Here is a 115,343-nt window from a genome sequence, read left to right as displayed (position 1 = left end):
GTCTCGACTCCTGTAATGATTTTTGCCCCCATTTTATTGAGTTGTTGCGCCATGACGGTAATGCGATCGCTCTCCATCTGATGCTAACATTTTCGTATTAACAACAAGTTCTCACATATTCTTGAAAAACTGGAGATAATTTAAACAGAATTTTATCTTCTTTGATTTTGGTTACTAAATACCGTTGTTGTAAGGATTGTAAACCATTATTAAAATCAACTGAGGATAAATTTAAACTTTGTCTTAATTCTTCTCTGGAAATAGGGTTTTCAAATTTACTTAGTTCTAATACTATTTCTTGTTCTTGGGTTGATAAATGGTGAAATGTCTCTTGAAAATGAGATTCCATTTGATTGGTAATATGTAAAGTATTTTCACCTAAAAAATCAACAACTTGACCATCATAATTTTTATGGATTAATATACTAATACTTTTTAAATAAAGTAAATTACCTTCATATAATTTGATTAATTTTAACCAACTATCCTCATTTTTTAATCCGGTATTTTTGAGAATTTCTGGATTATCTAAACCTGATAATTCTAAAGATTTAATAGGATATAATTCTTCATCTAAACATTCCATTTCTGGACATTGTTCTTGACTAATTAATATGACACTACTTTGATGTTGGGTTTCTGTAATCATTTTGAATAGGGTTTGATAATCTTGATATTCTGGTTGATATTTTCCCGCGAATTGACTAGGAATAAATATATTTTGTAAATCATCAAGGATAATTAAACATTTTTTATTTGTGAGAATATCAAATAATTGTTTTAATTTATCATTTATTGTTGGTAATGAGTCTAATTTGTGATGTTTTAGTAAATCATCAAGTAATAAATCTAGAGATTGAGGAAATTTTAAACTTCTCCAAACTATAGCATCAAATTTTTGTTGATGTAAGTCTATAAATCTTTTAACGAGTGTGGTTTTACCAATACCTGATAATCCTAAGATTGAGATTAAATGAGTATTTTGATTTAATATCCAATGGGTAAGGGTTTGTAGTTCTGTTTCTCTGTTATGAAAGGTTATGATTTGAGGTGCTAGGGTTAAGTCGTGATTATTTGATTTAGATTGAGTATTATTATCATTTTTTTGATGTTGTTTTGTTGAATTATACAAGATTTGTGAAAAATGAAAATTATCACCTGTATTACAAATATTTTGATATGATTCGATATTTTTTAATCTTTTAAAAATAGAACGAAAATTATCTTTATTAATAGATGTTGCTAAAGATTCAGATAAAATATTCCATAACTTAGAACCAATATTTCTCACTCGACTTTCACCAAGATTACATTCCTTAGAAATTTCCTGATAAGTTTTATTTTCCCACGTTCCCTTAATTATTAATTCTTCAATCTCATCTAGGTGTCTTCCTTCTTGTTTCAATATCAAACGATCTGCCAATTGTAAAATTTCTGTTACACTCATATAGTTTAATAATAGTGAGGACTTCGGCGATTATATCTTATAATTGTAAGATATAGCAAGATAATATGAGATTCCAAGTATTATATTTATTTACATAAATACGGATGAATTAATATATTTTAAGATAGAAATAATCAGTATTTGGGCTTAGAATAGAGCTTCAAAGAAAGCAAATGTTGATAACACACCTGAAAACTATGAAATTTCCACTGATTTCCGCATTCACTATTTTTAGCCTGTTGGGATTATGTCAGTCAGCGAAAGCATATAATCTTGAGGCTTGTGTCAAAGATCCTATGACTAGCAAGCCTCAAACGATTAACTTACTCAAGCCAGTTGACCAAAAAATGTTGAATTGTATTCCTAAATTGGATTCCATTGCTAGTGAATGGCAATCTAGATCGAATAGTATTTCATCTGCTATCAATCGAGTCCAAATAGGTAATCAAGGTGAAAATGAGATTGAAAAACTTGAATACAACTTACTGAGTAATACCATATTTTTGGTAGCCAAAGTTCGAGCTAAACATACTTGGAAAGTGACAATTCCTGAAGTCAAAGAAAAAGTACCTGTGGATAAATATCGCTGGGTAAAAGTTCCTTATCCTGATGTCCGAAAGGAGGAAAAATGTGTAGCACGTGGTAGATGGAAAGTTTGCAAAGATGTACCAGTTCCTTTTACTAATTATCGAAAGGAGAAAGTTCCCTATGTAGAAATGGAACTAAGGACAATCACACCAGAAAAAGTTGTATCTAAGAGTGCGTCAACTACCTGCAAATATGATTATACCTATAACATATCAACCTCAGAACGAAAACCAGTTTTTAATTGTGGTCAAGGTAGCCTTGGTAATTACAAACTAGATGCAAGTGCAATTACTAATATTCTCAATGGACAAACGCCTAGTTTGGGTAGTTTATTAACGAGTTTTAGTTATACACCACCTCTAATTAAAGATGAAAATCGTGATACTTACAATCCCACTAAAGAGACTATCATGCTTAATAATTATCGTTCCATAGTCTACTTTTCGTCAGAATCTTTTGTAAATTGGGCATCGTTAAAAAATTTTGCCGCATCAGCAATTGCATCCTTTTTTACTGGAGGAGCATACAGTCAAGAGATTATGCGTCAAATGACAGAAAAGTTAAGAACAGAAGTCACTTTTATGACTGTTTTTGCTTCTCAAACAGCAATCAATTTAGGTGCTGAGGAGATAGTAAAAATGATGACAGAAAAGAGTACACAAAATTTGGGAGGTTATAATGTTTCCGTGAAATTTGTAGATACACCGATCATGATTCGGAAATGTATAGTTAACACTGGTGATTGTATTCCTGAAATACCATCACCACGTTTAGGTTTTGCTGTTATTGCCAGCAAAGAAAATGCCCCATATTAATATCACTGACTTTCTGCAATAAGTTGGGTTGAGGTAACGAAACCCAACATTTCTAAACCTGACAAACTGACTCATTCAAGCTATCAGTTAAGCAGAAAAAGCAAAAACATCAATCTCAATTTTTCTCTGAGATTTTTGATTACTATTCAACATTAAACGAATATTTTCAGCAGTTTCACTACTAAAGGTTATTTCTCCACAACGATAACAAACCTTAGCTGGAATACCCTCAACCAAAATTAGTCTACCTTCGATTTCAAAAGTTTCATTAACTAATTCTTCAGTAAATTTATCTGAACCACAATTATGACAGCTTAACATCATAACCTCTTGTTTATCTTACGGAAATAATCCCAAACGAATCCATAATTGTCTTGCTATCACTTGTGATTGACTATTTAGTTCTAAACATTTTACAGTTACTCTACCAATAGATGTTATACCTATAATCAAACCAGTTTCAGAATTAACTTGAAAATGCTCTTCCCATAGGTCTTCTCTAGGATTAAAAAGACGAACTTCAATATTAGATTCAGGATCTATTTCACTAATACGAGAACCTTTACGAAGATTACAAGAACGACAAGAAAGAGCTAGATTAATTTCAGCATTAGTACCTCCGAGAGAAGTAGGAACTATGTGTTCAACTTCAAAGGGAAAATTAAATACTAATTCAGGTGCATGACAATATTCACAACGATGAATGGCGCGATCTGCTACAAGATGATAAAATTGATTCATTGACTCCATTGTTGTGCTAAGGATGCGGTTCTAGCAGTAGCAGCATTGAGTTCAAGATTAACAAGGTTATCTAACTCAATTTGTATTTCTGACGGAAGTTTCTGTTCTTGATCTCGTGCTATTCTCCAGATAGTCATTAGTTCGGATAAACGTTCTTGTTGATCTCTAGTGAAGAATTGATCAGGATGAAAGTTATCAATAATTAATAATGCCCGAAATTCAACTTCACCTAACTGTGTAGTCAAAGCATCTAAAGCTTGACCGGCAGTTTTGCCAACAGACTGTTTATCTCCAGCAATAGCACGATAAGACCTTTCACCACTGGCATTTGATATAGGTAAAATGGCAACTGTAGTCATAATGCTGATTAAGAATATTTGTTGTTTATCAATTATACCCCAGTCCTCTATTCCCTGTCCCTAAAAACTATTGACAAATTTCCCGTAATGTGCTTGTGAAATTGGGATAAGAAATAGCAGCAGCTTCAGCGCGGTGAATGGTGGTTGTACCGGTGGCGTTAAGGGCTGCGATCGCTAAACTCATGGCAATGCGATGATCTGTATGGCTATCTACTTCCGCACCGACTAAGGGAGTACCGCCGGTGATTTCCATCCCGTCCGGTAGTTCGCTGATTTTTGCCCCCATTTTATTGAGTTGTTGTGCCATCACGGTAATGCGATCGCTCTCTTTGACCCTTAACTCCTCCGCATCTCTTATAATTGTTGTCCCCTCAGCAAAAGCCGCTGCAACTGCCAAAATAGGAATTTCATCAATTAACCTGGGAATGATATCACCAGCGATGGTACAGCTTTTTAAACCACCGGAACGGACGCGGATATCAGCCACAGGTTCTCCCGCTACTTCCCGCTGATTTTCTAGTTGAATATCTGCCCCCATGAGTGCCAATGCTTCTAAAATCCCCGTGCGGGTAGGATTCACACCGACATTTTCGACTACCAAATCTGAACCAGGAACGATCGCCCCCGCAACTAACCAAAAAGCCGCTGAACTGATATCACCAGGGACAATTACAGTTTGTCCGTAGAGTTTCGCCCCACCTGTAATCGTGACGCTATTGCGGTCTGGATCTATACTTAATTCTGCTCCATAAGCCCTTAACATTCGTTCACTGTGATCCCGTGATAAAGCGGGTTCAGTAACGGTGGTTTGTCCTTGGGTGTTTAAACCCGCGAGGAGAATGCAGGATTTAACTTGAGCCGAAGCAATGGGAGAATGATAATGAATGGGTTTTAGAGCCTGTCCTTGAATGGCTAGAGGTGCTAAAGTGTTGCCTTTGCGTCCCCAAATTTGCGCTCCCATTTGTTGCAGTGGTTTGACGACACGGGACATGGGACGCGATCGCAAAGAACTATCACCAGTCACCGTGAAAAATCGCCCTGGATGGGATGCTAATAAGCCCAACATCAACCGCATCGTTGTTCCAGAATTACCCGCATCCAAGACATTTATAGGCTCTTGAAAATTGCCCAAACCGATGCCTTTGACTTTGACTAATTCTGTATTTAATTCCGAAATTTCCGCCCCTAAAGCCCGAAAACAAGCCGCAGTGCTACGGGGGTCTTCACCTAACAGCAGTCCTTGAATTTGAGTTTCACCTTCAGCGATCGCACCCAACATCAAAGCGCGATGAGAAATAGACTTATCTCCAGGAACTCGGATACGTCCCTGCAAAGACAATCCAGAGGCAGGGCGCTGAATAATTAAGTGATCAGAAGAGTTTGCTTGAGTTTCTAAATTAATAACAATAGCTGACATTAGGATACAATGACTTTTGAATAGAATAAAAGCTAAACAGCGACTTGTTTATCACTATTCACTTCCAATTTAGTATCCTACCGCTTTTTGGCAACTATAATCCTTCTTTCGGTAGATAGCAGGTGACAGATAATACCATATTGAATGGTTTAGATTAACAAATCAAAATATTTGCTAACGATGAAGCAGGTTTTACTATTTATTAGATATCTTGCTTAAATGTCTTGTGTTTTGTTGCTTTCACCAAAAACGTCAGCCGTAACGTTAAATAACAGGCAAAACTGGCAATTTAGAAAATCGCTCAACTTTTATTCTTTATTTGTAACCCCTCACACTCTCATGCTAACTCACCACCGCAAACCCGTATGTTTATCAATGATTTCCACGGACTTACCGATTTGGTCTGTGGTTGACACTGCTGGAACTTTAATCCAAAAGAATACAGATAAATTTCATTTACTATTAACTGCACCACCTCTGATTAGTTGTGAGGTAGGCAGTTATTTCAATCCAGAAGATACAATTCACCCAACTAAAAACAATTTTTCTCCTCCTAGCAGTCCCAGAATTTTATGGCTGGAAATTTCATCTCGGCGGTTAATTATGACAATGCAAGGTAATGCACAAGTCAGTTACCGTCACTTTTGGGAATTAGGTGTTTATGGCATTAGTCGTTTCTGGTTGCCAAATGAATCATTACAACCCCATCAACCTATCCGTTTGCGTAATTTTACCAAAAGTTTTACTCTTAGCGGGCATCCTTTTCCAGAGAATCTCCGTTTAGAATACGAATTGTGGACAGGAAAAATCCAATTAGGGTGTTATATTCTCAATTTGGAAATTCAGCATTAAAGGGAACAGGGAACAGGTAAGAGTTTTACCAATTACCAATTACCAATCACCAATCACCAATTACCAATCACCAATTACCAATTACCAATCACCAATCACCAATTACCAATTACCAATCACCAATTACCAATTACCCTTAATAACTAGGATCATTACCTGATTTCCATTTGATATTGCAACCAATACTGGGCTTTTGTTCACTTATTACAGGTTGATTATTTAAGACTGCGGTAATAGCTGCTCTTAGATCTTTACCTGTAACAGGTTGATTATTACTAGGACGACTATCATCTAATTGTCCACGATAAACGAGTTTTCTATCGCTATCAAATAAAAAGAAATCTGGTGTACAAGCTGCTGTATATGCTTTTGCCGTTTCTTGGGTTTCGTCGTAACAGAAGGTAAAATCAAACCCCAGTTCTATAGCCATGTCTTTTAATGATTCTGGGGCATCATTGGGATAATTTTTAGCATCATTAGCACTAATGGCAATAATCCCTAAGTCACTATTATTGTAATCTTGATCTAATCTGGCTAATTCTTGTTGAATATGCTTAACAAATGGGCAGTGACGACAAATAAACATGATTAACAATGCTTTTTTATCGGCAAAATTATCAAGAGAAATTATTTTTCTAGATACTACTTCTGGTAGATGAAAATCTGGTGCTTTCGTGCCTAGAGGCAACATTGTGGAAGCTGTTAAAACCATAATTTTTTTAAATGTTTTGATCAGGGTTTTTTCTAATAATAGAATAATCCATCTTGATTTAGGAAAATTACCCAATTCAAATACATAACTTATTAAAAAATTTGAGTATATTATGAGTTATGTAATTAAGTTATGGGAAAAAGATCAATATTCCCTCTTCCCTGCTATAATGACTGACCGTTGATTGAAAATATTTTAATAATGATCACTTGGTGTTCCTTGCTAATTAAACAATGGGGTAGGATGACAAAACTCCTATCTTTGTTCTGTCTTTGTCTATTATTGGTTGTTAGTTGTACTCCTAAACAGCAAACAAATGCACCACAGCCTAATGCTATAAATGCTCCTGCGGGTGATGGTCGGATTACCGTAGGGACAACGGAAAAGCCAAGAACTCTTGATCCTGCTGATGCGTATGAATTGGGATCTTTGAGTTTAGTATTTAATATGAGCGATCGCCTGTACACTTACGAACCAGGTAGTACAGAAATTAAACCACAATTGGCAACAGCATTACCAAAAGTGAGTGCAGATGGTTTAACTTATACTATTCCTATTCGCCAAGGAGTCCTATTTCATGATGATACTCCCTTCAATGCCAAAGCAATGGAGTTTAGCCTGCAACGCTTTATCGAAAATAAAGGTAAACCATCCTTCCTGCTGTCTGATACCGTAGCCTCAGTTAAAGCCACAGGAGAGTATGAATTAACAATTAAACTGAAAAAACCCTTTGCCGCTTTTCCTTCGTTGTTAGCATTTTCTGGAGTCTGTGCAGTTTCGCCAAAATCCTATGAAATTGGGGCGGGAAAATTTAAACCGAATATTTTTGTGGGGACTGGTGCTTATAAATTAGCCAAATATGGAACTGATTCCTTAAAGTTTGATGTATTTGATAAATATTGGGGAACAAAACCAGAAAACAAAGGTGTAAATGTCCAAATTCAAACCAGTCCAGTTAACTTATTTAATGCCTTTAAAACTGGGGCGATAGATGTGGCTTATCTATCCTTACAACCAGATCAAATTCAGAGTTTAGAAGCAAGTGCAAAAAAGGGAGATTGGCAAGCTATATCTGCTCAAGGTAGTGTAGTTACTTATCTGACTTTAAATCGCAATCAAAAACCTTTAGATCAAGTAGAGGTAAGACAAGCGATCGCATCATTAATTGATCGTAAATTATTAAATGATCGGGTATTATTATCACAGGCTGATCCGCTTTATAGCATGATTCCCACCACCTTCAATGTTTCCCAGCCATTGTTTCAAGATAAATATGGTGATGGTAAATTTGCAGAAGCCAAAAAATCCTTAGTCGCTGCTGGTTTCTCCCAAGAAAATCCAGCAAAAGTGCAAATTTGGTATCCTGCAAGTTCAATGACGCGCAGTTTAGTTGCACAAACCTTAAAATCCCTCGCTGATACTAAAATGGATGGTATTTTGCAATTTGAAGTTAAAACCGTAGAAGGTGCAACTTTCTATAAAGAAATTTCCAAAGGTTTATATCCCAGCACCTTAACTAATTGGTATCCAGACTTTTTAGATCCAGACAACTACGTGCAGCCATTTTTAGCCTGTGAACAAGGTTCAGTTGCTAAAGGTTGCGAAACAGGTGGTAGTCAAACTCAGGGGTCATTTTATTATAGTGAAGCTATGAATAAACTCATAGATCAACAACGCAAAGAACAAAATCCTGAAGCCCGGAAAAAAATATTTGCCGACATTCAAACCCAAGTATTAACTGATGTTCCCTACATCCCTTTATGGCAAAGCAAAGATTTTGTATTTGCTCAAAAAGGCGTAGCCAATGTCAATCTTGATCCTACCCAAAACCTAATTTACAAAACAATTAAAAAGTAGTATCAATACCGGGTAATTTCTCTCTCATTCTCTCGTTCCCAGACTCCGGCTGGGAATGCCATTTAGAGGCTCTGCCTCATATAATTAACAAGAGGCAGAGCCTCTAGGCTGCATTCCTTGTCAGAGACAAGGAACGAGGTTAATCCTTCTTTCTTCTTTCTTCTTTCTTCCTCCTGAACTCCTGAACTCCTATAAAATATGTCCCGTTCAAAAGCATTACAGTATTACATTTTTTCCCGGTTGCTATTTGCGCCATTGCAATTATTCACTATTATCACCATTGTTTTTCTTTTACTTAGAGCTACGCCAGGAGATCCCGCAGATGCTATTTTAGGAGGAAGAGCGCCAGAAAGTGCGAAAGAAGAATTAAGAAAACAACTTGGTTTGGACTTACCAATTTGGTTACAATATCTCAATTATTTAGGTAAATTACTGCAATTTGATTTAGGAACTTCTTTAACCAGTCGCGGGCAAAATGTAGGTGAAATAATTGGTCAATATTTTCCAGCAACCGTAGAATTAGCATTTGCGAGTATGGCTGTGGCGCTGATTGTTGGCGTTTTAGTGGGAACTATTTCCGCTTCTCGTCCGGGAACTGCTTTTGATATTGGGGGGCGGTTATTCGGGATTATTACCTATGCACTACCGATGTTTTGGGCAGGTATGTTATTACAATTAGTTTTCTCAGTTCAATTGGGTTGGTTTCCTAATTCTAATCGGTTTCCTCCTAATCTTCCTGCACCTACAAATATTACTGGTTTATATACAATTGATAGTTTATTAAGTGGGAATTTAAGTCAATTTTTTACAGCTTTACATCATTTAGCTTTACCAAGTTTAACTTTGGGAATTTTGCTGAGTGGAATTTTTGAGCGCATTGTCAGGGTTAATTTAAAACAAACCTTAAAAGCTGATTATATAGAAGCGGCTAGAGCGCGGGGAATTTCTGAAAATAAGATTTTAGTTTCCCATGCTTTAAAGAATGCCTTAATTCCTGTAATTACAGTATTAGGATTAACATTTGCTTCCTTATTAGGTGGAGCAATTTTAACAGAGGTGACATTTTCCTGGCCAGGGTTAGCAAATCGTTTATATCAAGCTATTTCCGACCGCGATTATCCTACAGTTCAGGGGGTGTTAGTATTTTTCGGGGCAATTGTTGTGAGTGCGAGTATTTTGATTGATATTCTTAATGCTTATGTAGATCCGAGAATTAGATATTAGTTATGTAGGTTGGGTTGACGCAAGGAAACCCAACATTATTAAACATAAATTATTAAAACATTTGTTGGGTTGCGCTGTCGCTTAACCCACTCATAATCATCTTTGCACACTACGAGGATCAAGAGCATCACGCAAACCATCACCTAAGACGTTGAAAGACAAAACGGTGATAATAATTAGAATTGCTGGTGGTAGAATTAGCCAAGGTTGTAACACTAAAATAGAAGCATTACTAGCTAAAGAAAGCATATTTCCCCAAGAAGGATCTGGTTGTTGAATACCTAAACCAATTAAACTTAATACTGCTTCTGCTCCAATAAAACTAGGAATTGTTAAAGTAGCAGAAATAATAATGTAAGTTGCAGTTTGTGGTAAAACATGACGAACAATAATATAAATAGGATTACCACCCATTACCTTTGCTGCTTGCACAAATTCGAGTTCTTTGATTGATAATACCTGTCCGCGAATTATCCTCGCTAAACCTGCCCAACTAATTACAGAAGTAATCAAAATAATTAGTAAAAATCGCTGAGTGCTGGTTAATTTTGGACTCAAAATACTTGATAATGCTACTAATAAATAAATACTCGGAAAGGTCATCAAGACTTCTGCTAAACGCATGATGATACTATCAATTATTCCGCCAAAATAGCCGGAAATACCACCAATAAGCAATGCCAATGGATAGGTAATGATAATCCCGAAAATACCAATAAACATACTAATTCGACCACCATGTAACAAGCGACTAAATTGGTCGCGTCCTTGTTCATCTGTTCCCAAAATATTCAATTTTGCGTCACCAATAACGCCAAACAAATGCCAATTTAAAGAAATACCCGGAATAATTGTGACTTCCTGCCATTTTGGAGGTAGGGAAATACTCAAATTAAATAATTGATATTTTGTCCCAGTCACAAATAATCGTAATGGTGAAGGTTTTGTCTGATCTATAATTATTTTTCTTTCCCCAGTTTCTAAGTTAGTATCGCCTTGTGTTGTAGGATATACGTGGGGTCCAATAAACTGCCCTGATTGAGATACCCAATGAATCTGAGTCGGTGGGAGTAGTGAACCATTGGTTTGTGAATCATAAGGGTTATAAGGAGCGATGAAATCAGCACCAATTACTGCTAAATACAAAGAGAAGAGGACAATTGCCCCAGTTCGTGCTAGAGGGTTTTTGTTGAGTCGTTGCCACCAATTCATAGTTTTTGATGTAAAAGTTAATGTTGATTAATTGTTGATAAAAGTATATATCAATAGATTAGATCAAAAACCGCAAACCTATTTTATGAATAACCTACATCATCATCGCTCACAATTTCCCGCTTTAAGTAATAAGCTTTATTTTAACTACGGAGGACAGGGTCCAATGCCGCAAATGGTTATGGATGCTATCACCCAATCTCAGGCACATATTCAAAGTATAGGTCCTTTTGGGAGTGAGGCATACAGTTGGATTGCACCGCAAATACAAGCCAGTCGGGAAGCTATTGCATCTACATTAAATGTACCAAGTAACACAATTACTCTCACAGGTAATGTCACGATAGGTTGTAATATTGCGATGTGGGGGATTGATTGGCACGTAGGTGATCATCTGCTTCTTTCCGACTGCGAACACCCTGGAGTAATTGCTACAGCCCAGGAAATTGCCCGCAGGTTTGGGGTAGAAGTTACCACTTGTCCCTTAATGGCTACTTTAAATGAAGGTGATCCTATCAGTATTATTGCTGAAAATCTCCGTCCCAAAACTCGCTTAGTAGTTTTAAGTCATGTTTTGTGGAATACTGGTCAAGTTTTACCTATTGATAAGATTGTCGAAGTATGCAGAAGTAATAATTCGCTGTTATTGATAGATGCGGCTCAATCAGTGGGTGTGATTCCTTTAGATTTAACTGCTTTGGGTGTAGATTTTTATGCCTTTACTGGTCACAAATGGTTATGTGGTCCTGCGGGTGTGGGTGGTTTATATGTGCGTCCTGAAACGAGGGAAAGTTTGCACCCTACCTTTATTGGTTTGAGTGGGATAATTACTAATAATCAAGCCCAACCGACGGGTTGGCAACCAGATGGACGCAGATATGAAGTATCCACTTTACCAACTTCATTATATGTGGGTTTAAAGCAAGCAATTACAATTCATGAACAATGGGGAACAGCACAGGAACGATATGAGCAAATTTGCCAAAATAGTAATTATCTCTGGCAAAAATTAAACTCTTTACCCAATGTCAAATGTTTAAAAAATTCACCTCCAGAAAGTGGATTGGTTTCTTTTCAAGTAACTAATCAACCTAGTTTTAAATTGGTGCAATCTCTAGAGTCTGAAAATATCTTAACACGAACAATTGCCAATCCTAATTGCATTCGGGTGAGTGTTCATTATCTAACTTTAGAGTCGGAAATTGACCAATTAATAGCAGCAATATCAAGTAGGTTGGGTTGTGAAACGTGAACGTATCCCTGCGGGACACTGCGTGAACGCGGAGTAATAGCTTTGGGAAACCCCAACAAAACAAATGATTTTTAATGTTGGGTTTTCTTGCGTCAACCTAACCTACACAAATACTTTTTAACCTTTTTCTTTTGAAATCATGGAACGACCAATTATATATATAGCAATTACCAATCACGGTTTTGGTCATGCTACCCGCACAGCTTCCATAGCTAACACTATCCAAAAGTTATGTCCTGAAGCGTTATTAATTCTAGTTACTACTGCACCTCGCTGGTTACTAGAATCTTATATAGAAGGTGATTTCATTTTACGTCCACGGGCGTTTGATTTAGGTGTTGTTCAAGTTGATAGTTTGACAATGGATAAATCAGCAACTTTGGAAAAACTACGAGAAATTAAAAAAAATCACAAATCCTTAATTGCTTCAGAAGTTAATTTTATTCGTCAAAATCGCGTTAATCTCATTTTGGCAGATATTCCTTTTCTCGCTGCCGGATTTGCTGAAGCTACAAATATCCCCTGTTGGATGATTAGTAATTTTGGTTGGGATTTTATCTATCGAGATTGGGGAGGAGAATTTACAGAAATGGCTGATTGGATTAGTGATTGGTATGGAAAATGCGACCTTTTATTTCGTCTTCCTTTCCATGAACCTATGTCAGCATTTACCAACATTACAGATGTAGGCTTAACTGGTGGTTTTCCCCATTTTTCTATTGATAAATTACGCACCAATTGGGGAATAAGTACACCTCCAGAAAAAACAATTTTACTAACATTTGGGGGTTTAGGTTTACAAGCAATTCCCTATACAAATATCAACAAATTTCCCGATTGGCAATTTATTACTTTTGATGCTTCAGCCCCAGATTTACCTAACTTAATTAAAGTTACAAATCGTCAATACCGTCCTGTAGATTTTATGCCAATTTGTGGCAGAATTATTTCTAAACCTGGTTATGGGACATTTTCAGAAGCCACCCTTTTAGATGTACCAGTGGTAACTATACCTCGTGATGATTTTGCCGAAGCTGCTTTTATGTTAGCAGGAATTACTAATTACAATCATCATCAAATTCTCACAGTACCGGAATTTTTTCAAGGAGATTGGGATTTTCTTTATCAGTCACCCCAACCACCGAAGCAAACTAAAATCATTGATAAAAATGGCAATGAAACAATAGCTAAAGCTGTGATAGATTATTTGTAAGTATTCAGATCCCCTACTTCTACCATTGATTCATTATTTATTGATATCATTGAAAAATTAGTCGGGGATATTACACCATGAGGATTATGACCCACTACCAAAAACTATTAAGAGTTTCCACCCATGGAAAATCATTTCACAATATTACCGCCAAAATTGAAGCTATTGTTGCTGAATCTGGTATAGAAACTGGGCTTTGTAGTTTATTTTTACGTCACACCTCAGCTAGTTTAGTAATTCAAGAAAATGCTGATCCTGATGTATTAGTTGATTTAGCTAATTTCATGGCCAAAATAGTCCCAGAAGGAAACCATTACATTCATGATGCTGAAGGACCAGACGATATGCCAGGACATATCCGTACAGTTTTAACCCATACCTCCGAACAAATTCCCATTAATCGTGGTCATTTGGTATTAGGAACATGGCAAGGAATCTATGTTTGGGAACATCGTCAACAGAATAATATGAGAGAGTTAGTAGTTCATATTTCTGGATAGATTTAGTATATCAATCAGAATTAAATTGTGATCATTTATGTCCTGGTTTATTCAATTCCAGTCGAACCAAAACGATAACCTTTACCATAAACAGTATGAATCATTGGTGTTTTACCCACTCCTTCTACCTTGCGACGCAACAGACGAATTAAAGCCGCAATCACATTACTATTAGGTTGTTCCTCATTTTGCCATAAATGCTGCAAAATTTGACCATGCGTCAGTAATTTTCCAGCATTTTCCATGAAGTATTGTAACAACTGACTTTCTTTTTGAGAGAGTTCTATGATTCTCCCATGACGATAAGCTATTTGATTTTCTATATCAAGTTCCAAATCGGCTACAACTAGCTTTCCTGTGGTGCTACTATAAGATTCTGTACCAGTACGACGTAACAAAGCCCGGACTCTTGCCAGTAATTCCCGCAATTCAAAAGGTTTGACTAAATAATCATCAGCGCCCGCGTCCAAACCTTGTACACGGTCATCTAGGGTATCTTTTGCCGTGAGAAATAGTACAGGAGTTGTTTTACCTTGACGGCGTAATTCCTGACAAATATCTAACCCTGTTTTTCCCGGTAACATCCAATCTAAAATCAGTAAATCATAACTGCCTATTTCTGCCAAATTACTGCCACTTGTCCCATCATAAGTAGCATCAACACTATAACCTTCACGGGTCAAGAGACGACTTAAAGGGTCAGTTAGCTCAACTTCATCATCAACTAATAAAATTTTCATTCTGTTGCTAATGGCAATATAGATATATTCTCAATATAGTGAACTGCAAACACATTAAGAATACCAAAAAAAAGAATGTTAACTGTTGCAATACCAAAAGGGGGACTACTTGAACCTAGTCTCCGCATATTACAATCTGTAGGATTAGATTTTAGTGCTTTCTTAGAATCAGGAAACCGCCAATTACAAATTACTGATGCTAGTGGACAAGCGAAAGCCTTATTAGTGCGAGCGCAAGATGTGCCTGTTTATGTAGAATATGGTCAAGCACAATTGGGAATTGTCGGCTACGATGTTCTCAGAGAAAAACAGCCCCAAGTTGCCCAATTAGTGGATTTGAAATTTGGATATTGTCGAATGTCTGTAGCTGTAAAAGCGGCTAGTTCCTACAAATCCCCGTTAGATTTACCGGCCCATGGTCGAGTTGCTTCTAAATATGTAAATTGTGCGCGAGAATATTTCCAAGGTTTGGATTTACCGATAGAAATTGTCCCTTTGTATGGTTCTGTGGAATTAGGTCCAATTACGGGAATGTCAGAAGCAATTGTTGATATAGTTTCGACGGGAAAGACTTTAAAGGAAAATGGTTTAATTGAGATTGCGACTTTGTATGAAAGTACAGCCCGGTTAATTGTTCACCCTTTAAGTTATCGGTTAAATACAGGTAATTTAGATAAATTAATTGCACAAATGCGGTCAGAAATGCTCACCACAGCTTAATTAAATCTTATATCTCCGACTTCTCTAAGAAGTCGGAGATCTTAAATTTAGGGCTTTTTGACGGCACTAAGTTGGTCTAAAATTTCCAAAACTTCTTGTTCAAATGCAACTTGAGCGCGGTTAGTTTTTCCACCAATATATAAAGTTTCGCCTGTTTGTAAAGCCCAAATTTGAGAATGGGAAAAATAACTCATCACCACACCTAACATTAATAAAGCAAAACCAGTATAAACAATAGGAATACCAGGATCAAATTTGATTTGTAAACCCGTGCTACCCATGACATCAAAAATTTGCAAATTTACCCCATTTACAGGGATAGACATTCCTGCCCGCACAGTATTTATTAACTTACCTTGAGCATCATAAATTAATACCATGCCTTGCAAATCTTTGGCTAATAGGGAAACACCTTCACTTAAATCTGGTTTAGTCGGAATCCAAGTTCCCCAAAGTCTACCCTTACCTTTGGTGTCTAATTGTGCCATTGGTAATTGGAAAATTGGGCTTTTATTTAATCTCACCCGAACGCTGGAAATTCCCCAATCTGTTTGATAGAAAACCACACCATGATAACGCAGCGGTTTGTTAACATAAATCTTCTCATGGTTAACTTCTTTGCCCTCATTATTCAGCACAGACATATCTGAATAAAATTGGTCAATTCCTCCCGTCGGTGTGTAATCAATCCAAAAGCGATTGACACGCACAGACCAATCTTTCAACACATCTTGAGAAGACCAAGCACCAGCATCAACAATATTTTTTACCTGGAATGTATCGCCACTAGAAATCATTTCTTGAGCCATAAATCCCGTCATTGCTCCCCAAATTCCCCCCAGCAAAATAGCGACAATCCCAATGTGGACAATAATTGGTCCCAATTTACCAATTATACCTTTGCGGGCATAAAGAATATTATCTTTTTCCTGAAAAATTCGATAACTTTTTTGCTGCAAAATTGGCGTAATTGATGGCAAAGAAACACCCTCCAATTCAGCACTTAAAGCTAATTTTGTGAAGTTGCGAGGTTCTTCGTAATATTTCCACTTTTGAGCAGCTTTGAGGGCTGGTAATTGACGAGTAAAAGTACAAGCCGTTAAACTAGTTCCAAATAAAACTAATAAACTCAAAAACCACCAAGTTCTATATACATGATCTAACCCAACTACTTGAATAACTTTCCAAGAAAGGAAACCAAATAAAGCAGGATGTTCTGGATAATTAGATTGGTAAAAATCAGGCAATTGCCCCTGTTCGATTACCGTACCACTCACACTAAATAAGGCAATAATTAACAATAGAATAATTGCCAAACGTAAATCAGTTAATACAGGCAAAACTTCCCGACGGATAAAACGCCCCGGTATTAACCACCAACTTAATTCTGTGGATGTTGTCTGATCTGAAGTCATTGCTTAGAAACTACCAATAGGAATCCGAGAAAGTAAAGAAAAAACACCAAAGCCTACTAATAATACACCGCTAATAGGATTTATCCAACCAGACCAACGGCGCAATTCTAATAGTTTTTTAATGGCAGCAGTAAACGTACCTGCTAAAATTAATGGAGTTACATATCCGGCTGTATAAGCAAGTAGTAAAACCGCACCTAAAACTAAATCTTGAGTATTAGCAACCCAACCTAATAGACTAGCTAAAACTGGTGTGCTACAGGGGGAAGCAACTAACCCAAATGTTAAGCCGATAGAGTATGAACGGACTCCGGGAGGTAAGTCTTGAGAAATCCAATTTGTTTCATTCAAAGAAGGAAATTGGATGGGTAATGCTTCTAATAAGTTCAGTCCCATAATAATAGCGATAATACTGACAATAATTGGTAAACCAATTCCTATCTGTCCATAGACTTTACCAACTAAACCTGCGACGATGCCCATTCCTGCTAATGTAGTTGCTAATCCCAACGCAAACCAAGTTGATTGGGCTGCTGCTTGTAAGCGAGTTTTAGCTTCATAACCGCCAATATAGCCAATGGTAATGGGCAGCATAGACAGCATACAGGGCGTAAGGCTGGTCAGCAAGCCAGCCGCAAAAATAATGGCAATGCTGACGAAACTCAGGTGGGTGAGTTGGTTCGCAACAAGGGTGTTGGCAAATTGCTCAAGTTGATAAATTTGGGTTTCTAGAGTTTCTAGCATGAGGATATTTAAGTAGAAAATGCTTACTCTGCTTGAATTTTAACGTATTTTGGATCATGAAATCATAAAAGTAAGTACCGTGAGGTAAATCATACTCCGGATTTTTCAGGAAAGTTGTTGAATTTATAGTTAAGATTACTCAAAATCAGATTAATGATTTTGAAAGTTGCCTTAGTGGCACATTATTAACAAATACACATTGGAAATCAAAAATACTCATTCAGAAGGAATCTACCACCATGACTCGCAAAATCAACAAAGTTTTTCAACAATCTGGAGTTATTCCCTATCGAATCAACGATGGAAAAGTTGAAGTTTTATTAATTACTACTCGTAGCCGTCAAGGTTGGGTAATTCCTAAAGGGGGACTTTGTAAAGGTATGAGTCCCCATGATTCAGCAGCGAAGGAGGCATGGGAAGAAGCCGGAGTTGTCGGTAGAGTCACAACTGAAGAGTTAGGTAATTATAAATATCGAAAACGGGGGAATACCTATCAAGTAAATTTATTTTTATTACCTGTGGAAACAGTATTAGAAGATTGGCCAGAAGCTACCGCAAGGGAAAGAAAATGGTTAGAAGTTAACCAAGCTGCTGAATTAGTCAAGGAAACTTCACTAAAAAGAATTATTCAAACTTCATGGATATAGACACATATCCAAAATATCCAGATCCCTGACTTGTTTAAGAAGTCGGGGATCTTATTTTAAATCATCTCAAAGGCTAAATTATGACTTTTGAGAAAATTATGAGTGAAATGATCTACCACATTTGTATCACTCAATTCTAAATTGTAAAAATCTACAAAATCATGATCAAAATATGGGCCTGCGTGCCAAGTTCCCATATCTAATTTAATAAAACAATTTCCGGGAATCCGAAAAGCTGCAAGTTCTGATAACCCAGGTGCATTCGTATCATTATTAGCTGGACAAACTGCCATTAACCAGTCTTTACTATCCAATGAACCTAAACATTGAGTACATTTGACATGACGAGTAATTTGGTGAAATTTCCGTCCGTTTTTCTGCAACCGCATAATATAAAAATGAGGAATACCATTTTGTAAATTTAACTGGGCATCTTCTTGATCAAAATTTTTCCCATCTTTACTTGCATATATTACCTGTCCATAAGGTTGAAAATTTTCTGGTGTAATCAATTGAGATGGTAATTCTTGTATTTTTGATAATGTACTCATAAGATCACGCGGTAAGCGGGAAACTCAGTCCCTTTAGGGCTGGGTTACTGACAACTTCTTTATTTGATGGTTTACATACAATCTAACAACGCCTGTTTAAAGTTTGTCCACTTAAACCGGCTAAATCAAATGCTTTAGACAAACCATAATCGCCTATTTTAACTCCTGCCTAGGCAAAGTTAATTTCTATAGCTTGACACTCCCCGGTCTAAACCCGCATTTCTCACAAACAATGCGATTCCTACGGAGCGCTTCGCTATCGCAATCTATATAATCTTTATAGAGAGACGGTTTCGGGCATTTTTCATGGGGTTGATTTTTGATGCAGTGTGAAAACCCAGAATCCAGATTTTATAAGGGTTTGAGGATTTTGGTGAGAAATCCGGGTAAAGACGCGGAGATTCTATAGAGAGTTTCAGTCTATATCCCTCAGTTATCCCAGTTTCAGGCAGGGTTCCTTAAATATTTGGGTTCTTGCCCTGATTTCGTTTGCCCTGGCGGGCGAAATCATATCTGACAAGCGTAACTTTGCGAGAGTCCCTCGGTAGCTTTTTATGTCTTTAGTGACAATTTGATTCTATCACGAATATGGATGAAAATTTGAAATAATTTCAAATTTTCAAATTAACGTCAATGCAGGATAAAGGAAAGCCTCTAGCCTTCATCCCTTGTCTAAAGCCCAAATGTGGCTTCCTGAGTCAGCCACATTTTCAAGGGTTTTCGGCGTTCTTCCTTATAAAAAAAGGGAGAAGAAAAATAAATTCCTCTCCCTAATTTTTAATCAGTAAAATTTAGATTTTACCAATACTGTGTAGCCCTAAAATGATACCTGCTCCTAAAATATGCCCAAAGGAAGTAGTTGCTAGTACCGCAGGTAAACCAAAACCACCGAAAAATTGAGGTGCTGGTAATTCTGGTTTAGCATGAGGATGCTCAATCGTAAATTTGCCTACAGCAATAGCGAAAATATTGGCAACAATCATAATTATGCTAATATTAGGACTCCATTCTAGAGATGCGGTAGCTGTAGCTAGTAAGCTTGAAGTCAACATCTAATTTACTCCTGATATTTGCGGATGCTTGTCAATATCATCTAAATATTGATTAATAAAAATCTATATCATTGCTTACTTTGTAGCAAATTTTAACATTTGTTTTCATTTGACAATATAAACAAGTGCTATACTTAATAGCAATTTTTGATATTTGTTGTGATCCAAATGGTATCTAGAAGGGCTGGTAATTGCTAAGATAAGAGTAATTATTTCCTGGATTGATCATGTCCTCAACTCTTGATTCCTTACCACCTGCACTAAATAAAATTGTCCACCGCTTTCAACGCGCTACAGAACCAAAACGACGCTATGAGCAGTTAATTTGGTATGCTCAAAAGCTACAAGAGTTTCCTGAATCTGGTAAACTCCCAGAAAATAAAGTTCCCGGTTGTGTTTCTCAAGTGTATGTTACGGCATCATTAGAAGACGGTAAAGTCATATTTCAGGGTGATTCTGATTCCCAATTAACTAAGGGCTTATTAGCATTATTAATAGAAGGATTAAATGGATCAACACCTACAGAAATAATCCAACTTACTCCTGATTTTATTCAAGAAACTGGCTTAAATGTAAGTTTGACACCTTCCCGCGCTAATGGGTTTTACAATATTTTCAAAACAATGCAAAAAAAAGCTTTGGAATCTAAATTATAAAATTAGGAATTGGAGACTCGACAACTTTTTTAAGTTTGAGATTATTCTTTCTGCTTTTTGAATTCCTGACTCCGCTGAACCACATTGGCTAGGCAACCACAGGGGTTGCCCCTACAATTATAGAGGTTTAGTATTACCAAACCTCTATATAGTTCAAAATTTTGCAAATTATCAATTATGCTCCTTCTGAGCGATCAATTTTCTGACTAGGAGAGGATTCATAAAGAGCATCTAACTGTTCCCGTGCATCTTCAACATTAATTGAACGCATGACCAACAGCGGTTCTTTAATCATATTACCTGCACTATCTAACAATTCAGGATGGGGGACATACTGCCTTCTAGCTGCATAATAACCAAAGCCACCTGGTGATGATTGATTATTAGAATAAGTTCGTTCTCTGTCAAAACTGAACATGATCAGATTGCGAATTAAATTACCAACAGCCATAAATGCCAAAACGGTGAAAGCTAAAATATAAAGTAGGTGTAGCATTGAATTTTCCTCCAGAACAGCAAAGGGTAAAAATGTTATCTATGTAAAACCTAAAACTCCGCAAATAAATAATTTACGGTAGGAAAGAATGTAAGATTCTTTACTTATGTGCTTATGTTATATGGTGCAATCCTTATATTGATATTAAGGTAACACGAGGCACATTATTTTTTTATGAAAAGAATGTTAAGAATTGTCTAATATTTTTACAATTTCCACTGGATTCAGATTTTGCCAACAGGTTGATTATTCCTTTGACTGACCTAAACGCATTCCCACACTCCAACATTCTGTAACTAATTGATGCCAAGGCATTACCGTTGCCATATCAAGTCCGACTTGTTGATCAGTTGCCTTAAACAACATTCTTGCCGTTTTGAGTTCATTTTGTGCATTTTTAACTCGTTTTAGTAAGTCAAATTGCTCTTGTTCACTCATGAATTGGATTTTCTCATTTTCCAGAATTTGACGATATCGCTCAAACCAATCTTGAAAATCCTCTAACAGCGGTTCTAAGACTGATTTTAGTAAATCAGCGTTTGGTAGATTTGAGTCCCCCATATATGAGAATCATATTTCTTAATTGTCTATTTATATTAACGTTATTTACGATCCTTAACAATCAGTTCATAACTTTTTACATAAAAAAACTTAAAAAATATGTAACTTGGTATCTGAAGCATGATTATATAAATTTGGCAATAGTTTTGTAAAGCTCCTTGGGAGTAAACCTGGATACCTCTAAAGGAAGAAGTCAGGAGTCACCGAGTCAGGAGTCAGGAGTCAGGAGTCAGGAGTCAGGAGTCAGGAGTCAGGAGTCAGGAGGAAAGAAGAAAGAAGAAAGAAGAAAGAAGAAAGAAGAAAGAAGAAAGAAGAAAGAAGAAAGAAGAAAGAAGAAAGAAGAAAGAAGAAAATTTTTCTATTCCCTGTTCCCTGTTCCCTGTTCTCTGACAACTCGATTGAATTTAATTTTGTCTTGTATGGCTTTTACCAGCAGCCTGTAGTTGGGCTAAATTAGGAAAAACCATAGCCAGTGGACTATTATTTATTTTGTAAAGATATTTTTCGTCAACTCTATTTTTAACACTTCGTCAAAAGTTTAATAGCCAATGTCCCCAAATCAAGAAACCCAACCAGTCGAAAAAATCTATTTACCCCGAACCAGCGAATCAGAAACACTAAAAAAGATTCGTCACACAGCTTCCCATATCATGGCTATGGCAGTACAAAAGCTGTTTCCCAAGGTGCAAGTCACAATTGGTCCTTGGATTGAAAATGGGTTTTATTATGACTTTGATAGTCCAGAACCCTTTAGCGATAAGGATTTAAAGACCATTCAAAAAGAAATGGTGAAGATTATTAATCGCAAATTACCATTAATTCGGGAAGAAGTCAGCCGCGAAGAAGCACAAAGCCGCATTGAAGCCATTAACGAACCCTATAAACTGGAAATTCTCGGAGATATCAAACAAGAACCCATCACAATTTACCATTTGGGAGAGCAATGGTGGGATTTGTGCGCTGGACCTCACCTCGAAAATACCAGCGAAATTAATCCCAAAGCTATAGAATTAGAAAGCGTTGCTGGTGCTTATTGGCGCGGAGATGAAAACAAAGCTCAATTACAGCGTATTTATGCCACAGCTTGGGAAACTCCCGAACAACTAGCAGAGTATAAACGCCGCAAAGAAGAAGCCCTGCGCCGTGATCATCGTAAACTGGGTAAAGAACTGGGATTATTTATCTTTTCCGATTTAGTTGGTCCTGGTTTACCTTTGTGGACTCCCAAAGGGACTTTGTTAAGAACGATTTTAGAAGACTTCCTCAAAAAAGAACAATTAAAACGGGGTTATTTACCTGTAGTTACTCCCCATATTGCCAGAGTTGATTTATTTAAAACATCAGGACACTGGCAGAAATACAAGGAAGATATGTTTCCTTTAATGGCTGAAGATGAGGAAGCAAGAGCCATAGAACAGGGTTTTGTCCTCAAACCGATGAACTGCCCCTTCCACATCCAAATATACAAGAGTGAATTGCGCTCTTATCGGGAATTACCGATGCGCTTGGCAGAATTTGGTACAGTTTACCGTTATGAACAGTCGGGAGAATTGGGTGGTTTAACCAGGGTACGCGGTTTTACCGTTGATGATTCTCATTTGTTTGTCACTCCCGAACAGCTAGACAGTGAATTTCTCAATGTTGTAGATTTGATTTTGAGCGTTTTCAAAAGTCTGCAATTGAAGAATTTTAAAGCTAGATTGAGTTTCCGTGACCCAGCTAGTGATAAGTATATCGGTTCTGATGAAGCTTGGGATAAAGCGGAGGGGGCAATTCGTCGCGCTGTGCAACAATTGGGAATGGAGCATTTTGAAGGAATTGGGGAAGCGGCTTTTTATGGACCCAAGCTGGATTTTATCTTCAGTGATGCTTTAGAACGGGAATGGCAATTGGGAACTGTGCAGGTAGATTATAATTTACCAGAACGGTTTGATTTAGAATATGTGGCGGAAGATGGTTCGCGTCAACGTCCGGTAATGCTTCACCGCGCGCCCTTTGGTTCTTTGGAACGATTAATTGGAATTTTAATTGAAGAGTACGCGGGTGATTTTCCTCTGTGGTTAGCACCTGTACAAATCAGGTTATTACCTGTCGGTGATCTTCAGTTAGATTTTACCAAAGAGGTGGCTGCTAAGATGGTGGCGTTGGGTATTAGGGCAGAAGTGGATACCAGTGGCGATCGCTTGAGTAAGTTGATTCGCAACGCGGAAAAGGATAAAATCCCTGTCATGGCCGTGGTTGGTGCGAAGGAAGTCGAAACCAACAGTTTGAGTATTCGTACCCGCGCTTCTGGGGAGTTGGGAGTCATAATTCTAGATGAGGTTGTGGATAAAATCACAGAAGCAATTACTAACTTTAGTAACTTCTAAAAAAGTAGGGGTTTAGCAATGCTCATAGTGTCAACTTAACGTAAAACGGGCGGTTAGAAACCGCGTCTACACAGGCAAAACCACCTGCGTGGGTTTCAATCCTTGATTTTTCCTTAGTCCGCCCAGGCGGACTTTGTTTGTGTAGCCGTGAATTCCATTCGCCGGGGCTTAAGTTGACACCATTAAGCAATGCTAAACCCCTATATACGTTGCCATATCATGAATGTTGGAGTCACAAATGTTAAATCTTGAATATCTGACTAACGAAGAGGGTAATAAAATTGCAGTAGTCATTCCTATTGATATTTGGAGAAAATTACTACCTACAGAGGATACTTCTTTAGATGAACTAACTGAAGCAATAGAAGATTATTGTCTGAACAAAGCGATGGATGAATCTATGAATACACCATTGCTAGATCGTAATCAAGCCTTAGCTTATCTTGAGGAAGAATAATTTTGAAAGTACAATATCGTCAGACTTTTCTGAAAGATTTAAAACAATTGAAAAGTTCAGAATCATACCAACGCATCTACGAGCTTGCATTTACCACTTTAGAAAACATCAATTCTTTAGACGAGATTCTTGATATTAAAGCTATGAAAGGCTACCCTAATCGGTATCGGATACGTATTGGTAATTATCGTCTGGGAATAGAAGTTAACGGAGATTTGATAGAAGTAATGCGTGTTTTACATCGTCGGGAATTTTATCGCTATTTTCCTTAGAAATTGGTAGTAGCTTAAATTGAAAATGTATATCTTTGGTTGATTGAGAGTAAACAAATAAATTCTCCATCCTGTTAATCCTTTAATCCTGGATATCCTGATTCAGACAAAAAAATCTAGCTGGAAATTGCTAATCTGTTTTCTAAACAAACATTTACCGATAGGGTTGGATTTCTACAATGGGTAACAGTAAAGTATCTTCTATATACTGGCGCACATCACGGCTAACATAACAATCACTATTTTGCTAATAAACAGACTTCCCGCCAGCGTTTTTCAGTAAAATGGCTAGCCAGGCTTTGCAAAGCATTATCTGATGATTGTTGGACTAATACAAATTCTCTAGCTGTGAAATATTCATGAAATGTTAAATGGGAAAAAGAGTAAATACCTTTTGCCCTTTCTACTAATAAACCATGTTGAGCTTCAATTGATTTAATAATTTTTTCACTATCTAGCTGCAATTTTTCTGTATTTGTGCTTGCATCAGGCAAGTTACTAATATAGTCTGTAATGTAATATTCAGCTAATTTCTGTTTAAAAAAGTAGTTACTTTGGTCAAAAGTGGTTAAAGCAATTTTGCTTAATAAATCTTCTTTCCTCTGTACAGATAGCTTTTTGTAAACTTCGTCACGTTTAATACCCCGCTTGGTATCCCATTTTTTGAGTAGTGCATCTAAGCCTTCTTTATATAATTCAGAACGATTCGCAGGAAAATCCCCGGCTTCTTCAAATACTAAACAGAGTAAAGTTAGTAACAAGGGATTTGATGCTAGTTGCTTAATGGGGTAATTTTCTCTTAGACGTTGAATAAATTTGTCTGGCTTAACAGGTTTATTTTTAAACCAATTGGTCGCAAAATTATTAATTTGTTTATCATTGAACTCAGCAACTTCTACCTCTGTAAATTTCTCAAATGTGTATTCTCGTGCTGCAATGCGGCAAGTCATAACAAATCTATTTTGCGGAAAACGCTGTGCAAAATGCTGAATTTCTTTTAAAATACGCTTACTATCTTCTTCTCTGACTTCATCTAAACCATCCAGAAGAATTAGCAGTCTACCCTGCTGTAATAATGTCTCTGCTTCATTTTGAGAAGTAAAAAATTGATTACAAGTATCAAAAATGATAAAGTTTACTAAACTGTTTTGATAATTATCTTCTGCAAAGTCTTTGAGGGTAATAAACCTAGGTACAAGATGAGCAAGAAATTCACCTGCTATACATTGAATAGCTAAATACTTCAAAAATGTAGTTTTACCTGCTCCTGGCTTTCCCAAAATCATTAGCTTAGAATATTTCTGCACTACTTGTAGTCCAGGTACTCTCTCTATTTTAATTGCCTCCAATCCAAAGCGGTCAAAATCCTCTTGTGTATACTGTTGTGATAATTTTTCTAATTCCTCTATTGTTAATCGCTGCATTCCCGTGATGTTTTCCAAGATATTGACGCTAGTGTAGATTTCATTCAAGCCAATGGGCTGTGTCATATCTAGCACCCGCATTGTGCCGCAGCGTTCTTGAATGAGGGGTTTTATCTTTGCGCGTACTTCTTGGACGAGGTTATCTATATCAATGCTGTTTTCTTGCTTCGCTTCCGTTTCTGGTTCGTTGACTTGAGTAACTACCTCTTCCCAGTCCAGTTCTAAATAGTCGCAAATTTTGACAAAGATATTACGGTCAACAGGTTTCCCTGTAAAGAATTTACCAACTGGTTGACGAGTTACTCCCAATTCTTCAGCTAATGCCTTTTGAGTCAAGGAAAAGCGGATTAAAGCCTTTTTGGCTTTTTGGATACCTTTAGGAGAACAGGATAGAGAACGACCATTCATAGAAACTTTAAGCGCAGCAATTTTACTGATTTTAACCTGTCAAACAAGAAATTAATGCAATGTCATACACAAGTCACTCATAACTCAAGCATTGCTACAACCTGATTTCAAACACTCACCTGTCAATGTAGAGATGTAGTCAATGATTTGGGAATCGGTAAAGTTTTATGGATACTATTTTAATTATTGTATTAACCGCTTTATTAACTTGGGCTATCGAAAAATCTGCTGATGCGTTTCTAGTTCTGATTATCAAGTGGATAAAACCTGATGATAAAAACGAAGACAACTAGATTTTGATGTTTAAAGTAAGGTAACGTGAAGTGAAGTGGAGTAGGGGTTTAGCAATGCTAAACCCTTTCTTTTGGATATCTACTTGTGGTTATGAGTTGTGAAAATCATAGAGATAGAGATATAGTAAAATCAAGTTATATCTTTAGTCAAACAATAGGTATAACTCGTCAAAAAAAGCGTCAATTAGTAGAAAGTGTGAATAAAGCTTATGCAGATGATTCAGATGAATCAGAAAATATAATCTTAGAAAAAATGCGTCAACATCAAGGAAAATTGTATCAAGACCATTATATTTATTCCCCTGATTTTTTTCAAGATAAACCCATAGAACATTTAATAAAAGAAGGAATAAAAGCATCAGATTTAAATGATGATAAGATAGGTAGAGTAATGGACAAGCTCTACAAATATGGATTAACAAAAATATTCCTAATCATTGCCTTAGAAGTAGTCAAGAAATTTGGGATAGAAACTAAATATTCCCATTTAGATTCAAGCTCATTACATTTACATGGAGAGTATAAAAATTGCCTAAATAATGGAGAAAAAGAACAAGGAATAAACAAAGAAAATCCGATTAATATCACACAGGGCTATTCCCGTGACCACCGCCCAGACTTAAAACAATGTATATTAGATTTAATAGTAAGTAGTGATGGAGATATACCTTTATTTTTTAGAGGAGCATCAGGAAACGAATCAGATAAAGCCGTATTTGCTCATATCTTAGTAGAGTATTCCAAACAAATAGATTTTGACAGTATAATGGTCGCTGACAGTGCTTTATACAGTGAAAGTAATTTAAAATTAATGGTGAATATGAACTGGATAAGTCGAGTTCCATTATCCATTAAAAAAGCTAAAAACTTGCTAAAAGCACCGATAAGCAAAGAACTGAAACCAAGTGATATCAAAGGATATAGCTATCAAGAAGAGAAAGTATTTTACGGGGGAATAGAGCAAAGATGGCTTCGCCGTGAGCGTCAGCCGAACGGTTATTAATTGAAAGCACAGACAGAAAAAAAGCAGATTTAAAGAAATTAACCAAAAAAATCTCAGAAGAGTTTCTGAAAACTAATAAACAGCTAGTTAAGTTAGAAAAAGAAGATTTTTGTTCAAAATCTTTAGCAGAATTAAAAATTAAAGACCTGACGGCAAAATTAAAATATCATCAAATATCGGACATAGAAATTACCGAAAGATTAAATAAAGGACAAACAGTAGTTTATCAAATCAAAGGTAAATTAATAGAAAATCAGGAGTTAATCAAAAAACATGAAAATTCTTGTGGTCGATTTATTTTATTCTTCGAATATTTTAGACACAACCCAATTAAAACCTACAGAAATATTGAGAATATATAAAGAACAGCAATCAACAGAGCGAGGATTTAGATTTATCAAAGACCCGTTATTTTTTGCCGATAGTCTTTTTGTGAAGAATCCAGAAAGAGTAGAGACAATGATGATGTTAATGGCATTGTGCCTTTTGGTTTATAATCTGGGACAAAGACAATTACGAATCGCATTAAAAACACAAAAAGCTACTGTTAAAAATCAACTAAATAAACCCACAGAATCTCCCACATTAAGGTGGATATTTCAATGTTTCCAAGGGATTCACTTTCTTATTATACAAGGAGTCCATAGAATTCTTAATTTAACTGAGTCACATTGTCGCATCTTACAATTCCTACCTCATGCTTGTCAAAAATATTATTTATTATGTTAGTTGCCGAATCTATAATTCCCGATTCAACACTTCTGTGTTTGCATAACTGATTGAAAAATTCAAATTAAACTGTCTTACTAGCTTTTTAAACATAATAAAAAAGCTTGATTTTTCGTGCGTATAATTTATTTATTAGTGGCTGCTTAGTTTTTAAAAATTCTAGTTTTTCATTACTCGTAAATGTAGTTTTTGTATACTACTTTTTGAAGTGCGGAATGTGGGTTTGAGTATTCGTACCCGCGCTTCTGGGGAGTTGGGAGTCATAATTGTAGATGAGGTTGTGGATAAAATCACAGAAGCAATTACTAATTTTAGTAAATTCTAAGTAAATAATAGGCTGGGTAAATCCCAGCCCAAAAGTAAATTAACTCAAAATCAAATTATAAATTCAGATATTTCAATGTTCAAATAAGTCCTTGAATTGTAATAAATCTAAACTAACAATTGTTGATAAAACTTGAAAACATTCTTGGGCAACTTGCCAACGTTCTTCCCGTTGTAACATAGCCGTGAGCTTTTCTCGGACACTTAACAAATAACGGACATCATTAGCCGCATAACTTAATTGTGCATCAGATAAATTACTAGCATTACCCCAATCAGAACATTGGGAACTTTTATCTAACTCCACCTTTTCTAATTCTAAAACCACATCTTTTAGTCCGTGACGATTTGTATAAGTCCGGGCTAACTTACTAGCAATTTTAGTACAAAAAATCGGTTGCACAACAATATCTAAATTCTGCCGTAAAGTGGCAACATCAAACCTAGCAAAGTGAAAAACTTTAACAATATGGGTTGCTTCCATGAGAATTTGCAAATTTGGTGCTACTGTTTGTCCCCTAGAAATCCGAATAGCAGTAACTTGTCCTTCTGGGTTACAGAGTTGAATCAGACACAAGCGATCGCGCTGAGGTAAAAGTCCCATTGTTTCCGTATCAACAGCGATAGCTGGGGATTTTAAATACTCAGAAAGAGTTGCATCATTTAAATCGCCATCGCCAACTTGAAAATCTGGTAATGTCATGAACTGATCAAATATAAATTATCTTCATTTTGCCAGACAACAGGACTCTCGCTAAGAGGTTGTTTGAAAAGTATTATATGAAACCCATAATCTCCAAAAACCTAACCCCCCTTCCCCCCTTCCCTACAAGGGAATGGGGTTTTTAAAGCCTCTCCCCTGGTAGGGGAGAGGTTTGGAGAGGGGTCTGTTTCCACATTAAAAACTTTTAAAACATCCTCTTAGAAAGGGGGACTTTGAGAAATTTAGCCCCCCTTTTCAAGGGGGGTTGGGGGGATCTAGATAAGTTCTGATACTTTTCAAACATCCTCTAACGCCTCATTAAAAATGCTAAATTAAAAATTGAAAAATTAATTTATGCCCCTTCATCACAAAGGGCATAATTCTTAATTTTGTCCGCTGGTATTAGTGTTTAAAAATATTTGCGTTAAATAAACTTCTCCTTGTTCATTAGCAGCCACACCAACCCCAGTTAAATTATATTTACCCTGAAGATTTTTCAGATGACCAGGGCTTTTTAACCAGCCAGAAACCGCCTCATTGGCAGGGTTACTATATCCCGTATTATAAGCTACATTTTCAGCCGCACTACTGTATTTAAGAGGAATAGTCATTACCCGCTGTTCAAATCCTTGATGACTAAAAGGAACTTTACCACTAGCCATATTTTGACTGTGAATTCTGGCTTGCTGACTGATCTTTCCGTTTAAATTTAATTTTTTTAGCCCCCGTTTCGCCCGATATTGATTAATTTGAGTAAAAACAGCTAGTTCTAAATTAGTAGTTTGAACAGTAAGATTAGATATTTTTGCTTGACTTGTCACAAGTGATGAATGCTGATATCGGCCAGTTTGTTTAGCAGAACTATTATCTGGATTCGCAGCAGTCATATAGCCACTAGCAAGGACAAGCGTACTTAAAGCAATGCCAAAAGCAGTTTGTCGTAACATAGAGGTTTAAGTTAAGTAATGTATGGATTTATTGAATATATACCCTATCTTCTGATTATCAGAATACTTACCAGGATACTATTTGCTAATTATGAACTAAAAGATCATCAAATTTTCACAATTTAAATCAGTCTAGATATAGCAGCTTCCAGCATTCAGGAGTAAACCCCTTTGGATATAAGCCTCTCTAAAATTAGAATTTTACTCAAGTGCATACCGCTATAGTACCCCTGACTATCAAACTGGTAGATGTTATTTACACTACATTATTAATCAAAATGATTACTAATAAACAGTATCCAATGATAGATGTCATGGATACTATTTATTAGCAAGCAAGTGTTTTTTACAAGAATTTAGTGAATTAGGAACTTAGCGGCTGTTTGTACATCCTTGTCACCTCGTCCAGAACAGTTAATGATCACCTTGGGGCTACCAGCAAGTTGAGGACAGAGAGTTTCTAAGTAAGCGATCGCATGAGAAGTTTCCAAAGCTGGTATAATTCCCTCTAACTTCGATAGTCGTTGGAATGCGTCCAAAGCCTCAGCGTCCGTCACACTGTAATATTCAGCCCGGCCAATATCTTTCATATAACTGTGTTCAGGCCCCACACCAGGATAATCTAAACCAGCACTAATGGAATGGGGTTCAATAACTTGACCATCATCATCTTGTAAAAGATAACTCATGGAACCATGCAATACACCAACCTGGCCTTTTGTGAGAGTGGCCGCGTGTTTGCCAGTATTCACACCTTCACCAGCAGCTTCTACTCCAATTAACCGCACAGATGGTTCTTTGACAAATTCGTGAAATAGTCCCATAGCATTAGAACCACCACCCACACAAGCCACCAGGATATCAGGTAAACGTCCCCATTTTTCCAGAGCTTGAACGCGAGTTTCTTCACCAATCACCGCGTGAAAATCCCGAACCATCATCGGATAAGGATGGGGACCAGCCACAGAACCGAGGATGTAATGGGTAGTTTCTACATTCGTTACCCAGTCCCGGATGGCTTCAGAAGTGGCATCTTTCAGCGTTCCCGTACCCGCAGACACTGGACGAACTTCCGCACCCATCAGCCGCATTCTGAAGACGTTTAAAGATTGGCGTTCCATGTCGTGAACACCCATGTAAATAATACATTCCAAACCAAACCGAGCGCAAACCGTGGCTGTAGCTACGCCATGTTGTCCTGCACCGGTTTCGGCAATAATCCGCTTTTTACCCATGCGTTTAGCTAATAACACCTGACCGAGAGCATTATTAATTTTATGTGCGCCAGTATGATTTAAATCTTCCCGCTTTAAGTAAATTTGCGCCCCTGTACCATCAGGACGAGCATAATTAGCGGTAAGGCGTTCGGCAAAGTATAAAGGTGTAGCTCGTCCTACATAATCTTTTAATAAACCTTGTAATTCGGCTTGAAAACCAGGTTCATTGCGATATTGCTGATAAGCTGCTTCTAGTTCAGCTAACGCCGGCATAAGAGTTTCTGGAACGTACTTACCACCAAAGCGGCCAAAACGTCCTAGAATATCGGGGACTGAAGCAGTTTGTGAGAAATTCGGAGAGAGGGGTGTAGTAGTCACGGATTGGGTAAAATAAGAGAACAAAGTTAATTTTAATTCTAGACCTGTTGAGGGTGCCGATAAAGAGCATTATTCTCTCGTTCCCAGTCTCCAGACTGGGAATGCCATCTTAGAGGTTCTACCTCCTATAATAGAGGCAGAGCCTCTCAACTGCATTCCCACGCAGAGCATGGGAACGAGAGAATTCCCTTATTCCTGAGATTGCTCTTTTTGTAAAGCCTGAATTTGCTTCTAAACGAAAAGCTAGTTGTTTGACTTCACGAGATGTGAATTCATACGTACCCGCTTCTGTGGGAGGTTGGTTAATTAATTCAAAGAAGATGCTAGGAAATGCTTGAAATAAGCTATAGAAGATTGTATCTGTTTTCACGGTAATTGAGTAATTTAATCTAATTTTGGAAAACGAACCGCAGAGGCGCAGAGGACGCAGAGAGAATTTAAGAAAATAGTTTTGTTAAAAATTTATTTCCTGCATCTTCAATTTTATCATCAAGAGAAAAGGTGAGGTTACGAACTCTGATTTTTCCAAGATATTTATCAAGGGAATGATTTAATTCTGTTGGATAGACTAATACTGTTTCTGGACAATCTTTAGAAACTGCATAAGTTACTACTTGGGCTATATCTTTAGGAGAAGAATATTCGGGGTTTTTATATTTAGTATCGAGAATGTATTTAGGTGTTAAATCTGTTGTGTTATATAAAATTAAGTCAGTTTTAAAATATATTTTTTCTCCTATATTGATTCTCTCTTGAGTTTTTAAAGTGAAATTCTGGGGTAAATTTTTCTTTAACCATTCTGCAACAAACATTTCATAAAGATTTGCCATATTTATTAAAAAAGGTAAAGTTGTATTTTTACCCTTTTCATGATTTGGGCTAGTGTTATCTAAAAAGAATCGGCAAAATTGATGTAGAAGATGATAATCTTCATTTAAACGGTGATAAATTCTATCAATACAATCTTCTGAATTATAAGGTTGTAAAGATACCATTCCTTGCATTGCATGATAAGCTTTTCTCACTATCAATGATACTTTTTCTGTACAAAAACCGCTATGTCCAATATGAAAAAGCGTCCAAAATAAAATTTGATTATCTATAATATCAGCAGTGTGTTCTTGATATGCACATTGTAATTTTACATTCCAAGGTTTTTTAATTATCTGTTGAACATTTAACCTTCCGCGCACATAAGCCAATTGCTCAGTTTTGGGTACATAAGTCCGATATAATCCTTTACGACAGCGTTCTATTATTTTATCTGCTAAAACATAAGCGAGGTGATTGTAAAAATCTTCTATAGATTCACAATTCATTAAGCCTTCAAGAAATCTAAAACTTTTTAAATCATACGCATATTCCAACATTCCAAATAAATTTTTAATTGGGACTTTCGGATTTATTTTCAAAGCTAAATCAGAATTTAAAGGAATATAACCTACATATCCTTGAGCAGTTAGTTTCCATTGATAACGAGTTTTAGGACTGGGAAATTCTACATTTACTTGGCTTTGGTATTTCTCATATAAGATAATTCCAACCTCTTCAGAAATTTCCTCACGAGAAAAAGATTGAGTTTGATATTCGGTTATTTCCAGAATTTTAAAATTTGCTGGGTTCATATTGTTATCTGTTTCTCGATTTTATCCCAGCGAAACTCATCTACTTTTTCTAGGTTATTAAAAAAGTATTCTTCTAAATAAGGCTCAATTTCCATCTTCCAAATATCTTCTATATCTTCTCGTAGGTTAGGAGTCAAAAAGAAAGAAATACCAATTTCATAGTTTTTATCATTAATCGCTTGATTTAATTGTTTTAAAATATTAATTAAATCCATAACTGCAAAATTTGTATTGAGGTGATATTTGATTAACACATCATAATTAGGACGCAGTTCAATAAATGCAAAACGACGACGTAAAGCATGATCTATTTGAGCAATAGACCTATCTGCTGTATTCATTGTGCCAATAATACGGACATTTTCAGGAATACGAAATCTATTACCACCAGCGAGGGGAATTTCTTGATTACGGTATTCTAGCAAATACATTAATTCACCAAAAACCTGTGCTAAATTAGCGCGGTTGATTTCATCAATAATGAGAACACAAATATCTTGAAATGACTCGGCTTTTTTACAAAATTCTAAAAATCTACCGGGAACAAGTGGATATGTTAATTTACCATCTTCACTTTGAGGACGAATACCTTGAATAAAGTCTTCATAGGAATATGCTGGATGAAATTGGACTAATTCAGAGAAACCGTCACCTTCACTGATTAGATGTTTTGCGAGTTTTTCAGCTATGAAGGTTTTACCTGTTCCGGGTGAACCATAGAATATGGCTTGTTTTTTACGATTAGTTGCGCGTATCCAACGTTCTATGGTTGTCTCTTCAAAACAGATTTCTTCGCTACATTGATTTATATTATATTTTTTGTTTAATTTAGGATAAGAGAAATATTCAGCTAGTTTCCTGGCAGCAATTAGAACTTCTTCTTTAAGTTCATCTTTTATTTGATAGGACATATTATTTTTCTGACGAAATACTAGATTATAATCTTTATTTTCATCATCCCAATATTCAGAATGATGAAATTCAGATTCATCTATAAATTGATCTATTATTAATGTTTCTAATTGATACAATTTTCTATATTCCTTTTGATTTTTATAGTATAATTCATATATTTCTTCTAATTCATTAAGTCTCTTAATATCTTGTTGTTTTTCAAAAGCTTTTTCCGTTTTAAATCTATCAAAACTATATTCATAATCATCATATTCATTATCATCCGTATATTCCTCATTATTAAACTTCTGATTTAGAAGTAAATATTCAAAATTTGTAAATTCATATTCATAATTATCTATCAATAATTCATATATTTGTTCACGAAATTTTCTAACCAAAAAAATTAATGTTATATTATCATGACGAAAATCTTCAAAAAACTCATATATATTTTTATAATTTCCATAAGAGCTATAGTCAATATCTAAATTGTAATTTTTATTATATATAAAATTTAATATTTCATGTTGATTACTGATATTCAAATTAATTGATTTTAATATTTCATAAATCATTGCAAAAACTGATGGGTATCTTCTCTCAAATAACCATTCCCAATCATTATCCCAATCATTAAATCTAAATTGAAGGCAAAAACTAAGAATGGCTATAAATCTGAATAATACTTCGCATAATTCAATTTTATTTGAATAAGTTGCCATACCATGATCAATAATAACAGACCATACCTCCCAAATCAGTTCTAAAAATTGCCATTCATGATTTGTGTATATAGATGTTATGAGTCTAACTGTATATGATATATCACCCCAAGCAATAATTTGTTTTTTATTCATGCTAATTCTAGTGTCAAATTTTTGATAACAAACCACGAAGGCACGAAGAACACGAAGGAAGAGAAAGAAGAGTTAAGAGGAAAGAATAATGCGTTTAATGCCTTCTTTGAGGACGGGGACATTAAAATTGATGAGAAGACCAAGGGGACAATTAGTCATTTTTAAATAAGAAATAACTTGCGCTTCATGAATAGGGGCTAACTTTTCCACAGCCTTCAATTCAACAACTAGGGAATCACCAACCAGAAAATCCAATTCCCCCTCACCCATGGGATAACCTTTGTATTTTACTGCTACTAAATGTTTAGGTTTATAAGGTATCCCCCGCAAACGAAACTCCAAACCCAAAGCCTCTTGATATACCCTCTCCAAAAACCCCGCACCCAACATCCTATGCACCTCAATACCCGCCCCAATCACAGCATAAGCCAACCTCTCCACCTCATCACCCAACCTTCTCATCCTTCCTTCTTCCTCTTCCTTCGTGAACTTCGCTCCTTCGTGGTTCATTTCCTCTTACCTTCTTACACTCTATCATGTAGCAATTATATATCCAATTACCCCCGCTTAGGCTAAAATTGTTTACAATGAAAATCTATTTTTCCTGCATTAAATATTATGGCTAATCCCAAATCTGACAAAGGCTTTGTCTACCAAGAATTTGGTAACGGTAGTTCACCCGCACTGGAACGCGCTGTAGAACGGGGAATCCAAGACTTACCCCCCAATCAGCAAAATGTAAGAATCCAAGCTACTCGCGCTGGACGCAAAGGTAAAACTGTCACGGTTATTACTGGGTTTCAAACCAAACCTGAAACCTTAGCTACTTTATTAAAACAGTTAAAAGCCCAATGCGGTACAGGTGGAACTGTGAAAGATAACGAAATTGAAGTTCAGGGAGAACACAAACAGAAGATTTTAGAGATTTTGGTAAAATTGGGTTACAAAGCTAAAATCAGCGGTGGTTAAAATTATATTTTGGGTATTGTTCACGCAGTGTGGATAATTGCGAAGAAGTAATGATGTCAGAGAGGTAGATAAAACTGGACTATCTCTCTATCTCTTTCCCTAATTTTCAGCCCTTTAAAGAAAAATCAGGACATGAAAATCAAGTATCCTATTAATTTTCACAAAGGTCTAACATTCCTTATCATTTTAGGACTCATGGTTTTATACCATAATTTTACTATTGGAGCTTGGGTTTATCTTTCCCTGCATGGTACTTATGGTTTTCTTTGGTTACTAAAAGATCGCATATTTCCAGATAAGCAATGGGAGCAAGAAATTCCTGCTTCTCAAGGAATTCTTACCTTTGTTCTCCTTTGTTTGTACTGGGTAGCACCATTCATTCTCATTAGTAGTGGTACTGTTCCTCCTTTACCATTAGTCGCTGTTGCTATTTCTTTGAATATTGCGGGAGTGTTTTTACATTTTGCTAGTGATGCTCAAAAATACTATACACTCAAGTACAAAACTGGATTAATTACAGAAGGTTTTTTTGCTAAATGTCGTAATCCTAATTATTTAGGAGAAGTGTTGATTTATTTGGCTTTTTCTCTATTAACTCAACATTGGCTACCTTTCGTGATTCAGGGGTTATTTATAGCCATGATATTTGTTCCCAATATGCGGAAAAAAGATCAATCTTTATCTCGATATCCTGAGTTTGCGGAATACAAAGAAAATTCTGGCTTGTTCTTCCCTAAGTTGTTTAATTCCAGAAGTTCCCAGAAAGAAGAAACTACTGCATAACGTCAATAATTTCGCTCACGACTAAACACACAACCAGATCATATTAGGTTTACAAAGAAGAGAATTATGAACTACAAAGCTATCATTTTATCGGCAATTTTAGGAATTTCTACCCCTGCAATTATTAATATGGCTATTCCTAGTCAAGCAATGGCTGTACAAAAGTTTAATTATCCAGCGGGTGAATTTAGTGATAAAGAGTGGAAAGTGACTTTATCTTTTGACAATAATGTTTATTACTATAATGGCGAAAATCTCAAGAGTAATAATAACATTAACTTATCTGGTGCTGTTGCTTCCGGTACTAAACAACGTCAAGTTTATACTTGGAATAATAATGGCATGAAATACCAAGTTATCTGGAAACCAAGTGATCCGAATTTTATTCGTGTTCAAGTAACTCAACCTAATGGTAAATTGATTTTGAATCGGTTACTTAAAGCTGTTAAAAAGTAGAGATTTTTGATTACAGCAGTTTTCAGCGATTTAAACCACACTCTGATTACTTTCTTCCTTTGCGCCTTTCCTACTTTGCGCCTCTGCGCGAAACAAAAACTGTAGTTCATTGATCTGAAAATCGCTGTAAATATTACCCGAATTTAACAATTGTTGTAGAGACGTTATATGAAACGTCTCTACATTATTTGCTTATTCAGCCCAAGCGATTAACCTGGGTTCATAAGGACTAGAAAGGTATTGATTTCGAGGTAAGACACGCAAAGATAAACCTTGCAAACCAGAAGTGGTGTAAGTGATATTTGCGGTATAAACACTTGAATTATCTGTATCCTGTCCTTGGTAATCCATTACCACAGGTACAGCATTGACGATATCACCATTGGCATCAATAGAACCTTGATATAGCTCTACTTGCACATCATCATTACTCAAAGTTGCTAAATCTACCTTAGCTTTGACCGCTACAGTTTGATTAACTTCAATGTCTGATGCTGCGGATACGTCAATATCCTTGATTTTGATACTAAACCAGTGTTCACCTAATTTTGCTCTCCAAGCCGCTAATTCCTTAGCGGGAGCATAATTATCAACGGTGAGGGTATGATAGCGATCGCTCGCCGGGAAATAGGCTCTCATTGCATATTCTCTCACCATCCGGGCTGTATTAAAGAAAGGACAATTCAACCGAATCGCATCTTTCATTTTTGCTACCCAAGGACGAGGCAAACCATCACCATCACGATGATCATAGAATAGGGGAATAACTTCCTTCTCTAACAACTCATAGAGAGCGTTAGCTTCTATCTCATCTTGATAATTAGGATCATCATAGTTTTCACCATGTCCTATCGCCCAACCGGTGCGAACATAGTCCGCTTCATCCCACCAACCATCAAGAACACTCAAATTGGGTAAGCCATTCATAGCGGCTTTCATACCACTTGTCCCCGAAGCTTCTCTAGGACGACGGGGAGTATTTAACCAGATATCACAACCTGCTACCATTAAGCGGGCGATGTGAATATCGTAGTTAGGCACAAACACCACTTGTTTTTCTAAATGGTGTTCGCGGATAAAGTGGTTAATATCCCGAATTAATTCCTTACCAGGGATATCTTTGGGGTGGGCTTTCCCCGCAATCACAAACTGCACTTTGCGGTGTTTGTTAGCGAGTAAAATCCGCTTAATTCGTTCCAAATCACGCATCCATAAAGTAGCGCGTTTATAGGTAGCAAAGCGACGGGCAAAGCCAATAGTGAAAACGTTAGGATCAAGCACTTCCTGGGCTTGGGCAATATCCGAAGCAGAAGCACCGCGATCGCGCAAATGTTTAACTAAATGTTCTCGAACATACAATACCATATCCAAACGGCAGCGTTCGTGATTCCGCCATAACTCTTCATCAGGAATTGCATCCATGCGTTCCCACAATTGGTTATCCGGTGGCGCTGATGACCAATTTGGACCAAGATAGCGATCGTATAGCTCTTGCGTAGATTTACTTACACAACTGCGGGCATGGACACCGTTAGTAATGGCAGCAATTGGTACGTCTTCCACTGGAACTTTTTGCCACAAACCTTGGAACATTTGCCGGGAAACAACACCGTGCAATTGTGCCACACCATTGGAGAACGTCGCCATTTTCAGGGCTAATACCGCCATACTGAAGGGACTGGACAAATCACCAGTATTTTCTCGTCCCAAGCCTAAAAATTGCTCTTTCGGTAAACCAAAGATATCTGCATAGTAACCCAGATAATGCAAGATCTTGTCGGGGGCAAATAAGTCAATCCCTGCGGGGACTGGAGTATGCGTAGTGAAGATATTACTAGAAGATACTACTTGTCTAGCTTCTCTGTAATTCAGTCCTTTTTCTTGAATGAGAGTGCGAATACGTTCTAAAGCAGAGAAGGCCGCATGACCTTCATTCATGTGGTAAGCAGTGACTTCATACCCCAAGGCTTTCAGCATTTGCACACCACCTATGCCCAGCATAATTTCTTGGTGGATACGCATATCTATATCACCACCATACAACTGATCGGTGATATCGTGGTCATAAGCCTTGTTAGGCTCAATATTAGTATCGAGCATATACAGGGCTACTGTCCCTACCTGGACACGCCACACCCGCGCATATACCTTGCGTCCAGGATAATCTACCGCAATCCGTAGTTCTGTACCATCGGGATTCCGTTCCAAATGCAAGGGCATATTATAGAAATCATTGATGAGGTAGCGTTCTTGCTGCCAACCATCAGCATTAAGATACTGGGCAAAGTAGCCTTGTTGATATAATAAGCCCACACCCACCAAAGGTAATCCTAAATCACTCGCAGATTTAAGGTGATCTCCTGCGAGTACACCCAAACCACCTGAATATACAGGTAAGCAATCTACTAACCCAAATTCAGCAGAAAAATAGGCGTAACATTCCTTCTGATGCTGATTTCTTTGTTTTTTATACCAAGTGTATTCCTGCAAATAATCTTCTAACTGCCGCGCTGCTCTGTCTACTTGCGCTAAAAAGCCTTCATCTTCAACAACTTCTAATAGTCGGCTTTGACTAATAGTTCCCAGCATCAATACTGGATTATGGTGGGTAGATTCCCATAAATCAGGATCTAAACGACGAAATAGGTCTTTGCTCTCTACATTCCAATCAAAATGGAGATTATACGCCAGTTTTCGTAAAGGTTCTAGTCTGGACGGTAGTGAAGGAGAAACGTTAAAGGTGCGAATTGGCTGCATGATATACTAAATAATTTACTAAACAATACCCCGATAACTGCCATAAAGTTATTGTTGACTGTTTTTACCTAATCTTGCCAACTCTTTATACTCTGTTTATGATGTTTTCATGACTTTGTTAAGAATTGAAAACTTTTTGATTTTTTCCGGCGATAATAGGTATTTGGGGGTTGACAATTGATTTTAAATTTGTTATCATGAATTTGATAAGGAAGAACTATCTTAAAATTACATTCAATAGACATAGACCGAGTTTAAAAATGCTTGACATCAAACCCTTGTAGTAGAGACGTTCCATGGAACGTCTCTACTTTTTTGGAGATGTCTATTGAATTGTGCAGAACCGCTTACCATCACGGAGGCGGTTGTTTTTTTTGGCATAAACAGACGAGATATGGGAGTTTTTGTGAAACTATGTTAAACCTTTGTAAAAAAAAAGACAAAGACTGTATCTATATTATACTGAGGCATAGCTTAAATTAAAACACGGATACAAGGATTTATCCTCATGAAACTATCTCAGATTTTGCCATTAGTTATTGTTGGTGGTGCTTTAGCCACTAGCCTTGTCGCATGGGAAAAGCCAGCACAAGCAATCCAAGTATTCAATTTCAGTTTTGACAATACTGTTGGTCCAGTTAATGGGACTGTATCAGGTACATTAGATTTGCCAAATGGTAATGGAACATTTGCGGCTACGTCTGTTAAAATAAATTCAGCCCCTGCTGCACTAGGATATACTCAACCTGTAGATGTGTTATCTTATTTTCCGTTTCCATCTTTGAATTCCTTTACAGTATTTAATGACACGATTACGTCAAGCAACTTTCTAGCGTATAATACCGCAGAGATGTTGGCTCTCAATGTCGTGCCAGGTAGTTTGGGTTCACTTTTATCTCCGGTTGGTACAGGTCAGGCGTTTTCAGGAGTAGTAGACATATACTCTACAACTCTCACATACACCCCCGCTACCCCCGTACCCTTTGACACAACACCGGGTGCTATGTTATCTACCATCCCTGTCTTAGCTTTAATGTACCGATGGAAACAATCCAGAAGTAGAATAGCATTAAGAACCACTGAAAAGCCTGCTGTAACAGTCTCATAAACTTTTTAACCTCCTTCTTTGCTGTTTTCCATACCTAACAGTTCAAGAAAACGGCAGAGAAAAATTAGTCTCATAGCAAAGGTATTTGTAGGGTGCCTTAGGCAAAGCCGTAACGCACCATTAATCAAGTTCAGGGTGCGTTACGCTGTCGGTAACGCACCCTATTTATCTATATTTGGTTCAAAAATTACCTGTTGAACAACTGGAGGAATTAGGAGAAGCCTTGTTAGATTTTACTTCAGTTACAGATTTACAAACTTGGTTACAATTTACTAATTAATATCACTTTATTTAGTTTAGGCGATCGCATTTCTAGTAGCGATCGCCATTACCCCAAAAATGTTAAATTAATATCTATGTATTAGCAAAAATCGAATAAATGACGAGATTTATACATGACCAATTCGCCAAAGATTATTTAGAAGAACTACTAAAACCTTATGGAAAAGTAGAAGCACCCAGTCATGTATCTGGAGAAGTACGAGAAATAGATGTATTATTTACACCATTTCTTGAACAAAAAGCGGATATAGCATCATTAGGGTTATTAGGTAAACTAGCCACCACACTAGCCATATTTGAACCATTTCGCAACCCAGCCTCAACAGAAGAAATATGTGATTGTCTATTAAAATCATTAGAAGTTAGAGGTGCATTAAAACGAGAAGCAAAACGTAATGCAACCAAAATAGCACAAAGTAATTTTCCTAAATTATGGATTCTCACACCCACAGCGTCTAAGAAACTGCTATCAGGATTTCATGGTACATTGGAATCAGATTCTTTACCAGGAATATACTATTTACCAGAGTCTTTCCGCGCAGCAATTATTGTCATTCATCAATTACCACCTATTCCAGAAACATTGTGGTTAAGACTTTTGGGCAGAGGAACGGTGCAAAAACGAGCAATTGATGAATTAGCAGCCTTACCATCAAATCAGCCTTATGTGAAAATCACATTAGAATTACTTTACAACCTGCAACAGAACTTGAGAATAAATCAAAGTCCAGAAATAGAAACAGAAGATAGGGAGTTGATTATGAGATTAGCACCACTTTACCAACAAGAGCGAGAACTCGCTAGACAAGAAGGACTACAAGAAGGACTACAACGAGGAGAACAACGAGGAGAACAACGAGGACTACAACAAGGAGAACAACTTCTGATTATCCGTCAGTTAAATCGCCGCATTGGTACAATGGACTCATCATTGATTCAACAAGTCCAAAAATTACCTGTCGAACAACTGGAGGAATTAGGAGAAGCCTTGTTAGATTTTACCTCAGTTACAGATTTACAAACTTGGTTACAATCTGTTAGCTAATCTTTTTCAAAAGACCGTTGATGATGTTTTCATGACTTTATGAAGAATTGAAAACTTTTTGATTTTTCCCGCCGAAAATTGGGATTAGGGGCTTGACAATTGATTTTGAATTTGTTATCATAGACTTGATAAGGAAGAACTATCTTCAAATTCTATTTAATAGACATAGGCCGAGTTTAAAGATGCTTGACATAAGACCCTTGTAGTAGAGACGTTCCATGGAACGTCTCTACTTTTTTGGGGATGTCCATTGAATTGTGCAGAACCGCTTACCATCATGGAGGCGGTTGTTTTTTGGCATAAACAGACGAGATATGAGAGTTTTCGATAAAATCTTGTAAAAGTTTGTAAAAAAAAAGACAATAACACCATTGCTACTATACTGAGATATAGGTCAAATTCAAACATGAATACAAAGATATATCATGATGAAACTATCTCAGATTCTGCCATTAGTTGTTGTTGGTGGTGCTTTAGCCACTAGCCTTGTCGCATGGGAAAAGCCAGCACAAGCTATCACATTTAATTGGGACGCATCGGGTTTAAATGTAAGCGGAAGTGGTCAAATTGAACTTGGAGATACAGCTGATCAGAATGGTTTCTACACAATTACTAACATATGGGGTATTATCAACTTCAATGATGGTTCTGCTGGACAAATTATAGGATTAACAGACCCAGTCCCAAAGATAAAACTCAATCCACCAGTCTTCCCTCCTATTAACTTTCAATACCAAAAAACACCAGTAGGCGATTTCCCAGATCCAAATAAATATGAAAATTACGCTTTTAATGAGCCCTTCACTGTAACCCCCGTACCATTCGACATCAGTCCAGGTGCTATATTACCCACCATCCCCATCTTAGCTTTAATGTACCTATGGAAACAATCGAGGAATAGAATGGCGTTAAAAACCATTAATAATCCTGATGTAACAGTTTCGACATATAGACAAGTAGGTTAACACAATAAAACCAAACTCTGTCAAGAAAAGTAGGCGTTGCTGAAACCAGGTATGAATTTAGGTGTAGAGACGAGAATCCCTACATGAGGAACGTCTCTACAAGGGTTTTGAAATCATCAAAAATCATTTTCATACCTCAAATCAGCAACGCCGAAAAGTAAAATGGTTGAAAACTTCTTCACCCTTGCAAGAGTGCTATAACGACAATTTTTAACACCAACCTACTTATTGTTATCAACCATTTTAATTTGTCGGTTGGGTTGAGGTACGAAACCCAACACAGTCCATAAGTATATTACATTTAATGTTGAGGTACGAAAACCAACACAGTCCATAAGTATATTACATTTAATATTGGGGTTTCACTTCGTTCTACCCAACCTGCGAGACTGCTGTTCTCTATTCTCTCGCCAAAGGTACAAGATATAGGTAAGATAAATTAGTTGCTATTTACCAAACCCCTGGGAGTTAGTTCTATGTTGAGTTTAAAAATCGCTGTTTATATTGTGGTCGGCTTCTTTGTCAGCCTTTTCATATTCGGGTTTTTGTCCAATGACCCAGCCCGCAACCCTGGCCGTCGGGACGCAGAATAAATATCCAACAAATCACCCCTAGTGGCTGGAAGGTAGAAAGAGGCTAATATGTAATTCAACCTTCCGGCTATTTTTTGCTTTTTGGTCAGCTTGAAAATATGTTTCATCCAGTATTGTCGCCTCAGCTACCTCCAAGTCTTGAATCTTTAAAACCTGTTGATCATCTCGCTTCTGCTACTGTTGTCAAGATTAAAACTGATAGACGAAAACTGATAATTGTCGGTAAAAATCAGGATAATAAGTATCAATTAAATATCAGCCTAGTCAAGAAAGATGTTGTTACGAAAGCTTCTTCATCTTCACCAGAAAACTTAGCGCCCCAGTCTTTACCCACCTATCCTCAAGTCAACGGTGAAGTTAGTCATAAAAATCAATTATTTCTTGATAAATCGGTAGTTTTAGCAGCCACACCAATCCCCCCAACTGAGTCCGGTAATGTGAATTTACAGGAATCTGGAGGAAAATTTGATCTGTCTGTTGGTGACAAGAAACCTGCGGCTGCACCAGTCCAAAATCTGATTGAATTCAAGCTGAGAAATCCCGAAAATCGAGAGTCAACACCGACTACTGTGGAATTTCCGCCGTCACCCCAACTCCCACAAGTAGAGAAGATTCCCGCGGGGAAAGGCAGAGTTGTGGAGGTAATTGCCGATCGCCAGGAGTATGATGAGCAAAGGCGAATTGTCACGGCTGATGGTAATGTCGTGGTCAGATTTGATGGAGCAGTGATTGATGCCGATAGTTTGCACATCAATTTGGATAATTTGATTGCGGTGGGGGAAGGTAATGTAGCTTTGACTAGAGGTAATCAGGTACTGCAAGGAAAACGTTTTACTTATAATTTTATTCAAGATAATGGGGAGTTGGAAAACGGTAAAGGTGAACTTTATATCCCCACCACAGGTACAGATTTTGCTTTTTCACCGTCGCTTCCTACAGATATTACAGCGGGTGGTGTACCTAGCCAGCCTTTAAGTAATCGGATTCGCGCTAATCAACCTATAGCGGGTGTAAATAGTCCTGGAGGAATACAATTTAATGCTAGTGGTCAGTCAGATGTGCGAAATGTACCTGCACAAGAATCTGGAGGTGTTGTCAAGCGGTTACGTTTTGAAGCCCAACGGATTGAATTTTATCCGCGAGGTTTTCAAGCGCAAGATGTCAGAATTACGAATGATCCTTTTTCACCACCGGAACTAGAAGTTAGGGCGGAACAGGTGACGGTGACGCGAGAAGCACCTTTAATAGACCGGATTGTTACCCAGCGTCAACGGTTGGTTTTTGATCAAAAAGTTGTTATCCCTATTCCTGTGAATCGTCGAACTATAGATCGACGACCACGCCAAGTAAATCCTACTATTGTCTCTCCTGGTTTTGATAATGGTAAACGGGGTGGTGTGTATGTAGAACGCAGTTTTGAACCGATTAATACTGATCAAAAACGCTGGACTATTATCCCCCAGTTCTATGTGCAAAGGGCGTTTAAAGATAGTGGGAATGTGGCCAGTTTATTTGGTGTCAAGAGCAAGCTGAATGCTGTTTTTGGTCCCAAAACTATTCTGGAAGGTACGGGAGAGTTAACTAGTTTTGATTTCGATCAGGTGGAAAATAGTTTACGCGGGAGTTTGCGGTTACGCCAAATATTGGGTAATGTCAATCCTTATACATTGAGTTTAGAATCTAGTTACCGCGATCGCTTGTATAATGGTAGTCTTGGCTATCAAACTGTACAAAGTAGTATCGGTGGAATTATCTCTTCTCCCGTTATTCCTTTAGGCAAAAGCGGCATCAATCTTAGCTATCAAGGTGGCGCTCAATATATAGATGCAAACACGGATCGTCAAGATTTACTCTCCCCAGTGCGGAAAAATGATCGGATTTCGCTGAGTCGTTTACAAGGAAGTGTGGCTTTGAGTGGTGGTATCAATTTGTGGCAAGGGAAACCATTGGCAGCTACAGCGACTGAGGGACTAAAATATACATCTAATCCTGTTGTACCGTATTTGCAAGCGATCGCAGGTATCACGGGAACTACTAGCTATTATGGTAGCAGCGATAACCAAAGCACTTTAACTGGGACTATGGGTTTAGTGGGACAGATTGGGAATTTTTCTCGCCCTTACTTAGATTATACCGCCTTTAATCTCACCTATTCCCAGGGAACTAACAGCGGTTTATCACCTTTTCTCTTTGACCGTTTAGTTGATAATAAAGTCCTGAATGCGGGTCTTTCTCAGCAACTTTATGGACCGTTCCGGCTAGGTTTGCAAACATCCATTAACCTCGATACAGGTAAAGCTACTAGCACTGATTATATTATGGAATATAGCCGTCGCACCTATGGTATTAGCCTGCGTTACAATCCTGTTCTCCAGTTAGGTGGCTTTAGTATTCGTATTAGTGACTTTAATTGGACAGGTGGTACAGATCCATTTTCTAATGGAGAAGTTAAACCCGTTGTTGGTGGTGTAGTCCGTCAGGATAATTGAAAATCAGGAGTTATGAGTCCATCATTTTTATCTTGACAAACTACTAGATCAACTAGATCCCCGACTTCTCCAAGAAGTCGGGGATCTAAACTCCTATCTAGGTTTTCCTAATGTCGTAATGTAGATAACTGCTTCATCCGTAGGGATACCCAATACTTCATTTACTTGGTCATCAAAAAAGCCAGCGATACCACTCACACCTAAGTTCAGACGAATAGCTGCTAAATTCAGCCTTTGTCCGAAAATACCTGCATCTAGGTGTAAATAACGGTAAACACGATCTCCATATTGAGCGATCGCATTTTTTAAATCAGCAGTATGAAATAATACTGCCCCTGCATCTCTCCCTAATTCCTGTTCCAAACAGAGAAAATATAACTCCCGACGGCAATTTTTAAAGCGAATTTGCCGTAATTCTTGGGCTTTAGGTGCGTAATAATAACAGCCTGGATCTAATCCTTGCACTCCAGAAACAACAACAAATGTTTCTATTAAATTCAAGTCAAAATAATCAGGTTGGGGATCTAAATCTTGGTCAATGTAATTTTGTGGTTGATAAGTAAAATCAAGTAAAGCTTTCAGTTCATCGAAACTCAAATCATCACCAGTATAAGCACGAGTAGAACGGCGTTTATAGATAGTATTTGATAATTCTGATAAATTTTCTCCCCAAAACATTGGTGTAGTTCGAGTCGAAAATTTTTCACAAAAAGGAAAATTATATTTGTCTTCTAAAGACTTTTCTGATGGCACAGTTGGTAAATTTAACTTACCACCAGTACTAGCTGGAATTTGGGTGTTTAAATGAAAATATTTCAGTAGTTCACCATCAGGAATAGATGGATAATTAGTTGTAGTTGTCGAAGGTAAAGCCGTGCGTCCTAATGGTAAATTTTGGCTCACATCTAACAAATCTGCCAAAGCTAAAACAGCAGTTGTTCCTTCTTGTTCATGATCAATATAAAGTAATTCATTAACAGCTTCATCAGCAAAACCGCCAATTAAATGAGAGCGATAATCGGCAATATTACAAGCTAATTGAATATTACTTAAAAGATGCCCAGTGTCGAGAAAAATTCGCCGATAAGCCCTGTTTTCATAACGCCAAGCGGAACGATAAAAGACCGCAGTGGTAATAATAGCTAATTGGGTACTTTCTAAGGAAGGATGCCAAAAACAAGCTGCTTGTAAAGTTTGCCAAACATCACTTTCCCAAAAGTGCATTAAAGAATGAGTTCGACATTGATAATTATAAAGTCCTGGTGGTAATAATGGCGTACCGCGAGAAACTAAATATACCTCAGCCGGATATAACCCTCCCGCACTGGGCGCAGAACGTAAGTATACTGTATTACCCAAAGAAGGCATTTTTGCTGTGAGTCCATAACTGTGAAATAATAGTTGAGAAAGCCGCCACCACCATTTGGTATCTTGTTTATTAGCAACAGTTGCCGCTGTTTCTTGCAGATAGGGTTTGAGGTCTATATCAGAGCCAATTTTGTACTCTTTGAACGGTACTGGTTGTTTATTCCAGTCTAAATTACGACCTTTACCAGCCAGGGTTTCTGGGTGGTACTTAGTCCGGTCGTGATAGTGTTGGGAAATGGATTGTTCTATTTCTGGCATAGTAATTTTAATATCCTTGTAGTCCTACTCTTGATTTTGACATTTATTAGTTCCATTAATTCGTGCTAATCAGTACAATCATCAAAATTAAAAATTAACCCCAAAAAAGTTATTTTTCTGTTAGAATCCCGAATCACCTATCCTGGAGAAGATTGACCAAATGATGCCTGTACGTCAAACTTTATCAACATCTGATATTCAACTTTCTTATTTAGAATGGAGTCAAGGTCAAGAACCATTACTGTTATTACATGGTATGGCTGATCATGCTTTGGTTTGGTCTAGTTTGGGAGATTATTTAGCAGCAGATTATCATATAGTTGCGCCAGATATGCGTGGTCATGGTGAAAGTAGTAAGCCAGAACAAGATTATACCTTTGCCAGTGCAATTTCCGATCTAGAAGCATTAATGGATAAACTAGGATGGTCTGCGGCTCATATTGTCAGTCATTCCTGGACAGGAAAATTAGCCGCTATTTGGGCTAGAGAGAACCCAGCTAGGTTAAAAAGTATCACATTAGTAGATCCCATTTTCATCTGGAAAATGCCTAGTTTCCTAAAAATCACATTTCCCCTGTTGTATCGTGTTTTACCCTTTCTGAAAAGCATGGGACCATTTGCAAGTTACGAGGAAGCTGAACAAAAAATTAAACAACTCAGTCAATATCAAAATTGGAGTTCTTTGCAACAGCAAGTTTTTCAAGCCGCAATTGAAGAAAAACCCAACGGTACTTGGGGTAGCAAATTTACCATAGCAGCCCGTGATGGCATTTTCGACGCAGTCATGGAAATACCAGGTTTTATTCACCCAGTTGACACACCTGCCCTCTTTATACAACCAGAAAAAGGTGTAAACCGCCAAAATTGGCAAATTCAACCTTACAAAACCAACCTTAAAAACTTAAATTTGTGTCAAGTTCCCGGAAATCATTGGCCATTTCTAACCAACCCCACAGAATTTAATCAAACAGTTGCCACTTTTTTAGCAGCACAAACATGAGATAATTTCTAACTTTCACCAATCACCAATTACCAATTACCAATTACCAATCACCAATCACCAATTACCAATCACCAATCACCAATCACCAATCACCAATTACCAATCACCAATTACCAATCACCAATCACCAAATTATGAGCCTTTGCATTAATCCAGTTTGTTCTCAACCTAATCATCCAGATAATGACGAAAACCGTTTTTGTCAAAGTTGTGGTTCTCAATTGGAATTGATAGGACGTTATCGAGTATTACGTTTATTAAGTGATAAAACTGGATTTGGCAAAATTTACGAAGCCTATCAACAAGACACCCCAAAAATCCTCAAAGTTCTCAAAGAAGAATTAACAAATGATAGTAAAGCCTTAGCACTATTTCAACAAGAAGCCAAGGTTTTACAACAACTAAATCATCCTGGTATTCCGCGAACAGAAGGTTATTTTCCCTATCAAACTAGAAATAATCTCATATTGCATTGTCTGGTGATGGAAAAAATTGCAGGACCTAATTTAGAACAATGGTTAAAGCAACAACAAAACCGCCCCATTTCTGAAGCTCAAGCCATAGTCTGGTTAAAACAATTATTAGAAATATTAGATTTAGTTCATAACCAACAATATTTACATAGAGATATTAAACCATCAAATATCATGATTCGTCCAGATGGACAATTAGTATTAATTGACTTTGGTACAGCCAGAGAAATTACCAGAACCTATTTAGCAAATGGTGGAGGAATGACAGCAATTTCATCATCAGGTTATAGTCCTCAAGAACAAATGCGAGGACAAGCCATACCTTCATCAGATTTCTTTGCTTTAGGACGGACATTTGTATTTTTATTAACGGGATTTCCCCCCGAACAATTATATGATCCTCATTTAGATATCTTACAATGGCGACAGCATGGGAATCATGTTTCTCCATTATTATTAGACTTCATTGATTGGTTAATATCAACAGAAGTCAGTAAACGTCCTAGCAATGCTGAAGAGATTTCTAGAAGATTAGCAGCAATTGAACATCAACTTACAGAAAATACATCCGCAACTGTGAATATTGGCGGGTTAGGAAAAACAGAAATAATTAATAAACCAACTACTAATAATACCGTTATTCCTCCACAAAGACAACCCGAAAAATTACCATTATTATCCTGGTTTGCAGCTTTAATAGTTTCCTTATTACTACTTTGGTGGGTATCATTAGCATTTAGAAATACTAAATTTGCGGCTTTACCTCCTGACTATGGACAAGCACCAGTTAAACAAGGCAAAGTTGATTATTTTCCCTATGAAGAAGGGAAAGATAGTCAAGGGAGAGTTGCAGAATTTAATATTGCGGTTTTATCAGTAGAATATAAATGGCAATTAGGCAGCACTTACCAAATTAAATATAATGATCAAACTATTACCCTTGATTCCTTAAAATCTAATTTAGAACAAGAAGGAATCCAGAAAATTATGGAAAATCCCAGCGAGATTATTTCTGTGGGAACAGCTTCTTGTGAAGGTAATATTACCGCCGAACAAAGTCGCGCTTTAGAACGTTCTCAACAAATTCAATTATTAGGAAAAAAGATATTTAGTAGTACACCCAGTGTTAAAGGTTATCGGTTATTAAATTTGGGACAATTTCAGAGAAAAGATTGTCAAGCCAACCAAGACTCAACAGCCTATCAACGCAGTATTATTATTATTGGGGTGAAAAAACAAGCCCAAGGGGTAATATTAGATGAAGCTTTAAGAGATAGATTAGAGAAAAAACCATTTGCTGATTTTAAATTAGAGGATTATTCTCTGGGTTCACCAGATAAATTTAAAACCATACCCAGTAATTTATAGTAGTTCCCGGTGTTATGAGGTACATATCTAGCGGGCAAGATGCCCGCACTACAAGAGTTTCATGATTCAACTTTGTACCTCATAAGAGCGGAAACCGCTGTAAAGCCTCTCCCCTACGAGGGGAGAGGTTTGGAGAGGGGTCTGTTTACACATTAAAAACTTTTAAAACATCCTTTAACAGCAAATACTTTTGATCAATTACGTGAACTTATCCAAAATATTTATGCTGCTGAAATACATTAAATTATGAATTATTTAAGCCCCCATACCTGAATACTGTTTTAAACCCCTCCGCCATAAAAAACGATTAGCGCCTAAAAATAGGAGAAACCAACCGGCAATTGATAAAAATCCTCTGGTTAAATCTACAGGTAGTCCTACCAAAATACTCGCTGGAAAATTAATCATGTAGGGAAAAGGTGTCCACATAACTATGTTTCTGACGTTTTCTGGAAAAACATCCAAAGGTGCTATCAAACCTGATAAAAATACAAAAAACAACAACCATAGATTTTCTAAAGCTGCGGCTTTTTCTGTCCAAAATGCAAATATAGCAAAGGTATATTGAATTATAAATCTTAAAGCAAAAGCCATAATTGCTGCTAGAATAAATAGCAATAAATTAGTTATACTAGGCAACCAAAAAGCTTGGGGATAGAGAACAAAAAAGAATATTGATAAAAACAATACAAAAGGCATTCGAGCGACTCTTTCACCAAGATGATTCGCAACATGATGCCAAACTGGATCTATAGGTTGTAATAATTTGGGGGAAAGTTTACCTTCTAAAACTTCTTTTTCAAAATCATAAATTACCCAAACAACACTAATTTGTCTAGCCAGAAAAACTGCAAAAAAGTATCGAGCAAAATCAACAGATTTAAAAGCAAATTTACCACTGTCAGCAGCTTGTATCCAAATACCCATCATAATAATTGGTAAAGAACCAGCTAAAACCCAGAATATTAATTCTGACCTATATTCCAGCATCTTCGCATAATTTACTGACAGCAAAGTTAAAGCTTTTTTAACAATTTTTTTCATAGTTATCAATGGTTAAATCCTTTTTGAAAAACTCTACCAATTACTTCTTCTACTGGTGGTTCTGTGACTGTTAAATCTACCACTTCCAAATCGGCTAAAATTTGGGAAACAGTGCGAGTCATGGCTGCTTGTGGCACAATAAATCTAACTGCTCTTCCTTCTAGCATTTGTACATCACCATAGGGCATAAGTTGTTCTAGTGATAATGGTTGAACTAACTCTACATAAATTTCTCGATAAGGGGCAAAACTTGCTAATAACCCATCTAATCTACCATCATACATTAATTTTCCTTCGTGAATTAATAACACCCGTTCACACAAAGCTGTAATATCAGCCATGTAATGACTCGTTAATAATATGGTTGCTTGATATAGCTGATTATATTCTTTTAAAAAGTTACGTACCCCTGCTTGAGCATTAACATCTAATCCTAAAGTTGGTTCATCTAAAAATAAAACTTGGGGACGGTGTAAAAGTGCTGCTAATAGTTCAGCCTTCATTCTTTCACCTAATGATAATTTTCGCACGGGTTGAGTTAATTTACCTGCTAAAGCCAGCATTTCTGTTAATTCCCCAACTCGACGCTGAAATTCTTTGTCAGAAATATTATAAACTGCGGCGTTAATTCTCAGAGAATCTAGGGCTGGTAAATCCCAAATTAATTGCTGTTTTTGTCCCATCACTAAAGTGATTTTTTGTAAAAATGCTTCTTGACGATTAAAGGGAATAAATCCACCAACTTTAACTGTACCTTGAGAGGGATGAATTAATCCTGTGAGCATTTTTAAGGTTGTAGTTTTACCTGCGCCATTGGGTCCCAAAAAACCGACAATTTCCCCAGGCTCAATGCTAAAAGAAACATCCTGAACAGCGTTAATATTGCGATAAGTCCGGCGAAAAAAGTGGCTAATTGTTCCCCCTATCCCTGGGTCTTTAATCGCTACTGGATAGGATTTACTCAGGTTTTCTGCAATGATAATTGACATAAAAAATTTATTTCCTTCTGCCTGATAAGGTTGATTTTCTCCCCTCTACTAATGATCGCACAAATGACGAGTAGAAAGCTTGTCCCCAGAAGAATTATTTTCTTCTGAATTTTCTAGTTCCTGATTATTTTGTAAATAATCTTTTACCCAGTTACACGCATAATCTAAGTCGTTAGTAGCAAAGATTTGGGGTAAATTCCAGATAATGGCAGTGCGATCGCGGCTGGCGGAAACTAAGGTTTTACCATCGGCACTAAAGGTTAAGGAAGAGACAGCCCCAAGATGTCTAAACAGTGTAATTATTGGTTTTCCCTCCAGATTCACGAGGTGAATCGCATTCTCCCCATCTCCACTGCCAGCGGCAATTGTTTTGCCATCTGGGCTAAATGTCACCGTGTGGAACGTAAATTTTGAATTTACTAAGGTTCTTAAAAATTTGCCGTCACGTTGCCATAACTTGATGGTGCGATCATCGGAAATGGATGCTATCAACTGTCCATCTGGACTAAAGGTGGCATCAAAAACCGCCAGATTATGTCTTTGCAAAGTCTTTAAAAGTTTACCCTCTCGACTCCACAGGCGGATGGTTTTATCATAACTGCCAGTTGCCAATACTTGACCATCGGGACTAAACTCGACACTATTAATTGGCTCGCTGTGTGCTTTAATAGTTTTGTACAAGCGGAAACTAAACGGTTTTTTGTCATCTCGTTGCCAAAGCCACAGGGCTTGATCATAACCAACTGAAGCGAGAATTTTACTATCTGGACTAAGTGCTATATCTAGAATTACCCCAGTATGACCTGGAAGGGTATCTATCAGAGTGCCATCAATTTTCCAAATTTTGATCGTTTTATCCGTACTCCCAATTGCTAAATACTGACTATTAGGACTAAAAACAACGGAGGTTACTCCATTTCCATCCGCTTGAAGACTTCGGAATAATGTGCCATCAGATTTCCAAAGATTGATCATAGAATCCCAACCTGTGGTAGCGATAATTTTACCATTGGGACTAATGGCAACTTTTGCCAGATTCGATTGGTGATATCTTAAAACTGTGACTAGGGGATTTTGCAACTGCCAAAGTTTAACGCTATTATCCATACTGGCTGTGGCCAGAATTTTACTGTCAGGACTCCAAGCGATCGCCCAAACACCTTCTTTATGTCCTGACAGGGTAGCCAAATCCTTACCATCAAGACTATAAAGTTTTACCACTTTATCCCAACTGGCAGCAGCAAGGGTTTTATTGTCGGGACTAAATGCCATTGCGATGATTGAATATTCTGCTTCAATGTTTTTGAGTTTTTTGCCATCGAGACTCCAAAGCTCAATTTTTTTATTATTACCACCTGTAGCCAGCAATTTACCATCAGCAGAAATTGCCAAACCACGCACAGCATCTTGACCATGATTGAAATTAACTAACTTTTTGCCATCAAGACTCCAAAGAGTTGCTTTCCCATCAAAACTACCAGTCACTAATTTCTGACCATCGGGGGTAAACAAAACTTTAGAAATAGCAGATTCATGGGCTTTAATCATCCTGAATTTTTTGTCTGCTAACTGCCATATTCCCAAAGTACCGTTATTCATCCCAATTGTTAGTAGTCGTCCATCAGGACTAAAAGCTATACTTTTAACTTCTTCACCAACAGTGATAGTTGCTAATTTCTGGCCATTTAATGACCAGAGTTTGATAGTTTTATCAGCACTACCGGAGGCAATTATTTTCTCAGTAGGACTAAAAGCAACTGTCCAAACGGTGGAATTATGACCTTTAAATTTGCGGATTAATTTGCCATTTTGTTGCCATAACCAAACTTCATTCTGACTAGCAAGCGCTACCATCTGGCTATCAGGGCTCCAGGCTACATCCCAAAGCAAACTCAGATGATCGTCTGAGAGACGATTCCACTCTTGCGCTCCATAACTAGCTTGACGGAGAACATTATCAGTTAGGTGATCCAGTTCAGGATTATTAATATTTAATTTTTTTAATTTTCTTTTTGCTTTAATAGCATCCCTTACTGCTTCTAATTCTTGATGGGATTTAAAGTTCCCATTAGAAGAGGATATCAGGGCTTTAATTTCACTAATTTTTGCTAATCTTTCACTTTGAAGAGATTGACGATATAACCAGAAAGATATCCCCCCTAAGCTGACAGAAGTTAAAAAAGCTGTACTAATTACTCCCAAGATGAGTTTTTGTAAACGAGCATTTTTTTGTTGTTCAAGCAGTTGAATTTCCATATTTTTGGATTTTTCTGCTCCTAAAATAAGCTGTTGTTCTCGTCGTTCTAATTCTGCACTTTTAGCTAGAAATTGATTATCTAAATTTGTTAGACTTTTATCCCAAGCCCAAGCTTGAGCATCCGCTAATGCTTGTCCTCTTAGTAAGCGAGATTCATCAGTTTGTTGGGAAGTTAACCACGCATTAAAAGTTTGCGAGTAGGGACGTAAATTAGCTAATTGTTTTTCTACCCAATCTAAATTAAATACTTTGGCATAAATACGGTTTTTAACAATTAATAATCCTACTTGTTTAACTACTAAACCTGATAGCAATAATTCTACTTGTTCTCGACTATCATCACTTTTTACTTCTACACCTTGCAAAATTTGCTGATAAATTCCTAATAATCTACTTACAAGCTGTTGATTATAAAGTAATCGATCTCGAATAGTTCTTAAATGTTCTGGTTCGTCTTGAGATTCCCAATTTTTAATAATATATTCATTGACAACATTATCTAACCAAAACTCTTCATAACCTTTAGCGAAATCTAGGTAATCACCACTTACTTGAAAATTAGTGATGAGATTACATAACTTTTGGGTTAAAAAAGGCTGCCCTCCTGTCCAATCTAAAATTTGTTTCATGACTGGGTACGGATTAGGTATGACTAACTCTAATCCTCTAATTAAAGAATCCACTTCTGCTATTTTAAATCCTTTTAAATCAATGGCTTGACCAATATTAAAAGGTGTTCTTTTCGCATCTTGAATTAAATCTGATGGAGTCGCAACTCCAAAAATTGCAAATGTCAACCGCTGATATTCTGGATCTATGGCTCTTTGATTATAGCAGTATCTAATTAATGCAAAAAAATCATCTACGGGAAAATCCAAACTGAGGATACTATCAATTTCATCTATAAAAATAATTAGCCTTTCTTCTGGAAATTGGGTTAATAATTCCGCAATAAACTGACTTAATTTATGGACTAAAGAAATATCATCTCCTGTTTGCCACCATGATTTTAAATTGAATTTTCCTAAAAGTTTAAATCCTCTACATAAATCGGCGATTATGCCCTTATACCATTGACTTGCAGTGATATTTTCACTACCAATATTCGTTATATCAATTGATGTACATTTAAATCCTTCTTGTTCTAAATGATGTTTAGTTCTCACTAACAGAGACGATTTACCCATTTGACGACAGTTAAGAACATAACAAAATTCACTCTTTTTTAAAGCGTTATATATTTCTATATCTGTTTGTCTTTCTACGTAACTAGGGGCATTATTTATGAGACTACCACCGACTTGATATGGATAAGTATTCATATTAGTGATATTTATTATTCATCATAGCCAAATTTAAATTTAGAACTCAAAATACTGCGATCGCGCCCTAATTTCTTAGCTTGATACATTGCTTGATCAGCCGCTTCAAAAAATTCTCTTAAAGAAAAATCTCCTGAAGGAATGATACAGGCAATTCCTAAGCTTATGGTTAAGCTAATCATGTTTGTTAATTGATTTTTTTTGGTTAATTCAGGAATTTTAATTCTCAATGATTTTACTGTTTCTCTGATTTCTTCAGCAATGAATATAGCTGCTTCTGCGTCAACTTGTGGCAAAATTAATACAAATTCTTCACCACCATAACGAGCAACTAAATGATCTGGATTTTTAATTACTGAATTAATTGCTTGAGCAATTTTATGTAAACAATTATCACCACTCTGATGTCCATAGGTGTCATTATGAAATTTAAAGTTATCCAAATCTGCTAATATTAAAGATAGAGGTTCTTGGATGTATGTCATTCTTTCCCATTCTATTTCCAAAGTTTCATCAAAACATTTACGATTAGCAACTTGAGTTAGTTTATCAATATTAACTAACAATTGCAATTTTTCATTTTCTTTTTTTAATTTATCCCACGGAATAGCATTACTTTCTATTAGTAAACTTTTTTGAAAAAATAAACGATACAGTTCGCAAAAAGGTTCATAATTATAGCCACTTAATTTAATTAACCCTAAACTATCTAATTTATAAACCAAATTGTCCGACAAAAATATATTGTTACCTGTAGAATTCACAACTTGATTATATGCTTGAGACAATTCTGCATCTTGTAGCAATATATTGAGTAAATTTCTTAAATATCCGCTGTAAATATATTTACCCTTTGTACAATTATCTAATAGTTCTGGTAAAGAAATTTTCTGCTGGTAGAGATCATATAAAGCCTGATGAATTAAATATGGCTGTCCTCCCACCCAATACATTAAGTTTTTCACAGCTTGACTATCACACCAATCCAATTCATACCGTCTAGCTAATTCTGTTACTTGCTCGACTGTAAATTCTGGTAATTTCAATGACAAACCAACATTAAAGGGAGATTGATTGATATTTAAAGGGATATAAACTTCAGTGGAGTGGAATAATACTAACCGAACCTTTTGCCAAATCGGAGTTTGTTGAGCTTGTTCATGCCAATTGCGGAGGAGAAGTAGAAAATCTTGGGCAATTTGTTGATATTGAAAAGCATAATCTACTTCATTCAAAATTAAAACCAATGGACTTTTAATTTGCTCTAATAAATAACTCTCGAAATAAATTGAAGCACTAACTTTACTACCAATTTCCTCATCCCAATAATCATCCAAATCCGATGCAAGTGACAACTGCCGAGCCACATTCATACAAAACCAGCGTAAAAAATTATTCAGGCTCAAAAAAGTTTGTCTATCTACTAGTTTAAAGTCTATAGTAACTACGGAATATTCATGTATTTGAGCTTGGTGAATTAGCTGTAACATTAAAGAACTTTTGCCCATGTGCCGAGGTGCTTTAATCCGAATTAAACTCCCTGGTTTGAGTAATTCTGCGTAAGCATCGCTTTCAATGGGAGTGCGTTCAATATAAAAGCAGGAATTGAATGGTAGTGGATCCCCTGGTAAAGTAATATTTTTCTTCATTCACTTGAGGGCAAAATATTTTGTTTCTGATCAGAAATAATAAAGTTTGATTGCGATCCCCAAAAAAAGAGGCTCAAATCTCTTAATTAACATATACTGTCACCAAATACTATCAAAAGTCTAGTTAAGTAGGTGAACGGAAAAAAACCGTAGACGCGAAGCGGCTTCTCGAAGAGTAATATGTAACGAAAAGTAAAGTTGTCCAAACCCTCTTCACTCTTGCCTCTGGTTACTGAGCGAAGTCGAAGTATTGCCTCAAGCCATAACGACAATTTTTAACGCCAACCTACTTATAATGAGTGACAGGACTTTGAGCCATCTACCAAGGGTTTTAACTTTTACAATAGGCCAGTAAAGCGGCTATCGGTTTGCAGAATTTTGAGGATCTGCTTAATTTCTTGGGTACGGTCTTTTTTAACTACTAGGGTAACATTGCGATCGCGCACAATTACCACATCTTCTAAACCAATAGTCACAATTACATCATCAGGATTGGAGGCATAAACGATTGCTCCTTGGGTATCTAAGCCCACATGAGTAGCAAGTTCTACATTAGGATTATCGGACTGCTTCAGTAAACGTTCAATAGCATTCCAATCACCCAGATCATCCCAACCAAATGCTACAGGCAAAACATAAGCTAGACTGGTTTTTTCCATCAGCGCGTAATCTATACTTTTCTTAGGTAACTGGGGATAAATATCAGGGCCATGTTGTTCTAAAGGTTTAATAATTTCTGGTGCATGGGTGCGTAATTCTTCTAGAACCACACCGGCTCGAAAAACGAACATACCACTATTCCAGCTAAACCGTCCCGTTGATAAAAAAGTTTCTGCCGTTTCTCGGTCGGGCTTTTCAGTAAATCTGTGAACATGATAGGCTGGCAAGTTATTAAAGCTACCTATTTTTTCACCTTGTTCAATATAACCATAGCCAGTTGAGGGGAAATTAGGTTTAATCCCCAAAGTCACAATTGCTGCTTTCTTAGCTGCCAAATCCATCGCAGCGGCTAAAGTTTCGGCAAATATCTCCTGGTCAGCAATCCAGTGGTCAGCCGGAAAAAAGCCAATAATAGCGTCTTCCCCGTAACGCTTTTTAATTTCTAAACTTGTCCAAGCAACAGCAGCAGCAGTGTCTCGACCCTCTGATTCAATGAGTAAATTTGCAACAGGCAAATCGGGAAGTTGTTCTCTGACCCCTTGAGCAATGGGACTAGACGTAATTACCCACAAGTTTTCCCAACCCCCAGCCAGAGTTAACAATCGATCAGCAGTTGCTTGTAGTAAGCTTCTAGAGCTACCATCAAGGCTTAAAAATTGTTTAGGTCGGTCTAGTCGGCTCAAAGGCCAAAAACGCTCACCTTTACCACCAGCCAGAATCACAGGAAAAAATAAATTATTCATGTTGGCATATACAGATAATTCAGAACAATATACAGCAGAGAACAGACAACAGGGAACACTTCGACAAGCTCAGTGCATCGCAGGCAACAGGGAACTGCTTTGAAAGTCTTTTGGTCTATGGCTTGTCCCCTAAATTTTGTCCCGGATAGCATTAGTCAGCTATTGGCTAACATTCACTGAAGCCTTATTTAGCTAAAATCTGCTTTAAGTCTACATTTATTGACGTTTGGATCATCTTCACTGATGAATTTTGGTGGTCAATTATGTTTCAATTATTACCTATTAAAACTATGAGGACAGCAACACCCAACAAAATCTCAGATTAGCTTTTCACAAAATCTCAAATTTGCGTAGTCAGTTTCATCTCGCAATATTTGTAGCTTGTATTAACATAACTTTAAGGAGTGGTTGAGTGGGGAGAAAATTGTGATTAAACAAGTTCAATGGTCAGAAAATCAGGTAGCACCTCAACAAGTACCAACCTCAGAACCGGAGGTGTTACAGCCACCAGTTCAATGGTCAGAAAATCAGGTAACACCTCAACAAGTACCAACCTCAGAACCGGAGGTGAAACCAAAACAATCAATTAACTCTTCTCGTCACGTCGTTGAATCCGTGGGAGCTATTCCCAACGAACTCTATGACCGCTTAGGTTTATCCGTCCCCCGCTGGTTACTGTGGGTATTAACCATTGTTTTAGGGGTAATTTTATCTGGATTACTAGCATCAAGTTTGGCACTATGGACTCCTCTATGGAGTAATCTCGACCAAGCGAAAGATGATGAATTCGGTGCGAATAAACAAGACCAAATCAAAGTACCGGGAGATTTATGGACTAAGCTTTCTCAGTACAAACTATCAAAACCCATGAACATTTTAATTATGGGTATTGAACCGGTTCCAGGGACTGTAGATGGTTCACCGGAAAGTTTTGCTGGTAAAAGCGATACCATGATGTTGGTGCGGCTAAATCCCAGTGATAAATCCATTCGCTTGCTGTCAATTCCCAGAGGGACAATGATAGCGATTCCCGAACAGGGATTAACTAAGGTATCTGAAGCTAACGCCAAAGGTGGTCCAGTTTTAGCCGCAAGAGTAGTTAGTCGGAGTTTAAATAATGCTCCCATAGATCGGTATATCCGCATTTCTACTAGCGGATTTCGGGAATTAGTTGAACAGTTGGGTGGAGTAGATGTATTTGTCCCCCAAACTATGAATTATCAAGATCAGGCTGGTGGCTTTGCCGTAAATTTAATCAGCGGTTGGCAAAGTCTCAATGGTGAACAAGCAGAACAGTTTGCCCGCTTTCGTGAAGAAGGTATGGGGGATTTACCAAGAGTCCAACGACAACAAGCACTGATAACTGCTTTAATGCAACGTCTCAACAGTCCCACTGTTTTACCCAGGTTGCCCCAATTAACTCGCTTAATGCGGAAGTATTTTGATACCAACCTCAAAATGGAAGAAATGATGGCATTGGCAAATTTTTCCGTCAATGTAGAACGGGATCATTTCCAAATGGCAATGTTACCTGGTACTTTTAGTAAACTCAGTCAAGACCCCAATAGCTATTGGTTAAATATGACTGGCCAACAAAGCTTATTAAATGATTTTGTTGGGGTAAATGTAACTGGGATTAAATCAGATACCAGACCCGTTTCTATCCAAAGAATTGCCGTTCAAAATACGACTAATCAACCCCAGCTAACGGAAAAGGTCATTACCTATCTTAAACAGAAAGGTTTTACTAATGTTTACCCAGTTCCAGACTGGCCAGATAGCCAACGTCAAACTCAGATTATTGTCCAAAAAGGCAACCGACAACCAGGAATTGACTTGCGACAAGTTTTAGGTTTAGGACAAATTGAAGTTTCCGGAAATGGTGATTTGGAATCTGACCTCACAATTCGCATTGGTAAAGATTGGAAATAGTTATTAGTCAGTGGTCAGTGGTCAGTGGTCAGTAGTCTAGAAAAAACGACTGACAACGAACAACTGACGACTGACAACCAACAATTAACAAATTTATGAACAAGATTTTGTTGAGATTTTTAAGTTTGATATTCATTTTTATTTTGGTGGGATTTTCGGTAATTATGAATCCCGAACCAGTTTTTGCTCAAGTTAATACCATTAATTACAATAATGCTAATTTAGAAAATCGGGACTTTTCTCATACTAATTTAGTTGGCGGAACTTTTGTCGCAGCCGAAATGCGGGGAACAAATTTTCAAGATGCAAATTTAACTAACGCCATTTTTACTAAAGGCGTTTTATTAAAAGCCAATTTAGAAAGTGCAAATTTAACGGGCGCTTTAGTTGATCGTGTTACCTTCGATAGTGCTAATCTAAGAAATGCCATTTTCGCAGAAGCAACTTTAACCCGCAGCCGTTTTTATGATGCTGATATCACTGGTGCTGATTTCACTGACGCATTAATTGACCGTTATCAAGTATCCTTACTCTGTCAAAGGGCTGATGGTGTGAATCCGGTAACTGGTATTTCTACCCGCGATAGTTTGGGTTGTAAATAGAAAATTGACAACTGACAACTGTACGGGCGAAGCATTTGCAGAACTATTTTTGGCAATGACCGATAATTTATCTTCCAAATGCTTCGCCCCTACTAACAACTGTACGGGCGAAGCATTTGCAGAACTATTTTTGGCAATGACCGATAATTTATCTTCCAAATGCTTCGCCCCTACTGACAACTGACAACTGACAACTGACCATTAAATATTCGTGACACAACAAGATCAAAAACCCTCTCGTTCCTTTGCTGGTATTGCTGGTATTGTTGCCGCAGCAACTTTAATTAGTAAAGTGTTTGGTTTAATTAGGCAGCAAATAATTGCGGCTGCTTTTGGTGTAGGTGCGGCAGCTACAGCTTATAGTTATGCCTACATTATTCCCGGTTTTCTTTTAATCCTACTTGGTGGTGTAAATGGACCTTTACATAGTGCCATTGTCAGTGTTTTAGCTAAACACAAAAAGGAGGAAGCTGCACCTATTGTAGAAACAATCACAACTCTAGTGGGTGGGTTGTTGATACTGGTGACATTTGCCCAGATTTTTTGTGCTGAGTATATTGTTGATTTAGTTGGTCATGGCTTAGAAGCAACTACAAGAGCGATCGCTATCCGTCAAATCCAAATTATGGCCCCTTTAGCCTTATTTGCTGGCTTAATTGGCATTGGATTTGGGACTTTAAATGCAGCTAATCAATATTGGTTACTATCTATTAGTCCTTTATTATCTAGTATTACTGTTATTATTGGTATTGCTATTTTAGCAGGACAATATGGTAAAGAAATTATTAATCCTGAATATGCTTTAATCGGTGGCATGGTATTAGCTTGGGGAACTTTGGCAGGAGGAATTCTGCAATGGTTAGTCCAGTCAATAGTGCAATGGCGCTTAGGATTAGGGAAATTACGCCTGAGATTTGATTTTAAATCTCCCGGTGTGCAAGAAGTAATTAAAATCATGACTCCAGCGACAATATCATCAGGAATGATGCCAATTAATGTCGCTACTGACCTTTATTTTGCTAGTCCTATTGTTGGTGCAGCCGCAGGTTTTAACTATGCTAATCTTTTAGTCCAAACTCCATTAGGAATTATTTCTAATATTATTTTACTGCCTTTATTACCAACATTTGCCAAACTTTCCCACCCAGACAATTGGCCAGAACTAAAATTGCGTATTCGGCAAGGACTTTTATTAACTGCCGTTACCATGCTACCTTTAGGGGCATTAATGGTATCCTTATCTGTGCCAATTGTCCAGATAGTTTATCAACGGGGAGCATTTAAACAAGAAGCAACTCAGTTAGTATCTTCTCTATTAATTGCCTATGGAATCGGAATGTTTGTCTATTTAGGGCGTGATGTTTTGGTGAGGGTATTTTATGCTTTAGGTGATGGACAAACACCTTTTAAAATTAGTATATTTAATATTGTTCTCAATGCTGTATTAGATTTAATATTAGTTGAACGTTTTGGTGCGCCTGGATTAGTTTTAGCTACAGTTGGAGTTAATTGTAGTTCCATGTTGATGTTATTATTTTTGCTCAATCGCAAACTTAATGGCTTACCTTGGCAAGAATGGTGTGTACCAATTTTGGGTTTAACAGTTGGGAGTATTATATCGGGTTTAGCCAGTTTTGGAACTTTAATGACTTCTCAACAAATACTAGGTAAACAGGATTTAATTAGTTTACTCATAGAATTATCCATATCTGCTTTCGTGGGAATTGGTGTATTTGCGATAATTGCTTCTAGAATGAATATTCCCGAAGTGAATACTTTTGTAATGAAGATGCAACAAAAGTTTTTGAAGAAATAAGGAACTAGCAATCAAAAAAATATCCCAATCTGTATTATAGATGTAGGGGTTTAGCATTGCTAAAACCTTACTTATTTGCTACTCCCTAAATCAAACCCTAATCCACTCCCCAATTATTGGATAATTTATTTTTTGGGAGTTTTTATCCATAATTTGCTGTTACTACTTGTACAAGTGACAACTTATGCTTAAAATGTCACTTAGCATCTATCGTAAAGCTGAGTTTTGGGCTAAACTCATTTAGCGGTGCTATTTTTAGTTCCCACGTTGATATTTAATTTTACAAGAGGTTATGGACAAAAGTCCAACAGATGGCAGTATTACCCTCCTCTAAGCTGGTGAGGCAGTCTCCCAGCGCGGGGGAGACATTAGGAGATTTCTATTATGCTTACACAGGAAATTCGTAATTCCTTGGATATTGCTGACTTAAATCAGCTTAAATGTGATTTGAATTGTTTACAGCCGGTAGATGTGGGCGAGTATATCACCCAATTGCCCGAAAAACAAAGGGCGATCGCTTTTCGGTTACTCAACAAAGATCAAGCCATAGATGTCTTTGAATATTTACCCACAGAAGTACAGGAAGACCTGATTAACTCCCTCCACGATGCCCAGGTAGTAGACCTTGTTGAAGAAATGAGTCCTGATGAACGGGCATATTTATTTGATGAACTACCAGCAGGAGTAGTCAAACGCTTATTACAACAACTCAGTCCCGAACAAAGACAAGCCACAGCTACGATTCTTGGCTATCCAGAAGGGACTGCGGGGCGGGTAATGACAACGGAATATGTTCGCTTGCGACGAGGTTTAACTGTTGGTGAAGCCCTCAGTAAAATCCGCTTGCAAGATCAAGATAAGGAAACAATTTACTATGCCTATGTCACTGATGATAATCGCAAATTAGTTAGTGTTGTTTCTTTGCGTCAGCTATTATTTACCTTTCCCGATGTTTTAATTAAAGATATTGCCAGCGCCCACGTTGTCAAAGTCAGAACAGAAACCTCCCAGGAAGAAGTCGCCCGGATTATGCAGCGGTACGACTTAATCGCTATGCCTGTGGTTGATAGAGAAGATAGATTAGTCGGTATTATTACGATTGATGATGTCGTTGATATTTTAGAAGAAGAAGCTACAGAAGATATTCAAAAATTAGCAGGGGTCAGTGGTGATGAAGAGGCCTTATCTCCCGCACAAGTCACGATTCGGAAACGGTTGCCTTGGTTATTGGGGATTATGGGATTGTATATTGGTGCTGCCAGTGCGATCGCTCCTTTTCAAGAAGTTATCGCCGCTGTACCTGTCCTCGCCGTGATTATGCCCATATTTTCTAACACAGGTGGCACTGTAGGTATCCAAGCTCTGACTGTCACCATTCGCGGTTTAGGTGTAGGGGAAGTCACACCCGCAGATACGGGAAAAATTCTCCGCAAAGAACTTTTAGCCGCTTTAGGAACAGCCGTAGCTTTAGGGCTGACAATGGTGGCCCTTTCCCTGATTTGGGCTAAACCCCAAGAAAGATGGGTAGCTTTAATAGCCGGGGTAGTTATGGCCACTAATACAATGGTGGCTGTTACTTTAGGAACTTTGTTACCAATGGGTTTGAAGCATTTAAAACTAGATCCAGCTTTAATGAGTGGTCCATTAGTGACAACAATGCTAGATACCATCGGTTTTTTAACTTTCCTCAGTATAATATCTGTTGCTTTAAAGGTGTTTCATTTACAATCTTGAAACTGCTGGATAAACCGAAAACTTCAATAAATTAAGGGTTTTCAGTTTAGAAAGGTGAATTAGGTGCATCACTTTCCCAACTTTGAGACTTTTCTTACTTCCTTCTTCCTTCTTCCTTCTTCCTTCTTCCTTCTTCCTTCTTCCTTCTTCCTTCTTTCTGACTCCTGACTCCTGACTCTTGACTCCTGACTCCTGACTCCTGACTCCTGACTCCTGACTCCTGACTCCTGACTCCTGACTCCTGACTCCTGACTCCTCTACTTATATGCCTACTACTTGGAATCGTCATCATATTCTCACACTTGCTGACTTCACAACGGCTGAATATAACGCCGTGTTACAAACTGCGGCTTCTTTTCAAGAGGTACTATCCCGACGGACAAAGAAAGTCCCCACTTTACAGGGACAGGTAGTAGCAAATTTATTTTTTGAACCTTCTACCCGCACGCGCAGTAGTTTTGAAATTGCGGCAAAAAGACTTAGTGCGGATACCCTCAACTTTGCCGCAGCTACATCTTCTATGACCAAAGGTGAAACAATTCTTGACACAGCAAAAACCTATTTGGCAATGGGAACTGATATTATGGTAGTCCGCCATAAGGATGCAGGAGTTCCGCAAGCGATCGCGCAAGAAATGGATCGTTTAGGTGTAAAAGTTAGCGTCCTCAATGCCGGTGATGGACAACATGAACATCCATCTCAAGGATTATTAGATCTATTTACAATTTGTAGTTTAATTGACCCTGCACAACCCAAAATTGAATCATTACAAGGTAAAAAAATTGCTATTGTTGGCGATATTTTACACTCTCGTGTAGCCCGTTCTAATATTTGGAGTTTAATCGCTAGTGGTGCAGAAGTACATCTGTCCGCACCTCCCACATTGTTACCTAAATTCTTTGCAGAATACTTAGGATGTACAGAAAACTCTAACCGATTATTTACCCATTGGCAATTAGAACCAGCTTTGGAAAATGCTGATTTTGTCATGACTTTGCGCTTACAAAAAGAACGCATGACCGCCCATTTATTCCCTAGTTTAAGAGAATATCATCAACTATTTGGCATTACTCGTGCTAAGTTAAAACTATGTAAACCTCAAGTTAAAGTATTGCATCCAGGTCCAGTAAATCGGGGTGTGGAAATTAGTTCTGATTTAATGGATGATCCTGAATTCAGCTTAATTCAATCTCAGGTAACTAGCGGTGTAGCAGTGCGGATGGCACTTTTATATTTTATCGGTAGTGGTAGGGCTTAATTAATAATCATGCAATTGCTATAGCATTATTAAATGTAGTAATTAGTTGCAAAGCATCCGCTCAAATAGAAGTAAAAAGCGAGGGTTTTAAACTGTTCGGCGATTTCTACCCATAACTAGCCTTATGTTACGGAACGTCCATATAATTAACTTAGTCAAGCAACGGAGTTAATTATATGGAAAACCAAGAAGTGACTATTTCAATAGGTGATACTGCTAAATAGCTTGGTGTGTCAGTAAAAACTGTTCGTAGATGAACTGATGCTGGTAAATTGCGATTTGAACGCAGTCCGTGCGGGCATACTTCGACAAGCTCAGTACAAGTCTTGCCCGCGTGAGCGAGACGCTCACACTACAGTCCATCATTTTTATCTTGACAGACTACTAGTTCAGCTATAATCTATTACTATTACTTAATACCTTGTCCAAATTAGAAAAATCCTTGATTTGTAGGTTGGGTTGAAGCATGAAACCCAACAAATGCGTTGGGTTGCGCTGTCGCTTAACCCAACCTACAAGAAATGGACAAGGTATTGATTACTACTATTGGATACCTGTACAGGAGATATACTGAATAATGGCTCTATCTAGTCTTAATGAAGTAGCAAAATATTTAGAACAGCATGAAAACTCACAACAAATTAAAAAATTAATATTCTTCGCTTGTAAAAATGAGTGGGAAAATAATCAAGATACGCTAAATAGATTTAAATTACCAGAATTAATCCAAGAATTATCTAGTTTAAATCCCACGATAGATTGCTTAACTTCGAGTTTATCTATTGCCGTCGGAAATCTTAGCAAACCAAAACAATACTCCATGATTGCCAGTATCATCATCAAAGAAATACAAAAATTATATCTAACCCCTGATCAAGAGACAGAATTAATATTTAAGCAACCTCATCAAGAACAAGAAACAGGATTAATATTAAATCAACCTAGTCAAAATATTCCTAAATTTTATAGTTCTGAAAAAAAATCATCAACTCCTCCAGCAAAAACTCCAAGCAGTTCAAAAAAATCTCAATATAATCAATTTGATTTACGACAAAATCTTATGAGATTTAGTAACCCATTGAGGATTAAAATAATTTTATTTTCTGCACTTTATAATAAATTTACCTTTAATGAACAAGACTGGTTGAGACTAAAATCCGAAGAACTTGATAGTTTATTGCGGAAATTATTTAATTCTTGTGCAACTATTGGAGAACTTGAATCTAAAATAAACAATACTGTGATCTCTTTAGGTACACCAGATAAAAATAATCAAGCATCTGGTGTAATCATCAGAGTTATGCGTGGTTTATATGGTGATATACCAGCCAAAACCAATTCAGATAAACTCCCTAACAGTTATCCATCTGCAAAAACTAAACCACCTGCTAATCCTAATTATCAACCTGCTCCAACTCAAGTTAATGATTTCTATGATGACGATGATAATAATACCTGTCAAATTACAGTACCGCCTACTTGAGATATACTTAATAATAAATAATTCAGACTATTTTTGATTTTGGAAAGAAAAATTTCTAACAACAATTGAGAGAAAAAATTATGGATGCGAAAGAACTTCTGAGACGATATGCAAATGGAGAAACAAATTTTAGCAACGCCAAATTAAATGGAGTAAATTTATTTGATGCAGATTTAATTGGCATAGGTTTAGATCAGGCAAATTTGTCTAATGCTATCCTAACTTTTAGCTATCTAAATCAGGCTCTTCTCAATAATGCGAATCTGAGTTTTACAAATCTCCGCGGTGCAAACCTAACCCAAGCAAAGTTGCAAAATGCCAACTTGCATGACGCTGATTTGCATGGTGCAACTTTGCAAGGTGCTGATCTGCGTAATGCCAACTTAACTTTAGCACATCTGTTAGATGCTAACTTAATGAGTTCCGACTTGCGTGGTGCTAACCTCACAGGTGCTAACCTCACAGGTGCTTGCCTCCGGGGTGCTAACCTGCGAGAAGAAAAAAGAACCTATTCTGCTTGTCTCCGGGGTGCTAACCTGCATAAAGTTGACTTACGGGGTGCTAATTTAACTGGTGCAGACTTAGCTAAGGCCAATCTGAGTGGAGCTAATTTAAGTGAGACTATGCTGCGTGGTGTGGATTTGAGTGGTGCTAATCTGAGTGGAGCAATTTTAGAAAATGCTACTTTAACTGAGACTAATTTAGAGGGTGCTAATTTGAATGGTGCAAACCTCATAAATGCTAAACTGTCAAAATCAAATTTGACTGAAGCTGAATTAATAGGTGCTAACTTACATAATGCAATGATGTTCCAGGCTACACTGATTAAAGCCAAGCTGAACCGAGCCAACCTCAGTTTTGCTATACTGAGCAAAGTTAATTTGAGTCGAGCTAATCTGTGTGAGGCTGATCTAACTGAAGCAGAATTAGTAGATGCTTGTCTTGCTATGACAGACTTTACCGATGCTAACTTAACCAAAGTAAATCTACTTAGAGCAGAAATTAGTACGACAAATCTCACAGGTGCAAATTTGTTTGAAGCGGTAATGCCCGACGGCACAATTGGCTACTAAAAATCAGGAAATTTATTAGTAATTTCGTCATTTCAATGCTCCCTTAAATTATTTTATCCCATTGGAATTAAACCAAATATCTTTGCAAAAACTGGTAACAAATATGCCTACTTTAAGAGTAAATTGTTTTACCTCTTTACCCATATTTTCCTTGCTGATAAGTGGAAGTTGGGTGTTCGTATGTGAATATAGTCCAGTTCAGGCTCAAACATCTAATAATATGCCAATATTCGCACAAGCAACATTGTCATATCTCCAGGAAATACCCATTAACCAGCAGCCATTACCGCAGTTACAACCAGGAAAATTCTATCAATCTCAAGGGACACAATATAGTCAATATAACCAAAACTTTGACCGATATTTTGTTTATGTTGATAGCAATAATTACGAAATTTTGCAGCGAGTTCGGCAAATTGAACCTAATGCCTATATTCGCAATTACAAGGGACGTAAGGTGATCCAGTCTGGCGTTTTCAATGGACAATCTAATGCTCAAAAACGGGTAAGAGAATTGGAATTTAATGGGATTTCTGGCGCGAAAATCGTTAATTCGGAAAATATAGAATTAACACCTAATTATTCGGTTCAACCAGTAATGTCTTATAATGCTCCCGGATATAATGATCAGAACTATGCAAATAACTATCAACAGGAAAAAAGAAATTCCTATTATGTAGTTATTCCTGGTAATGCTAATAGTTTACATTCTTTAGGTACAGAAATTCACCAAAAAGTTAGCATCAATATTAATGTATTTAGGAGAACTCAACCACTAGGAACGCATATAGCTGTAGGACCATTTAGCGATCGCTTAGAAGCAGAACAATGGAACAGCTATTTGAAAAATTCAGGTTACGGCAATGCTAGAGTTTATTACGGAAAATAAGGTAATTGGTAATGGGTAATTGGTAATTGGTAATTGGTAATTGGTAATGGGTAATTGGTGAAAATATTTGTCTTTCAACTAACAACTGACAACTGTACGGGCGAAGCATTTGGAGAACTATTTTTGGCAATGACCGATAATTTATCTTCCAAATGCTTCGCCCCTACTAACAACTAACAACTGACAACTGACTAATGACTAAAGAACAATTTGTTGTTACCGCAGCCCAAATGCGGGATATTGAAGCCAGGATATTTACTGCGGGAATGCCTGTAGCAGCTTTAATGGAAAAGGTAGCGGGATTAATTTCCCACCGCTTACAGGCTATTATTTCCCCAGGGCAATGTGTAGGAATTTTAGTTGGTCCCGGTCATAATGGAGGAGATGGTTTAGTAGTAGCTCGTGAATTGCATTTTCGCGGTTATCAAGTTTGGATTTATCAACCTTTTCCTAAATTAAAAGAATTAACTTCCCAACATTTTCAATATGCACAAAATTTAGGAATTCCCTGTTATCAAGAAATTGCTGAATTACCAAGTTATGATTTTTTAATTGATGGTTTATTTGGGTTTGGGTTAGAAAGAAAAATTACTGATTCTATTGCTACTGCAATTAATTATTTTAATAGCAAAAATAAACCCATTATTAGTATTGATATCCCTTCGGGTTTACATACAGATACAGGAGAAGTTTTAGGAACAGCTATTCAGGCAAATTATACATTTTGCTTAGGTTTATGGAAACAAGGTTTATTACAAGAACAAGCATTACCTTATATTGGTAAAGCCGAATTAATTGACTTTGATATTCCCTTAGCAGATATTCATGCTGTTATCGGTAATATTCCCCAAATCAAACGCATTACTAAAACAACAGCATTATCAACCTTACCTTTACCTCGTCCTCTCATTACCCATAAATACAAACAAGGACATTTATTATTAATTTGTGGTTCTCAACGTTATGTCGGTGGAGCAATTTTAACAGGTTTAGGTGCGCGAGCTTCTGGTATAGGAATGTTATCAATCGCTGTCCCCGAATCTCTAAAAATGTTGTTAGTTTCCCATTTACCAGAAGCGTTAATTATTGGTTGTCCTGAAACGAAAACCGGAACAATTGCTAATTTACCATTAGTAGGGTGTGTTAGCGACAGCGTAACGCACCTTATAGATTTAAATTCATTTACCACAATTGCTTGCGGACCGGGTTTAACTAAAGATAATATTTCTATTATTCCCGAAATAATTAAATGTGAATGTCCTCTAATTCTCGATGCTGATGCTTTAAATATTCTGGCACAATTAGGAACTATTCCCACATTGAAATCACGAAAATCAGCCACTGTAATTACACCCCACACGGGAGAATTTAAGCGTTTATTTCCCCATATTGATTACACAAATAGAATCAAAGCCGTACAAACAGCAGCACAAGAAAGTGGGGCTGTAGTCCTGCTAAAAGGGGCAAGAACAGCTATATCTAATTCTCAAGGTAGTAGTGTTTGGATAAATCCCGAAAGTACCCCAGCCCTAGCCCGTGGAGGCAGCGGTGATGTATTAACTGGGTTATTGGGTGGACTATTAGCGCAAATTATGAATAAAGAAATTTTTATAGAAGATATAGTCGCAACTGCGGCTTGGTGGCATTCCCAAGCAGGAATTTTAGCAGCACAAGCAAGAACAGAATTAGGAGTTGATGCTTTTACACTGACACAATATTTACTTCCGGTTTTCAAGCGATGATAATGGGGACTGGGGACTGGGTAAAAATTCTTCCCAATCACCAATCACCAATTACCAATCACCAAATAACAATTACTTAACTGTTACCTTACCACCAGCCTCTTCAATCCGCTTCTTGATATCTTCAGCGGCTTCCTTAGTTACAGCTTCTTTAACTGCTTTAGGAGCGGCTTCTACCAAGTCCTTAGCTTCTTTCAGACCTAGACCTGTGATTTCACGGACAATCTTCAAGACAGCAATCTTCTTATCGGCAGGTACAGAATCCAAAATTGCATCAAATTCGGTCTTCTCTTCTACTACTTCAGCAACAGCACCAGGAGCAGCCATCATCATCATGCCACCACCAGTAGGAGCAGCACTAACACCAAAAGCTTCTTCAATTTGCTTAACTAATTCAGAAGCTTCTAATAAGGTCAAAGATTTCAATTGGTCTAAAATTTGTTCGGTTGCAGCAGACATGGATATAACTCCTAAAGAATTTTTGATTTGTTAGTTTTTTAGTTGTGAGTTGTCAGTGATTAATCTTCACTAACTACCGCTAACTCAGCAGCACTTTCAGCACTATCGCCATTTTCTTTTTCAGCGACAGCTTGCAAAGCGCGAGCCAAAGAACTGGGAACTTCGTTGATACCAACAGCCAGCTTGGTAGCCACACCGTTGATAGCACCAGCAATTTGAGCCATGAGTTGTTCCTTAGATGGCAAGTCTCCTAGAGCCTTGACATCAGCTTCACTCAGGACACGACCTTCCATGACACCACCGCGAATTTCTGTTTTCTTGGTGGCTTTTTGGAATGCTTGGTAAGCTTTAATCGCAGATAAATCTTCTTTAACTAGCAGAAATGCCGAAGAACCGTTAAGTAATTCTGACATTGGCTGCCATTGTTCCTGATCCTTAATAGCAATGCCCATAAAGGTGTTTTTTGTCACCTTACAGATAGCACCACTAGGACGGAGTTGCCGACGCAAATCTGTGATTTCAGCAACTGTCAGCCCCTGATAATCAATTACCAGTGCTAAAGTTGATTCACTCAAAGAAACTTTAAGATCAGCAACTATTTCTTTCTTGTTTTCTAACGTTCTTCCCATACTTATCTCACCTCCAATGTCAGTTGTCAGTGGTCAGTTGTTAGTTGTCGGTTGTCAGTAGGGGCGAAGCATTTGGAAGATAAATTATCGGTCATTGCCAAAAATAGTTATCCAAATGCTTCGCCCGTACGGTTGTCAGTTGTCAGTAGGGGCGAAGCATTTGCAAGATAAATTATCGGTCATTGCCAAAAATAGTTCTCCAAATGCTTCGCCCGTACAGTTGTCAGTTGTTAGTTGTCACCTTTTTGCTGACACACGGAAAAAACTTAACCCCAGCTATCTTAGCCAGGGTTTCAAAGTAGTATTTTTAAGGCCGCAGTTATCAAACTTTTCTTGATTAAACTTCAGGCGGTTAAAATTACAACCTCGGCAGGGTATTAAGCTATTAGCACCTGCTGTCTCCGGCTTTGCTTATTTAATTTTGGTCATTGGTAATTTCTGATTATCTTCATCTACTACCAATTACCCATTACCAAATTATGCAGCGTCAGTTATTTTTAACTCTCGTAAAGCACTAATGTCAATAGCAATTGACGGACCCATTGTCGAGGATATATACACTGACCGCCAATAACGACCCTTAGCGCCCGAAGGACGGTTACGGTCAATTGACTCTTGTAATGCCTTGAGATTGATTAATAAATCTTCAGGTGAAAAAGCAGTCTTACCAAACATAACATGGACAATCCCAGTTCGATCAGCCCGATATTCTAATTTACCAGCTTTGAATTCAGCGATCGCACTAGCAACATCAAATGTCACTGTTCCACCTTTAGGTGAGGGCATCAAACCCCGTGGACCTAGTAATTTACCCAGCTTTGCTACCTGTGGCATCACATCTGGTGTAGCAATCAGCTTGTCAAAGTCCATCATGCCTTTCTGAATATCTTCAATGAGTTCTTCAGAACCAGCTATATCAGCACCAGCATTAGTTGCTTCTGTGACTTTTTCCCCTCTGGCGATAACTGCTACCCGAATTATCTGTCCTGTGCCTTTAGGTAGTGCTACCGTTGTCCGCAACTGTTGGTCTGTATATTTAGGATCAATTCCTAAACGAATATGAGCTTCAGCAGCCTCAGCAAATTTAGCGGTTGCTGTTTCTTTTAACAGAGCTAATGCTTCTAAGGGTGTATAATCCCGATCTTCTACTTTTTCTAGCAACGCCTGTAAGCGGCGTGATACTTTTTTTGCCATTTTTTTCTCCTGGGGTAATCTCGAAGTCGTGCTTCTCCCCCGATATGATTTTGTTATTAGTCAGTTGTCAGTTGTCAGTTGTTATTTTTTTATCTACTGTCACCTGTCACCGTTTCGCTGACGCTCACGGCGAAGCCTGTTCTCTGTCACCTAATCTGTGATTGTTACGCCCATGTTTTTAGCAGTTCCTTCCACGATATTCATGGCTGCATCAATATCATTGGCGTTGAGATCAGGAAGCTTGGTTTGAGCAATTTCACGTAATTGCGTTCTGCTAATGCTACCAACTTTAGTTTTGTTGGGTTCACTTGAGCCTCTTTCAATCTTCGCTGCCTTGCGAATCAAAACTGATGCTGGTGGAGTTTTGAGTACAAATGTAAAACTTCTATCTTCATAAACAGAAATTTCTACAGGTATCACCATTCCAGCTTGGTCTGCTGTTTTGGCGTTGTACTCCTTGCAGAACATCATGATGTTAACACCATGTTGACCCAATGCAGGACCAACTGGCGGTGCTGGGTTGGCTTTCCCAGCATTCAGGGCCAATTTAATGACCGCTACTACTTTCTTCGCCATTTGTATTTAGCTCTGTTTTTTAACCTGATTAAATTCCAATTCTACTGGTGTATCTCGTCCAAAGATAGAAAGCAGAGCTTTTAGTTTACTCCGTTCTGGGGAAACTTCAATCACCTCGCCTTCAAAATCCTTAAATGGACCAGAAAGCACAACTATCTTATCACCTGTAGCCATATCAATTATGACTACTGGCTCTTGTTCCAAGGCTTGTTTGAATATGCGTTCAACTTCCGAAGGATTCAGGGGAACTGGCTTAACGTGACCACGGCCTCTACCGCTACCACGCTTCTGCTCTGCGCCCACAAAGTTAATCACGTGGGAGGTGTTTCTTACCACCTGCCATGTATCATCACTCATCGCCATTCGGACTAGCACATAACCAGGGAAAACCTTTTCTTCTGAAGGTAGACGTTTACCGTCCTTACGGATTTTCACCGTTGGGGTGTGGGGAATTTCCACCTGGACGATTCTATCAGCGACATCAAAAGTTTGGATACGTTGCTCTAAATTTGTCTTTACCCGTTTCTCACAGCCAGAGGCTACTTGCACTGCATACCAGCGGACTTCTTTGATCCCTGTTAAGAGTGTGTCATCTGACTGCAACTCGGAGTTGCGTGGTTCGTCTGTTGCAGAAGTCATCAGAACACCTGTTTTGCTGCCCAAGCGAACAATCCATCTACCAAATATATCAAAGAGGCGGAGAGTGTAACCATTAATAGTACAGCGGCTGATTCACTCACCAACTGTTTCCGACTGGGCCAAATTACTTTCTCAAGTTCTTCCTTTGTTCCTTGGAAAAAATTGTTTAAGTTAAACCCATTTTCGGTTTCTGGCATTTCTGCTTCATTTTTTTTGGCCACAGTCGTTATCCCCCCGTTTCTTAAATAGCCTAACCTTGTGATTTTTTTCAAGGTTTATAGCTTCGGCCTAAATTAACTGGCAACAGTCAAGCTATATTTCAAAAAAATTATACCCGAAATAATTGACGTTTTCTGCTGTTTTGGCAGTGGCGTTATTGCTTCGGGCAGTATTTTTCTTTTTTAGCGCGCCCTGGAGGACTTGAACCCCCGACATCAGGTTTTGGAGACCTGCGTTCTACCAACTGAACTAAGAGCGCACAAGCTTTTCTTGTTACAGTCATTGCGCTGAACTTTTTTTATTCTAACGCAATTTCGCTTCTGATTGTAACTTATTTTTTTTCTTTTGGCAAGTTAGCGGCAGATGCCGCTTGCAGACTGGGTTTTGTCTATTAATTCACCATTGGGAATTATAGAGGGCGGTCGAATCTTTGTTTAATGCGGGTTGCCTTACCGACGAGGGCGCGTAGATAATATAATTTAGCACGTCTAACCTTACCACGACGCAATACTTTAATGCTTTCAACCAGGGGAGAATGAAGCAAAAATACTCGTTCTACACCCACACCTTGGAAAACTTTACGAACTGTGATAGTTTCGTTGATGCCGCCATTGCGTCTAGCTATAACTACACCTTCGTAAGGTTGCACACGGAATTTAGTGCCTTCCTGAATTTTGATTCCTACCTTAACTGTGTCACCGACATAGATATCGGGTAAGTCAGATTTCATTTGCTCCGCTTCAATTGAGCGGATAATCTCTTGGGCGTTCATTACTTTTTATGTTTTTTGAAAAAACTCACAATCGTTAATTATAAATCTATAGTTGCCAAAGAGTCCAGCTATTTATTGGAGGAGTCAGGAGTATGGCTAACGCCACGCTTCGCTATCAGGAGTCAGGAGTTCAGGAGTCAGGAGTCAGGAGTCAGGAAGAAGAAAGAAGAAAGAAGAAAGAAGAAAGAAGAAAGAAGAAAGAAGAAAGAAGAAAATTACCTAATGACAACTAACAACTGACAACTGTACGGGCGAAGCATTTGGAGAACTATTTTTGGCAATGACCGATAATTTATCTTCCAAATGCTTCGCCCCTACTAACAACTGACAACTGACAACTGACCAATTGCTGTTGTAAAATAGACAGTGTCAGGATTCAGGGGGAACCAGGTAACTGGTCATAAACGCCTATAGAGACTATCTTTGGTAATGTTCAAGGTTTGAAGTCCAGCCAGCTAAAACAACTCCAGCGGCTGTACCACCAGCGGATATCAGGCGATCGCATTACGACTACTGATTTTGCTCAACGGCTGGCAGCCATTAGTACGGAAATTAATCAACCTATTTGTACTTATATCAATCGTCGTGGACAAGTAATTCGGGTTGGTGTAGGTACTCCGCGTCAAACGCAAATTCCGCCCTTAGAACTACCTCGCTATGGTGCAGAGCGTCTGAGCGGTATTCGTTGTTTATCTACCAATCTCAAGTCAGAACAACCGAGTGAGTCAGCCTTAACAGCCATGGCTTTACAAAGATTGGATGCTTTAGTAGTTTTTAATATTACTGGAGGAGGATTTACCAAGCGTGGCGGTGGTTCAACTGGATACGTAAAAGAAGCTTATCTGGCGCATCTGGTAGCTAATAACAGACAATTGGTTGTGACTCAATCCGCTGGTATCAGTATCGGAGATGCTGGTACATATTCCCACATCTCACCACCTCTAAGTTTAGATGCTTTGGCTGACCAGGATTTTCTGGACTTAGTGGCAAGTTTAGAAGAGGAATTTAGTCGGGAGTATGTAGCGCAAGAGGTAGACGCTGATCATGATCGGGTGGTAATTGTGGGGGTATTAACAGAAAATATCACGCCGCAACAATTCCAAGACATCATAGTGGAATTGACCCGATTAGTGGATACGGCTGGAGGTGTTGTTTTACAAACCTTACAACAAAAGCGATCGCGTATTCATCCCCAAACAGTGATTGGTGAAGGTAAAGTCCAAGAAGTGGCGATCGCTGTGCAAACTCTAGGTGCTAATTTGGTAGTATTTGATCGGGATCTTTCCCGTTCCCAAGTTCGCAATTTAGAAGCACAAATTGGTGTTAGGGTAGTTGACCGCACCGAAGTAATTTTAGATATTTTTGCCCAACGCGCTCAATCTGGTGCAGGTAAATTACAGGTGGAACTGGCACAGTTAGGGTATATGCTGCCACGACTCACGGGCAAGGGTGAGGGTATGTCCAGATTGGGCGGTGGTATTGGCACAAGGGGTCCCGGTGAAACCAAGCTAGAAACAGAACGCCGGGCTATTCAAAAGCGGATTTCTCGACTGCAACACGAAGTTAATCAATTACAAGCTCATCGTTGTCGGTTACGTCAACGACGACAACATCGAGAAGTTCCCTCAGTGGCTTTGGTGGGTTATACCAACGCTGGTAAATCCACTTTACTCAACGCCCTCACCAATTCGGAAGTATACACGGCTGACCAACTGTTTGCTACCCTTGACCCGACCACACGGCGATTAATAATTCCTCATGCAGAAACGGGCGCACCCCAGGAAACTTTGATGACGGATACTGTAGGGTTTATCCATGAGTTACCTGCATCTTTAATGGATGCTTTTCGGGCAACGTTGGAGGAGGTAACAGAAGCGGATGCTTTACTGCATTTAGTAGATTTATCTCATCCTGCTTGGTTGAATCACATTCGCGCAGTTCGGGATATACTCGCGCAAATGCCGATTACACCGGGTCCGGCGTTAGTGGCTTTTAATAAAATTGATCAAGTTAGTAGTGAAACACTGGCTTTGGCTAGAGAGGAGTTTCCTTTAGCAGTGTTTATTTCTGCTAGTCAGCGGTTAGGACTGGAAACTCTGCGTCAGCGTCTATCTCTATTGATTCAGTACGCTGTTGGTGATGATTGATAGTTTTTAGATCCCCGACTTCTTTCTCGTTCCCATACTCTGTATGGGAATGAATTTTAGAAGGCTCTGCTTTCAATGATAGCAGAGGCAATGCCAAGTTCCAGCATAATGTAGTAAATCACCTGCTTTTTTACCTCGCTTGATGGGGGAAATACGACGTAATGGGCGTTGATTTACGGTGCTTTTTTCCTGAATAGAGTCGAGAAAATCACTAACTAAGGAAAGCTGTTCTGGTGGTAGTTGGGATATCTGTTGTTCAATCTTTTGATGTAGTTCTAAATAAGTCATTTGTGCCTCGTTTTCATAGGAAGAATGGGGATGATTTTATTTTATCTCTTTATTTTACAGCGATTCCTTCGGTGCGCTTCGCTATCGCACTCCCAAAAATCACACAAGCACTAAATTATCAATTTGCTGCACAGACTACTCATCATCATCTTGAACATTTTCTTCGTCAAATCCCAGCCAAAATAGTAGAACCTGTTCTAATTTCAGCATTTGTTCTGGTGTTATGTTTCCCAATTTGCGTAAAAGCTTTGCATGAGGAATTGTGATGATATTTTGTACATCAAATACTCCTTCCCGAAGAAAATTTGTTTTGACTTGTACCTCAAATCTTGAACTGCGTGAACTTGTTGTGTGTGGAACAAGAGTCACTAATGCACGATCTTGATCTAGTACAGGAATACTGATTACTAAACATGGTCTAACTTTTGCCACATAACCTAAATCTACTAGCCAAACTTCACTACGTTTAGGACTACTTATATGTCGCTTCTTCCTCATCTAAATCAAGAAAAAGTCCCTCAGCATTCATGACTAAATCTTCATCAGATAAGGGCGAAAAATCTAAATCAACTGTCCGCTTTAAAATCTCTAATACCAAATCTAACCGTTCTGAGTCTGTCAAGCGGTCGAATGTATTCAGAAGTTCTTGTACTAAAGCAGTCATAGCTTTTTTCCTATATATAGAAATATCATAACATGGGCTTGATATGACTATCTCCAAAATTACACTATAAGCGATACCTTCGGTGCGCTTCGCTATCGCTCTCTCCAAAATCACACCACAAGCGATACCTTCGGTCAGCTTCGCTATCGCATTTATCATGAAGTGACTCGATATACACTATCAGGACTAACGAAAAGCTTTTAGGAGAGTATTCACAACAGGCTTATACTCAGTCACGTACTCAGTCACGTCTTCACCTTCAGCACTCTTGTTACCTCCGAAGAGGCTATCATCAAATTTTTGATCACTGAGTTCTTCATATTTCCCATCAACAACCCAAACAAAACCATCATCTTCAATTTTGGCTGAGTAGTCATCTGAAAATACCTTCTTTCCCGTAAAAATACAGTTGAAAATATACATAGGCTTCGGTTTTTTATCTAGGTTTTCGGTGAATTTGGCTCATTATATCACACATTCCGCAGATATACAGCCATACCTTAAATTTATTGATCCTGTAATCTTTGCAACAATTCCTCACGGGATAAATTACCCAAAGAAAGAAGTAACTGAGTGCGTTCAGAAATAGGAAATTTAGCAATCTTTGCCACCACACCAGATAACTCAGCATCCAAACTACCAAAACGCCCTTCCAGAAGAGAAGTTATCAACAAAAGTTGTCCTTCCTGTTTTCCTTCTTGCTTCCAGTCTTCTATTTGTTGTAAATAAGCCGGTGATAAGTTCATAATTACTTCCTCTTCTTCCCTACTTAAATTATCTCTCAATTCTAAATTCTTGCGCCAGTCCGCTAAAATTTCTAACAAATTCTCTCGAAAAGGGTGATTTTCTGGTAACTCAGTTAACTCCTCAACTGCTCTTTTTTGTGTTCCTCCTTTCCCCAAAACTCTCAACCATAAAGTATCCTCATTTTCTGGTAATTGATGAATCACAACTATTGCTGTTTTCAGAATATTCGGCAGAAAATAAACACCTTTAACCCAATCTTCTACAATTTCAGTTGCACCTAAACCGGTAATCATCCGAGATGAAAAAGTTGGTGTTAAAATCCATAAAATCGGTAAATCTGATTCAGCAATATTTCTATTTTCGCGTTTTGCCTTCCTAACTACATCACCATGAACGGCATATAATTTAAGTAAACAACTGCGAATTTCTATTTCTGATGGTGGATTGCGAAAAGGCTCAAATAAACATTGAGTTTTAGCCATCTTCCCTAATAAACCTAAAGGGAGATTTTCCTGAGTTTGATCAGAAAATGGTTCAAACCAAACATCAATTTCTTGAATTTCACGTTTAACCTTTTCACTTTTTTTAATTGTTCCTAGAGGTGTTAATAATTCCTCTAGATATTCTTTAGCGAATTGATCATGGGATTGTCGAGTCATTATATGTTAGCCAAATTTTTTATTAAATTGTTGCTTAACCTGTTCATAAATTTCAAGAGTAATTAGAGATATACTATTCTCTTGGGCATAGGTTTCAATCTTTTTGCGAGCAAACGGACGGACAAAGAAAGGAATTTCTTTGAGCTTAACTTCAGCTTCAGCAGTCCATTTAATTTGTTCACTCATAGATTTTTAGGAGTTTAATTTCAATATAAAGATTTGGATTGATGTACTAGGTTTTAGATCCCCGACTTCTTGAAGAAGTCGGGGATCTTGTTGTTCACTAATTAACCTTGCGCTACAGGTTCTTTAGCCAAAAACTTCTCCAATTCAGTCAAAGCATCAGCATCAACCTTAGTCTGCATAGGACAGAACTTAGGCCCACACATAGAACAAAACTCAGCAGTTTTATAGATATCTGCTGGTAAAGTTTCGTCGTGATATTCCTTCGCTCTTTCGGGGTCTAAAGATAACTCAAATTGACGATTCCAGTCGAAATTATAGCGAGCTTTAGAAAGTTCATCATCTCTATCTCTAGCACCAGGGCGATGTCTAGCAATATCCGCCGCATGAGCCGCAATTTTATACGCAATTAAGCCATTACGCACATCTTCAGCATCAGGTAAACCTAAATGTTCTTTAGGTGTCACATAACACAACATCGCTGTACCGTACCAGCCCGCCATAGCTGCCCCAATAGCTGAGGTAATATGATCATAACCAGGAGCAATATCAGTCACCAAAGGACCGAGAACATAGAAAGGAGCTTCCGAACACTCTTCCATTTGTTTACGGACATTGAACTCAATTTGATCCATAGGTACGTGGCCGGGACCTTCCACCATTACCTGTACATCATGTTCCCAAGCTTTGCGGGTGAGATTTCCCAGAGTTTTCAGTTCCGCCAACTGGGCTTCATCGGACGCATCATGGGTACATCCTGGGCGCAGGGAGTCGCCTAAACTGAAAGAAACATCATATCTTTTGAAAATCTCAATGATGTCGTTGAAATGGGTATACAGGGGGTTTTGTTTGTGGTGATGCAACATCCACCGCGCCAAAATTCCGCCACCACGAGAAACAATCCCTGTAATCCGGTTTCTAACTAAAGGTAAATGTTCAATCAAAATTCCTGCGTGGATAGTTTGATAGTCTACCCCTTGCTGGGCGTGTTTTTCGATGACATGGAGAAAATCGTCAGCGGTGAGATTTTCAATAGTGCCGTGAACGCTTTCTAAAGCTTGGTAAACTGGTACTGTACCAATGGGAACAGGTGAAGCATTGATAATTGCGGTACGAATTTCATCTAAATTACCGCCACCTGTGGACAAATCCATCACGGTATCAGCACCGTATTTTACCGCCAGGTTGAGTTTATCAACTTCTTCCTGCAAGTTAGAAGAGTTGGGAGAAGCACCGATATTGGCGTTAACTTTACAACTAGAAGCGATACCAATGGCCATCGGTTCTAAGTTAGTATGATTAATATTCGCAGGGATAATCATCCGTCCCCGTGCCACTTCGGCGCGGATAAGTTCAGCAGGCAGCTTTTCCCGCTTCGCTACATAATCCATTTCTTCAGTAATCACACCCTGACGGGCGTAGTGCATTTGCGATACGTTAGCTTGTCCACGTCGCTTGGCTACCCATTCTGTCCGCATATTACAATCCTCAAATAAACAGCTTCCCTCCGCTGGTATTATCCAGACTCAGGTGTTAAGGGTTTGATCTCAGCTTGGTTTCCCAAGCACCCCTAGCATGGTGTAGATTGTAGCATTTTGGTGATGATTGGAGGGAGGGGGATGATAAATTGTGAAGATATGGGGAAAGGAGGATTTGTAGTTGGTTACACAAACCGCCTAGGGTTAAAACCCCAGGCTAATAGCGAAAGTCCGTTAAAACGGACTCATATCTTTTCTTTTTTCAGTCGTCTTGAGACGACTTTTATTATTAGCCTTGCACTTCAGTGCTAGGCGGGTAAGTTAGCAATTACTACGCTATAGCTAGAAGGTTAGAAAAATTAGATGGTTCGCAATAGTTTCTAATTAAGGCTTTGGCATTTTCGCGTTTTTCGCCTGTGAATAAATTAAATATTACTTCTTCCTGTTGAGAGTAAAGATGTAATAATCCAAAGTCTTTAATTCTTGAATAAATTAGGGGAACTCCTGCTAAGGTTAGTAAATGTAATTTTTTATTATCACGCTCTCTTGCCTCATGAGAATCATGATATGTAGATTGAAATTCTACAACTAAACAAGGTTTATAGTCTTTGTTTGTGATCAGAGCGTCTACACTGGAGCTAAAGAAGAAGTTTCTGAGTTTAATATCAAGGCTGCTACCTAATTCACAAAATTGGCATAAGCTTACCTGTGTATGAATTTTATAATTCTCATCAATGCAGGTTTGCAGAAACTCTAGCATTCTTTCTTCGTAAGGATTAATCAGTCTTTTGGGTTTTACAGACATTAGTTTTTCTCCATTAATATTTTTGCAAAGTAACTAATAAATTCTTCTAGGACTTCTTTTGAACTAATACACGTCTGCCACGTATAAGGAAAAAGCTTATCCTCTTGCAAAATGAGATAACTTTGATTATTACTTAATACTTCAATCCGAAATTCATTTCTTGGAATAATCTCACTATTAGCAATAACAGAATACCAAGTAGACCAATCATCTCCAGTACATTTATTGAGATAAATTTCTCCTACTGTTTTCTCTTTGGCTGCTAATAAATCCCAATATTCAGGGGGCAAAGATTCAAGAAAAATATCTTTTTTAGAGGGATTTACCCAAATTACTCCTGCTATTGAATATCCAACACCAGCATCAGCTTCTGATATATCAACCCAATACTTTATTTCTAAGATATGTCCATCTAAAATATCTTGAGGAATAGAAATACAAAGTCCCTCTTTACGTTGAGCTAAAACCAGTTGATAACGTTTAGCTCCTTTTGCGGGATTCTTGAGTCTGTACCCTATATATTGAGATGCCCGACTTACTTTAAACTTGTCGTTGAAACCAAGTTTCTCCAAAATACTGGTAGCTAAAGACATTAAGTCTTCCCCACCTGCAATCATTTCAATATTAGTTGAAACCAAGCGAGGAACGCCGTTTTCAACCTCAAAGCGTTGAATGACATCGTAGATAATTTTTGACATTGCTTTTTTCCAAAAATCTTCTTTAAGGTTCATGGAAATATCTTAACCCCTATTTTCTAAAATTACAAGAGTCTTGGCTAAGATTTTTGGATTTCATGAAAAAGGCTAATTTTCCGGCTTTTTCTTCAGAACACAGTACACATTTCTTATTAGAGTGTAAGTCCTAGTTATAATGAATACGAACCACTCCAGGCACAGAGGACACGGAGGTAAGAGGTTTGGTAGAGGTGATAATTGGGTTAATTTGGTAATTAGTTGTTTTTGCAAGGATTATGTGATGAAAACGAACCGCAGAGGCGCAGAGGACGCAGAGGGAAGAGAGTTAGGAGAGGAGATGAGTTGGCTTACAGGGGAGGTTATTGGGGCTGCTATTGAGGTACACCGGGTTTTAGGTCCTGGGTTTTTGGAGGAAGTGTATAAGGAAGCACTGGTTGTTGAATTTATGATTCGGGGTATACATCATGAGGTTGAAAAGTCAATAAGCTTGACATATAAAGGACATGATGTAGGTAGAGGTAGATTAGATTTTTTAGTTGCAGACTGTTTAGTTGTAGAATTAAAAGCTGTGCAAACCCTAGCCCCCATTCACGAAGCTCAACTTCTCTCCTACCTCAAAATAACCAAGCGCACTTTAGGACTCCTCATCAACTTTAACGTTCCCCTCCTCAAAGACGGTATCAAACGCATAGCCCTCTCTCTCTAACTCTTCCCTCTGTGTACTCTGCGCCTCTGCGGTTCGTTAATTCCTCCATAACCGCATCAACACACCGAAAATCATGTATTTTTGTAAATGTGGCAAAAACCTCCAGCAATATCGCTAAACAAAGATCACAAACTGCGATAATTTAAGAACAGCTTTTGGATTCATCCATGTACCGTGAGACAACCGGGAACTTATCCACCACTGGATAAAAGCTTGGGTAATTATTCGTGACAAAGACATGAGTAAATGCGAACTGTTAAACCTGTGATTAGGTCAATCGAAAATAGGTAAGTTTCAACCAAGAATCCCCAGCCTGTAAAGGTTTGGGAATGTCTGAAAAAATTTAAAAAAGCTTTGGTAACTAATTCTTAGGTGAACTATGGCACAACGGACTAAGTTAGGAGATATTCTCAGACCCTTAAATGCTGAGTATGGTAAAGTGTCTCCAGGTTGGGGAACAACACCTTTAATGGGTGTGTTTATGGGTTTATTTTTGGTATTTCTGCTAATTATCCTGCAAGTTTATAACAAGTCTCTGTTAATTCAGGACGTGCTTGTTGATTGGCGCAGTTTAGGCGGCTAATGGCTATCCAGTCATCAAGCTGATAATTAGCATCTATCCTAATACTATTCGGTTAAGGAAATGTAGGTTGGGTTGAGCGACAGCAAAACCCAACATGATCGAGAATTTTGTTGGGTAACATACGTCAACCCAACCTACGATATAACGACTTTTTACCCTTAACCGAGCAGTATAAAACTTTACCTAGCTTGTCCCAGTTTTTTCATTATTCAAAAAAATACCTAAAAATAGCGATAAAATTAGTCTAAATCCCAAAGCTATAAGGTAGTTGTGGCGGTTTTTCTGTATACAGGAGAGAAGAATGAATATATTTGGTATCGGCTTACCAGAAATGGGTGTCATTATGGTAGTTGCATTATTAATCTTTGGACCGAAGAAGTTACCAGAAATTGGTCGCAGTTTGGGGAAAACTATTCGCAGTTTTCAAGAAGCCTCTAATGAATTTCAAAGCGAGTTCAAAAAAGAATCTGAACAATTGAAAGAAACTGTGCAAACGACCGCTGAATTAGAGCATAAACATATTGAAGCTGGAAAAACCCAGTCAGAAAACGTACAAGGATGAAAGATGAAGAAGTAAAACCAACGGCTGTGGTGATTCCCCAGCTAATTGTCGGACTGGGAAACCCAGAGCCTAAATATGACCAAACTCGTCATAATATTGGCTTTGCAGCCATAGATACCCTAGCTCGGGCTTGGCAAATTTCTCTAGCTGAAAATCGCAAGTTTCAAGGAGAATTTGGCGAAGGGAATGCAGCAGGTAAGGGGAAAATTCGGTTACTCAAACCCTTAACCTATATGAATCTTTCAGGACAAGCTATTCAAGCCGTAACCAATTGGTACAAAATACCGCCTGAATCAATCTTAATCATTTATGATGATCTAGATTTACCCTTGGGCAAAACTCGTCTGCGGTTGTCTGGATCTGCGGGTGGACATAATGGCATGAAAAGTATTATTTCTCATCTGAATACCCAAAATTTTCCTAGATTAAGAATTGGTATAGGTAAACCAAAGAACGCAATAGATGGGGATAATTCTCATACTGTTTCTCATGTTTTAGGGCGATTTTCTGCCACTGAGAATAAAGTCATGTCTCAAGTTTTAAACTTTGTCGTTGAGTGTGTTGAATTTAGTTTCAAACAGGGAGTAGAAAAGTCCATGAATCTTTGCAATCAGTCATTGACACAAGACGGCACCTGACCCAGCTACAGCGAATGTCTGTTAGAGATGCGCCCCATTCCCGCTGACAAAATTCGGCATCGTTACCCCCAGGATATCGGATTATAGTTTTCTAAATAAAGCCCGATAAACTGGTTCACCTTTGTTTTGAGTGGCTATTTCCCGTTCTGTGGGGACAGGAAGGGGGTTTTCGGTTAACCATGTTGTTGTTCCTAGCTTTTCAAATGCAGGATGTTCATCAAAGCGATCGCACATTTCTACTGCTACAAATTCTATATCAGATTGCAGGAAAACAATACCACCAACTGTTAAATATTTTGCTAATTCTGTGACTAATTCTGGTTGCACTACCCGACGTTTTGCATGGCGATTTTTAAACCAAGGATCAGGAAATTGAATTGTAACTTTTTGCAACCTTCCTACAGGTAATGTTGATAATAAGGAAACTAGGGAATTATTCACATTTGCAAACAGATAATGCAAATTTGTTAATTCCATTTCGTCGCGGATTCTATTTGCTTCTACTACTAGCGGTTCTCGAATTTCTAAACCTAAAAAATTCCAATTTGGTTCTACCTGTGCCATTTTGAGGACAAATCTACCTCTAGCACAACCGATATCTAAATGTAGAGGTAGGTTTTGTTGGATATAAATCTTTTCCCATTCTGGAGAAGCGGCTGGGGTTTGGAACTTACTCGCAAGGGGGTTAACGTGCTGACGAACTCGAACAGGTGACAAAATTTACTCTCCTTAAAAAAAACAACAATTCTAAACAAATGTATATAAATATTATTAAGTCTAAATATTCCTACACAGGTATACACAGTGAGGGTTATACTTTAAGAATAAGAATTTTTGCAACTTTATTTTTAACATTTTCTTAAAATCAATGAAACTCAATTTTCGTTTTGCTATAGTTAGCGACTTACACATTGCGCTTCCTGAAACCATCTGGGATCATCCTAGTCGCTTTCATTTGGTGGAAGTGAGTATTCCAGCTTTTGATAGTGTATTAGCACATTTAACCCAATTAGATTTAGATTTTTTGTTGATCCCTGGAGACTTAACCCAACATGGTGAACCAGCAAATCACAATTGGTTACAAAACAGGCTATCTCAATTACCTTTTCCATCTTATGTGATTCCTGGTAATCATGATCTCCCTGTTTTAATGGCTAATGAACAATCAATTGGCTTTGCAGATTTTCCCTATTATTACCAACAATTTGGTTATGAAAATCCTCAACAACATTATTACAATCGGCAGATATTCCCAGGAGTGAGGTTAATCGGTCTTAATTCTAACTCATTTAATGATCAAGGTGAGCAAATAGGACGGTTAGATAGTCAACAATTCCAGTGGTTAGAACGGGAATTAGCAAGCATTAAAGATGAATTGGTTTTAGTAATGATCCATCACAATGTGGTTGAACATTTACCTAATCAATCAAATCATCCGATGGCAAATCGTTATATGCTGGAAAATGCAGCAGAACTGCGGACATTATTACAACGCTATGGAGTTAAGTTAGTATTTACAGGACATTTGCACGTTCAAGATATTGCTTATGCAGAAGGAATATATGATATTACCACGGGTTCTTTAGTCAGCTATCCTCATCCTTATCGAGTATTAGAATTTAACCGCGATGAATTGGGTAACGAATCCTTACAAGTTGTTTCTCATCGTGTGGAATCAGTGCCAGATTTTCCCAATTTACAAACATTATCACGGCAATGGATGGGCGATCGCTCTTATCCTTTTGTCCTCAAATTATTGACTTTACCACCTTTAAGTTTACCACTAGCACAGGCACAAATCCTAGCTCCCGGTTTACGGGATTTTTGGGCAACTATTGCCGATGGTGATGCTATGTTAGAATATCCACATTTTCCTATTCATGTCCGTCGTTATATCGAAGAATATAGTGCGGTTAATGATGGTAATACAGCTTTAATTGATAATCATAGTACGCTTTTAATTGGGTAAATTGTCTGAATCAGGATTTACAGGATTTAAGGATTTACAGGATGTAATTTTCTTATTTCTCGGCTATATTTAACCATTAGCTGTTATCACTGATTAAAGAACGACAAATAGCAAATACAGAAGTATAGCCATGCAAGAAAGTTCTGCCGCTGACTGGACCGATTTCACCACCGCAGAAAAAGCCACCCATTGGTAAATCATGGAGGTATCGGCTAAATAGTTGAGAATCAAAATTAGGTTTGCCATAAAGTCCTGTTCCTCGTCCTAAACAGGTGAACATTAAAGCGCCTACGGGAGATGGTTCGCTGGCATTTTGACTTTGATATTCTTGCAGTAAAATTTCTAAATCTTGGGCTGATGCTTCGGCATCTCTCAGATGAAATTGTAACCTTTGTCCGGCACGAATGCGATCGCCAATTGCGATCGCCCCAGCATTAGGATCTACTCCTAAAATATTGCGAATTAAAAAATCCCCTGAATGTAAATTTAGACGAAATTCATCCATTGCTAAACCTACAAATAAAGAATGTTGTGCTAAAGTTCGATCTTCTTCACTTAAACTACTAATTAAATTTCGCAATACCACCAATGGGACTTTTTCATCTAACTCAACAATAATATTCCGTTTCGCTTTGGTGACTTGCAACGGTTCACCAATGGGACGACATCCTTGGGCAACAATGGTATCTAAGACGATATTGCCACTTAAAGCGATGCCTACCGTACCTTCCCGATACAATTTATCATTACAAAATAAGCCCACACGACCATTCATAAAGCCGCTGCTGGCCTGTCCTCCTACCACCACCGAACCCGGATAGGCAAAATCTAAACCCTGCAATAAATCATTCGTTCCTGAAGCAAAGGGACTAGACAAGAGAATAAATTGAGGGACTACGGAAGGTGGCACACCTAGCAAATCAATCCAAGCGGTGGGGGAACTATCGGAATCTGGCAATTCTTCGGCGACAATATGAAAAGGTCGGATTTCGACACCGGGAAGATGGGCTAAAGTCAGACTCAGGGCTGGTTCTGCTTCTATTTCTTCGGTTTCTCCTGCCTGTTTTCTGCCAATTACACCCCCAGCACTACAACCAATTAATACAGGTACAGAAAGCTTTTCCGCCAATAAAGGCAACAGCCGGGAATACTCACTCATAAAGGCAGAAGAAATGAATACCAGCCCTAAATCTGCTGGTGCTGTTAAAGATGCCACTGCTTGTTCTACGACATCGTTAATAGCCGCTTCTAAGGAAGGACGGGTTGATAGGGCATTTGTCCACTGCATTTGATCTGCCATGAGTTTTCGGCTTATTTCTGTGTTGAGGTTAGTTGATTATTTTAACTAAGTTTGGTGATTGGTGATTGTTGACTTTCTGTTAAAATGTATTAAAGAATCTAGTTTCTTAGTAAAATTTGCAACATAAAAATACACACAGTCAATGAACAAAAGAGATATAGATAAAGTAGAAATAACTTCTGGTGATATCAAGGCTGAACAACTTGAGCAGCTTAAAGCCATTTTTCCAGAAGTGTTTACAGAAGGTGAGATAGATTTTGATAAGTTAAAGGCAACTTTAGTAAAGGCAACTTTAGGAAAAAATACAGATGATCGGCCAGAACGTTACTCTTTTACTTGGGCTGGTAAGCGTGAAGCTATTCAGATGTTACAAACACCCAGTAAGGCAACATTAAAACCAGATAGAAATGAATCAGTAGATTTTGATAATACTCAAAATTTGTTTATTGAAGGTGATAATTTAGAGGTTTTAAAGTTACTTCGCAAGTCCTATTCTGGACAAGTAAAGATGATTTATATTGACCCTCCCTACAATACGGGAAATGATTTTATTTATCCAGATAATTATACAGATCCTCTTGATAACTATTTAGAATTAACAGGCCAAAAAGATAGTGAAGGTAATTTACAAACGAGCAATCCTGAAACCAGTGGACGTTATCATTCTGCTTGGTTGTCTATGATGTATCCCCGTCTTTTTTTAGCACGGCAATTGTTAAGAGAAGATGGGGTAATTTTCGTGAGTATTGATGATCACGAAGTTCATAATTTGCGGTTGCTGATGAATGAAGTTTTTGGAGAAGAGAATTTTGTTGCTTGCGTGTGTTGGCAAAAAAAATATGCTCCAGCTAATGATACTGTTGATTTTTCAGCTACCCATGATTTTATATTAGTTTATAGTAAGCAGAGACAGTTTTTAGATAGTGGTAAAGCAATAGCACTTATTGGCAGAATGGAGAGAACAGAAGAACAAAATAAACTATACAAAAATCCAGATAATGATCCGCGAGGTTTATGGAAAGCTTCAGACTATTTATGTAATAAATCGGCTGAACAAAGACCCAATCTTTACTATCCAATAATTCATCCCAAAACAGCAGAAGAAATTTGGCCTAGTCGAACCTCTGTTTGGCGTTATAGCAAAGCTAGACATCAACAAAATGTTCAAGATAATCGAGTCTGGTGGGGATTAAATCAGGAAAATAAAGTACCTGCATACAAAAGGTTTTTATCTGAAGTAGGTGGAATAATATCAGATACTTGGTGGCAACATAAAGATGTTGGACATAATGATGAAGCCAAAAAACAGATTAAATCTCTCTTTCCAGAAGCATCTCAATCTTTTGATACGCCAAAACCAACGCGGTTAATCAAACGTATAGTTGAATTATCTACAAATACAGATTCAACTGATATTATTCTTGATTTTTTTGCAGGTTCTGCTACCACAGCCCAGGCAGTATTAGAATTGAATCATGAAGATACTGGTGATCGTCGGTTTATTCTAGTTCAGTTACCACAAAAAACAGATAATCCACAGTTTCCTACAATTGTTGATCTTAGTAAAGAGCGTATTCGTCGCAGTATTCAGAAAATAAAAAATTCCGACAATGGTAAACTCCCATTGCAAAATCGGGAAACTCCAGAAGATTTAGGTTTTAAGGTTTTAAAATTATCTAAATCGAATTATCGTCAATCGGAAGAATTACCATCAGATACAGAACCGGAAGCATATATAGAACAATTAGAACTATTTAATGATCCTTTAGTTGATGGCTGGAAACCAGAAAATGTAAGATATGAAGTCATGCTCAAACAAGGTTATAGCTTGACATCTCGCATTGAGGAAGTTACAGAAATTGAATCTGCTACTATCTACAAAATAACTGACGAAGATAAAAGACAGCATTTTTATATTAGTCTTGATAATCAGTTTCACTTTGAAACAGCGAGAACGTTAAAATTAACTAAAAACGATTTATTAATTTGCCTTGACATGGCCATAGATGACACTACAGCAGCTAATTTAGTCCTACAATGTAGACTAAAAACTATTTAAAAGAGGTAGCAGATGGAATTTAGATTTGATGCCAACCAAGAATATCAAACTGATGCTATTGAAGCCGTTACTAATTTATTAGAAGGTCAACCCCGCATAGAATTAGACATGAGTTTAATTTTAGAGTGGGGTTCTGCTGCTGTTATGAATCGTCTGGATTTAGATGCAGAAAATTTATTAGAAAATCTGCAAGCTGTCCAACAAAAAAATGATATTTTACCTGATGAATCACTTCAATATATTGAAGAAACGATAGAAACAATAAGAGGTAAAAAAACAATTTACGTTCCTAACTTTTCCGTGGAAATGGAAACAGGAACAGGTAAAACTTATGTTTATTTACGCACTGCTTTACAATTATTTCAGCGTTACGGATTGCGTAAATTTATTATAGTTGTTCCTTCTGTTGCTGTCCGGGAAGGAGTTTTAAAAACATTAAAAGTTACTGAAAGACATTTTCGAGAACTTTATAGTAATCCACCTTATCGTTATTATATTTATGATTCTGTCAATCTTTCCCAAGTGCGTCAATTTGCACTTTCTGATGGATTAGAAATTATGGTGATGACAATAGATGCTTTTAATAAAGCTGCTAATGTTATTCGTCAGAGTACAGATAGGTTAATGGGTGAAACACCACTGCATTTAGTACAATCAACCCGTCCTATTTTAATCTTAGATGAACCGCAAAATATGGAGAGTGAAAAAAGTATTGCAGCTTTAGGATCTCTTCATCCTTTGTTTATTCTCCGCTATAGTGCAACTCACAAAAACCCCTATAATTTAATTTATCGGTTAACCCCATGTGCTGCTTATAATCAAGGTTTAGTTAAAAAAATTGAAATAGGTTCTGTCATCAAGGAAAATGACTTTAATCAAGTATTTTTGCGATTAGAAAGTATTACCAGTCAAAAGAAAACTATTACTGCTAAAATTGCTGTTCATCAATTACAAAAAAATGGTACAGTTAAAGAAAAGGTAATTACAGTAAAGCCTGGAGATTCTCTATTTGAAAAAACTAACCGCAGTGAATATGCAGATTTTGAAATAGAAGAAATTAATCCTGGTTCTCAAACAGTGCTTTTTACCAATAACTTAGAAATTAGTAGAGGTGAATCTAAGGGAACTGATAAAGAAGCTATTTTTGAGGCACAAATTCGTTATACTATTGAAGAACATTTTCGTAAACAAAAAAGACTCAAATCCCAAGGTATCAAAGTTATTTCACTATTCTTTATAGATAAAGTTGCTAATTATAAAACTGACACTGGGCAAGATGGTATTATCTGTCAGTTATTTAAGCAAGCCTTTGAAGAGTTAAAGGTAAAATATCCAGAATGGGAATCATTGACACCTGAACAAGTCCAATCTGCTTATTTTGCCCAAAAGCGCAAAAAAGGAGGAGAAACTGTTTTTGAAGATAGTACCACTGGTACTGCAAAAAAAGACGAAGAAGCTTATAACTTAATCATGAAGGATAAAGAGAGATTACTTTCTTTAGATGAACCTGTAGCCTTTATATTTTCTCATTCTGCATTAAGAGAAGGTTGGGATAATCCTAATGTTTTTCAAATTTGTACCCTCAATCAAACAACATCAGAAACTAAAAAACGCCAAGAAATTGGTCGGGGTGTGAGATTAGCTGTAAATCAAACAGGAGAAAGAATATTTGATGAGAGAATCAATATTTTAACCGTTATAGCTAACGAAAGTTATGAAAAATATGTAGCAACATTACAACAAGAAATTGAAGATGAGTATGGTAAAGAAGGTGTACCACCAAAACCACCTAACGCTAGAGAAAAAGGTGTAGCTAAATTACGTAAAGAATACTTATTAAAACCAGAGTTTCAAGAATTGTGGGAGAAAATTAAACATAAAACTCGTTATGCTGTGCAAATTCATACAGAAAAACTGATTGAGGAAGTAGTTAAGGAATTAGATACAAAAACTATTAATCCTCCTCGGATTACTATTACTAAAGCACGGGTAGAGGTAGGCAATGAAGATATATTAGAAACCATACAACTTACCACCAGTAAAACAGCTATGACGTTAACTGGAAAACGACCTTTACCTAATATAATTACTATCATGGTAGACTTGTTGGAGAACACAACTCCATCTGTATCATTAACTCGTCATACCTTATTAACAATATTAAAACGATTGAATAATCAAAAAAGTGTACTTTCTAATCCTCATGAATTTGCTACAGTAGCAGTACAAATTATTAAAAATAAACTAGCAGATCATTTAGTAAATGGGATTCAATACGAAAAAATAGATAATTGGTATGAAATGACTCAGTTTCAAGATGAGATTGAAACTTGGCAAGAATATCTAATTCCGGCAAATCGTTCGGTTTATGATCATGTGATTGTTGATAGTCAAGCCGAAAATATACAAAATAGTATTGAAGGTAAATTTGTTGCAGATTTAGAACAACGAGATGATGTAAAACTATTTTTCAAACTTCCTAATTGGTTTACTGTACCTACACCAGTAGGGGAATATAATCCAGATTGGGCAGTTATTATGGAAGATAGAGACGAACATGGAGAAGCAGTAGGGAAACCACTTCTTTACCTGATTCGTGAAACAAAAGGTACAAGAAATTTAGATGAATTGCGACCTGATGAAAAACGTAAAATTATCTGTGGTGAAAAGCATTTTCATCAAGCATTAGGAGTAGATTACCGAGTGGTAACTAGCGTTAATGAGATTACGATCTAAATAAACCGGAAATGCAGGGCGATTATGAGGTAAAATTAGAAGAAATGGTTTGAAGGCAGAGCCTTATAGAATTCATTCCCATACAGAGTATGGGAACGAGAAAAACGTCTGAACTATGATTTGTAGGATTATTTTGATGAAAATGAGGGATTCATCATAAAAATCATCAAAATCACAAAAATCATAGTTTAGACATTAATTCTCGCGCTGCTTGGGGTGAAAAACTAACAGAAATAGAACCTTCTACCAGATTTGGTGTAAGAGGTGCAGAAGACATAACCTACTTATTAATAATTATTCGTAATTATTCACATTACCATATCCAGATCCCCGACTTCTCAAAGAAGTGGGGGATCTTTTGTTCCTTTTTGTTCAATAAAGAGATAAATTCTTAATAAGCAGTTTTTGACATATTTCCTGTATATTTATTCCTAGAAATAAATACCTATTGTTGTACAGTAATAGTTAAAGAAAACAAATTCTCTAGTCTTTTTTTCCACAAATCACACAAGATTAACAAAAGATTAATATATGATTTACGATAACCGCACGGAAGTAAGAAAAGTTTTAATTATTACCCTACTGCTTAACGTATTTGTCATGGGCTTAAAAGTCCTTGTGGGTCATTGGACAGGTTCTTTAAGTTTGCTGGCTGATGCTTTACATAGTGTGACTGATAGTGCCAATAATGTCTTAGGCTTAGTTGCTATTAAGTTTTCTTCACCATTGCCAGATCGAGAGCATCCTTATGGGCATAATAAATTTGAAGCACTAGGCGCTTTGGGGATAGCTGCATTTTTAGGAATAGCTTGTTTTGAAATTGTCCAAGGTGCATTAGAAAGAATCCTCAAAGGTGGCGAACCTGTAAAAGTATCACCTCCAGAATTGTGGTTATTACTGATTGTGTTAGGAATAAATATTTTTGTCGCCTTTTATGAACGGAATGTGGGAAAAAGAGTAGGTAGTTCCATTTTAATCGCTGATGCTACCCATACCATGAGTGATGTTTGGGTGACAATCTCCGTTATTGGTGGTTTAATTGGTGTGTGGCTGGGTTATCAGTGGTTAGATGTAGCACTAGCTTTCCCAGTAGCTTTACTGGTATTTTGGAGTGGTTGGTCAGTTCTAACCGAGAATTTGCCCTGGCTTGTGGATCAAATGGCCATAGCCCCGGAAACTATTCATACAATTGCAGTTTCTGTCCCCGGTGTCCTTAACTGTCATGATATCGCTTCCCGTGGTGTCATTGGTCGTCAAGTGTTTATAGAAATGCACTTAATTGTTGATGCACCAGATGTAGAAACGGCTCACAATATCACAGAGGAAGTTGAAAAACAACTAGAACAACGTTTTCATCCCGTCAGGATTTTAATTCATGTTGAGCCACCTGCATATCAATCTGAGCGCATCACCTTTGAAGCCGAACAAACCTAATTTGGTAGCAAATAATTTTATTTTTCCAACCGCACCGCATACCACTGTAAATATTCTCCAGGCCCCACATCTAAATTACAACTTGTATCCAGCAAGTATTGTGCTTGTTCGCTAACAGACTCAAATTTTTGCACATCCAATGGTAAATCCGCGAATGCAATTTGTGATAAAGTTTTTTCCAGCTTGATTAATAATTCCGCCACTGTCAGAAATTGTTCTGGTTGATTTGTTTCCAAAACAACAAAATCGTCCTGCTGATACATTAATTGATTTGGCATTTTTAGTAATTAGTAATTTGGTAATTGGTAATTGGTAATTGGTAATTGGTAATTGGTAATTGGTAATTGGTAATTGGTAATTGGTAATTGGTGATAGTTTTACCACTGACAACTGACAACTGACAACTGACAACTGACAACTGACAACTGACAACTGACAACTGACAACTGACAACTGACAACGAACAACGAACAACTGTACGGGCGAAGCATTTGGAAGATAAATTATCGGTCATTGCCAAAAATAGTTCTCCAAATGCTTCGCCCCTACTGACAACGAACAACGAACAACTGACAACTGACAACTGACTAAGATGGATATACTGGCATTGTAAAATGAAACCATGCACCACCGTGGGGAGATGAATCTACCCAAATTTGACCGTAATGGGCGCGGATAATACGTTGACATAAACAAAGACCAATTCCATATCCATCTGTACTTTGATCACGTTGGAGACGGAAAAGATTCTCAAAAATGCGATCGCGGTTTTCTTCGGGAATACCAGGGCCTGTATCACCAATCGTAAATTGCACTTTTTGGCTAGTGCGATGGAGTCCCGCTACAGTAATTATGCCACCAGCAGGTGTATATTTGATGGCGTTATCTAAAAGATTAACCAGGACTTGCCGAATGCGTTCAGGATCAGCATATACATAGGGTAAATCTTGGGGAATATCTGTTTCTACCGTTTGAGATTTAGCAATATAGCGATCGCTCAATTCCTCTAATACCTGTAAACAAATTTCCCCTAATTGTAACTTTTGTGGTACGATTGGCAATTCTGTATCGTCACCCCGCCCAGCTTGTAACAAATCAGCAATCATCCGATCAATGATCTTGGTTTGCGTCCGAGCCTGTTTTAATAAATGTATAGCCAAACCAGATTTCAGCCGTTGAAATCCCCCTGTATCTGGATTGTAATTAGATTGAAGAGTTTCAATAGCGATCGCCGCAGCCGTGAGAGGATTACGGAGATCATGTGCTAAAATCGCAATTACTCGGTCTTTAAACAGTAGCTGTTCTTGCAGTCTCTCCTTTTCCTGCTTCAGACGAAAAATTTCATCCCCTAGTTGAATTGCCTCGGCCGAAGTAGCAACAGAATGAATGGTAGATTTAGGCGAAATCACCTGACTCTTTTCATCCAAACATTCCTGTTTATCTGCCTGTAATTTCAAAAAAGTGCCAACAGCGTGTTGCCAACGCGGCCACCAAATTTTTAATTGGGGAATAATATTAGTACCAGCAATAGTTTGTTGAGGTTCGGGATGAATCTTAACTAGAGCAGGGGTTGCTACTAACTTAAAATGTTCCGCTAAATAGGGTTGTTGTCCAACATCAATAATTTGTAGTTCAAAACTATACCCAGCCTCTAATTCTTTTAAATAAACCCGAATTTGCTGCACTTGTTGACGAGACTGAGGCCGTCCATCAACAAATAGCAATAACTGGAGAGGAGCTTCAGCATAAATAGGCTGATCCTGGGAAACTTGCATGACATCTTGTTTCAGCACTGGTAACAACCTGGGGACGCTTTACATAGAGTAAAATGGACTAACGTTGCTTAATGGCCGTTGTTTTTCTAATTTAATATCTATTTTAGATTCTTCCTACTCCAATTCGATCTAGGTTTTTGGGTGGAAACGGATTTTTTCGGAATTTTGCTGCCATTTGCTCTTACTTTTACAGCTACTAGGCTTCTAGTCAGGAATTGTTGAACCTATCGTCACCTCCTTTAGCAATTATTTACAGAACCCAAAAAATAGCCCTAGTAGTTTGTCAAGATAAAAATGATGGACTGTAGTGTGAGCGTCTCGCTCACGCGGGGAAGATGCTCTAGTGTGAAAGCATTAAATCATCTCTAAGCCGTCCATCAATTCTTACAAACAGCCGCAGAGTTGCCTTATTCCCAGCTTACCACTTCAAACCATTGGCGAAAACTTTCTATCAATTCCTCAAAACCTATAGTCGCCGCTTTTGGCGTTGCAAAGCAATATTTTATTAACCACAAAAAGTATAAATTTAGACTATATTATCATTTACGTAACTGGCACATTGGTAGGGTGCGTCAGACCGCATAAATCCTGCAAATAAACAAATTATTGATATCTGACGCACCCTACAGTTGTATTGCATCCAACCGATAACCGCTATAGACGTTCTTGAAAATAAAGCCGATATAAATCACAAAGACATTGTACTTCATTTCCTTTAAATTCGATTAACCCCAAACTGCGTAATTTTAAAGCTTGCGTAGAATCTATTTGAATAGGAATATCACTATTAATTACTTGCTGCATTGCTGTTTTTAATAAGTCATCTTTTTCTAATTCTGAAAGATAGAAATTTAAAAACTTGCCATAAGGACTTTGATTAGTGGGGGCAATTTCCAGAAATTTTGATAAAGTGAAATTACCCTTAGCAATTTCACCAAGTGCAGTTGTTAATAAATAAGGATGACCATCAATCATTTCTTTTAATTGGTTTATTTCTGTATCTGAAAAACTTAAACTGTATTGTTTAACTAATTCCTTTATTTGTGTAGTGTTAAATTCCCCGATTTCCACAGATAAACCCACATTAAAAGGAGATTGATTAAGATTTATAGAAGTATCAACTTCTTGAGAATGGGCAATTACTAACCGTAAATTTTGCCAAATTTCTTCTGTTTTTGCCTTTTCGTGCCAAGCTCTTAATAAAGCAGAAAATTGTTGAGTAATTTCAGGATAAGGGAAAATTTCATCAATATTATCTAAACCTAATACTAAGGGACTATCAATAGCTGGTAAAATATATTTTTTTAAATAATTAGTGCAGTTATCTTGATTACCAAGACGACTACTCCAAGATTTCTCTATTTGGTCTTCTATTCCTAACTCTAAACTCAGAATTGCACAAAACCGCTGTAAAAAAGTTTTGAGGTCAGTCAGATTTTCCTGACTCCATAAATTAATAGAAACTGTCCGATATCTTTTTTGTTTAACATAATCAAAAATGCGACTCATCAAATATGTCTTACCCATTTTGCGCGGAGATTTAATGCGGATTAATGCCCCTGGTTGTACAATATTTTGATAACAGTTATTTTCAATTTCTGGACGTTGGATATAAAAAGAAGAAATATTTATTGGATTATTTTCTGGTGGTTTAGGAATAGTTAACAACTGTTCTTTAATAAACCGACTCACACCTTTATAAACTAAATTATCCGGTGATTTTGGCTTAGTGATAGAAATATGATCATCATCTGTTGCGGTAGGTTGCACATCTTTAATACCTGGGTTAGCACTATCTGGATCTACAACTAAAACTATTTTAGTCGGTTTTGTTTCATAATAAACTTTTGTAGTAATTGCCATTGCATCAACATTTTGCCGATACCATTCATTCAGTTGACGCAATTGAGGAAGATGGGATTTTAGTTCATCAACACTAACAGTAGTTCGTGCCAGAGTACCAATATTATTAATTAAATTAGCTAAATGAGAACCAGTATGAGGAGTGGATAAAAAAACAATACCTTTAGTTTGTTTAATAACTGATTGTCTATTAAAAGTTTGAGCATTTCTTAGCATTTCTTTGACTAATAAACCACCCATACTGTGAGTAACAAATATAATTGGATATTTGCCAATATCATTAACTGCTAAATATTCTAATAAATTACTAGCACGATCAAAAAGTGGCATTGTTGCACCTTTCCATTCAAAGGGTGCAGCATTATAACCAAAAGACCAAATTCCTAAATCTGGTCTTTCTTGTGCCAGCCACATTAACCAGAAGTTATCATCATTTGCTAATTCTTGAGGATGCCAAGTTGACCTTGCGTGACCACCTAAACCGTGAACAAAAATTATATCTCCCTTGCGTTGGAGGTTTTCACATCCTGAGATTTTGATTAAACCTGTGATTTCTGTGGGTTTCGGTTGTGGGGTTTTACCGAATAATTTACCAAGAAAGCTGAAAACCATACTAATAAAGACAATTAGTTTATCAGTAATGAATTATATCTTACTTTTGGTATAAAACAAACAAAACCCAAGATTTTATCTACCATCCTTGCTAAGAGGTTGTTTGAAAAGTATTATATGAAACCCATAATTTCCAAAAACCTAACCCCCCTTCCCCCCTTCCCTACAAGGGAATGGGGTTTTTAAAGCCTCTCCCCTGGTAGGGGAGAGGTTTGGAGAGAGGTCTGTTTCCACATTAAAAACTTTTAAAACATCCTCTAAGAGATACTTCGTAAGTTTACTCACATATTCCCCAAAAGTGATCGTTGACAACAATCACTCAGATTCCTCACCTCGATAAGATTGGCGACTGTGGCGAACATGAAGAATTGCGACAACATCTTCCATGACTACAAACAAAACTCGATATTTTCTTTTTTTTCCGATCCATATTTGCCGAACCTCACAACCAATAACTTTGGATTCTGGTGCTTTGCTACAGCGATTAGGAAAGTTTTGTAATGATGCGATAGTATCTTGAAATTCATAGTACCAATTATTTGCCATTTCAGGACTCAGATTATCGCACATCCAACGATAGGAAGTTTCTATTTCTTGAAAGGCTGTAGGTTGAATAATAACTTGATAATTCATGAACGAGGCGGAATATTAAATTTGTCTTCTAGACTTGCTAATGCCTCCTCGACAGGAATTCCTTGACCTTGCTCAAACTCATCTAGTCCTTTACGAATACCTACTATTGCTTCAAGGTAATCAATTCGCTCTAAGAGTTCTTGATATATGCTTGAGGGATGTTTTGAATCTGTTTTCAGTGATTGCAAAAAACTAAATAAATCCTCTAGGATTTCATTGGGGGTGTTGTCAATTTCTTGTAAGAGCAATTCTTTGATAGTCATTACTGTTAATCGCCAAATTTACATTTCTATTAGCTATTCTAAATCATTCATGAGAAATTGAACAAGCTCTCTACATTCTCTAGAAACGATATCTTCGGTTAGATTCGCTTATGCAGCATTGATAAAATTTTGTGCTAGTTCAATGTTATTTTCTGCATAAAATTTGACGGCTTCTGAGTATTCTGTTAAAGCCGCAGGATGAAAGTTATATTTCATTTTTCTAAAATTTGTCTGACTTGAGTTAAAGCTAATTCTCCAGGAATTAACTCAACGGTATGATTATGAATTTCGTCACGGCGTTTTTTAGCTTCTATATTCCATAGATTTTGGGTGTTCTCATCAATATCAGATTCTAGACTTTCCATGAGTTTTTCCACTAAAAATACTCTGGTAGCATTGGGTAAAGATAAGGCTTCTTGAATTAATTCTTCGACTGATAGCATAATGATTGATTCCAGTAAAAGGTAGCTGTCATCTAATGCCACGACCAAAGCGCGACTCAATACCAGGATACAGTTATCATATTACCACGAGATTGTGTTATAATTCTACTAGCTACCTAATTCTTAACATTATTGCCTTATGAACCAACCCATTCCTACAATTAATACACGACTGCTTGACTCTCTTTCTCAAATTATCCTTGCACTTTCTCAAGAAGAATATCAAATCTTAGTAGAAAAAATTCAACACTCTCGACTAACTGAACACCAGAAAACACAAAATATTGAATCCTTAAAACAGGATATAGCCGCAGGTATTCAACAACTCCAAAACGGTGAATACACAGAATACGATGAAAATAATTTATCTACTCTCATAACTTCAATTAAAGAACGAGGTCGGGAACGTTTACAAGGAGAAATATCTGAATGAATCACTTTCGGATTTCAAAACTAGCAGAAAAAGATTTAGAAGATATTTGGATTTATCTCGGTCAACAAAATGAAATATTAGCAGACCAAAAAATCGCACAAATTTTTGATAAATTTCCGATGTTAGCTCAATTTCCTAATATGGGAACGAAAAGAGACGAACTACAAACAGGAATTCGTAGTTTTCCTGTTAAGCCATATATTATATTCTATACTCAAGATTCTGCAAGTTTAGAAATTGTCAGAATTTTTCATCAATCTAGAGACATAAAAAATCAATTTTCAGAGCATGATATATAGGAATCGTACCTAACTCCATCATCTTTTCACTTTTGACTGAGACCTGACTTGGACGGTAAATACCTGCTATACAAATCTTAACAATGATCTGAAAGTCTCTGAAAGCCTTATCTGCTACAAGTAATCAACAAAAAATAAAAAAGTCACATAAAAGTCATTCAAGATATTTGAGCTATTCATAGATTCCCCACCACTATGCCACCACGGTATCGTACCATATAGCCTAAATGTATCTAAATCTTTCATTTCTAACCACCCTAATTCTTCATATTTTCTATAATGCGTCTTGTCTGTCCAACCTAATTTATCGGCAAAATTATGCCATGTTTCGCCAATTATAAATTCATCCCATTTCAATTCTTCCTCCTCGCAATCATAATCTAAAGAATTGCGTGTTTCCAGATATATTCTTCTTTGAACACTATAACCAAAATGCCCTTGAGAGTTCTTTACCCAGAGGTAATCTAATTGTTTTAAATCATTACAGTTAAAATTTTTAATATCGTTTAATTCTAAATAACCTTCTTTTTCTCTTTTAGCTAAAACAAGAATAAATTGCCAATTTTTCTGATCTGCTTCTTGCCATCTTTTCTCCTGCATTAAGTAATCTAGTTCGTTTAATAGATGTTTCTTTAATAATTCATAATAACCTGTATTTGAGTTATTTAATTCTTTTAGTTTAAAACAAAGATTAGCAACTATATCAACATTTACATTGTAGAGGATATTTAGGTCTAATTTAAACAAATCAATATCGAATCTTATATGGTATTTTAAAATCTCATATTTTTCTAATGCTATTTTATAGTAATCTGAGGATTTATTTTGATCTTCTTCTAGATTACCTTTAATATAATAAATATAAATTAAAGTAGCCAAATAGCTGGATTCATTGTGATTAAGTTTATTTTCTTTTGGTAATTTTTCAAAACTTTTATCAAAATCTTCTTTGAGTTTTTTGTATTTTTGTTCTTGACTTGAGAATTTATCTTGTGAATTATCTAATAAGTATTGATACCCTAAAACTATACAACCATTTAACACAGCACTTTTCATGTTTTGATTTTTAATTTTTTCTTGTAACACTAACCCAGCAACATTTAAAAATTGATTAGCTTCATTTACTTTATTATCTTGTTGAAGTTGAGAAGCAACTGCTGCTAACTCTCTGATTTTAGCAATTTCTTTCCTGACTATCTCTAACTGTCTATCTGCTTCTTGTTTAGCTTCAGCTTCAATTTTTATCGCTTTTTCTTCTTGTTCCTGGGTACGACTAGCTGCTAAAAATTCCTTATCTTCAAAACCTAAACTTTTATCCTTTACCCAAACTTCTGCTTCTGCTAAAGCTTCCCCTCGCAATAATCGAGATTTATCCTGTTTACCTGATAACAACCACTGTCGAAAATTCTCTGCATAAGGACGTAAACTAGCTAAAGTTTTTTCAATCCATAAACCATCAAAAATCGTCTGATAAATCTGATTATAAACTTTTAATTTACCATTCTTTTTAACAACAATTCCCGCTAACTGTAAATCACTTTGTTCAATACTATTATCAGTATCAATTCCTTGTGAATGCCAAATTTGTTGATATAAATCTAATAAATACGCTGCCTTATTTTCATCTCTTTTTAATATTCTATCTCGAATGGTTCTAAAATGTTCGGGTTCATCTTGAGCTTCCCAATTTTTAATTACTCTATTTTTAACTAAATTTTCCACAAAACTAGCTTCTTCTCCCGTCGGAATTTCATCTTTAGATTCACAAATAAAATTACAAACTTTCTGAGTTAAAAATGGCTGTCCTCCCGTCCAATCTAAAACCGCTTTGAGTACAGTTTCAGGATTTTTAGTTTGGTGAGAAAATCCGGTTATTAAAGGTAAAGCTTCTGCAAATTCAAAACCTGTTAATTCAATCCCTTTACCAATATTAAAAGGAGTCCGTTTTTTATCTTGAATTAATTCTGATGGTGTAGCAACTCCCAACAATACAAAGTTAATACGGTTATATTCAGAATTGTCAACTCTTTGATTAAAAAAGGCACGAATTAAAGCAAAGAAATCATCAACAGGAAAATCTAAACTGAGAATACTATCAATTTCATCAATAAAAATTACTATTTGTGTAGAAACTAATTTTAATACTTTATCAATAAATTTACCAAAAACCTGTACATTAGAAAGTCGTTTATTTTCTTCCCATAAAGCATCTAAATCAAATTTATCTTCTAATTTTAAACTTTCAGAAATATTATTAATAATGCCATTATACCATTGTTCAGAATTTAGCCCTGATGTGCCAATAGCAGTTAAATCAATAGCCACACAAGCAATTTCTTCAAATTGTAATCTTTGCATAGTGCGAACTCGCAAACTTGATTTACCCATTTGTCGAGAGTTCAAGACAAAACAAAACTCTCCCGCTTTCACGGCTTGATATAAATCCTCATCTGCTTTGCGTGTGACGTAGGTGGGTGCATTTGGAGGAAGACTACCACCAAATTGATATTGATAATTTTGGGAAGTCATGGTTTTATAATCAATGGATAATAGTAGAGATGTTCCATAAAAAGTCTCTAAAAAACTTCTAGGATATGCACATTTAATTTATAGAGATGTCTAATAACGTAAGTTGCTAGTTAGGGAAATTGTCAAAAATGGCTAACGCCACGCTTCGCTATCAGGATTTACAGGATTTAAGGATGAACAGGATTAAGACTGATATTTTATCACCAATTACCAGCTTTAACTAGATAACTAGCAACTTGGGTTGATAACTAGGATACATGAAACACATAGATGTGTAAAGGTTTAGCTTAACCGACAGAAGCCCCACGTCTGACCCGATAGGGCAGCGGGGGATGAATGGCGCGTGAATTGACGACGGTTTTCCGACCAACGCGACAGCAAGGAAGGAAAACATGGAGACAATTCCCAAAATTTGTGTTATGAATTGAATATCTCGGCAAGGCGAGAGAATAGCGATAACCAAGCTAGATACATGATCATTTTTGTTGATTAACCTTGATTTTGCCTTTGGAACGAGGGGTCAGCCTATCGCCTTAACATCAGTCTTGTTGTTCTCGAAGAGCAAAAAGCTGTTAACTGGGTAGGAAGCCTATACTTACCCGCAAGGGAAGTGTAGGTAGTTCACGCTAAAAACGCATCCCTTCTTCCAGTGAGAGAAAAAATAAACCAAAAACAGTCGGTTTTAACCGACTTTAACTTTAAGACAGGGAATTTACTCCCTGGCTGACTACCAAGCCCCAAAAATGCTAGTGTAGAAGGTGAAAATCAATTTGTGATTTCTTTGTGTTTTCCCGTAACTACCCCGCTGTATTCCTGAGTTTTGCTGTTCTACTATCCTTAACAGCCTGTGCTAACAGTCAATCTGCTAAAAACCTAGAACAATCATTAGCGGCTGACCCTCAGTTGCAAAATAATCCTGTTCCCTTTGGCAAACCTCAGAGTCAGCAAATAACACCAAACCCCAACACATCAACAATTAAATTACCGGCTGATTTTCCCGCAGATATACCCATTTATCCCAACGCCAAACTAGAGGAAGTTACACCAGCTAATTCCGAAAATAAAATATCAATTCGGTGGCAAAGTGCAGATCCTAGTAATATAATCACCAGCTTTTACCGCCAGCAATTTCAGGCTAAAAACTGGCAAATTGTCCAACAGCCTCAAGATGATGTAGATGGGACTTTTTCCGCCAAACGCAATGATCTACTCATCAATGTTACAATTAAACCACAAACAGTTACCAAAGCTGAACCCAATCAACCGCAAACTGCTACTAAATTAGTAATTGAATATTCATCTAATTCTAAGGACACATCAACTAACCCAGTTATACCATCAGATAATTCTGAATTTATCGGTCCAGTATTACCTAATAGCAATAATAGCAACGTAGTAACTCAGCCAACCCTACAGCCAACCACCCAACCGGAAACCTTAACAACTCAGGAATTCAGTGATATTCAGAAAGCACCACCCGAATGGCGCTCTCATATTCAAGATTTAGCTACATTGGGTGTATTATCTATCGAACCGAAAACAACCGAATTTCTTCCTGATAAAATTATCACCCGTCGGGAATATGCCCGCTGGTTAGTTGCAGCTAATAATGCCATGTATGCGAATAATCCAGCCAAACAAATCCGGTTAGCATCCCCCAGCACCCAACCAGCTTTTAGAGACATCTTAACCAAAGATCCTGATTTTCCAGTCATTCAGGGATTAGCAGAAGCTGGTTTAATTCCCAGTGCTTTATCTGGAGATGCCACAGCGGTTTTATTCCGTCCTGATGCACCCTTGACACGAGAACAATTAATCCTCTGGAAAGTTCCTTTAGATACTCGCCAAGCCTTACCCGCAGCCAATTTGGAAGCCGTTAAACAAACTTGGGGTTTTCAAGATGCAGGTAACATTGAACCGAAAGCATTAAAAGCAGTTTTAGCAGACTTCCAAAATGCTGAACAATCAAATATTCGCCGAGTTTTTGGTTATACAACCTTATTTCAACCCAAGAAACCTGTAACTCGTGCTGAAGCTAGTGCAGCTTTATGGTATTTCGGTACTCAAGGCGAAGGAATATCAGCAACGGAAGCTTTAAAGCTGAAAAGGTGAATTTTATTTTAGATGAAATAAACATTCGACAGGCCGAATAGCCTGTCATATTTACTTGCTAATTCTTGACTTTACTTTTCGGGTTTAGTCGTTGGTGTGGCTGTTGGTTTAGTCGTTGGTGTGGCCGTTGGTTTAACTGTAGGTGTAGCCGTTGGTTTAACTGTTGGTTTAACTGTTGGTTTAGCCGTTGGTTTAACTGTTGGTGTGGCTGTTGGTTTAGCCGTTGGTTTAGCCGTTGGTTTAGCCGTTGGTTTAGCCGTTGGTTTAGCCGTTGGTTTAGCCGTTGGTGTAGCTGTTGGTGTTGGTTTATCAATGATGTTCTTAACTTCTTCATTTAGTTTTTGGCGAAGTCGTAAATCAGCAATCCCAGTTTCTGAGAGTTGATGTTTTTTCTGATACTCCTTTACCAACTCTTCTAACTGGGGACTGTAGAATTGATCACGGGGAAGTAGAGTTTTTGGTTTAAGTACAGTATTCAAATTAGCTTGCAGAATTTCGACGATCTTCGCGGCTTGATCTTGGGTTTTGGGGCCTACTTTCCCGTCCACCTTTAACTTGTAGCCTGTTTGAAATTGATTGATAGCCTTTTTAGTTTCCTCATCAGTCAGAGGATCTTTGGTAACTTTAACGTTATAACCCAACCCCCGTAACACAGATCGGAATTCGTCCGGCGTATAGTTGCGCTGACGGGCTGCAAAAGCTATGTCTGAAGCTACAACACTAGCTACTACCATACAGGTTAAAGCTATAGTTACTCTAGATTTGTCGAAACTACACCACATCATAAAAACTCCTTGGGATTAAATCCTTGATATTAAGAGACTAACAGGTAATTTTGAAGTTTTTTTAACCTACCTTTGGGGGTTAAAGTCCCCTGCTTCTACAAGCAGCGGGTTTTGCGTCGGGGTAAAATCCCCGTTGCAAAACGTAATTCTAAATTCTAAATTCTAAATTCTGCATTCTTTTAACCTCTGGCTTCATAATTAATGATTAATTCTGATTAATTTGACTTTGATTGATTATTAATGGGTATAAGAAAAATTACTATTCGACATCTGCTAATAGTCTCAATTCTGAAAAATCTGTGTTGCTACTTGTTTATACCAACATACTTTAATTTTAGCAATATTTAGTCACTCCTCAACCTACCTAAAACTGGGTTTCAAACTGATGCTACTGTATTTCATAAACCCACAATTTACCACATATAAGAAACCATGAGTAAATTAAAAAATTACCAGCGAAAAAACCTATGGTTTGAAAGAGTAATGGCAATTACCGCCACTGCTAACTTAGTATTAGTTTTCTTTGATTTAAGTTACGTACCTTGGCGAGATTTTTACTTCCGCAGACTTCCTGAACTAACTCGCTTATACGATTCAATTAAAGGTATTGAACCTCATCGTGATACAAAAAAATATTTAGAAGCAGTAGCTAGATTGGAAGTACAGGTAACTCAAACAGGCTTAATCTCACCGCAAGTCAAAGCCAAATTAGCAGACCTTCGTTTTCTCAGCAAAGAAATGATTGAAACTAATCCTTTTGCCGGTGCGGGGAAAAGTGGAACTCTAGAAAAAATCAAAAACCGAATGCGGGAACGCGTCAGTAAAGAATCTGCAAAAGGTGCATTTAATACTTTTTGGAGTCAAGAGTATTTATCTAAACATGGTTGGAATCAGGAAATAGACTTTTTCAACCAGAAAATTCGTCCGGGAATTGCCAAAAACTATTATCGTAAAATCGGTGAAAATGGGGAATTTTTGAATGATTTTTGGATAATTGATTTACCATTTGTCGTTTTATTTGCTATAGAATTATTAGGACGTACTTTCTTCATCAAACGTAGATATAGTCATTTAAGTTGGTTAGAAGCAATTCTCTGGCGGTGGTATGATCTATTATTACTAATACCAATTTGGCAATGGTTACGAGTCATCCCAGTAACCATAAGACTAGATCAAGCCAAATTAGTTGATTTTTATGTAATTAGACGGCAAATTCATCAAGGTATTCTTGCCAATTTTGCCGAAGAAATTACAGAAATTGTTGTAGTTCAAGTAATTAATCAATTTCAAGGTTCAATTCAACGAGGTGAAATTACTCGTTGGTTATTAGAATCAGAAAATGTGCGTTCTTACATAGATATTAATAATATCAATGAAGTCGAAGCAATTACTGGATTGTTAATTAAAACTCTTGTTAATCAAGTATTACCAAAAATCCAACCAGAAGTAAATGCCATTTTGTGCCATAGTATTGAAATCGCTTGTCAGCAATTACCAGGCTATAGTAATATCCGCATCATACCAGGATTAGGTAAAGCCCAAACACAAATTAGTGAACAACTAGCTACCCAAATCACTAATAATATCTATGCTGCTTTAGCTAGTACCATCAAAGATCCTGTCGCGGCAAAACTTTCCACTCAGCTAATAGAAAAATTTACAACTTCATTCACTTCAGAAATTCAGAAAAAACAAGTTCTGGTAGAAATTCAAAGTTTGTTAAATGACTTTTTAGAAGAAGTTAAAATTAACTACATTCAACGTTTATCCCAAGAGGATATAGATAAAATTTTGGAAGAAACTAGAAAAATGCGAACGGAATCATCCAGCAGTTTATCTATTCGTCAATAAAACATTAGCCAATAGATAGATGAAAATTATCAGAATTTTTGCCAACCTGGAATCAATAGGCATCCCAAAGCATTTCTGATAGCTTGCGTGGCGTAGCCATACAATATTAAGTGTAGGGTGGGCATTGCCCACTAAAACCTGTCTAGATTGGTGTTTTCCACCCTAGGTATATTTCAAAAATCAAATAGGATTCCTATAGACATAGTTATCATTTATTAAAACCATGAATAAAATCATAGATGGGGATATTAATCAGATTGATATCAAATTATTTTTGGAAGAGATAATTCCCGCACAAGCAGAAACTTTATGTGGTGGTTATTGTCAATCATCACAGGATGATCGAGATGCGTACATGAATGATATTGCTGAGATTATCAATAATGCCAAAAAACAAACTCAAGGTGTAGATGATAAACGCAGTAATCAGAAGATTAATACCATAGATAAGTCCAAAAAAACTTACCTAAATGGAATAGAGATACCCCGCAAAGGAAAAACCGTAGTTATATCTTTTTGAAGTTAAAGTTAGGGTATCCCCTCAATCCCCCCGCTGCGGGGGGATGAAAAGGATAAACTTTTGATATTGGAGGGGGTTGGGCTTGGGGTTCTTGTACCTCATAACACCGCAAAGTGCTGTAAAGCTTACAATCCTCAGATTTCTCAAGATATCCTAACAAATTCCTAAAATGCTTGTGCAATTTGCCTTTTAAATTTTGAGTTTTGTATCTCTTCCGGCAATCATAGGCTCTATAATAAAATGGTTTAATCTGTCACCTCTTCCCTAATATGACAACCAGCGCAACTATAAACAAAGTGGACTACCTCCGCATCAGTTTAATTGATCGCTGCAACTTTCGTTGTCAATACTGTATGCCAGAAGGCGCAGAACTGGACTATATTGTCAAACAGCAATTATTAACTGATGAAGAACTGCTTACCCTCATTCAAGAAGTATTTATCCCCGTCGGATTTACCCGCTTTCGCTTAACCGGTGGAGAACCTTTACTCCGTCCCCATATAGTTGATTTAGTCGCCAAAATTGCTCATCTTCCCCAAACCGAAGATTTATCAATGACTACAAACGGGTTTTTACTCGCTCCTATTGCCCAAAATCTCTATAATGCAGGTTTACGAAGAATTAATATTAGCTTAGATTCTCTAGATCCACATATATTTGCAGAAATTATCGGTAATCATGGACGTGGACGCTGGCAACAAGTATGGCAAGGTATTCAAATCGCGTATAATGTGGGATTTGACCCATTAAAATTAAATGTAGTCGTCATTCCCGGCGTTAATGACCATGAAATTTTAGATTTAGCAGCTTTAACCATTGATAAACAATGGCACGTCCGATTTATTGAATTTATGCCCATTGGCAACGGAGACTTATTTAGCGATCGCGGTTGGGTATCTTCCGCCGATTTACGTCAATCCATCCGTGGGCGTTGGGGCTTGACAGAATCCCAAGTTCGTGGTAATGGACCGGCTGATGTATTTCAAATTCCTGGGGCTAAAGGCACAATAGGATTTATTAGCCAAATGTCAGAATGTTTTTGCGATCGCTGTAACCGGATGCGTCTGAGCGCCGATGGTTGGCTACGTCCCTGCTTATTAAACGAAACAGGTCAAATTGATTTAAAAACCGCCTTACGTGCTGGTATTAGCACCACCGATTTACAAGCACAAGTCAGACAAATATTAAATATCAAATCAGAAATAAACTTTAAGCAACGCGACCCTGGTACTGTCGGCACGTACACCCGTACCATGTCGCAGATTGGCGGTTAGTCATTAGTCAGTTGTTCGTTGTTTAATAACCACTAACTACTGACCACTGACTACTGACTACTGACTACTACGCTTGACGTGAGTAGTATTCCACCACAAGTAGTTCATTAACTTGTAGAGCTACCCATTCCCGTTCAATCACACTATTGACCTTACCAGACAACTTAGTTTTATCAAACTCTAGATGACTAGGAAGGTTAGCTAAACCGGGATATTGCAAGTTAGCTTCCACCAACTTCTTAGAAGCTTCTCTGTTTCTCACAGCGACTTCTTCACCAGGACGGCACTGATAGCTGGCAATATCTACTGGTTTGCCATTAACAGTGACATGACCGTGATTTACCAATTGACGGGCGGCTGGAATTGTGGGAGCCATACCCATGCGGAAAACCGTATTATCCAGGCGCATTTCTAACAATTGCAGCAACACCTGTCCAGTAGAACCAGCAACTCGTCTGGCTTTACGAACATAACGGAGCATTTGTTTTTCAGTTAAACCGTAGTTCATGCGGAGCTTTTGCTTTTCCTCTAAACGGATAGCATACTCAGAGCGCTTCTTACGGTTTTGACCATGTTGTCCGGGGGGATAAGCACGTCTAGCACTCTTCCGAGTTAAGCCTGGTAATTCGCCTAAACGACGGACAATTCTGAGGCGGGGTCCTCTATATCGGGACATGAGTTTCCTTAATTTAATCCTTCTAAAATTTTATTCAGACCTACCATTATGGCATAGTTCCCAAAAGCATAGACATTTTATAGCTAAATTGCCTTTTATTTACCGCTAATATTCACAAGAAATCAATCCGTTGAATTCACCAATTTTCGGTGGATTTCTGGGGAAAAGCACCGACATTCCTGGATGGTAGAAGATTGGGACTAAGTTCTACGGTAGCATAACCTTGGTGGAATCGAAAACGGTTATCTTAAAAAGCGAAAAAAAATGAGTAACTTTGGGAACAAACAAACCAATTATTTCTTCAGAGGATTTACAGCATCATTGATAACTATAGGTGGATTACTAGCCAGTAGTTTACCTACTATGGCTGTTACCGATTCCTACGAAAATGACTATCGGGTTTGTGCTGCTCAACTTTTGAGCGTGGGTATCACAGCTAAACCGGCATCTCAAAGTTGTGCCGCTACACTCCAACCACGAGAGTTATCCTCATGTGTAGCAAAAATTCATAAGCTTACACAAATCACACCTGTGGATGCCCTTTCTTCCTGTCGTCAGGCTCGTATTCCACAGGATCTAGCAACCTGTGTAGTTAGCATTAGTAAAAGTTATCAGGGTTCAGAAAATTCAGCTACTTTAACATCCTGTGGTCGCAGTTTGTTACCAGTAACCTTTGCTGATTGTGTAGTTGGTTTACGTCGAGAAATTGATTTAAGTCCTACTCAAGCATTAAATACTTGTATTGATGCCAGTGAAGGATCTAGCGGTTTCGGCGCGGTGTCTACAAAGCCATTGGGTTCTAACTCCCAGCAATAGACTTTCGCTTTAGCCCCTCAACTCCCATGAGTAAATAGATTCATAACGGTAGGGCTGGTAAGTATGCCACCCTACCCAACATAAAAATTTTGTTTTCTATTCATCTTTATTACCAACAACCATTTGTAAGATCATCGGTATTCCGCCTTCTTGGTGATATTTATCTCCCCAAGAACGAATGATTTCGTCTAGTTCCTCCATTGCTGGCTCAATCCAATCCGGCGGAATATCCAGTTCTTCCACAGCCCGCATCGTGTTTGGTTTACGCTCTGCCCAATATTTCATCATCCGGAAATACCGAGCCGTATCCTCTACCATTGTGTACGTGCGCTCTTGATCATCGGCTGGAGCATAGAACGGACGAGTGAGAGCATAAAAGGGCATTCCCCAGGGACAATCAATGCGTGTTACCGTTCCTGAATACAATAGCCGACGCTTGATGTGTTCCGCTAATGCTTCACTCAATGGCATCTGATGATTAGCAGGTAATTCTTCCTGCGATCGCTTATGGAGAAAGTCAATTAACTCCATAAATTCAAATGAGGTAACTAACTTGGCATCAGGAAGATTGTCTGGCAGCTTTTGCTCAATTTGTTTTTTCTCTTCACCGGTCAAATTCGTACCGGGGACGCGGGATCTTCCCGGTATCCAAGGATATTTTTCCATCCAGACATAGGGAAGTTGAATCAGATAGCGCGGTTCTTGGGAACCCAGCATTTTGAGAAGTTTGCCTTCAGTTAAAGCCAGTCTTACTTCTTCAACAATGATTTTCACTCGTTTCGGCTCAAGGTGGTGCAAATGCCCAGTCATTCTCAGGTTTTGCCCCTGCTCTAGATAGGTCATGTAAATTGCACACTTGGCTGCTGTTGCGGCTGCATCTAGAAATGCTCCATGCCTGTGGCCACTTGTCCGCATGGCACTGAAGGCAAGATAAAGCATGATCTGATCCATCGCACTAGGTCCAAGACGCTTGATCAGATCGATGTCGTTGGTCATATTCTACAGACGGATAAATGGCTTGTTTACAGGTGTGATATTCAAATCAAACTACGAATTATACACCCAGTTGGATACAAATATTTTTAATCTAAACCTAAAATTACTGTTTGACTCGGGAATTTTTAGGTGATAAATGTTGGGGGTGTAAATTGGCAGTTTCTCTCGTCAGACTAACTAACCCCCTCCCCTGGTATGACTCGAAGACTTTAGATACTCAGGGTGTTGGGATACAGGGGTATAGAGTAAGCAGGAGGAACGGCAGATGATTTGCATTTTGTATCTATCAAACCATTATAACTGCCTATTTCTGAAATATCTAGATATTTTTCTAAGAATTTTTCTGGAAATTTATTGCGGAGAAGTTTTAATACCACTTATGGCTGGTTAAAAGAATGCAGAATTTAGAATTTAGAATTTAGAATTACGTTTTGCAACGGGGATTTTACCCCGACGCAAAACCCGCTGCTTGTAGAAGCAGGGGACTTTAACCCCCAAAGGTAAGTTAAAAAAATTTTACTGATAAAAATCCAGACAA

Annotated in this window: 116 protein-coding genes, 1 tRNA gene, 1 pseudogene, 1 riboswitch and 1 other annotated feature (1 of these 120 running past the window's edge); of the genes and pseudogenes, 55 read left to right on the top strand and 63 right to left on the bottom strand. The window is 37.5% G+C overall.

What is annotated here, in order from left to right; all coding sequences use genetic code 11:
* Together FJR09_RS25725 and FJR09_RS03510 are read right to left on the bottom strand one after the other, a co-directional pair.
* Positions 1-77: the 5' portion of a hypothetical protein gene (locus FJR09_RS25725; protein WP_015078153.1), read on the bottom strand. Its footprint begins 52 nt before the window's first position; 77 of the gene's 129 nt are visible here — the first part of the coding sequence; it begins with the start codon at positions 75-77; its stop codon lies beyond the left edge, outside the window.
* Between the two features lie 20 nt (positions 78-97).
* Positions 98-1,447 (bottom strand): ATP-binding protein, encoded by a 1,350-nt coding sequence (locus FJR09_RS03510; RefSeq protein ID WP_168653694.1) that lies wholly within the window; start codon positions 1,445-1,447, stop codon positions 98-100.
* Positions 1,448-1,644: 197 nt separating this feature from the next.
* On the opposite strand from FJR09_RS03510, the gene FJR09_RS03505 reads away from it, so the two are divergent.
* Positions 1,645-2,850, top strand: a complete 1,206-nt coding sequence (locus FJR09_RS03505) for a hypothetical protein (RefSeq protein ID WP_168653695.1) — start codon at positions 1,645-1,647, stop codon at positions 2,848-2,850.
* An 87-nt stretch (positions 2,851-2,937) separates the two neighbouring features.
* Here FJR09_RS03505 and FJR09_RS03500 read toward each other — a convergent pair whose 3' ends face one another.
* From FJR09_RS03500 to aroA, 4 genes are all read right to left on the bottom strand, one after another.
* Positions 2,938-3,174, bottom strand: coding sequence for a YgiT-type zinc finger protein (locus FJR09_RS03500; RefSeq protein WP_254433024.1), 237 nt, complete (start codon positions 3,172-3,174; stop codon positions 2,938-2,940).
* A gap of 15 nt (positions 3,175-3,189) precedes the next feature.
* Entirely contained in the window at positions 3,190-3,591 is a 402-nt protein-coding gene (locus FJR09_RS03495; protein WP_168653696.1) for an HNH endonuclease, read from the bottom strand.
* Complete coding sequence (locus FJR09_RS03490; protein ID WP_015078159.1) at positions 3,588-3,950, bottom strand: hypothetical protein; 363 nt, start codon at positions 3,948-3,950, stop codon at positions 3,588-3,590. Before FJR09_RS03490 ends, FJR09_RS03495 begins: the two co-directional genes overlap by 4 nt.
* A 67-nt stretch (positions 3,951-4,017) precedes the next feature.
* Complete coding sequence (gene aroA, locus FJR09_RS03485) at positions 4,018-5,367, bottom strand: 3-phosphoshikimate 1-carboxyvinyltransferase (RefSeq protein WP_168653697.1); 1,350 nt, start codon at positions 5,365-5,367, stop codon at positions 4,018-4,020.
* Positions 5,368-5,706: 339 nt separating this feature from the next.
* Here aroA and FJR09_RS03480 point away from each other — a divergent pair, with 339 nt between their 5' ends.
* Positions 5,707-6,219, top strand: a complete 513-nt coding sequence (locus FJR09_RS03480; RefSeq protein ID WP_168653698.1) for a hypothetical protein — start codon at positions 5,707-5,709, stop codon at positions 6,217-6,219.
* Between the two features lie 136 nt (positions 6,220-6,355).
* Here the strand turns inward: FJR09_RS03480 and FJR09_RS03475 are convergent, their stop codons facing one another.
* Positions 6,356-6,931: a thioredoxin family protein gene (locus FJR09_RS03475; RefSeq protein WP_168653699.1), complete on the bottom strand. Its 576-nt coding sequence runs from the start codon at positions 6,929-6,931 to the stop codon at positions 6,356-6,358.
* A 243-nt stretch (positions 6,932-7,174) separates the two neighbouring features.
* On the opposite strand from FJR09_RS03475, the gene FJR09_RS03470 reads away from it, so the two are divergent.
* Together FJR09_RS03470 and FJR09_RS03465 are read left to right on the top strand one after the other, a co-directional pair.
* Entirely contained in the window at positions 7,175-8,788 is a 1,614-nt protein-coding gene (locus tag FJR09_RS03470; RefSeq protein ID WP_174782920.1) for an ABC transporter substrate-binding protein, read from the top strand.
* 198 nt (positions 8,789-8,986) lie between these two features.
* On the top strand, positions 8,987-10,012 hold the full coding sequence (locus tag FJR09_RS03465) for an ABC transporter permease (RefSeq protein ID WP_168631776.1): 1,026 nt from the start codon (positions 8,987-8,989) through the stop codon (positions 10,010-10,012).
* Between the two features lie 96 nt (positions 10,013-10,108).
* On the opposite strand, the gene FJR09_RS03460 is transcribed toward FJR09_RS03465, so the two are convergent.
* Positions 10,109-11,224, bottom strand: coding sequence for an ABC transporter permease (locus FJR09_RS03460; RefSeq protein WP_015078165.1), 1,116 nt, complete (start codon positions 11,222-11,224; stop codon positions 10,109-10,111).
* A gap of 85 nt (positions 11,225-11,309) precedes the next feature.
* On the opposite strand from FJR09_RS03460, the gene FJR09_RS03455 reads away from it, so the two are divergent.
* The 3 genes from FJR09_RS03455 to FJR09_RS03445 all read left to right on the top strand — a co-directional run bounded on the left by FJR09_RS03455 (position 11,310) and on the right by FJR09_RS03445 (position 14,189).
* Positions 11,310-12,476, top strand: coding sequence for an aminotransferase class V-fold PLP-dependent enzyme (locus tag FJR09_RS03455; RefSeq protein WP_168653700.1), 1,167 nt, complete (start codon positions 11,310-11,312; stop codon positions 12,474-12,476).
* Between the two features lie 139 nt (positions 12,477-12,615).
* Positions 12,616-13,689, top strand: a complete 1,074-nt coding sequence (locus FJR09_RS03450) for a glycosyl transferase (RefSeq protein ID WP_168631774.1) — start codon at positions 12,616-12,618, stop codon at positions 13,687-13,689.
* Between the two features lie 86 nt (positions 13,690-13,775).
* Positions 13,776-14,189, top strand: coding sequence for a secondary thiamine-phosphate synthase enzyme YjbQ (locus FJR09_RS03445; RefSeq protein WP_168631773.1), 414 nt, complete (start codon positions 13,776-13,778; stop codon positions 14,187-14,189).
* Positions 14,190-14,236: 47 nt separating this feature from the next.
* Here the strand turns inward: FJR09_RS03445 and rppA are convergent, their stop codons facing one another.
* On the bottom strand, positions 14,237-14,929 hold the full coding sequence (gene rppA, locus FJR09_RS03440; RefSeq protein WP_015078169.1) for a two-component system response regulator RppA: 693 nt from the start codon (positions 14,927-14,929) through the stop codon (positions 14,237-14,239).
* Between the two features lie 75 nt (positions 14,930-15,004).
* Here rppA and hisG point away from each other — a divergent pair, with 75 nt between their 5' ends.
* Positions 15,005-15,649, top strand: a complete 645-nt coding sequence (gene hisG / locus FJR09_RS03435; protein ID WP_015078170.1) for an ATP phosphoribosyltransferase — start codon at positions 15,005-15,007, stop codon at positions 15,647-15,649.
* Between the two features lie 47 nt (positions 15,650-15,696).
* On the opposite strand, the gene FJR09_RS03430 is transcribed toward hisG, so the two are convergent.
* Together FJR09_RS03430 and FJR09_RS03425 are read right to left on the bottom strand one after the other, a co-directional pair.
* The gene (locus FJR09_RS03430) at positions 15,697-17,064 is read right to left on the bottom strand and encodes a cytochrome c biogenesis protein (protein ID WP_168631772.1); all 1,368 of its coding nucleotides are present in this window, start codon (positions 17,062-17,064) and stop codon (positions 15,697-15,699) included.
* 3 nt (positions 17,065-17,067) lie between these two features.
* Positions 17,068-17,808: a cytochrome c biogenesis protein CcdA gene (locus FJR09_RS03425; protein ID WP_015078172.1), complete on the bottom strand. Its 741-nt coding sequence runs from the start codon at positions 17,806-17,808 to the stop codon at positions 17,068-17,070.
* A 239-nt stretch (positions 17,809-18,047) separates the two neighbouring features.
* Here FJR09_RS03425 and FJR09_RS03420 point away from each other — a divergent pair, with 239 nt between their 5' ends.
* Positions 18,048-18,455, top strand: a complete 408-nt coding sequence (locus FJR09_RS03420; RefSeq protein WP_015078173.1) for an NUDIX hydrolase — start codon at positions 18,048-18,050, stop codon at positions 18,453-18,455.
* 56 nt (positions 18,456-18,511) lie between these two features.
* Here the strand turns inward: FJR09_RS03420 and FJR09_RS03415 are convergent, their stop codons facing one another.
* Positions 18,512-19,006: an ureidoglycolate lyase gene (locus FJR09_RS03415; protein ID WP_015078174.1), complete on the bottom strand. Its 495-nt coding sequence runs from the start codon at positions 19,004-19,006 to the stop codon at positions 18,512-18,514.
* A gap of 791 nt (positions 19,007-19,797) precedes the next feature.
* Positions 19,798-20,058: a photosystem I reaction center subunit PsaK gene (gene psaK / locus FJR09_RS03410; RefSeq protein WP_015078175.1), complete on the bottom strand. Its 261-nt coding sequence runs from the start codon at positions 20,056-20,058 to the stop codon at positions 19,798-19,800.
* A 227-nt stretch (positions 20,059-20,285) separates the two neighbouring features.
* Here psaK and FJR09_RS03405 point away from each other — a divergent pair, with 227 nt between their 5' ends.
* A complete protein-coding gene (locus FJR09_RS03405; RefSeq protein ID WP_015078176.1) occupies positions 20,286-20,714 on the top strand; it encodes a SufE family protein in 429 nt (142 codons plus the stop codon).
* 175 nt (positions 20,715-20,889) lie between these two features.
* Here FJR09_RS03405 and FJR09_RS03400 read toward each other — a convergent pair whose 3' ends face one another.
* Both FJR09_RS03400 and FJR09_RS03395 read right to left on the bottom strand, forming a co-directional pair.
* Complete coding sequence (locus FJR09_RS03400) at positions 20,890-21,210, bottom strand: DUF2973 domain-containing protein (RefSeq protein WP_015078177.1); 321 nt, start codon at positions 21,208-21,210, stop codon at positions 20,890-20,892.
* 246 nt (positions 21,211-21,456) lie between these two features.
* Positions 21,457-21,771 carry a DUF2605 domain-containing protein gene (locus FJR09_RS03395; RefSeq protein ID WP_015078178.1) on the bottom strand — a complete coding sequence of 105 codons (315 nt, stop codon included), beginning with the start codon at positions 21,769-21,771 and terminating at the stop codon, positions 21,457-21,459.
* Between the two features lie 158 nt (positions 21,772-21,929).
* Here FJR09_RS03395 and FJR09_RS03390 point away from each other — a divergent pair, with 158 nt between their 5' ends.
* The 4 genes from FJR09_RS03390 to FJR09_RS03375 all read left to right on the top strand — a co-directional run bounded on the left by FJR09_RS03390 (position 21,930) and on the right by FJR09_RS03375 (position 24,869).
* The gene (locus tag FJR09_RS03390) at positions 21,930-22,214 is read left to right on the top strand and encodes a hypothetical protein (RefSeq protein ID WP_168654013.1); all 285 of its coding nucleotides are present in this window, start codon (positions 21,930-21,932) and stop codon (positions 22,212-22,214) included.
* A 105-nt stretch (positions 22,215-22,319) separates the two neighbouring features.
* Positions 22,320-24,140 carry a threonine--tRNA ligase gene (gene thrS / locus FJR09_RS03385; RefSeq protein ID WP_015078179.1) on the top strand — a complete coding sequence of 607 codons (1,821 nt, stop codon included), beginning with the start codon at positions 22,320-22,322 and terminating at the stop codon, positions 24,138-24,140.
* A 223-nt stretch (positions 24,141-24,363) separates the two neighbouring features.
* Positions 24,364-24,597, top strand: coding sequence for a hypothetical protein (locus FJR09_RS03380; protein ID WP_200863834.1), 234 nt, complete (start codon positions 24,364-24,366; stop codon positions 24,595-24,597).
* A 2-nt stretch (positions 24,598-24,599) separates the two neighbouring features.
* Positions 24,600-24,869 (top strand): type II toxin-antitoxin system RelE/ParE family toxin, encoded by a 270-nt coding sequence (locus FJR09_RS03375; protein ID WP_015078181.1) that lies wholly within the window; start codon positions 24,600-24,602, stop codon positions 24,867-24,869.
* A gap of 239 nt (positions 24,870-25,108) precedes the next feature.
* On the opposite strand, the gene FJR09_RS03370 is transcribed toward FJR09_RS03375, so the two are convergent.
* Positions 25,109-26,701: an NACHT domain-containing NTPase gene (locus FJR09_RS03370; protein WP_015078182.1), complete on the bottom strand. Its 1,593-nt coding sequence runs from the start codon at positions 26,699-26,701 to the stop codon at positions 25,109-25,111.
* Positions 26,702-26,868: 167 nt separating this feature from the next.
* Between FJR09_RS03370 and FJR09_RS25720 the strand changes: the two genes are divergently transcribed.
* The 3 genes from FJR09_RS25720 (at position 26,869) to FJR09_RS24540 (ending at position 28,726) form a co-directional block, all read left to right on the top strand.
* On the top strand, positions 26,869-26,994 hold the full coding sequence (locus FJR09_RS25720; protein ID WP_256369521.1) for a hypothetical protein: 126 nt from the start codon (positions 26,869-26,871) through the stop codon (positions 26,992-26,994).
* Between the two features lie 91 nt (positions 26,995-27,085).
* Positions 27,086-27,997 carry an IS1634 family transposase gene (locus FJR09_RS24545; protein ID WP_083881402.1) on the top strand — a complete coding sequence of 304 codons (912 nt, stop codon included), beginning with the start codon at positions 27,086-27,088 and terminating at the stop codon, positions 27,995-27,997.
* A gap of 273 nt (positions 27,998-28,270) precedes the next feature.
* Complete coding sequence (locus FJR09_RS24540; RefSeq protein ID WP_083881403.1) at positions 28,271-28,726, top strand: IS1634 family transposase; 456 nt, start codon at positions 28,271-28,273, stop codon at positions 28,724-28,726.
* 397 nt (positions 28,727-29,123) lie between these two features.
* On the opposite strand, the gene FJR09_RS03360 is transcribed toward FJR09_RS24540, so the two are convergent.
* From FJR09_RS03360 to FJR09_RS03330, 7 genes and pseudogenes are all read right to left on the bottom strand, one after another.
* Positions 29,124-29,753, bottom strand: a complete 630-nt coding sequence (locus FJR09_RS03360; protein ID WP_015078183.1) for a ribonuclease D — start codon at positions 29,751-29,753, stop codon at positions 29,124-29,126.
* A 383-nt stretch (positions 29,754-30,136) separates the two neighbouring features.
* Positions 30,137-30,700: a CAP domain-containing protein gene (locus FJR09_RS03355; protein ID WP_015078184.1), complete on the bottom strand. Its 564-nt coding sequence runs from the start codon at positions 30,698-30,700 to the stop codon at positions 30,137-30,139.
* Between the two features lie 356 nt (positions 30,701-31,056).
* Positions 31,057-32,295, bottom strand: a complete 1,239-nt coding sequence (gene trpB, locus FJR09_RS03350) for a tryptophan synthase subunit beta (RefSeq protein ID WP_041457506.1) — start codon at positions 32,293-32,295, stop codon at positions 31,057-31,059.
* A 229-nt stretch (positions 32,296-32,524) separates the two neighbouring features.
* Positions 32,525-32,665: pseudogene (locus tag FJR09_RS03345) on the bottom strand (DUF2887 domain-containing protein); the annotation flags it as partial.
* A gap of 67 nt (positions 32,666-32,732) precedes the next feature.
* Positions 32,733-33,920 carry an McrC family protein gene (locus tag FJR09_RS03340; protein WP_168653431.1) on the bottom strand — a complete coding sequence of 396 codons (1,188 nt, stop codon included), beginning with the start codon at positions 33,918-33,920 and terminating at the stop codon, positions 32,733-32,735.
* Positions 33,917-35,674: an McrB family protein gene (locus tag FJR09_RS03335; protein WP_015078187.1), complete on the bottom strand. Its 1,758-nt coding sequence runs from the start codon at positions 35,672-35,674 to the stop codon at positions 33,917-33,919. Before FJR09_RS03335 ends, FJR09_RS03340 begins: the two co-directional genes overlap by 4 nt.
* A 72-nt stretch (positions 35,675-35,746) precedes the next feature.
* The gene (locus FJR09_RS03330) at positions 35,747-36,184 is read right to left on the bottom strand and encodes a GxxExxY protein (RefSeq protein WP_015078188.1); all 438 of its coding nucleotides are present in this window, start codon (positions 36,182-36,184) and stop codon (positions 35,747-35,749) included.
* Positions 36,185-36,292: 108 nt separating this feature from the next.
* Here FJR09_RS03330 and FJR09_RS03325 point away from each other — a divergent pair, with 108 nt between their 5' ends.
* The 3 genes from FJR09_RS03325 (at position 36,293) to FJR09_RS03315 (ending at position 37,882) form a co-directional block, all read left to right on the top strand.
* The gene (locus tag FJR09_RS03325) at positions 36,293-36,643 is read left to right on the top strand and encodes a translation initiation factor (RefSeq protein WP_015078189.1); all 351 of its coding nucleotides are present in this window, start codon (positions 36,293-36,295) and stop codon (positions 36,641-36,643) included.
* Between the two features lie 132 nt (positions 36,644-36,775).
* Entirely contained in the window at positions 36,776-37,426 is a 651-nt protein-coding gene (locus FJR09_RS03320; RefSeq protein WP_015078190.1) for an isoprenylcysteine carboxylmethyltransferase family protein, read from the top strand.
* A 66-nt stretch (positions 37,427-37,492) separates the two neighbouring features.
* Positions 37,493-37,882, top strand: coding sequence for a hypothetical protein (locus FJR09_RS03315; protein ID WP_168653430.1), 390 nt, complete (start codon positions 37,493-37,495; stop codon positions 37,880-37,882).
* 192 nt (positions 37,883-38,074) lie between these two features.
* Here FJR09_RS03315 and glgP read toward each other — a convergent pair whose 3' ends face one another.
* Positions 38,075-40,639, bottom strand: coding sequence for an alpha-glucan family phosphorylase (gene glgP, locus FJR09_RS03310; RefSeq protein ID WP_168653429.1), 2,565 nt, complete (start codon positions 40,637-40,639; stop codon positions 38,075-38,077).
* Positions 40,640-41,147: 508 nt separating this feature from the next.
* On the opposite strand from glgP, the gene FJR09_RS03305 reads away from it, so the two are divergent.
* From FJR09_RS03305 to FJR09_RS03280, 6 genes are all read left to right on the top strand, one after another.
* On the top strand, positions 41,148-41,747 hold the full coding sequence (locus FJR09_RS03305) for a hypothetical protein (RefSeq protein WP_015078193.1): 600 nt from the start codon (positions 41,148-41,150) through the stop codon (positions 41,745-41,747).
* A gap of 175 nt (positions 41,748-41,922) precedes the next feature.
* The gene (locus tag FJR09_RS03300) at positions 41,923-42,027 is read left to right on the top strand and encodes a DUF4351 domain-containing protein (RefSeq protein ID WP_235081921.1); all 105 of its coding nucleotides are present in this window, start codon (positions 41,923-41,925) and stop codon (positions 42,025-42,027) included.
* A 99-nt stretch (positions 42,028-42,126) separates the two neighbouring features.
* Positions 42,127-43,074 carry a DUF4351 domain-containing protein gene (locus FJR09_RS03295; protein WP_015078194.1) on the top strand — a complete coding sequence of 316 codons (948 nt, stop codon included), beginning with the start codon at positions 42,127-42,129 and terminating at the stop codon, positions 43,072-43,074.
* Positions 43,075-43,499: 425 nt separating this feature from the next.
* Complete coding sequence (locus FJR09_RS03290; protein ID WP_148279004.1) at positions 43,500-44,039, top strand: hypothetical protein; 540 nt, start codon at positions 43,500-43,502, stop codon at positions 44,037-44,039.
* A 476-nt stretch (positions 44,040-44,515) separates the two neighbouring features.
* On the top strand, positions 44,516-44,632 hold the full coding sequence (locus FJR09_RS03285) for a photosystem II reaction center protein I (protein WP_083881405.1): 117 nt from the start codon (positions 44,516-44,518) through the stop codon (positions 44,630-44,632).
* Between the two features lie 98 nt (positions 44,633-44,730).
* On the top strand, positions 44,731-47,121 hold the full coding sequence (locus FJR09_RS03280) for a DUF3769 domain-containing protein (RefSeq protein WP_168653778.1): 2,391 nt from the start codon (positions 44,731-44,733) through the stop codon (positions 47,119-47,121).
* Positions 47,122-47,214: 93 nt separating this feature from the next.
* Here the strand turns inward: FJR09_RS03280 and FJR09_RS03275 are convergent, their stop codons facing one another.
* Positions 47,215-48,747, bottom strand: a complete 1,533-nt coding sequence (locus FJR09_RS03275; protein ID WP_168651954.1) for a SagB/ThcOx family dehydrogenase — start codon at positions 48,745-48,747, stop codon at positions 47,215-47,217.
* A 160-nt stretch (positions 48,748-48,907) separates the two neighbouring features.
* Between FJR09_RS03275 and FJR09_RS03270 the strand changes: the two genes are divergently transcribed.
* Complete coding sequence (locus FJR09_RS03270; protein WP_015078199.1) at positions 48,908-49,747, top strand: alpha/beta fold hydrolase; 840 nt, start codon at positions 48,908-48,910, stop codon at positions 49,745-49,747.
* Positions 49,748-49,884: 137 nt separating this feature from the next.
* Entirely contained in the window at positions 49,885-51,591 is a 1,707-nt protein-coding gene (locus FJR09_RS03265; protein WP_168653782.1) for a serine/threonine-protein kinase, read from the top strand.
* A gap of 255 nt (positions 51,592-51,846) precedes the next feature.
* Here FJR09_RS03265 and FJR09_RS03260 read toward each other — a convergent pair whose 3' ends face one another.
* The 5 genes from FJR09_RS03260 to FJR09_RS03240 form a co-directional block, all read right to left on the bottom strand.
* Positions 51,847-52,635: an ABC-2 family transporter protein gene (locus tag FJR09_RS03260; RefSeq protein ID WP_015078201.1), complete on the bottom strand. Its 789-nt coding sequence runs from the start codon at positions 52,633-52,635 to the stop codon at positions 51,847-51,849.
* A 5-nt stretch (positions 52,636-52,640) separates the two neighbouring features.
* The gene (locus FJR09_RS03255; RefSeq protein ID WP_015078202.1) at positions 52,641-53,624 is read right to left on the bottom strand and encodes an ATP-binding cassette domain-containing protein; all 984 of its coding nucleotides are present in this window, start codon (positions 53,622-53,624) and stop codon (positions 52,641-52,643) included.
* Positions 53,625-53,672: 48 nt separating this feature from the next.
* Positions 53,673-57,203: an AAA-like domain-containing protein gene (locus FJR09_RS03250; RefSeq protein WP_168653779.1), complete on the bottom strand. Its 3,531-nt coding sequence runs from the start codon at positions 57,201-57,203 to the stop codon at positions 53,673-53,675.
* Positions 57,204-57,217: 14 nt separating this feature from the next.
* A complete protein-coding gene (locus tag FJR09_RS03245; protein ID WP_015078204.1) occupies positions 57,218-58,852 on the bottom strand; it encodes an AAA-like domain-containing protein in 1,635 nt (544 codons plus the stop codon).
* Positions 58,853-59,190: 338 nt separating this feature from the next.
* Positions 59,191-60,255, bottom strand: a complete 1,065-nt coding sequence (locus FJR09_RS03240) for a mannose-1-phosphate guanylyltransferase (protein ID WP_015078205.1) — start codon at positions 60,253-60,255, stop codon at positions 59,191-59,193.
* A gap of 426 nt (positions 60,256-60,681) precedes the next feature.
* Between FJR09_RS03240 and FJR09_RS03235 the strand changes: the two genes are divergently transcribed.
* Positions 60,682-62,187, top strand: coding sequence for an LCP family protein (locus FJR09_RS03235; protein ID WP_041457517.1), 1,506 nt, complete (start codon positions 60,682-60,684; stop codon positions 62,185-62,187).
* 95 nt (positions 62,188-62,282) lie between these two features.
* A complete protein-coding gene (locus FJR09_RS03230) occupies positions 62,283-62,789 on the top strand; it encodes a pentapeptide repeat-containing protein (protein WP_015078207.1) in 507 nt (168 codons plus the stop codon).
* Here the strand turns inward: FJR09_RS03230 and FJR09_RS03225 are convergent.
* Entirely contained in the window at positions 62,715-62,969 is a 255-nt protein-coding gene (locus FJR09_RS03225) for a hypothetical protein (RefSeq protein ID WP_083881406.1), read from the bottom strand. The two genes, FJR09_RS03230 and FJR09_RS03225, sit on opposite strands and share 75 nt — an antisense overlap.
* A gap of 31 nt (positions 62,970-63,000) precedes the next feature.
* Here FJR09_RS03225 and murJ point away from each other — a divergent pair, with 31 nt between their 5' ends.
* Both murJ and mgtE read left to right on the top strand, forming a co-directional pair.
* Complete coding sequence (gene murJ / locus FJR09_RS03220; protein ID WP_168653432.1) at positions 63,001-64,605, top strand: murein biosynthesis integral membrane protein MurJ; 1,605 nt, start codon at positions 63,001-63,003, stop codon at positions 64,603-64,605.
* 384 nt (positions 64,606-64,989) lie between these two features.
* Positions 64,990-66,339, top strand: a complete 1,350-nt coding sequence (gene mgtE, locus FJR09_RS03215; protein ID WP_168651691.1) for a magnesium transporter — start codon at positions 64,990-64,992, stop codon at positions 66,337-66,339.
* A 94-nt stretch (positions 66,340-66,433) separates the two neighbouring features.
* Here mgtE and FJR09_RS03210 read toward each other — a convergent pair whose 3' ends face one another.
* Positions 66,434-66,631, bottom strand: coding sequence for a hypothetical protein (locus tag FJR09_RS03210; RefSeq protein ID WP_168654012.1), 198 nt, complete (start codon positions 66,629-66,631; stop codon positions 66,434-66,436).
* Here FJR09_RS03210 and FJR09_RS03205 point away from each other — a divergent pair.
* The 4 genes from FJR09_RS03205 to FJR09_RS03190 all read left to right on the top strand — a co-directional run bounded on the left by FJR09_RS03205 (position 66,605) and on the right by FJR09_RS03190 (position 71,042).
* Positions 66,605-67,597: an aspartate carbamoyltransferase catalytic subunit gene (locus tag FJR09_RS03205; protein WP_015078210.1), complete on the top strand. Its 993-nt coding sequence runs from the start codon at positions 66,605-66,607 to the stop codon at positions 67,595-67,597. The two genes, FJR09_RS03210 and FJR09_RS03205, sit on opposite strands and share 27 nt — an antisense overlap.
* Before the next feature lie 577 nt (positions 67,598-68,174).
* Entirely contained in the window at positions 68,175-69,080 is a 906-nt protein-coding gene (locus tag FJR09_RS03200) for a hypothetical protein (protein ID WP_015078211.1), read from the top strand.
* Between the two features lie 80 nt (positions 69,081-69,160).
* A complete protein-coding gene (locus FJR09_RS03195; RefSeq protein ID WP_168653796.1) occupies positions 69,161-70,153 on the top strand; it encodes a pentapeptide repeat-containing protein in 993 nt (330 codons plus the stop codon).
* Between the two features lie 103 nt (positions 70,154-70,256).
* Complete coding sequence (locus tag FJR09_RS03190) at positions 70,257-71,042, top strand: hypothetical protein (protein WP_168653795.1); 786 nt, start codon at positions 70,257-70,259, stop codon at positions 71,040-71,042.
* Here FJR09_RS03190 and FJR09_RS25715 read toward each other — a convergent pair.
* Entirely contained in the window at positions 71,020-71,151 is a 132-nt protein-coding gene (locus tag FJR09_RS25715; RefSeq protein WP_256370233.1) for a hypothetical protein, read from the bottom strand. The two genes, FJR09_RS03190 and FJR09_RS25715, sit on opposite strands and share 23 nt — an antisense overlap.
* Before the next feature lie 85 nt (positions 71,152-71,236).
* On the opposite strand from FJR09_RS25715, the gene FJR09_RS03185 reads away from it, so the two are divergent.
* The gene (locus FJR09_RS03185) at positions 71,237-72,784 is read left to right on the top strand and encodes an NAD(P)H-hydrate dehydratase (protein ID WP_168652469.1); all 1,548 of its coding nucleotides are present in this window, start codon (positions 71,237-71,239) and stop codon (positions 72,782-72,784) included.
* A gap of 72 nt (positions 72,785-72,856) precedes the next feature.
* Here the strand turns inward: FJR09_RS03185 and rplL are convergent, their stop codons facing one another.
* Together rplL and rplJ are read right to left on the bottom strand one after the other, a co-directional pair.
* Entirely contained in the window at positions 72,857-73,243 is a 387-nt protein-coding gene (gene rplL, locus FJR09_RS03180; RefSeq protein WP_015078215.1) for a 50S ribosomal protein L7/L12, read from the bottom strand.
* A 59-nt stretch (positions 73,244-73,302) separates the two neighbouring features.
* Complete coding sequence (gene rplJ / locus FJR09_RS03175) at positions 73,303-73,872, bottom strand: 50S ribosomal protein L10 (protein ID WP_168632760.1); 570 nt, start codon at positions 73,870-73,872, stop codon at positions 73,303-73,305.
* A gap of 115 nt (positions 73,873-73,987) precedes the next feature.
* Here rplJ and FJR09_RS24935 point away from each other — a divergent pair, with 115 nt between their 5' ends.
* On the top strand, positions 73,988-74,209 hold the full coding sequence (locus FJR09_RS24935; RefSeq protein ID WP_254433023.1) for a hypothetical protein: 222 nt from the start codon (positions 73,988-73,990) through the stop codon (positions 74,207-74,209).
* Positions 74,128-74,295 (bottom strand) — a sequence feature (ribosomal protein L10 leader region). (Overlaps the previous gene by 82 nt.)
* Positions 74,296-74,349: 54 nt before the next feature.
* On the opposite strand, the gene rplA is transcribed toward FJR09_RS24935, so the two are convergent.
* From rplA to rplS, 6 genes are all read right to left on the bottom strand, one after another.
* Positions 74,350-75,066, bottom strand: a complete 717-nt coding sequence (gene rplA, locus FJR09_RS03165; protein ID WP_015078217.1) for a 50S ribosomal protein L1 — start codon at positions 75,064-75,066, stop codon at positions 74,350-74,352.
* 150 nt (positions 75,067-75,216) lie between these two features.
* Positions 75,217-75,642 carry a 50S ribosomal protein L11 gene (gene rplK, locus FJR09_RS03160; protein ID WP_015078218.1) on the bottom strand — a complete coding sequence of 142 codons (426 nt, stop codon included), beginning with the start codon at positions 75,640-75,642 and terminating at the stop codon, positions 75,217-75,219.
* Between the two features lie 6 nt (positions 75,643-75,648).
* The gene (nusG, locus tag FJR09_RS03155; protein ID WP_015078219.1) at positions 75,649-76,281 is read right to left on the bottom strand and encodes a transcription termination/antitermination protein NusG; all 633 of its coding nucleotides are present in this window, start codon (positions 76,279-76,281) and stop codon (positions 75,649-75,651) included.
* Positions 76,281-76,502, bottom strand: a complete 222-nt coding sequence (gene secE / locus FJR09_RS03150; protein ID WP_015078220.1) for a preprotein translocase subunit SecE — start codon at positions 76,500-76,502, stop codon at positions 76,281-76,283. Before secE ends, nusG begins: the two co-directional genes overlap by 1 nt.
* A 184-nt stretch (positions 76,503-76,686) precedes the next feature.
* Positions 76,687-76,759, bottom strand: a tRNA-Trp gene (locus FJR09_RS03145).
* Between the two features lie 150 nt (positions 76,760-76,909).
* Positions 76,910-77,272: a 50S ribosomal protein L19 gene (gene rplS / locus FJR09_RS03140; protein ID WP_015078221.1), complete on the bottom strand. Its 363-nt coding sequence runs from the start codon at positions 77,270-77,272 to the stop codon at positions 76,910-76,912.
* 92 nt (positions 77,273-77,364) lie between these two features.
* On the opposite strand from rplS, the gene FJR09_RS03135 reads away from it, so the two are divergent.
* Both FJR09_RS03135 and hflX read left to right on the top strand, forming a co-directional pair.
* Positions 77,365-77,505, top strand: a complete 141-nt coding sequence (locus FJR09_RS03135; protein ID WP_158310493.1) for a hypothetical protein — start codon at positions 77,365-77,367, stop codon at positions 77,503-77,505.
* Positions 77,506-77,682: 177 nt separating this feature from the next.
* A complete protein-coding gene (gene hflX, locus FJR09_RS03130; RefSeq protein ID WP_015078222.1) occupies positions 77,683-79,419 on the top strand; it encodes a GTPase HflX in 1,737 nt (578 codons plus the stop codon).
* Between the two features lie 72 nt (positions 79,420-79,491).
* On the opposite strand, the gene FJR09_RS03125 is transcribed toward hflX, so the two are convergent.
* The 9 genes from FJR09_RS03125 to FJR09_RS03085 form a co-directional block, all read right to left on the bottom strand.
* Positions 79,492-79,707 carry a hypothetical protein gene (locus FJR09_RS03125; protein ID WP_015078223.1) on the bottom strand — a complete coding sequence of 72 codons (216 nt, stop codon included), beginning with the start codon at positions 79,705-79,707 and terminating at the stop codon, positions 79,492-79,494.
* 135 nt (positions 79,708-79,842) lie between these two features.
* Positions 79,843-80,205 (bottom strand): type II toxin-antitoxin system PemK/MazF family toxin, encoded by a 363-nt coding sequence (locus FJR09_RS03120; protein ID WP_174783238.1) that lies wholly within the window; start codon positions 80,203-80,205, stop codon positions 79,843-79,845.
* Positions 80,180-80,530, bottom strand: coding sequence for a hypothetical protein (locus FJR09_RS24930; protein WP_254433022.1), 351 nt, complete (start codon positions 80,528-80,530; stop codon positions 80,180-80,182). The genes FJR09_RS03120 and FJR09_RS24930 overlap by 26 nt, the downstream gene beginning before the upstream one ends.
* Positions 80,531-80,557: 27 nt before the next feature.
* Complete coding sequence (locus tag FJR09_RS03110; protein WP_015078226.1) at positions 80,558-80,794, bottom strand: translationally controlled tumor protein; 237 nt, start codon at positions 80,792-80,794, stop codon at positions 80,558-80,560.
* A gap of 83 nt (positions 80,795-80,877) precedes the next feature.
* Entirely contained in the window at positions 80,878-81,777 is a 900-nt protein-coding gene (locus FJR09_RS03105; protein WP_168652635.1) for a hypothetical protein, read from the bottom strand.
* Positions 81,778-81,783: 6 nt separating this feature from the next.
* Entirely contained in the window at positions 81,784-81,963 is a 180-nt protein-coding gene (locus tag FJR09_RS03100; RefSeq protein ID WP_015078228.1) for a PCP reductase family protein, read from the bottom strand.
* Positions 81,964-82,064: 101 nt separating this feature from the next.
* On the bottom strand, positions 82,065-83,438 hold the full coding sequence (gene thiC / locus FJR09_RS03095) for a phosphomethylpyrimidine synthase (RefSeq protein WP_168652634.1): 1,374 nt from the start codon (positions 83,436-83,438) through the stop codon (positions 82,065-82,067).
* A 7-nt stretch (positions 83,439-83,445) separates the two neighbouring features.
* Positions 83,446-83,542, bottom strand: a riboswitch (TPP riboswitch).
* Positions 83,543-83,769: 227 nt separating this feature from the next.
* A complete protein-coding gene (locus FJR09_RS03090) occupies positions 83,770-84,243 on the bottom strand; it encodes a DUF2726 domain-containing protein (protein WP_168652633.1) in 474 nt (157 codons plus the stop codon).
* The gene (locus tag FJR09_RS03085; RefSeq protein WP_168652632.1) at positions 84,243-84,974 is read right to left on the bottom strand and encodes a hypothetical protein; all 732 of its coding nucleotides are present in this window, start codon (positions 84,972-84,974) and stop codon (positions 84,243-84,245) included. Before FJR09_RS03085 ends, FJR09_RS03090 begins: the two co-directional genes overlap by 1 nt.
* Before the next feature lie 244 nt (positions 84,975-85,218).
* Between FJR09_RS03085 and FJR09_RS03080 the strand changes: the two genes are divergently transcribed.
* From FJR09_RS03080 to pth, 4 genes are all read left to right on the top strand, one after another.
* Positions 85,219-85,644 carry a GxxExxY protein gene (locus tag FJR09_RS03080; RefSeq protein ID WP_015078232.1) on the top strand — a complete coding sequence of 142 codons (426 nt, stop codon included), beginning with the start codon at positions 85,219-85,221 and terminating at the stop codon, positions 85,642-85,644.
* A gap of 379 nt (positions 85,645-86,023) precedes the next feature.
* On the top strand, positions 86,024-86,227 hold the full coding sequence (psbH, locus tag FJR09_RS03075; protein WP_015078233.1) for a photosystem II reaction center phosphoprotein PsbH: 204 nt from the start codon (positions 86,024-86,026) through the stop codon (positions 86,225-86,227).
* A gap of 301 nt (positions 86,228-86,528) precedes the next feature.
* A complete protein-coding gene (locus tag FJR09_RS03070; RefSeq protein ID WP_015078234.1) occupies positions 86,529-86,789 on the top strand; it encodes a TatA/E family twin arginine-targeting protein translocase in 261 nt (86 codons plus the stop codon).
* Positions 86,786-87,427 (top strand): aminoacyl-tRNA hydrolase, encoded by a 642-nt coding sequence (gene pth, locus FJR09_RS03065; protein ID WP_168633589.1) that lies wholly within the window; start codon positions 86,786-86,788, stop codon positions 87,425-87,427. The genes FJR09_RS03070 and pth overlap by 4 nt, the downstream gene beginning before the upstream one ends.
* Before the next feature lie 81 nt (positions 87,428-87,508).
* On the opposite strand, the gene trmB is transcribed toward pth, so the two are convergent.
* Positions 87,509-88,144, bottom strand: coding sequence for a tRNA (guanosine(46)-N7)-methyltransferase TrmB (gene trmB / locus FJR09_RS03060; RefSeq protein ID WP_015078236.1), 636 nt, complete (start codon positions 88,142-88,144; stop codon positions 87,509-87,511).
* A 151-nt stretch (positions 88,145-88,295) separates the two neighbouring features.
* On the opposite strand from trmB, the gene FJR09_RS03055 reads away from it, so the two are divergent.
* Positions 88,296-89,396: a metallophosphoesterase gene (locus FJR09_RS03055; protein WP_015078237.1), complete on the top strand. Its 1,101-nt coding sequence runs from the start codon at positions 88,296-88,298 to the stop codon at positions 89,394-89,396.
* A 76-nt stretch (positions 89,397-89,472) separates the two neighbouring features.
* On the opposite strand, the gene FJR09_RS03050 is transcribed toward FJR09_RS03055, so the two are convergent.
* Positions 89,473-90,696 (bottom strand): FIST N-terminal domain-containing protein, encoded by a 1,224-nt coding sequence (locus FJR09_RS03050; RefSeq protein ID WP_168652631.1) that lies wholly within the window; start codon positions 90,694-90,696, stop codon positions 89,473-89,475.
* Positions 90,697-90,838: 142 nt separating this feature from the next.
* Here FJR09_RS03050 and FJR09_RS03045 point away from each other — a divergent pair, with 142 nt between their 5' ends.
* The 3 genes from FJR09_RS03045 to FJR09_RS03035 all read left to right on the top strand — a co-directional run bounded on the left by FJR09_RS03045 (position 90,839) and on the right by FJR09_RS03035 (position 96,925).
* On the top strand, positions 90,839-92,755 hold the full coding sequence (locus FJR09_RS03045) for a site-specific DNA-methyltransferase (RefSeq protein WP_168652630.1): 1,917 nt from the start codon (positions 90,839-90,841) through the stop codon (positions 92,753-92,755).
* 12 nt (positions 92,756-92,767) lie between these two features.
* On the top strand, positions 92,768-95,491 hold the full coding sequence (locus FJR09_RS03040) for a DEAD/DEAH box helicase family protein (RefSeq protein ID WP_168652629.1): 2,724 nt from the start codon (positions 92,768-92,770) through the stop codon (positions 95,489-95,491).
* A 531-nt stretch (positions 95,492-96,022) separates the two neighbouring features.
* Positions 96,023-96,925, top strand: coding sequence for a cation diffusion facilitator family transporter (locus FJR09_RS03035; RefSeq protein WP_168651631.1), 903 nt, complete (start codon positions 96,023-96,025; stop codon positions 96,923-96,925).
* A gap of 17 nt (positions 96,926-96,942) precedes the next feature.
* Here the strand turns inward: FJR09_RS03035 and FJR09_RS03030 are convergent, their stop codons facing one another.
* The 7 genes from FJR09_RS03030 to FJR09_RS02995 all read right to left on the bottom strand — a co-directional run bounded on the left by FJR09_RS03030 (position 96,943) and on the right by FJR09_RS02995 (position 102,514).
* Positions 96,943-97,203, bottom strand: a complete 261-nt coding sequence (locus FJR09_RS03030) for a chlororespiratory reduction protein 7 (RefSeq protein WP_015078241.1) — start codon at positions 97,201-97,203, stop codon at positions 96,943-96,945.
* Between the two features lie 2 nt (positions 97,204-97,205).
* A complete protein-coding gene (locus FJR09_RS24385) occupies positions 97,206-97,364 on the bottom strand; it encodes an alpha/beta hydrolase (protein WP_174783233.1) in 159 nt (52 codons plus the stop codon).
* A 148-nt stretch (positions 97,365-97,512) separates the two neighbouring features.
* A complete protein-coding gene (locus tag FJR09_RS03020) occupies positions 97,513-98,718 on the bottom strand; it encodes a histidine kinase (protein WP_174782867.1) in 1,206 nt (401 codons plus the stop codon).
* 636 nt (positions 98,719-99,354) lie between these two features.
* Entirely contained in the window at positions 99,355-101,175 is a 1,821-nt protein-coding gene (locus tag FJR09_RS03015) for an AAA-like domain-containing protein (protein ID WP_168652627.1), read from the bottom strand.
* A 315-nt stretch (positions 101,176-101,490) separates the two neighbouring features.
* Positions 101,491-101,808, bottom strand: coding sequence for a type II toxin-antitoxin system RelE/ParE family toxin (locus FJR09_RS03010; protein ID WP_015078245.1), 318 nt, complete (start codon positions 101,806-101,808; stop codon positions 101,491-101,493).
* Complete coding sequence (locus FJR09_RS03005) at positions 101,805-102,071, bottom strand: prevent-host-death family protein (protein WP_168650958.1); 267 nt, start codon at positions 102,069-102,071, stop codon at positions 101,805-101,807. Before FJR09_RS03005 ends, FJR09_RS03010 begins: the two co-directional genes overlap by 4 nt.
* Positions 102,072-102,283: 212 nt before the next feature.
* Positions 102,284-102,514 (bottom strand): addiction module protein, encoded by a 231-nt coding sequence (locus FJR09_RS02995; RefSeq protein ID WP_168633598.1) that lies wholly within the window; start codon positions 102,512-102,514, stop codon positions 102,284-102,286.
* A gap of 139 nt (positions 102,515-102,653) precedes the next feature.
* Between FJR09_RS02995 and FJR09_RS02990 the strand changes: the two genes are divergently transcribed.
* A complete protein-coding gene (locus FJR09_RS02990; RefSeq protein WP_015078248.1) occupies positions 102,654-102,947 on the top strand; it encodes a hypothetical protein in 294 nt (97 codons plus the stop codon).
* Positions 102,944-103,246: a type II toxin-antitoxin system RelE/ParE family toxin gene (locus FJR09_RS02985; RefSeq protein WP_015078249.1), complete on the top strand. Its 303-nt coding sequence runs from the start codon at positions 102,944-102,946 to the stop codon at positions 103,244-103,246. The genes FJR09_RS02990 and FJR09_RS02985 overlap by 4 nt, the downstream gene beginning before the upstream one ends.
* A 114-nt stretch (positions 103,247-103,360) precedes the next feature.
* Here the strand turns inward: FJR09_RS02985 and FJR09_RS02980 are convergent, their stop codons facing one another.
* Positions 103,361-105,775 (bottom strand): AAA-like domain-containing protein, encoded by a 2,415-nt coding sequence (locus tag FJR09_RS02980; protein ID WP_168652626.1) that lies wholly within the window; start codon positions 105,773-105,775, stop codon positions 103,361-103,363.
* A 783-nt stretch (positions 105,776-106,558) separates the two neighbouring features.
* On the opposite strand from FJR09_RS02980, the gene FJR09_RS02975 reads away from it, so the two are divergent.
* Positions 106,559-107,887: an S-layer homology domain-containing protein gene (locus FJR09_RS02975; protein ID WP_168652954.1), complete on the top strand. Its 1,329-nt coding sequence runs from the start codon at positions 106,559-106,561 to the stop codon at positions 107,885-107,887.
* Positions 107,888-107,958: 71 nt separating this feature from the next.
* Here the strand turns inward: FJR09_RS02975 and FJR09_RS02970 are convergent, their stop codons facing one another.
* Positions 107,959-108,669 carry a peptidoglycan-binding protein gene (locus tag FJR09_RS02970; protein ID WP_168654022.1) on the bottom strand — a complete coding sequence of 237 codons (711 nt, stop codon included), beginning with the start codon at positions 108,667-108,669 and terminating at the stop codon, positions 107,959-107,961.
* A 435-nt stretch (positions 108,670-109,104) separates the two neighbouring features.
* On the opposite strand from FJR09_RS02970, the gene FJR09_RS02965 reads away from it, so the two are divergent.
* The 3 genes from FJR09_RS02965 to moaA all read left to right on the top strand — a co-directional run bounded on the left by FJR09_RS02965 (position 109,105) and on the right by moaA (position 112,317).
* The gene (locus FJR09_RS02965) at positions 109,105-110,523 is read left to right on the top strand and encodes a hypothetical protein (protein ID WP_168652955.1); all 1,419 of its coding nucleotides are present in this window, start codon (positions 109,105-109,107) and stop codon (positions 110,521-110,523) included.
* A 223-nt stretch (positions 110,524-110,746) separates the two neighbouring features.
* Positions 110,747-111,043, top strand: a complete 297-nt coding sequence (locus FJR09_RS02960) for a hypothetical protein (RefSeq protein WP_015078254.1) — start codon at positions 110,747-110,749, stop codon at positions 111,041-111,043.
* Positions 111,044-111,330: 287 nt separating this feature from the next.
* The gene (moaA, locus tag FJR09_RS02955; RefSeq protein ID WP_041458184.1) at positions 111,331-112,317 is read left to right on the top strand and encodes a GTP 3',8-cyclase MoaA; all 987 of its coding nucleotides are present in this window, start codon (positions 111,331-111,333) and stop codon (positions 112,315-112,317) included.
* 67 nt (positions 112,318-112,384) lie between these two features.
* Here moaA and rpsD read toward each other — a convergent pair whose 3' ends face one another.
* On the bottom strand, positions 112,385-112,993 hold the full coding sequence (rpsD, locus tag FJR09_RS02950; protein ID WP_015078256.1) for a 30S ribosomal protein S4: 609 nt from the start codon (positions 112,991-112,993) through the stop codon (positions 112,385-112,387).
* Positions 112,994-113,257: 264 nt separating this feature from the next.
* Between rpsD and FJR09_RS02945 the strand changes: the two genes are divergently transcribed.
* Positions 113,258-113,809 carry a hypothetical protein gene (locus FJR09_RS02945; RefSeq protein ID WP_015078257.1) on the top strand — a complete coding sequence of 184 codons (552 nt, stop codon included), beginning with the start codon at positions 113,258-113,260 and terminating at the stop codon, positions 113,807-113,809.
* Between the two features lie 96 nt (positions 113,810-113,905).
* Here the strand turns inward: FJR09_RS02945 and hetR are convergent, their stop codons facing one another.
* On the bottom strand, positions 113,906-114,805 hold the full coding sequence (hetR, locus tag FJR09_RS02940; RefSeq protein WP_015078258.1) for a heterocyst differentiation master regulator HetR: 900 nt from the start codon (positions 114,803-114,805) through the stop codon (positions 113,906-113,908).
* Positions 114,806-115,343 lie beyond the last annotated feature (538 nt).

It is taken from the genome of Dolichospermum sp. UHCC 0406 (genome assembly GCF_009712025.1).
In the GTDB taxonomy this organism is placed as follows: Bacteria; Cyanobacteriota; Cyanobacteriia; order Cyanobacteriales; family Nostocaceae; genus Dolichospermum; species Dolichospermum lemmermannii.
This window is presented reverse-complemented; position numbering and strand designations above follow the sequence as displayed.

What these genes read in the sequence shown, in the direction of transcription:
- FJR09_RS03510 (WP_168653694.1), bottom strand. Translation starts at nt 1,447, where the DNA reads ATGAGTGTAACAGAAATTTTACAATTGGCAGATCGTTTGATATTGAAA.
- FJR09_RS03505 (WP_168653695.1), top strand. Translation starts at nt 1,645, where the DNA reads ATGAAATTTCCACTGATTTCCGCATTCACTATTTTTAGCCTGTTGGGA.
- FJR09_RS03500 (WP_254433024.1), bottom strand. Translation starts at nt 3,174, where the DNA reads ATGATGTTAAGCTGTCATAATTGTGGTTCAGATAAATTTACTGAAGAA.
- FJR09_RS03495 (WP_168653696.1), bottom strand. Translation starts at nt 3,591, where the DNA reads ATGAATCAATTTTATCATCTTGTAGCAGATCGCGCCATTCATCGTTGT.
- FJR09_RS03490 (WP_015078159.1), bottom strand. Translation starts at nt 3,950, where the DNA reads ATGACTACAGTTGCCATTTTACCTATATCAAATGCCAGTGGTGAAAGG.
- aroA (WP_168653697.1), bottom strand. Translation starts at nt 5,367, where the DNA reads ATGTCAGCTATTGTTATTAATTTAGAAACTCAAGCAAACTCTTCTGAT.
- FJR09_RS03480 (WP_168653698.1), top strand. Translation starts at nt 5,707, where the DNA reads ATGCTAACTCACCACCGCAAACCCGTATGTTTATCAATGATTTCCACG.
- FJR09_RS03475 (WP_168653699.1), bottom strand. Translation starts at nt 6,931, where the DNA reads ATGGTTTTAACAGCTTCCACAATGTTGCCTCTAGGCACGAAAGCACCA.
- FJR09_RS03470 (WP_174782920.1), top strand. Translation starts at nt 7,175, where the DNA reads ATGACAAAACTCCTATCTTTGTTCTGTCTTTGTCTATTATTGGTTGTT.
- FJR09_RS03465 (WP_168631776.1), top strand. Translation starts at nt 8,987, where the DNA reads ATGTCCCGTTCAAAAGCATTACAGTATTACATTTTTTCCCGGTTGCTA.
- FJR09_RS03460 (WP_015078165.1), bottom strand. Translation starts at nt 11,224, where the DNA reads ATGAATTGGTGGCAACGACTCAACAAAAACCCTCTAGCACGAACTGGG.
- FJR09_RS03455 (WP_168653700.1), top strand. Translation starts at nt 11,310, where the DNA reads ATGAATAACCTACATCATCATCGCTCACAATTTCCCGCTTTAAGTAAT.
- FJR09_RS03450 (WP_168631774.1), top strand. Translation starts at nt 12,616, where the DNA reads ATGGAACGACCAATTATATATATAGCAATTACCAATCACGGTTTTGGT.
- FJR09_RS03445 (WP_168631773.1), top strand. Translation starts at nt 13,776, where the DNA reads ATGACCCACTACCAAAAACTATTAAGAGTTTCCACCCATGGAAAATCA.
- rppA (WP_015078169.1), bottom strand. Translation starts at nt 14,929, where the DNA reads ATGAAAATTTTATTAGTTGATGATGAAGTTGAGCTAACTGACCCTTTA.
- hisG (WP_015078170.1), top strand. Translation starts at nt 15,005, where the DNA reads ATGTTAACTGTTGCAATACCAAAAGGGGGACTACTTGAACCTAGTCTC.
- FJR09_RS03430 (WP_168631772.1), bottom strand. Translation starts at nt 17,064, where the DNA reads ATGACTTCAGATCAGACAACATCCACAGAATTAAGTTGGTGGTTAATA.
- FJR09_RS03425 (WP_015078172.1), bottom strand. Translation starts at nt 17,808, where the DNA reads ATGCTAGAAACTCTAGAAACCCAAATTTATCAACTTGAGCAATTTGCC.
- FJR09_RS03420 (WP_015078173.1), top strand. Translation starts at nt 18,048, where the DNA reads ATGACTCGCAAAATCAACAAAGTTTTTCAACAATCTGGAGTTATTCCC.
- FJR09_RS03415 (WP_015078174.1), bottom strand. Translation starts at nt 19,006, where the DNA reads ATGAGTACATTATCAAAAATACAAGAATTACCATCTCAATTGATTACA.
- psaK (WP_015078175.1), bottom strand. Translation starts at nt 20,058, where the DNA reads ATGTTGACTTCAAGCTTACTAGCTACAGCTACCGCATCTCTAGAATGG.
- FJR09_RS03405 (WP_015078176.1), top strand. Translation starts at nt 20,286, where the DNA reads ATGTCCTCAACTCTTGATTCCTTACCACCTGCACTAAATAAAATTGTC.
- FJR09_RS03400 (WP_015078177.1), bottom strand. Translation starts at nt 21,210, where the DNA reads ATGCTACACCTACTTTATATTTTAGCTTTCACCGTTTTGGCATTTATG.
- FJR09_RS03395 (WP_015078178.1), bottom strand. Translation starts at nt 21,771, where the DNA reads ATGGGGGACTCAAATCTACCAAACGCTGATTTACTAAAATCAGTCTTA.
- thrS (WP_015078179.1), top strand. Translation starts at nt 22,320, where the DNA reads ATGTCCCCAAATCAAGAAACCCAACCAGTCGAAAAAATCTATTTACCC.
- FJR09_RS03380 (WP_200863834.1), top strand. Translation starts at nt 24,364, where the DNA reads ATGTTGGAGTCACAAATGTTAAATCTTGAATATCTGACTAACGAAGAG.
- FJR09_RS03370 (WP_015078182.1), bottom strand. Translation starts at nt 26,701, where the DNA reads ATGAATGGTCGTTCTCTATCCTGTTCTCCTAAAGGTATCCAAAAAGCC.
- FJR09_RS25720 (WP_256369521.1), top strand. Translation starts at nt 26,869, where the DNA reads ATGGATACTATTTTAATTATTGTATTAACCGCTTTATTAACTTGGGCT.
- FJR09_RS24545 (WP_083881402.1), top strand. Translation starts at nt 27,086, where the DNA reads ATGAGTTGTGAAAATCATAGAGATAGAGATATAGTAAAATCAAGTTAT.
- FJR09_RS24540 (WP_083881403.1), top strand. Translation starts at nt 28,271, where the DNA reads ATGAAAATTCTTGTGGTCGATTTATTTTATTCTTCGAATATTTTAGAC.
- FJR09_RS03360 (WP_015078183.1), bottom strand. Translation starts at nt 29,753, where the DNA reads ATGACATTACCAGATTTTCAAGTTGGCGATGGCGATTTAAATGATGCA.
- FJR09_RS03355 (WP_015078184.1), bottom strand. Translation starts at nt 30,700, where the DNA reads ATGTTACGACAAACTGCTTTTGGCATTGCTTTAAGTACGCTTGTCCTT.
- FJR09_RS03340 (WP_168653431.1), bottom strand. Translation starts at nt 33,920, where the DNA reads ATGAACCCAGCAAATTTTAAAATTCTGGAAATAACCGAATATCAAACT.
- FJR09_RS03335 (WP_015078187.1), bottom strand. Translation starts at nt 35,674, where the DNA reads ATGAATAAAAAACAAATTATTGCTTGGGGTGATATATCATATACAGTT.
- FJR09_RS03330 (WP_015078188.1), bottom strand. Translation starts at nt 36,184, where the DNA reads ATGAACCACGAAGGAGCGAAGTTCACGAAGGAAGAGGAAGAAGGAAGG.
- FJR09_RS03325 (WP_015078189.1), top strand. Translation starts at nt 36,293, where the DNA reads ATGGCTAATCCCAAATCTGACAAAGGCTTTGTCTACCAAGAATTTGGT.
- FJR09_RS03320 (WP_015078190.1), top strand. Translation starts at nt 36,776, where the DNA reads ATGAAAATCAAGTATCCTATTAATTTTCACAAAGGTCTAACATTCCTT.
- FJR09_RS03315 (WP_168653430.1), top strand. Translation starts at nt 37,493, where the DNA reads ATGAACTACAAAGCTATCATTTTATCGGCAATTTTAGGAATTTCTACC.
- glgP (WP_168653429.1), bottom strand. Translation starts at nt 40,639, where the DNA reads ATGCAGCCAATTCGCACCTTTAACGTTTCTCCTTCACTACCGTCCAGA.
- FJR09_RS03305 (WP_015078193.1), top strand. Translation starts at nt 41,148, where the DNA reads ATGAAACTATCTCAGATTTTGCCATTAGTTATTGTTGGTGGTGCTTTA.
- FJR09_RS03295 (WP_015078194.1), top strand. Translation starts at nt 42,127, where the DNA reads ATGACGAGATTTATACATGACCAATTCGCCAAAGATTATTTAGAAGAA.
- FJR09_RS03290 (WP_148279004.1), top strand. Translation starts at nt 43,500, where the DNA reads ATGATGAAACTATCTCAGATTCTGCCATTAGTTGTTGTTGGTGGTGCT.
- FJR09_RS03285 (WP_083881405.1), top strand. Translation starts at nt 44,516, where the DNA reads ATGTTGAGTTTAAAAATCGCTGTTTATATTGTGGTCGGCTTCTTTGTC.
- FJR09_RS03280 (WP_168653778.1), top strand. Translation starts at nt 44,731, where the DNA reads ATGTTTCATCCAGTATTGTCGCCTCAGCTACCTCCAAGTCTTGAATCT.
- FJR09_RS03275 (WP_168651954.1), bottom strand. Translation starts at nt 48,747, where the DNA reads ATGCCAGAAATAGAACAATCCATTTCCCAACACTATCACGACCGGACT.
- FJR09_RS03270 (WP_015078199.1), top strand. Translation starts at nt 48,908, where the DNA reads ATGATGCCTGTACGTCAAACTTTATCAACATCTGATATTCAACTTTCT.
- FJR09_RS03265 (WP_168653782.1), top strand. Translation starts at nt 49,885, where the DNA reads ATGAGCCTTTGCATTAATCCAGTTTGTTCTCAACCTAATCATCCAGAT.
- FJR09_RS03260 (WP_015078201.1), bottom strand. Translation starts at nt 52,635, where the DNA reads ATGAAAAAAATTGTTAAAAAAGCTTTAACTTTGCTGTCAGTAAATTAT.
- FJR09_RS03255 (WP_015078202.1), bottom strand. Translation starts at nt 53,624, where the DNA reads ATGTCAATTATCATTGCAGAAAACCTGAGTAAATCCTATCCAGTAGCG.
- FJR09_RS03250 (WP_168653779.1), bottom strand. Translation starts at nt 57,203, where the DNA reads ATGAATACTTATCCATATCAAGTCGGTGGTAGTCTCATAAATAATGCC.
- FJR09_RS03245 (WP_015078204.1), bottom strand. Translation starts at nt 58,852, where the DNA reads ATGAAGAAAAATATTACTTTACCAGGGGATCCACTACCATTCAATTCC.
- FJR09_RS03240 (WP_015078205.1), bottom strand. Translation starts at nt 60,255, where the DNA reads ATGAATAATTTATTTTTTCCTGTGATTCTGGCTGGTGGTAAAGGTGAG.
- FJR09_RS03230 (WP_015078207.1), top strand. Translation starts at nt 62,283, where the DNA reads ATGAACAAGATTTTGTTGAGATTTTTAAGTTTGATATTCATTTTTATT.
- mgtE (WP_168651691.1), top strand. Translation starts at nt 64,990, where the DNA reads ATGCTTACACAGGAAATTCGTAATTCCTTGGATATTGCTGACTTAAAT.
- FJR09_RS03205 (WP_015078210.1), top strand. Translation starts at nt 66,605, where the DNA reads ATGCCTACTACTTGGAATCGTCATCATATTCTCACACTTGCTGACTTC.
- FJR09_RS03210 (WP_168654012.1), bottom strand. Translation starts at nt 66,631, where the DNA reads ATGATGACGATTCCAAGTAGTAGGCATATAAGTAGAGGAGTCAGGAGT.
- FJR09_RS03200 (WP_015078211.1), top strand. Translation starts at nt 68,175, where the DNA reads ATGGCTCTATCTAGTCTTAATGAAGTAGCAAAATATTTAGAACAGCAT.
- FJR09_RS03195 (WP_168653796.1), top strand. Translation starts at nt 69,161, where the DNA reads ATGGATGCGAAAGAACTTCTGAGACGATATGCAAATGGAGAAACAAAT.
- FJR09_RS03190 (WP_168653795.1), top strand. Translation starts at nt 70,257, where the DNA reads ATGCCTACTTTAAGAGTAAATTGTTTTACCTCTTTACCCATATTTTCC.
- FJR09_RS25715 (WP_256370233.1), bottom strand. Translation starts at nt 71,151, where the DNA reads ATGCTTCGCCCGTACAGTTGTCAGTTGTTAGTTGAAAGACAAATATTT.
- FJR09_RS03185 (WP_168652469.1), top strand. Translation starts at nt 71,237, where the DNA reads ATGACTAAAGAACAATTTGTTGTTACCGCAGCCCAAATGCGGGATATT.
- rplL (WP_015078215.1), bottom strand. Translation starts at nt 73,243, where the DNA reads ATGTCTGCTGCAACCGAACAAATTTTAGACCAATTGAAATCTTTGACC.
- rplJ (WP_168632760.1), bottom strand. Translation starts at nt 73,872, where the DNA reads ATGGGAAGAACGTTAGAAAACAAGAAAGAAATAGTTGCTGATCTTAAA.
- FJR09_RS24935 (WP_254433023.1), top strand. Translation starts at nt 73,988, where the DNA reads ATGCTTCGCCCGTACGGTTGTCAGTTGTCAGTAGGGGCGAAGCATTTG.
- rplA (WP_015078217.1), bottom strand. Translation starts at nt 75,066, where the DNA reads ATGGCAAAAAAAGTATCACGCCGCTTACAGGCGTTGCTAGAAAAAGTA.
- rplK (WP_015078218.1), bottom strand. Translation starts at nt 75,642, where the DNA reads ATGGCGAAGAAAGTAGTAGCGGTCATTAAATTGGCCCTGAATGCTGGG.
- nusG (WP_015078219.1), bottom strand. Translation starts at nt 76,281, where the DNA reads ATGACTTCTGCAACAGACGAACCACGCAACTCCGAGTTGCAGTCAGAT.
- rplS (WP_015078221.1), bottom strand. Translation starts at nt 77,272, where the DNA reads ATGAACGCCCAAGAGATTATCCGCTCAATTGAAGCGGAGCAAATGAAA.
- FJR09_RS03135 (WP_158310493.1), top strand. Translation starts at nt 77,365, where the DNA reads ATGGCTAACGCCACGCTTCGCTATCAGGAGTCAGGAGTTCAGGAGTCA.
- FJR09_RS03125 (WP_015078223.1), bottom strand. Translation starts at nt 79,707, where the DNA reads ATGACTTATTTAGAACTACATCAAAAGATTGAACAACAGATATCCCAA.
- FJR09_RS03120 (WP_174783238.1), bottom strand. Translation starts at nt 80,205, where the DNA reads ATGAGGAAGAAGCGACATATAAGTAGTCCTAAACGTAGTGAAGTTTGG.
- FJR09_RS24930 (WP_254433022.1), bottom strand. Translation starts at nt 80,530, where the DNA reads ATGATAAATGCGATAGCGAAGCTGACCGAAGGTATCGCTTGTGGTGTG.
- FJR09_RS03110 (WP_015078226.1), bottom strand. Translation starts at nt 80,794, where the DNA reads ATGTATATTTTCAACTGTATTTTTACGGGAAAGAAGGTATTTTCAGAT.
- FJR09_RS03105 (WP_168652635.1), bottom strand. Translation starts at nt 81,777, where the DNA reads ATGACTCGACAATCCCATGATCAATTCGCTAAAGAATATCTAGAGGAA.
- FJR09_RS03100 (WP_015078228.1), bottom strand. Translation starts at nt 81,963, where the DNA reads ATGAGTGAACAAATTAAATGGACTGCTGAAGCTGAAGTTAAGCTCAAA.
- thiC (WP_168652634.1), bottom strand. Translation starts at nt 83,438, where the DNA reads ATGCGGACAGAATGGGTAGCCAAGCGACGTGGACAAGCTAACGTATCG.
- FJR09_RS03090 (WP_168652633.1), bottom strand. Translation starts at nt 84,243, where the DNA reads ATGTCTGTAAAACCCAAAAGACTGATTAATCCTTACGAAGAAAGAATG.
- FJR09_RS03085 (WP_168652632.1), bottom strand. Translation starts at nt 84,974, where the DNA reads ATGAACCTTAAAGAAGATTTTTGGAAAAAAGCAATGTCAAAAATTATC.
- FJR09_RS03080 (WP_015078232.1), top strand. Translation starts at nt 85,219, where the DNA reads ATGAAAACGAACCGCAGAGGCGCAGAGGACGCAGAGGGAAGAGAGTTA.
- psbH (WP_015078233.1), top strand. Translation starts at nt 86,024, where the DNA reads ATGGCACAACGGACTAAGTTAGGAGATATTCTCAGACCCTTAAATGCT.
- FJR09_RS03070 (WP_015078234.1), top strand. Translation starts at nt 86,529, where the DNA reads ATGAATATATTTGGTATCGGCTTACCAGAAATGGGTGTCATTATGGTA.
- pth (WP_168633589.1), top strand. Translation starts at nt 86,786, where the DNA reads ATGAAAGATGAAGAAGTAAAACCAACGGCTGTGGTGATTCCCCAGCTA.
- FJR09_RS03055 (WP_015078237.1), top strand. Translation starts at nt 88,296, where the DNA reads ATGAAACTCAATTTTCGTTTTGCTATAGTTAGCGACTTACACATTGCG.
- FJR09_RS03050 (WP_168652631.1), bottom strand. Translation starts at nt 90,696, where the DNA reads ATGGCAGATCAAATGCAGTGGACAAATGCCCTATCAACCCGTCCTTCC.
- FJR09_RS03045 (WP_168652630.1), top strand. Translation starts at nt 90,839, where the DNA reads ATGAACAAAAGAGATATAGATAAAGTAGAAATAACTTCTGGTGATATC.
- FJR09_RS03040 (WP_168652629.1), top strand. Translation starts at nt 92,768, where the DNA reads ATGGAATTTAGATTTGATGCCAACCAAGAATATCAAACTGATGCTATT.
- FJR09_RS03035 (WP_168651631.1), top strand. Translation starts at nt 96,023, where the DNA reads ATGATTTACGATAACCGCACGGAAGTAAGAAAAGTTTTAATTATTACC.
- FJR09_RS03030 (WP_015078241.1), bottom strand. Translation starts at nt 97,203, where the DNA reads ATGCCAAATCAATTAATGTATCAGCAGGACGATTTTGTTGTTTTGGAA.
- FJR09_RS03015 (WP_168652627.1), bottom strand. Translation starts at nt 101,175, where the DNA reads ATGGTTTTCAGCTTTCTTGGTAAATTATTCGGTAAAACCCCACAACCG.
- FJR09_RS03010 (WP_015078245.1), bottom strand. Translation starts at nt 101,808, where the DNA reads ATGAATTATCAAGTTATTATTCAACCTACAGCCTTTCAAGAAATAGAA.
- FJR09_RS03005 (WP_168650958.1), bottom strand. Translation starts at nt 102,071, where the DNA reads ATGACTATCAAAGAATTGCTCTTACAAGAAATTGACAACACCCCCAAT.
- FJR09_RS02995 (WP_168633598.1), bottom strand. Translation starts at nt 102,514, where the DNA reads ATGCTATCAGTCGAAGAATTAATTCAAGAAGCCTTATCTTTACCCAAT.
- FJR09_RS02990 (WP_015078248.1), top strand. Translation starts at nt 102,654, where the DNA reads ATGAACCAACCCATTCCTACAATTAATACACGACTGCTTGACTCTCTT.
- FJR09_RS02985 (WP_015078249.1), top strand. Translation starts at nt 102,944, where the DNA reads ATGAATCACTTTCGGATTTCAAAACTAGCAGAAAAAGATTTAGAAGAT.
- FJR09_RS02980 (WP_168652626.1), bottom strand. Translation starts at nt 105,775, where the DNA reads ATGACTTCCCAAAATTATCAATATCAATTTGGTGGTAGTCTTCCTCCA.
- FJR09_RS02970 (WP_168654022.1), bottom strand. Translation starts at nt 108,669, where the DNA reads ATGTGGTGTAGTTTCGACAAATCTAGAGTAACTATAGCTTTAACCTGT.
- FJR09_RS02965 (WP_168652955.1), top strand. Translation starts at nt 109,105, where the DNA reads ATGAGTAAATTAAAAAATTACCAGCGAAAAAACCTATGGTTTGAAAGA.
- FJR09_RS02960 (WP_015078254.1), top strand. Translation starts at nt 110,747, where the DNA reads ATGAATAAAATCATAGATGGGGATATTAATCAGATTGATATCAAATTA.
- rpsD (WP_015078256.1), bottom strand. Translation starts at nt 112,993, where the DNA reads ATGTCCCGATATAGAGGACCCCGCCTCAGAATTGTCCGTCGTTTAGGC.
- FJR09_RS02945 (WP_015078257.1), top strand. Translation starts at nt 113,258, where the DNA reads ATGAGTAACTTTGGGAACAAACAAACCAATTATTTCTTCAGAGGATTT.
- hetR (WP_015078258.1), bottom strand. Translation starts at nt 114,805, where the DNA reads ATGACCAACGACATCGATCTGATCAAGCGTCTTGGACCTAGTGCGATG.